Consider the following 115,343-nt stretch of genomic DNA (forward strand, 5'->3'; position numbering starts at 1 on the left):
TCAAATGCCACAGTACCAATCACTAATAAACTCATGTGAAAAATATTTAAATTTTTTTTGTGCAAATATTGTGAAATATCCGCGAAGTTTATACTTTTGCACCACTCCAAACCGGAAAAGATTCCTGAGTAGCTCAGCCGGTTAGAGCATCTGACTGTTAATCAGAGGGTCGCTGGTTCGAGCCCAGCCTCAGGAGCCTCAAAATCAATGATTTATCCCCACTCTGGCGAGTGGGGATTTTTTTTTCGCATAGTTTTCGCATACTTTTCAGTATTGCATACCGCAGACGAAATTCCTTAGTTGACAAAAGATCCTTTTTAAGCCGTATACTAACCATCCCCAAAAGCATAGCCTTTAAAAAAATGTTTTTATTCTGTCATGTTATTTAAAACAATAAAAACCCCTTGTTTTTTTGAACACTGTTTAATAACATTGCATTGTTTTACACCCAAACCAAAATGGCAGGCAATAATATATTTGTAACTTGTTAATTTAGAATGAGCATAGCAGAAAGAAAGTTAGAAGAGAAACAAGAGATGCACGAACGCATCCTTAACGGAGCGCGAAAGATATTCCTGGAGAAAGGCTATGACCAGACCAGCATGCGCAATATCGCTCAGGAGATCAACTATAGCCCAGGCTCCATATACTTCTATTTCAAAGATAAAAGTGAGATCTTCCACGAATTGCATAAAGAGGGTTTTCTCCTGCTGCTTAACCAGTTAAAGGTGCTGGAAAAGGTCCGTGATCCCTTTGAAAGATTGAAAGCCTCAGGCCGGGTTTTTATCCAGTTCGCACAAGAGAACAAGGATTACTATAACTTGATGTTCATCGTAGAAGAGCCGGTTAAAGATCCTTCGTCTGAAGGATTCCAGATAGCCGAGGAGGCGATCAGCTATATGCAGGGAATGATCATCGAATGCCAGCAGAAAGGCAAATTCAAGGATATGGATACGGAATATTTTACTTTCCTGATCATTTCCGTGGTACACGGCATTTGCGCACTTTTCTGTAAGAATCGCAATACCAGTTTTGTTGGCAAGACCGATGAAGAACTGATGGAGAATGGCTACGAGTCTTTCGTGGCCTTACTCGAAAAAAGTTAGCTATTTTTTTGAAACAATATTGAACACTGTTCAAATTTAAAACAATGATTAAAATGAAATTTAGAAATCAAACATTTTATCAGCTTTTGCTTTTATCGTCGGCCTTACTGGCCGCACCAATAGTAAAAGCCCAGGGGAAGCTGGATGAATATATCCGGGATGGCCTTGCCTCCAATGAGAGCATTAAGCAACAAAACTTTGTGTTGGAAAAGAATGTCTATGCATTGAAAGAAGCTAAAAGCATGTTCCTGCCGGAGGTTACTTTTTCAACCACGTATACCAAAGCTGACGGGGGGCGTACGATAGATTTTCCTACCGGCGACCTGTTTAACGGTGTTTATGCCACGCTGAACCAGCTGACAGGTACTAACGCTTTTCCGCAATTGCAGAACCAGAAGATCCTGCTTAACCCGGATAATTTCTATGATGCCAAATTCCGCACAACACTTCCCATCCTGAATGCGGAACTGATCTATAACAAGCGGATCAAAAAGCAGCAGATCGACCTGCAGAAAGCTGAAGTATTGCTTTACAAGCGGGAACTGGTCAAAGAGATCAAAACAGCCTATTACACTTACTTGAAAGCTGTTAATGCTACCGATATCTATCAATCCTCACTCCGGCTGGTTGAAGAAGGACAAAGGATCAACACCAAACTATATGAAAATAGCAAGGTCAACCGCACGGTAGTACTCAGAAGCCAGAACGAAGTATCAAAGATAAATGCTTCGCTTACCAGTGCCAGGAAAACTGCGGAATCGGCGCGCTACTATTTTAACTTCCTGCTCAACCGCCCGCTTACCGACAGTATCTTATCGGATAATATTAAGGTATTGCCGGCAAATGAACAACTTGGGGGAAACAGCGTCAGCGGCAGGGAGGAACTCTCTAAACTCCGGATCGCCAAAGATATTAACGGCAACCTGACGGGACTAGCTAAGTCTTACATCGTTCCCAAATTAGGGACGTTTATCGACCTGGGTTCACAGGCTTTTGACTGGAAGTTCAATAACAACAGCCGCTATTACCTGTTCGGCGTGTCTCTCCAATGGAACCTCTTTTCTTCCGGCAAGAACAATTACCGGGTGAAGCAGGCGATCGCCGATCAGCATGCCCTGGCCTCGCAAACAGATCATGTACAACAGCAACTGCTGACGGAATTGAAGGTACGCCAGGCCGGTATGCAAAGCGCCATTGCCCAATACCAGGCGGCCGAATCACAATTAAAAACCTGCCAGACCTATTACGGTGATATGCTGAAGCTATACAAACAAGGCATGGCGATCTATATCGAGCTGCTCGATGCCCAGAACCAATGGATCGATGCACAGCTTAAAACAAATATTGCCCTTTACGATACCTGGATCGCCAATACGGCGATCGAACGTGCGAACGCCAGTTTTACTATTCAATAAAATCAAGACCATGAAAAAAATACAACTATTCAGCATTATCCTAGCAGCGCTAATTTTAGTGGCTGCCTGCAAAGAAAAACACCAGGAAGGAGATCCAATAGGACAACCGGATATCATCCCCGTAAAAACAGCCCCGGTGTCTACGCTAGGTGTACCCGATCAAATCACCGCCACCGGCCTCGTGAGTACAGAGGATGAAGCCAAATACGCCTTTAAGATAGGTGGCGTGATCAGCCGAATCCTGGTTCAGGAGGGGCAGTCCTTTAAACAAGGGCAATTACTGGCTACACTCAATTCCACAGAAATTTCAGCAGGTTTGGCACAATCCAGCCTCAGTGTAGAAAAAGCAGCGCGTGACTATAACCGCGCGTTGAATTTATACAAAGACAGCGTTTATACTTTAGAACAACTACAGAATACTAAAACAGCTTTGGATGTAGCTAGGAAAGCAAGAGAAGCAACCGCTTTCAATGAGCGTTACTCTAAAATTTATGCGGCTTCTGATGGCTTTGTCAGCAAGAAGATAGCGAACGAAGGAGAAGTGATTGCCGAAGGCATGCCGGTACTGCTCATCAATTCTACCGAGCAACACAACAGCTATTCGCTTAAGGTGGGTGTTACCGACCGGGAATGGGCCATCATTAAGCAGGGCCAAACCGCCAAAGTAACGCTCGATGGCTATGCCGGTAAAACCTTTGATGCGACTGTATTCCGCAAGTCCCAGGCAGCAGACCGTGAACTGGGTTCTTTCCAGATCGAATTAAAGCTGCAACTGAACGGTGTAAAACCAGCGGTGGGCATGTTTGGCAAAGCCGAGATCGCTACCCATCAGGATGAAAACGTGATGGTTATTCCCTACGCATCACTGGTAGAGGCCGATGGCGACAAAGGATTTGTATTTACCACAGTAGGATCAAACCGGGTAAAACGAGTGCCGGTCAGCATTTTGAAGTTCGACAATGAAAATGTGTATCTCAAAGATAAACTGGAAGGCATAGACCAGATCGTCGTTTCCAACAGTGCCTACCTCAACGAACAATCCATCATAAAAATCATTCAATAAGGTCATGAAGATCACCAATTTTGCCGTTAAGAATTATCAGTTCACGCTGATCATATTCCTTATGGTGGCCGTTGTCGGCTTGCTGACACTGTTTACCATGCCCCGTTCGGAAGATCCTACCACGCATCCTCCGCAGTATATCATTACGGTTATTTACCCGGGTACCAGTCCCAAGGATATGGAAGAACAGGTCGTGAAACCCATCGAGAATAAGATCTATGGTCTGGAAAATATAGAAAAGATCCTGACGACCGTCGAAGATGGCGTAGCCGTTATCCAACCTAAGTTCAAATATGGCGTGGATGTCGACAATAAGTACCAGGAAATATCCACCGAGATCAATGCTTTAAAAAACAGCGAACTTCCCAAAGATATTTACCTGATCAAAACGGAAAAGGTATCCTCGGCGGATGTAAAGATCCTGCAGGTTGCCCTGTTGTCTGACCAGGCTTCTGGTAAAATGCTGCGGGACGAAGCAGATATCTTAAAAACACAGTTAGAGAAGATCACCAACCTCAAAGAGGTGAAATACTTCGGCATGCCCGAGCAGGAGATCCGCATCGACATACAACTGGATAAACTGGCACAGTTAAAAATACCGCTTAATGTGGTCATGGGTAGTTTGCAAAGTGAGGCTGCGGATATTCCAGGCGGCAGCATTAACCTGGACAGCAAGGTTTTTAATGTGAAAACCAGCGGTAAATTCAAGAACACCGATGATGTAGCCAATACGGTGATCTACAATGCCAACGGCAAGATCATTTATTTGAAGGATGTAGCCACGGTAAGTTATAAGGACGCTACGGTAAACCACATCACACGGATAAATGGTCACCGTTGCGTGCTGGTTACGGCAGCCATGAAAGACAATGTAAATATTACCAGCGTTCAGAAAGAATATTTACTGGTACTGGAAGCATTCGGGAAAACCCTGCCGGAGAATATCCACATGGTCAAAAACTTCGATCAGGCCAATATGGTATCCGAGCGCCTGGGGCATTTGGGTTTTGATTTTGGTTTGGCCATTGTTCTGGTCGTGATCACGTTGCTGCCATTAGGGTTCAGGGCATCTTTGATCGTAATGATCTCTATCCCGCTATCTTTAGCCCTGGGGCTCATTGCTATGAACCTGTTGGGTTATTCTTTAAACCAGTTAAGTATTGTCGGCCTGGTGGTGGCCTTAGGCTTGCTGGTAGATGACAGCATTGTGGTGGTAGAGAATATTGAGCGCTGGCTCAGGGAAGGCCATTCGCGAATGAACGCCATTTTTAAGGGAACGAAACAGATCGGCGCAGCCGTTGTCGGCTGTACTGCGACGCTGGTGATCGCATTCCTGCCCCTGGCCTTTTTACCCGATGTGGCCGGTGAATTTGTCCGCAGCCTGCCTATGGCCGTCATGACCAGCGTTCTGGCATCCATGATCGTTGCTTTAACGCTTGTACCTTTCCTGGGCAGCCGGATGTTAAAGACCCATGAACATGGCGAGGGTAACTTCTTTTTAAAACACCTACAACGGTTTCTGACCAGATCTTACAGCCGCGTAATGCCTGTTGCATTAAAGTGGCCGAAGGTTACTATCGGGATATCCTTAGCCCTGAGCGGGCTTGCCTTTTTCCTGTTCACCTTGACCGGGTTCAAGCTTTTTCCAACCTCGGAAAAACCGATGTTCCTGATCAATATTAAAATGCCCTTACAGGCGGATATTCCGGAAAGTGACCGGGCAACCAAACTGGTAGAAGGAGAATTAAAAAAACACAAAGAGATCGTGTATTATACCGCTAACGTTGGTAAAGGTAACCCGCAGATCTATTACAATGTGCATCAGCAGGACGTCAAGCCCGACTTTGCACAGGTGTTCGTGCAGCTGGACGATGGGACAAGCCCAAGCGAAAAAACCGAACTGATCAAAAGACTGATCAAAAAGTTCAATGACTTTCCCTACGCCAGGATAGAGATCAAGGATTTTGAACAGGGCCCACCAATTGAAGCCAATATCGTTGTCAGGTTATTTGGGGAGAACCAGGATACCTTGCGGTCCCTGACCTTTAAAGTAGAAGAGATTCTGAAGAAACATCCGGGTACTTTTTTCGTCAACAACGAACTCAATACATACAAATCAGATGTTAAAATAAAGATCGATAAAGAAAAAGCCCGAACCCTGGGTGTCCTGACCAGTGACGTCGACAAAGTCATCCGTATGGCTGTTGCCGGGTTAACCGTAGGTGACTATATTGATGACCGGGGCGATTCACGCAACGTGGTGATCACAATGCCCAGAGATAAATTCTCCAATCTGGACGCACTTAAAAAACTTTATGTCAACAATGTGCAGGGCACCCCGGTGCAGGTAGACCAGATCGCGACGATCACATTTGAAACCTCACCCACTGCGATCAATCACTTCAACAAATCACGGTTTGCCAAGGTCACCTCGCTTACGAAAGAGCATGTATTGGCAAATGATATCCTCAAAGATGTTGTTCCGCAGTTAAATAAATTGAAGATGCCGCAGGGCTATTATTACAAGCTCTCCGGCGAAGCCGAATCAGAAGGAGATACGCTTGGCGGTAATTTCCTGTCGGTGATCATATTAAGCACCTTTCTTTTCATTGGTGTCCTGCTGCTGCAATTCAAAACCTTTAAAGGGATCATTATCGTGCTTTCGATCATACCCCTCGGGATCTTGGGCGGCGTGGTATTCCTGCTCTTTACCGGCAATCCCATGTCATTGGTATCCATTATCGGTTTCATCGGACTCTCGGGCATACAGGTTAAAAATTCACTTTTGCTAGTGGATTTCACCAACCAGTTGCGTGCTGAAGGGCATAGCATAGACGAGGCGATCCATATGGCAGGCGAAACCCGCTTTCTGCCGGTGGTGCTTACTTCTATCACGGCGATCTGCGGTTTGCTTCCTATTGCGTTAAACCCGAACCCCCTGATCGCGCCGTTAGCTATTGTATTGATCGGCGGATTGATCAGTTCTACTATCCTTTCCAGGATAGTTACACCAGTCATGTATAAACTTATACCGCCACATTTGGGAGAAGATGGAGTCTAATCGTCGGCTCTAATTGCCCTCTTCTATTGATGCATTCATTAAATAGTTTCCAGGACTTGACAGCCTGGAAACTATTTTACCTGATGATACTGTATCAAGTTGCACAGTAAAATATTCTCAGAGTTTTAAAATAGCTTTAACGAATTATAGTTGTACGATACGATATATGTTATATCTTGAGGGGCCACCAGGTTCGAAAAATATGTCAGCCTCTGCCTTCTAAAATTGCTTTAATTCGCTTAAATACGCATTTGCCTGGTTAACTAGTTCGAAATTGGGCCGGTTGGGGAGCCTCAAAATCAATTATTCCCCCCTCCGGCGATTGGTTTTTTTTGCATAGTTTTCGCATACTTTTTCAGTACTTCCATACCGCAGTCAAAATTGCTTAGGTGACGCTATATTGTTTTTAAGCATTCATTTGTTTTAAAAAGCCCCAGTAATTTCATTTGATCGTTTTCCAAGAATTTTAATTTTAGAAGATATCTTTCGTTGAATAGGCGAAATTTAAAAATTGTATGATCGGCAATTACTGTGGATATTATCAAGTGCCGTCAGTATTTCGTCTAAGTCCAGTGTTTCATCACGAAATACCAGTGTGTTATTAAATGAATTATAACCTCTATGGGTATTTAAAGGACGATCACCAAAGATACCGCTTCTAAAAGATGGATTCATTGCCAAATCAATGTATACCCCTTGCGAATTACCTTGAAAATATTCCTCAACGCGCTCATCATAATGCTCAAAAAAGTTATTACGAAATTTACGGCTGGAAAGCGGATTGTCCTTTTCAACTTTCAGCAGTTCCCTTAATTTTTCTCCGCGTATTTTATATTTCTGTCTTGGCCAGAGAATCTTCGATACATTTCCTGTTGCTACAAGAATAGATTGAATAGAGCACCAGGTTTCTACTTGATCAAAATTGTCATGAGTTGCCCGCAGTCGTTCAGCAGCTCTCCGTGCAATTTTAGCTTGTAGAATAATTTCACCTATTAAAATCATTTCTTGAAGACCTGTCATGTTATTGGAAATTTAATTTTCTTAACGGAATATAGTCGTTTTGAGGTTCGTTGAATAACCTGAAAACAAAATACAAACTATTCTGCGCAGCCTATTTGCGTAGCGGTTCTGAATTTATTTATTTCTGCACGAACTCCTATCCATTAAGATTGCCAGCTTAAATTTATTCCATTATTGCCGTTGTTTTGATTTTCTTGCTGTCCGACTCGGACAATCTCGGAGTGATTTAACGCTCATGCTAAATAATTTTGCTTCCATAACGAACAAAAAAAGCTGTTATGGAAATATTAACATTTGATCAGCTACCTAAAGCGGTAAGCGAACTTTTAGAAAAGGTATCGAAAATCGAGGGCATCCTTAGTGACGATCATTCAAGAGAAACGGAGGCCGATAACTTATTTTCAATTAAGCAGGCATCTGCATTTTTGAATTTATCTATTTCTACTATTTACGGAAAGGTGTGCCGCCGGGAGATACCGGTAAGCAAGCAAGGGAAGAGACTTTATTTCAATAAAACGGAACTGCTTGACTGGATCAGGGCTGGACGGAAAAGCACGCTGGCCGAAATCGCCAATACCGTGAAATTGATCCCATCAAGGCGAACCCAACGTAGTTAACAATCGTCAATTCATTAATTAATAAATAGCATCATGGCAAAGATCATCACATTGGCACACCAAAAAGGCGGCGTCGGCAAAAGCACACTGGCATTGAACCTGGCACTCTGCTTCAAAGACCAATTAAGGGTCGCTCTGATCGATTCCGATCTGCAGGGAAGCATCTATCATCTGAAAGAAGATTTTACTGAATTGGATATCCTGGCCCCAGAAAAGATAAGCGAGATACCCACATTAGACTATGATCTGATCATCGTAGATACCCCTCCATATTTATCCAATCGCTTGAACGAGCTGTTTGGCTATTCTGATTATGTGCTCGTGCCAACTAAGGCTGGCTTCTTTGATGTGATGGCTATTAAATCAACACTGGCCCTGATCAAATTTGCCCAGGCAAAAAATCTTAATTTGAAGGCAGGCATTGTGCTTAATATGTTAAAGCCAAGGTCTGGAATTACGGCCGAGGTTGTTGAATTAATTCAAACGTTGGGTACTCCCTTATTGAAGACGCGCGTTTTTGACCGGGTAAGCCTGGCAAGGTCATCCATGACCTCGGGCATACTGAAAAGCACAGATCAAAAAGCAATAGAGGAAGTGACTTTTCTGGCGGAGGAGATAGTGGATCTGATCAGTGTATAAATGTAGTTAGGAACATTTGGACAAATGTTCATTTGAATAAACCTGCAAGTGAACAAATGTAGGTTTGTTTAAATGGGCATTTGTAGCAAGCTACAAATGTAGATCTGTTCAAATATTCAATGAGAGAAATATGCAAATGTTCATTGCTCCAATTGTAGCATTATTGAAATGCACATAAAGCTTAACCGCCATGGATGATTATAAAAAGAAGCTGGGCAACCTGGCCAGTAAGATCAAAAACGAAACGCCGCAAACGCCGATTCAGCAGGTGCAGCCGGTAAGGGTTTTAGCTGTACCTGCGGAGGAGGAAGAAGCACGTTTTAACAACTGGATACCGAAAGGTCTTAAAAGAAAAATCAAGGCCTACGGAGCTCAAAATGATATTTCTCAAAAGGACATCACCATACAGGCCTTACAGCAATTTTTAAAGGAAAATGGAAATGAATAAATCAACTCGCAACGGACGTCATGCCATTGAAAAGGGATTGAACTGCTGTCTTTTTGCAGTTAGCAAGATGTACGTTTGTACCACAAACGGATCTTGCCCGCTCCTCCGGGGTCGTCGGGGATTGGCATCAAACGCTCCAAAGTCGGTTTGATAAAGAAAGAATTTAACATGGGAAAGACACAGGAAAACAGATCGCGCTGGCTGAAGGTACGGCTTAAACCCAGCGAGTATATGGAGATGGAAAGCCGGTTTGCGAAATCAAGCTTTCAATCCCTGAGCGAGTTCGGACGGGCGATGCTTTTAGGCAAACCTGTTACCGTCCTTAACCGGGACCGCTCTATGGATGATGTGCTCGAAGAGCTTACGCAGCTCAGGCGGGAACTGAACAGTATTGGCAACAACTTGAACCAGGCGATGCGCAGTATAAACAGTGCACATGGTAACGCGGATACCCGTTTATGGATGGGACTGATCACCCTTACCCGGACAAAACTGGAGCCCGCGATCACGCAGATCAAGGAACGGATGAACCAATATGCCGAGCTATGGTTGCAAAGATTAAAACCGGAAAGAGCCTGAGCGGGGCACTTTACTACAACGAACATAAAGTCGGTCAGGGACTGGCCATCCTCCTGGATGCCCCGGGTTTTCAGAAGGACGCACCGCAATTGTCCTTTACAGAGAAGCTATCCAGGCTTGCGGATCTGGCTGGCAGGAACCAGCGCGTGAGAACAAATACGCTGCATGTTTCCCTGAACTTTGACGTGTCCGAGAAACTTAATCCAACTTTATTATGCGACATCGCCAGGGACTACATGGAAGGGATCGGCTTCAAAGATCAGCCGTATCTCGTCTATCAGCATCTGGATGCCGGTCATCCGCATATCCATATCCTATCCACGAACATCGACTTCGAAGGAAACCGCATCAGCCTTCACAATCTGGGGAAGCTGCGATCAGAACCGACGAGGAAGGAGATCGAAGTCAGGTATCAGCTGGTTAAAGCGCAGGACCCCAGGCAGCTTGCGGTTGAACGGATCCGGCCGAAGGCTATCGTCTACGGAAAAACTGATTCCAGGAAAGCGGTTAGCGATCTGGTTCACGAGATAGCCCGGACGTATAGGTTTACCAGCCTGATTGAATTTAATGCGATTCTTTCCCGTTTTAACGTGGTTGCCGACCGTGGAAACACAACCTCGGTCATGTATGGAAAGAACGGTCTCCGGTACTGGATCACAAATGCCGATGGAGATAAAATGGGCGTGCCTTTAAAAGCGAGCCAGCTCTATGGCAAGCCGACCTTGCCGTTTTTAGAAAAGCAATTTCAACTGAACAAATCATTGAGAAAGCCCTGCCGGGAGATACTCTGCGAGAAGATTGACAAGGCGGTTCGCAAAAGCACTGGTCTGGCAGAGTTGGAGGTAAACTTAAGCAAGGCCGGGGTTGATCTGATCAAACGGATGAACCCCGAGGGCAGGCTTTATGGACTGACCTACCTGGATCATGACCAACGGGCAATTTTTAATGGCAGTGATCTGGGGAAATTGTATAGCGCAGGCCCGGTCATCGATGCACTGCAATACCGGAAACCTGAAGGTGATATGATATCGAAGCCCGACAGCCGGCGCGAACAGCCAATAGTTTCAGTTGTACATCAATTGCCGGGAAGTTCACTGCTGGCCGAACTGCTCGAACCCATATATGAGGATCAAATTCCTGGTGAGCTTTTGAAGAACAAGCGTAAGAAGAAAAAACGTATCCACTTTTAAAAATCCAAGTCATGCAAACAGGAGAAAACGAACAGGCCTTGAGGAAGATCATCGATTTTACCAGGTTCTTGAGCATTGCTGTTTTGATCATACACTTCTATCTGTGCTGCTATCAGGCATTCCAGGTTTGGGGTTTAACACATCCTGTCTTGAACAGGATCTTGTGGCCTGTCGCACAATTTAAAATTTTCGATTCTTTGCTGTATGCCAAGGGATCTGCTATTGCCCTCCTCCTGGTCTCACTTTTGGGAAGCAAGGGTAGAAAAGACGAGAAGATCACAATGAGCGAGATGATCAACTTTGGGCTTACCGGTTTGTTTCTTTATGCCGGGAGCAATTTGTTGCTTACGTCGCTCCAGCGCTCAGTTGGAACCTATGCCCTGTACATGGCACTAACCGCGATCGGCTACATGATGATTATCCGGTGCGGATCATTGCTTTTCCGGATGCTGAAGCTCAACATGACCGGCGATGTGTTTAACAAATACAATGAATCTTTTCCGCAGGAAGAGCGTTTGCTGGAAAACGAGTATTCCATCAATCTCCCGGCAGCGTATAACTTTAAAGGCAAGACCCGGAAAAGCTGGATCAATATCATCAACCCGTTCCGCGGCACGTTGGTACTGGGAACACCAGGTGCAGGTAAATCTTATTTTGTGATCCGGCACCTCATCACGCAGCACATCAAAAAGGGCTTCACCATGCTGGTTTATGATTTCAAGTATGATGACCTCTCCAGGATCGTCTATAATGCCTTACGCCGGTATAAACACTTATACCCGGTCGAACCCCGGCAATACATCATCAACCTGGAAAAAGTGATGCACCGCAATAACCCGCTTGAGCCCGAGACCATGACGGATATTACTGATGCCATGGATTCCGCCCGAACTATCATGCTGGGCCTGAACCGGGAGTGGATCAAGAAAACCGGGGACTTTTTCGTGGAATCACCCATCAATTTTGTGACGGCACTCATCTGGTTCCTGAAGAAATACGAAGGGGGCAGATACTGTACGTTGCCCCATACTATTGAACTCGCCCAGGTGGATTATAAGTTCTTATTTGCGCTGTTAAAAAAGGAACCGGAGATCGAAGTCCTCATTAATCCGTTCATCTCCGCCTGGGAGAATGAAGCGACAGATCAACTGGAGGGGCAGATCGCCAGTGCTAAGATCAGCATGGCCAGGCTCGTGTCGCCCACGTTATACTATGTGTTGTCAGGCAGCGATTTTTCACTGGATATCAACAATCCCCAGTCGCCCAAGATCGTTTGTTTGGCCAACAATCCACAAAAGTCGCAGATCTTCGGTGCGGTACTCTCTCTTTATGTTAACCGGATCAATAAACTGGTCAACCGGAAGAACCAGCAGAAATGCAGCCTGATCTTTGATGAATTTCCGACCATCTACTTTAACGGTATTGACAGCCTGATCGCGACAGCCCGTTCCAACAAGGTCGCCACGACGCTGGCGGTGCAGGACTATAGCCAGTTGAAGAAAGATTATGGCAGGGAACAGGCCGAAGTAATCATGAATATAGTCGGCAACATTATCTCCGGGCAGGTGACCGGGGATACCGCTAAACAACTGAGTGAACGCATCGGCAAGATCGTTCAGGAACGGCAAAGTATCACGATCAACAGCCAGGATACGTCGGTGAACAAATCCACACAGCTTGATTTCGCCGTACCGGCTTCAAAGATCGCCGGATTATCATCAGGCGAGTTTGTGGGAACGGTTGCCGATGACCCGGATAACAAGATAGATCTGAAGGTTTTCCATAACGCGATCATCAACGATCACCAGGCAATAAGATCGGAAGAGGAAAAGTATGAAGCCATACCATCCGTCAGGCAGGTAACTGAGGATACGCTAATGGCCAATTATCTCCGCATCAAAAAGGAGATCAGTCAGATCATCGTTACGGAATTGGAGACCAATCCCTGAAAATGATCCCAACCGGGGGTAAATGGTTGTTGGTTTTTTGTGCACTTAATTTTATAAAAACAAGGGGTTCTGCTTAAAGTAGCTGATCGGCAAGCCGGATTTGCGTAGTACGGATGGTTATTTAGTGGCAATTTGATACTACCCATTACTAACTGTTTTTTGGTCAATAATGTGCCGTACTTCGATGTACCCAATACATCGCTGCCATGCAATTACCCATTAAGCTCACCAAAGAGAGCCGGCCCATAACCGGTATTGCCGCAGCGCTGCTCGTGGCCCTGTTTGTCTATACTGCGCTGAGTAAGTGGTTCGCTTTTCAGGAATTCAAAGTTCAGATGCGTGTCCAGGCCGTTCCGGGTTGGGCCGCAGATTTTTTGACCTGGACGCTGCCCACAACGGAACTGATCGTTGCCCTGTTGCTCATTACCTATAAGTGGCGCCTGATTGGATTTTGGCTATCCCTGGCACTGATGACATCGTTTACAGGCTATATCATGCTGGTGCTAGTAGGATACTTTGGCCGAGTACCTTGTTCCTGCGGTGGCGTACTCAAAAGCATGGGCTGGCAAACCCATCTTTTCTTCAATCTCTTTTTTTTGCTGTTAAGTATCCTCGGTATATATCTTGTTAACAGGGAAAGGAGGATGATTGGCACAGTCTGAATCCAGGAACTGCCGATGTCACTTACTATGTAGCTGACAACGGCCAGGACATGCCGAAAACCCGTCAATAGAGTAGGCAAATAAATGATCTGTTTTAAATTAAAGTTTTTAGGCAGCTTTTTGATGCAACAAAGCTCCGTTCTTATGAAAAAGTTAAAAATCAATATCGCGCTTATCGCCATGATCGTCGCTGCAACAGCCGCATTCGCATTTAAACCAGCACCTGTGGTACAGGGTAAACATGCGCCTGTCAATTGGTTCTATAATGGCACGGCTTCGACAGAAGCAGCCATAAAAGACGGTAATAACTGGGACCTTTCCAACGCCGGCTCTTGTTCGGCAGCCGGTACCAGGCCATGCGAGATCACGGTGGAAGATGTAAGCACCCAGGAAGATCTCGATGCTTACCTGGACGGTTTTACACGGGCTCAAATTCTCGCGATGTCACCTAACCGTAAGCCCTGATCTGCTTTTCGACTAAGTGCAAAAGGCAGGTACGTTATCGTACCTGCCTTTTTTTATTGCGGGTTCTGGGTCATCCCCGACAAGCTGATCACGTCTTCCGGTAAGGGCAAGGCAAACCGTGGACTATTCGGGGGCAAGGTATATTGCTGGCCGTTGATATTGCGGGTCAGCGTGATGTTAGCACCGAGCTTGTTCAGCCGTTTGATATCTGTCCATCGCAGACCGCGGAATAAAAGTTCTTTCCTTCTTTCCAGCAATACCCTTGCCAGCGCGGCCTGTTGGGTCAGGTTAGCCAGGCTGGTAAAAGTACCCCGCCGGTAACGTGCAGCTAACAGGGTGTTGAGGTCATTTAATCCTTCCTGTATATCATTTGCCCGGATCGCCGCTTCTGCCCGGATCAGGTACATTTCATCGGTAGCCACCCCGCATAACAGACTGAATTCCCCGGTGTAATTCCCCTTAAAAGAAAATGTACCGTCTCCATTGTCACGGAAGAACAAAGTCCTTCTCAGGTCATTTGCTTCGTAAGAATTCAGCAGCGTCGGACTGATCTTCGGTGTATTGAAGAGTAGTGAAGCAGTTACGCTGAATATCGTGGAAAATATAGTTTCCGGATTAGTGGCGCTGATGGGATACTCTGCACTGGGGTCGAGTGCATTGTAATCGATCAGCTGGTTCTGTAGCCGAAGGCAGCTGTCGGCATATATTCGTGCCTGGGCAAACTCCCCCTTGTTCAGATAGGTTCGCGCCAGCAACCCATAACCTGCAGCTTTTCCAGGCCGAAAGGTGCTGAGCGGCTGGTTTGCCGCAGTGGCTATGCCTTCCCGCAAGTACCGGATAACAGCTTGGTAGGTATCCTCCAGGGTAGCCCGGGTTTGCTTTTCGTTAAAATTGGTCGAAACCGGCAGTGGCAGTCCCAGATCGTTAGCAGCGGTCGCGGGATCGTAGGCATTGGTCCAGGTGCCGGCTGCGTCAAGCAACCGGGCTGCTTTAAAGATCAGCGCCTGTGCTTTAATGTTGTCCCAGGTGGCGGCATTGGCAGGTGTACGCGCTATGAGCGCCAATCTTTCCATTACGGAATTTGATGCGTAAACCGAGCTATAGGTCCAGGACCAGCCGTTACCTTGGTCGCCCGGCAGGAAAAGGTTGTTACTGGCCCAGCTGTAGGTCCCGCGGTCCTGGTCATATTCGAGTGCCTGGTAATCATTGTTAGTCAGGAAAAAATCATCTGTACTGACCTCAGCCGCTGAACTGTAATTATTATTCATTGTGTTGAAATTATCCAGGATCGTTTGCAGCTGTGACAGGTTCTCCGGGATCATAAGCCGTTGGTTGGATTTTTCTTCCAGGAATTTTTTACAGCCGGTGTTTAAAATAATGCTGACGAACAGCATGCTTGTCAAAAACTTTTTCATCATCATTAACTATAAGGTTGTGCGAAGTCCAATTGAATAAATGCGCGGGTCAGCGACCCGGAAGGCGGTACCATAGCTGAAATCCGGGTCCAGCCCCTGTTTGTTGGCGCGCCAAAGTATACCCAGGTTATTGGCGCTACCATAAATCTGTAAGCGTCGGACGGGTAGGAAACGGTGTTTGGATTGCTCAAGCGTGTAAGATAAAGTCACATACTGCAGGCGCACATGGTCAGCCTTTTCGACCAGCGTTTCGGAACCTGCATAAAAGTTACTTCTTGAGGAGGACAAGGGGTAGCTGAAAGAAGGGACGCTCGTTCTGGCTTCATCACCGGGCTGCTGCCACCTTTGTGCATAATCGCTATGCCCGGCCCAGCTTGATCCGAGCTGGCTGTAGTTGATGGAAGAGCGGTGAAAATAGTAGCCGAACTTATAACTGATACTAAAGTTCAGTTCCAGGTCGCCAATTGCTAAGGTATTGATCAATGAACCGAAGGATGTCGGGATGGCGGAGCCGAAATAGCGCAGGTCTTCCAGCCGGACATCAGGTCCCGTAAGCGCTGCATAGTTTTGGCTGATCTCGCCTCCAACATACCCCCGGGGAGCACCTGTGCCCGGGTCAAGTCCGGCCGTGCGGTACCCAAAAACGGAATACACCGGGTAACCCGTCAGGCCGGTAATATTTGAGGTAGCATCCGTGCTCACAAAACGGTTGGCCTGCTGGTCTGCCAGGTAATAATCAGTAACCTTGTCTTTGTACCGGCTGTAGTTCAGGGTCGTATTCCACCGTACCTCGCTGTTAAGATTGCGGCTGTTCAATTGTATATCCAGTCCGTGGCCGCTCATTCCTGCTACATTGCGGACGATCGATGCGCCGACCCCTGTCGTGTAATCAATAGGCGCCAGCCCGAAGAGATTTTGCCCCTTTTTATGATAGTACTCAATACTTCCGGTCAGCGCGTCCCCGAATGCCCTGAAGTCTGCAGCGATATTCAGCATTTTAGAGGTTTCCCAACGCAGCTCCGGGTTGGCATAATTGTCGAAACGGGAATAAGGCAGGTTCGTATAGGGTGATGGCAGGCCCAAATAAGCGATCGTAGTTACGGCAACCATCGATGGATTGATATTGCCGCTTTGACCGTAGGTCGCCCGCAGCCGGAGATAATTGACGGCTTTCACTTTAAAAAAGTTTTCCCTGCTGGCCTCCCAGCTAAGCCCGGTGGACCAGAAGGGGTTCCACTGGTCGTTGGTATTCAACCCAAACAGGTTGGAAGCGTCCCGCCTGGCACTCAGTGAAAGTGCGTATTTACGGTCGTAGGTATAAGCGCCATTCGCATAGTACGATACAAAACGGGTGTTTCTTTCGGAAAGGCCATTGGCTGAAGGGATAAAGGACGCTGCCCCGGTCACAAAGGTGGGATATTGGCGCGTCAGGTCAACGTTACCGAAACTGAGATTCCCGGGGTCATAACCGAACAACCGGAAGGCCTGCCCGGTCGTATGGCTGTTCCTGATCTCCGTTCCAGCGATGGCACTGATCTCATGCACCCCCAGCTGCCGGTCGAAATTTAGCTGGCCACGGAAATTATGGGCCTCCAGGTCGTCTCGCGCGTAATCAATGATCCCGCCTTTCGGCACGTTGTTGGTTAGTGTGCCGTTCGCTGCTATCGACGTATAGAGATTGACGAGGTTCCGGCTGTAGAAACTTTCGGCGTCATAAAGATGGTCGGACGGATTTTGCTGCCGTTCATACTGATATTTGACATCTGCTTTTAAGCCAAAAGGAAGATCATATGTTAAACCGGCATTGACGAGTACATCCTGCAAGCGTCCTTTCGTAGAATCGTGCTTATAATCTTCCAGCGGATAGTAACGCCAGTCGAGGAGCCGGCCATTGCCCGCTGTTGCCAGGTAAGAGGCCCGGTAATCTTTAACAATAGGCAGCGCGTTTCCACTCGCATCTGCAAATTGGGCATATGGATAGAACGCCGGTCCCCTGGAGGTGACATCGCCATAGCCCGGGCGTCCGGAACGGTTCGATCCGTCTGTATAATAGATACCGGCCAGCAATTGAAGCTTGGCAACAGGCCGGAATGTGGTGCTGAAGCGCAGGTTCTTGCGGTCGCTGACCGCATCCAGGTTGGTGACGTTGCGGTCATACCCTGCGAATGCCGTCCAGGTCACCTTGTCGGTACCACCACGCAGGCTGAGTGCGTATTGCTGGCTGACCGCACGCCTGTACAGGTAACGGTCAAAATCATCGCGGATATCCAAAGACCGTAATTGGTCGATCTGCCGGTTAGCTTCTGCCGCGCTGATCGCTCCGGTCGCCTGCTGGTTCAGCAGTTCTACAACGGGCGACAGTGCAGGCCGGCTTGAAGAGTTGATCTGGGTCCGGTAATAGTTCTGACCGAACAGGAACCTTTCCGCATCGATAAAGTCACTGCTGGACATCTGGCGAAGCTGGCCGAGGTCCGGCTTATCACCAATGCTCACATTGGCATTCCAGTCAATGGTCAGCGGTTGGTTCTGCCGCCCTTTTTTAGTGGTGATCACGATCACGCCATTGCCGGCCCTGGCGCCCCAGATCGAAGCCGCCGCTGCATCCTTAAGGATGGTAATATTCTCTACTTCGTTGGGATTGATGTTATTGATATTGCCGTCGTAGGGGAAATTATCTACCACGATCAGCGGGTCTTTCGGCCCTCGAATCGAACTCAGACCGCGTATCGTTAGCTGTCCTGCTGCGTTGGTGCCGCGGTCAACGGTCAGGCCGTTCGCGATCGCCGGAAGGCGGGAAAGGATATTAGGCGATACCTGCTGGTTGAACGTTTTGCTGTCGATGCTGCTGAAGGAACCTGTGGCCCTTTCCCGCGGCACATTCTGGTAGCCGGTCGATATGGTCACCTCCTGGAGCTGGCGGTTACTGCGTGTCATACTGAGGGTCAGTGGGATACTGACCGGGAAGTCAAGCCTGACCTCCCTTTTTTCGTATCCGGTGAATGTAATATATAATACGTCGCCGTTTTTCAACGCAGGCAGGTGAAAGTTTCCTTTCGCGTCCGTGATCACCACGTTACTGCTTTGATTGAGCTGGACCGTGGCCCCCACCAGTGGCCGCTTATCGTCCGCGCTCAGGACCTGGCCGGTGATTACCTGTTGGGCATTTGCCGTAATGCTTAAAAAAAGGGAAAGAAATAATATTATCTTTGATTTCATCTGGAATTAAGGTTTTAGGTCATGAGTTGAACTTTTTTTGTCAGTGACGATGAGCATCAGCAACGATCTTTTGGCTTCACGGAGGTCGAGGCCATAAGGACGCAGTGCGTTCCGGATCTCCCTGATATCGGTCGAACCGGTCAGTGTCAGGTCAACCATACCGGTGTATCCGGTCTCGTCCACGACGGGACGGTCGATACTTTCCAGGTCGCCTAATCGGATCACCAGCTGTTTCAACGGGCGGTTGCTGATCTGATACGGGGCAGACCGGAACAGCGTGTTTTTAGATATGCCGCCTTTTGACCGGAGCCGGTCTGTGCTGTCGGTACGCTGAAGAACATAACACGGCACTTCCTGCTTTTCGACCACCCCGGTATAGGCCGTCAGGGCGTTGAGTTCGCTGAGCATGGTTTCATATAACCGGTCCGCCTGTTCCTGCGGAAGGATCAGGTCGTAATTGTAGAGATTGTCCTGATCGTAACTGCCGTCACGGGCCTTGGAAAGATTTAAGGTGATCTTCGCCGGGTCCTGAACGTCAAGTATCATTCGCTTTTCGCTGAACTGCTGCTGCTGTTTATTAAACAATTTGATCGCTGCCGTTTCATAAAGCCAAAGCAGGTTGCTGTTCGTCACCGCGATCCCGATGTTCTTACCGCCCTTTGTTCTGGGATGGTTGCCGGTGCCAAGGCCGCTGTAGTGCCCCTTGCTCAGAATGGAATACTTGACGATCTCGTTTCCCGGTGGGTACGCTTCATCCAGGAATAGCGGCCTGGTGGCGTCCAGGTCCTTTTTGGTCTGTACCTGTACGTTTTGACCGGACAGGGCTTTCTGAATATTGGCTTCATTCACCTCTTCTGCACCGGTGATCGCAACAACTTTGCCGGCACCGTCGATCATCACGTAATGCGGCAAGCCGGTATGCGGGAATAATCTGGACAGCAGTGTGTCAGCTACCGCTGTCTTGATATGGTATCGTTTCCCGTTGGCGGAAGTGAAAAACTGACGGATCTTGGGCACTGGTTCGTAGGCCACACCAAGTGCGAATACGCGGTCACCAAACTTTTGCTCCAGCGCTTCGATCCTGGGGAAGTTGATCAGGCAGGCAGAGCACCAGGTTGCCCAGAAGTCAAGAATGATCACCTTGCCTTTAAGGCTGGCGGTAGACAGATTGCCAGCTTTGTAGTTCAGCATGTTGCTGATCGTGATATCAGGGAATTGATCCCCTATTTTCAGGGGGGTGATGGGGGCTTTACTTTGAGCAATACACGGAAAGTTCAGGCAAAGCACAGCCATTACACTTAGTAAAGTGTTTTTTTTCATATTTTTTTGAATAAATGAATGCGGTGAACTGCTTGGCAACAGCCGGCATTCATGTCATGGTATCAATCGATCTTATGTGCCCGGCGTAATGGACAGGGCTTGCGATCGGTAAGCCGAGGCGATGAAATCATTCAGCTGATCCAGGAATTCAGCGAAATCATTATCCGTTATATCAGCTTTCCATTTGCAGTCGTTAACCGCCCAACATTGGAAGATCAGCATCGTAAAGTACCTTACTGTTTCCGGAGGGTAACGCTTAAAGAACCGGGACATTCCCTGCATCGCTTGTCGTTTCTCCCGCTGTAATACTTTGATGCGCCTCCCGGCATAGTTGTCAGCGCAAAACTTTCGGCGAAAAAAAAGGCAAAGCATAGCCAGGATACGTGTCTGTATCAATTTTTTCATGAGTGTTTGATTAGAAGTTAATGAATGGGGTTCAAGAAGAGAACGGCAACCGGAAAACTAACTATTAACTGATGACGGTTGCCGCGGTCCCTTATTTAATCCGGCGGGCAGATGACCAGCAGCCACATGTTTGGCTTGTTATTGCTCATGGTCGCCTCCTTTCTGAACTTCTTGTTGTTGGGCGTATAGCGCGAGGGAAAGATCCTGAAGTTTGTGAATGAATAGGCCAAGCTGCTCAGGTGGGAGCTTATGGAGTTCGCGGCCGTCTCCGGTAAGGCCAAAGGCGTACCATTTTTGCAATTCCGCTTTGACTTCCGCAGAAGCTATCGTGCCGAAGATCTGCTCCAGCGCTTGCTCCGGGGAAATGAGGTGAACGGAATTTAATGTTTTGACTTTGGCCATACCTATGTTATAAAAGATGGGCAGCCAAAAATAACAAAGGCGTGGAACCCATCTTAAACGTAACTAGGTACCTAGGAGAACCTTGACCACGAATAAGTGAGCCCACGCCTTTGGCATGGGCATCTCACTTATCATCTCGTGGTCTTTTGAAATTTCCTAGGTTTCAGTTACGAGATAAAAGTTAATGCACTAATATTTTTAACACTACAAAAGTAGCTTACTTACTATTAAGTATCGTAAATATAATAATAATTTCATAATTGTGGTAGAACTGCCACAATTTTTCTAAAAATTAAAGCTGAATTTCCTACTTTTATGAAAGAGCAGGAAGAAATACTTTTAAAACAGATAGGAACGGCAATTTTTGATATACGAATCGAAAAAGGTCTAAGTCAAGAAGATGTAGCTGCTCGATGTGATGTTGATAGGGGCAAAATAAGTAAGATTGAGAACGGCTCTGCTAATTATTATATAACAACTTTAATCGAGCTTGCCAAAGGATTAGACGTAGATATAAGACGATTTTTTGATTCTTAATTGGCGTTTCCTTCGGCCAGGCTTTCCGTTATAAGTCCTCGCTGCGCTGTGGGCTTTTCACTGCAATCCTTAACGCGAATTGTTTAAGATATTATAGAGAGCTCAATTTCGCTTTAATAATTTAAGCTACGAGTTTTGCTTTCCTTAGATTGTTTAACATTGCTAAGCTTTTCGATGAGATTCCATTTGAGCGTGAATATTTGAGATATTAGTTAATTAGAGCATACTCAATAAACGAAATGCAGCGTATATATGAGGGCTTATGTTTGCCGATTTTATCTTCTTTCGCTAATAAAAGCCAACCCGTTTTCCTCACAGCAGGCAATAGCAACTGCTGATAATTGTACATCCCTTTTTGTAAGCCTTCTAATTTCATCTTTTAGGAATTTAACTCTATATCGACCAAAATTGGATATTCCCTCTGGGTCATTAGATATCGTCCTAATTTCGTCTACCATGCGTTGACAGAAATCCCATACCCTTTCTCTTAATTCTTCAAGCGGGGTATGGTCTAAATGATAAAGTTTAATTGAAGTTTCAACCCTAATTTTATCCCGCACGTCTAAAATCGCTGGAGCGTTAGCGATTGCTTTTCCCTTTGAATCAAATGTAAGGAGATTCGGATCATCCGCGTCGCAAGGGTCTAACAGCATAATTTCTTCATCTTTACATCTTGGTTTGTTTTTAGCTACAAAACTTCCTTCAAATAATGGGAAGTAAACCCACTTTCCACCTGCGACTTTTGCACTGTCAAATTTATCTCTTCTTGGTTCGTTAGAATATTGACTGCTAAATCTGTAATTTTCATAATCATATGCCAGCCACCAGTATCCGTCTTCATCTGCTCTTTTTATCCCTTTGATATTTTTAGCAATTCCTTTCGGTCTAAAGTGATCAATATCTCTGTCAGACATAACGTCCAATGCTTCCGAGTACCAACATTTACCCTTTGATAATTCACTTAAAGGAACAAATAATTGTTTCCAAATTTGATTTTTTTCAATAATCGTTTGTCTTTCTTTATCATCCGCAGCATTTAAAAGCATTTGGTTAAGTTTTGCAGCCTTATTTAACCAACCGTCAGGCAGAACAATTTCGTCCATATTGATATATCTCATGGCTTCTTTTCTTCGTCCATAAGCTGTTTAATCAACACCGCCATTTTATCATTTTGGATCTTACGTTCTTCCAAGTTATTAGATGGCCTTTTTAAGTCTGGATTTTGATATACAGCGTGAATGAATTTATCATATAACGGATCGCGTTGTGTTTTATCAAATCCAATACGAGATAATTTATTGGTTAGCACTTGAAGCTCGGCCTCAGTTTCAGGAGACAGTTCGCTATCCCTATTTAGTACTTCGAGTTCTCTTTTGCGGGTAAGATCTTTGAAAGATTCTTCATCCATAGAAGTTGGTAAATTAAAAAATTCTGAAGTTAAAATTCCGGCAACACCCAGACCCTTAGGGTCAAAATAAGGCTCCATTGTTTTAATCGTTTGCTTTTCTTTTCCATCTTCTGATATTTCACTTTTGCTGTAAAATACTCTAATCTCTTCTTTGGATAGTCCACCAATTACTAATGGATCATGTGTCGTCATTATAATTTGACTTGACTCATCTTTATCGGTGTAGTCATGGAGTAAATTCATATATTTCCATTTCCACAATGGATTTAAATGGGTGTCCGGCTCATCTAATAGGATAAGTGATTCTTCTGCCTTTGTAAAGCGTAGTAATCCGATAACAGTAAGTAGTTGTTGTTCTCCTTCAGAGAGTTCTTTAAAAGTGATATTACCATCGACATGTTGCTTTTTAACCTTCACCCTCACCTCTTGTATTAAATCAGACATGTAAGTGCTTTCCAATTTCTTGAAAAACTCTGTATTACGTCGGTATTTTTTGGCGATTTTTTCAAGTTTTTCTTGATTTGAAATATATAGGTATAATTCTTCCTGTTCAGGATGTTTATTAAAGTCTTCTCTGATCTTTTCTTTATGATAAATGGGCCCGATAGAAGCATCCCAAAGTTCAGTTAAGAAATCTTTGACAACCCCTTTAGCATACCAAAAACGAGAATCTCCTTCTTTTTTATTTCCTCTCCAATTCGGCTTTTTCATAACAAATAACACGGATTCAAGCCCAACGATATTTAAATATTCTTTTAAGAACGTATTAATTTTATTGTCGTTGAAACCATAAAAAGCTAATAATACAAAATAACTATGTATGTGCCTGGCGTAAAAGAGAGGCCGAAAAGGTTCATCAATTCCGTCAAGAAGATCCTTATAAAATTTATTTTGATGTCTATCAAAGTGCTCTAAAAGTCTATTACTGATACCTGAATAATATGAAAATACATATTTAGGTAAGTATTCGTCTCGGTTTTGCTCAATTTTTTTTTTCGAAATGGGCTTTTTATCATACGCAATTTCTGCAAGGCTTTTTTGTACGCCATGATAGAATTGAAATTTACCCTTCGTTCCTGGCCCACCCACAACTTTTAATAGGTTATCCTTGCACTGATATTCTATCTCATAGTTAAACGGTGACTCCTCTTTTAGATCGAGATCACGAAATATAATAACAAGGGCCTCGAGAAAATTTGATTTACCAGCAGCATTTTGTCCTAATAAGACTGTATGTTTCTCTCTCTTGTCAATATCAATTTTAAAATCAGTGAGATTTTTAAATTCTTTTATGTAGACTTTATCTATTCTCATGCTAATTCGAGATATCCTTTTTCTCCATCAACCTCTTTTACGGTTTTGTCGCTTTCAATGCACTTTTTTAAAGCTGCATAAAACTCATCAACATCTTCTTTATAAATCGACATTTTCCATAAGTCACCTGCAGCCGTTTTGCCGTGAATTTTTAATATATCTAATAATTCCATAGTTAGGTTGTCAATATTAAATTTTGGTATATTTACTTTAATTTTATTGGCTATTGAAGGGGCTAAATCACTAAGTTTATTTATCCTTACGTCTAGTTTGCCTTCATAGTCCCCAAATATCTCGCTTAGTCGTAATTGTAATAACAGGGTAGAATCGATTTTAATTTGTTCTATTTGATGTTTTAAGGCATTGATCGTTTCCATAGCATTATTTACTATATTAACTATTTTCAGCTGCTCTTCATATGGTGGTAAAGCAATTGGGGTGCTTCTAACAACAGTCTTGTTAATTGAAGCTAAATTTGTTGTCTGTTTTGCAGATCTTTCATAGAAGCCATTATTAAACGAAGAATTTATAAAAATCAAAATATATTCTTCTGAAATTTTGTTAATGAATTTTCTTGCCCTGAAAATATGATTTTGATGAATACATTCTGGAATTTCACATTTCCATAAAGCTGCCCTTCCTACTTTATCAGCATCACCACCCTCAGCCATTAATAGGTCACCGAATTTTAATTGGTATTTATTCAAGTCAGATTTCGGGACCGCTATTTCTTTAACGTTAGTCAAATCAAGAAAATTCCGTTGTACATTAGCGACCCTTAAATAGGGGGTATTTATAAGAGGCTCGTTATAAATTTTTCCTTTGGTTACTCCACCCGCAATGTGCATTATTGCCTCTAATCGGCACCACGTCCAATTTTTGGGTAATTTATAAGTATTGTCATCTTTAGTGATTGACGGTAGGAGCAACTCTCGATTTATCTTCTTCGATTTTAATAGCTTAGCTCTAATATGTAAACTTTCTCTAACCAATTCGGTGGCACTACTAGCTTCTAAATTGGAATTACGCCAGCTTTTCGTAGAGTTGCCTACAATAGCATCATCCACTATGTTTTTTGAAAGTTTCTCAATTAAAGCGGATTGATAATTGGATTCATTGATAGCTTTTGCAGATTTAGCCTCTAAGTCTTGAATGTAATCTATAATTTCCCTTTGCTTAGGTTTTGGTGGTATAGGAATTATTAAATTTATTAATTGATTAAAATGAATTCTTTTTGAGCCAACACCCTTTGAAAACGTTTTAAGCTTCAAATAAAACTGATCTTGCTTAAAAAAATAATATATCCACTCTGGATAACAAACTTTGTCTATGTCAAATGCAGGAATGTCAGAACTTGATTCATAACCATCTAGCAGGTCTGGCACAATGCCAAAGGCCCCTTTCTCAAGATTTTGTTTTCCGTAAATAAACTGCCCCGCTCTTCTAATATAATATTTTGTAGCGCCTTGCTTATCGATGATATCAGGCCGTTTTTCAACTCCGCCTACATTTAATTTTACTCTAATTCTTTTCGCAATATTCGGACTCACAGATTCAATTTTTGATTCGGTAAGGATATCACCAAGGCGAAAAAGTTTCCATTTATCCATTAAAATTTTATTTTTAAGAAAGACAATAATTCTTGGCTGCGTTGCATTGACCGCTCAAGGCGCAAAACAATTTCATCACTGTTTAATTTTTCTTCCTGTTCTCCAAAATAAGGGCTTGATATATCTAAGTTGTAGTTGCGTTTTTTTATATCGTTAATAGAAACTTTCCAAGAGTAATCATTTTCTTGTCTTTTGTTCCACCAGGTTTTTTCAATTTCAAACTCTTTCAGAGTGATTGGTCTGGATCTATTATATGACTTCTGATTTGGGGGTAGCGGATGTTCGAAATACCAAATGTATTGGGTCGGCTTGCCTTTTTCAAAGAATAAGAGGTTAGTTTTGATATTTGTATAGGGACTAAACACGCCATTTGGCAAACGAACGATAGTGTGCAAATTGCATTGATCTAAAAGCTCTTGCTTGATTCTTGTTCTAACGCCTTCGCCAAACAAAAAGCCATCAGGTAAAATTATAGCAGCTTTACCATTCTTTTTCAATAGTTTGATAATTAAAGCTACAAACAAATCCGACGTTTCTTTTGTCCGAAAGTTAATAGGGAAATTGTCTTCTGTACCATCTTCCTCAAGGCCGCCAAACGGCGGATTGCTAAAAATTACATCAACTTGGTCGTCCTCTAACCAAGTACTATAAGGTTTACTCAACAAGTTATCACGATGTATTTTTGGCGAAGCGAAGCCTTGCAACATTAAGTTGGTCGTGCATAGTAAATGCGGAAGCGGTTTTTTTTCTATGCCTAGAACAGTGTCTTCTAATAATTCTATATCGGCGGTTGAATCCATAGCTTGAATATAATCAATACTACAAGTTAAAAAGCCTCCAGTACCACATGCTGGATCTAGTATCTTTTGACCTTTAGATGGCTCTGTCATTTCAACCATAAATTGGGTTACCGCTCTGGGAGTGTAGTATTCTCCAGAAGAACCAGCACTTTGAAGTTCTTTTAGAATCGTCTCATATATCTCATTGAAAACGTGAATCTCTCTAGAGCTGCTAAAGTTTATTTTATCAATTTCAATAACTACCTGTCTAAATAAGGTTCCATTTTTCATGTAATTATAAGTGTCCTCAAAAACAGCTTTTACAACATGTGCATACTCATTTTCTTTTTCATCAAGGTGCTTTAAAGTGGCAAAAAGCTCTTGATTGATAAAATCAATTAGAGCTTCTCCTGTGAGCTTGGTGTTATTAACAGCCCAATTTTCCCATTTGAGATGATGAGGGATAGGTGATTTGTAATTAGATATTCGATTTTTCCATTCTCCTTCTTTATCAGAAAATATTTTTAGAAACAGCATCCAAACCATTTGAGAGATTCTCTGTGCATCACCATCTACACCGGAATCTTTCCTCATGATGTCTCGAATAGATTTAATAATTGTCGAAATATTCATCTATATATATTCTATTTTGCCATGTCTCCATTCAAAAGAAAAGAGAATAAATTTATAATTGCCAACCAATGAGAATATTAAACCTCAAATAATAAGCTTTGATGTGTTTGTCGAAATTAACGATATATCCAAGTTTAATGGAAAGTTTTTTGACAAAACGAGATTACAACAATAGGATGTCCATTGTTACGAAATTAGCGGGATTTTTATCGGTTAAAACATGTAGACTGCAATTGCTGCTAATATTACAGGGTTTGAGCTATTTATTTAATTTTTTTTACTTTCAATTCGACATAACATTACAAGCCAAAAAATTAGCTACTACCTGTATTTAAGGAGGGACTTATTTTGCTTAGTAGATGGGTGCGTTATAGCTTTCCTTTATTGATATAAATGGACTGTCCATTTATCTGGTTACATGTATAAGTTAATATAATTAACATCCGCTGCTAAATTCAAATTTTGTTCATTAGATCTTATGCTATTTGATGTAAGTTTGGTTTGAGAATAGACCTCATTAGCTTATCATATTGAGCCTAACTTGTATAGTACAAAGACATGAAAAATATAATTGCGTTTGCAGACGAGTCTGGTAACAATTCTTTTGAGTTTTCGACTCAGGGAACGCATTTTATTGTAGCAAGTGTGATTCTTAGAAAGGATAAGCTTGAAGAAACAGAATTGTTGATCGAAGACATAAGAAAACGCTATTTTCAGACCGGCGAGATCAAATCAAGCAAGGTTGGCGACAATCATTCCCGAAGGCTGAAAATTTTGCATGAGCTATCGAATGCCGACTTTTCCATCTATGCGGTCGTCGTTAATAAAAAGAAGCTCGTGGGTGAAGGGTTCAAATACAAGCCTTCGTTCTATAAATTTTTAAACGGGCTTGTTTACAAAGAATTATTCAAGACCTTCCCAGAACTTGATTTAGTGGTAGACGAGCATGGAAGTAACGACTTTATGAGGCAGTTTAAAGTGTATGTAGAAAAGCATCATAAGCCCAATTTATTTTCAGGAAGCGAATTTCAGTTCTCTGGAAGTGCTACTAGCGTGATGATTCAACTGGCAGATTTTATCGCAGGAACACTTGGCAGATGCTTCGATGAATTGAGAAAAGTTCCTGAAGGTGAGCAATTTTTAAATATTCTTCAGCCGAAAATCACAAGCTTAAATTTCTTTCCGTATGAACCACAACATTATCTTGCGGATGCTGAACTCAATAACAATAATTTTCACGAGTCAGTAGCACAGGCTGGTGTTAACAGTGCCATGCATTTTATTGAGAATAAAAAGGTTGTGACGCAGGATGATGCTGATCAGGTCAACTGTGTAAAGCTAATACTTCTTTATTTCAACACTTATGGAACAAAGCTATATATCACCACGAAACAAATCATTCAACACTTACAGGTTGGAAGGGTAGAGCCGCTCAGCGAGCACCAATTTCGCACTAAAGTTATTGGTCAAATCCGGGACGTAGGCGTGTTGGTCGTAAGCAGCAGCTCCGGTGTTCACAAAGGTTACAAATTGCCTGCATCTCTGAATGATCTGTATAGGTTTGTCAATCATGGAAACAGTGTCATTATGCCAATGCTGCATCGAATAAAGGTGTTCCGCGAAAAGATTAAATTAGCCACACTCAATGAAGTGGATATTTTGGAAAATGAGGACTTTTTAGGATTGCGTGATTTACTTAAGTGATAAAATATGCAACTTATTGACGGAAAATTACCTTTTTCATTTTAATTAATTGCAATCAATTTAGATACGAATATATCCTCCATATATAGGGCAACGTCAGCATGATATATAAGTTTTACCGTCAAAAATTATGACTACTTATCTTTTTTAACGTTAACTAGTTTAGATAATGTTCGCCCAAACTTTTCTGTTTTTTTTATTACACCAGGCTTGATTTGTTCTGTAGCAGGAGACTTATCAATAAATAATTTTGTTTCTTTTTTAGTCATTTCATTTCAATTTTGGAGTGGTAACAACTTTAGCCTTAATAAGCTTTGATAAAGTTCGGCCTTCGTTTAATGATATAATTTTTTGAGGTTCAATTTTAGGGTTCTGTTTGTTGCTCATTATAATTTATTTGTTAGTTGATTGATTATTTGCTGGTTTAGAACTACCGTTGTTGTTACTATTCCCTGTTTGTGTAGTAGCTGGTTTTAATGGCACGGAAAGTGTCCGGCCTTTAGACAGGTCATTGTTTTGCGTTTGTGGTTTGATCTCTTTCGACATATCATTCTTATTATTTAAAGTTTCCTGTTTTTTATGGCTTGCCTCCCAAGCATTTATCGAGCAAAACGTTACCAAGAAGGCAATTCCGACAAAAAGTGATATAGTAGTACTCCAATTGATTTGTACCATTATTCTATTACATTGATCCAATCTTGCATCAGCTTTTGCTTCTGTCTCATTATGTATAGTTACTTGATCTGGACTAGCGTTTTCAGGTAATTCTACGCTACACGCTGCATACAACAACCGGCATTCACTATGGAAGGCGCTTGATAATTGGTGAGATACTAAGTTCCCTAATAGAGTTAACGCTAATAGTCCCCAACTTAAAATCAAAAAAACAACTCCGCTAGCATTATCAACCTTAATTATTTTATCAAGAAAGGTCATGGATAGGACTAAAGTACCAGCAGCTATGTAAACAAGGTTTTTTTCGTAATCGTCTTCGCTTTTTTCTTTGATTTTATCTAAAGCTTCTAATTGCTTGTCCGAAAATGGCATTGTCTTATCTTTGAGATTGGCATAGGTTTTCTATTGCAATCTAAGTTAGTAAATTATAAGAAAAAAGTATATCCCTTATTAATTATATTAATGTGGTGATTTTAATACACAACATTATTATAATGTTGAAGCCCAAAGAATAGTTTTGATTGCCCCCAAAAAGAAATGGCAAATTAAGTGATTTTCGAAGATACATATAAACAGAAAAGCCCGGATAACCGGGCTTTTCGTATGCTTGAGATATTTTTATGCGTTCAGGACAATTCCTGCGAGTTCCATTTCTGATTCTTTCTCGATCACTCTTTGTTCATGAAGAAAGTCATCCATTCCTTTATTCAGATCTTGAATGATCTTGTCATTTTGCTCCGGAGTGAAAACCACTGGCTTGCTTTTTGAAAGAATAGACTCAAGCATTAGTTCATATTTGCTCTTTTTGATTTCCATTAAACTAATGTTTTTACTTTAAATTTTCTTTATATGAATCGAATGGACTTTTATCAAAGATATTAAGTCCTTTGAAATTCCCCAAATTTTGGACAAAAAATGTGCCATCAGAAAATGCAGAGATCAGAGACGTGTCAGTTGACACATCCATGTCAATGAATTCTACAGGTTCTGTCGCATCCTGAATATAGAATTCATCACATTTTCCTGCAATATAAGATTCTTTTTTACTTAATTCCGCAATCCAGATAAATTTTGGCATCGAAAGCGCCAAAACCAGTTCCTTGACAACCGGATTTAAGTCCTCATTCAATGCGATGTAGGATTTGTAAGATCGACTGGATGCTAAAAAGATTTTAAGAATTCTGGGCTCCGTCCCCACTATTCCTATCTCTTTAATTTCAAGTGCTTTATAGAAATTTCTCGTTGCTCTTGCAGCATCTAAATAGATTTTTTTGTATAGTGGGACAATGACATTTTTGATTTCACAGGAATGCCATTTTTCCGATTTATAATAGATCTCACAGGGTTTGTCTAATTTGGTGACTTGAAAAGGTGGGTAATTGTCATCAATAAAGACATAGTTTCTGGTGATCTTATTGAAATCAATCACAGGAAGTCCGTTGGGCAGAATTTCATGTGGTTGACAAATTACAGTTTCCTCACGATTTTCTTTTTCACGGCCGACAATATTGACAACGTGTCCGATTTCCTTATTCTTGAGAACACCCACAATAGGAATACCGGATTCAATATAAGTACTGATGATCACATCTATATTTACTTTGGCCTTTGAAAGTTTCTCCTGTGAATAGATCATCGACCCAAATCCAAATTCTCTGAGCGCGAATGTGATTTGTTCTGCAGTCAATCCTTCAGAAGGTAAGAGTCTTTTAAAGGAATACTTTTGAAGTAACTTTGTGATTTGGGACAACAATACGGGCTGATATTCGGGATATTTATTGCCGAAATATTCAATTAGCGACCATATGGTGGTCTCTGCACAGGTCATGGTCTGATTATCCTGACTTGCATGGGGGAAAGACTGAACCGTTTGCTTGATCGAATTGGTGGTTGCATTGATTCCACTTAGGCAACATACGATATTGCTGTCCTTTTTTGCTTTAGGAGATATGGCATTTCTACCGATGATCTTAGGAAAGGTCGGTCTTAATACAAGAAAACCCAGGTAATTTTTCCTGCACTACGGTTAGGTCAGTATCCGGGTCTTTCCTGAAATTTTCACTGGCGACGGGACATCCGAAGAATGATAGCCTGATGCAGTCCCTGTGATACCCTTTTAACTTGGATGAATAATAGTGATAATAGGTATCACGATACATTTTGTCCACATAGGGGGTTTCGATAAGGACATAAAGATCATCCCGCAAAGTTTCCAGGAAAGATTGTAATTGCTTTTCAACAACTTTACGGCTTGTCGACTCATTGATCTGGTAAAGTGTGGTTAAAAGATATTCTACAAAAGGCCCGACTTCTTTAATAGGTTTAGTCTCTATTTCAATGCCGGAGTCAATAAAGTCTTTAATCGTATCTTTAACGGAAACAGGTTGGCTCATAATATATTGCAAATATAAATATTGTAATTCGATAATATGGAAGTGTTTATAAGGGTGCTTAACGTCGGTGACGGTGATGCAGTTATTGTTAAAGTAATTGATACGGACAGAAAACTTGTTTTTATGATCGATGCAGGTCATCCTTACGATTATGAAAAGGTTAGCAAAAATCTGAAAGAAGTGTTAGAAAGTGTGGAATTGCCCGCACCCGACTTTATATTATGCACCCATTACGATAATGATCATATCGGAGGATTATTAAAACTGGTAAAGGATTATGAAACTCAAAAACCTTCGGTTTGGATCCATGCGACAAGTGAAAAGATCAATGTTAAAGATTTAACTGAGCTGGTGAACCATGAGCCGGAAAATGGAATCATGCCATCTGAGGAAGATGATAATCTGGCGGGGGAAAATTCAGCTAACATAGTTTATTATCAGAATGTACTCACTACTGTTGAGCAAGAGATTGCTTTGCTGGAATATTTACGGCCTGCAGGTTTTTCTTGCAAGGAACCGCTTGCTGAAAATTTTAAGATCGACCAATGGCCGGAACTGTCTATCTTGAGCCCCACCACTTCATTTTATGAGACCTTGTTCCCCGAACATTTCAGTACGCAGGAACTGGTCGAGAATCATATGAATGTCTTAAAGGGCGCGGAAACTGATCAAAAGATTTCAGATGATCCATGCAAAAAGCTTGACCTGAAAAAATCCCCGATCACCGCGACGAACATGAACAGCGCCATATTAATGCTGGTAGCAGACGGCAAAAAGATCATATTTAGCGGAGATGCTGGAATAGAGTCTTTTGAAGCGATCCCGGATTATAAAAACGTGCTTGACCAACTGTACTTTTTGAAAGTTCCGCATCATGGAAGCAGAAACAATATCAACCAGGAATTGATTCAACTTATGAAACCAAGAATTGCTGTTATTTCCGGAAGGCACCATGTATCCGGTGATGTTTTGGCCTGTTTAAAGGCAACTTGTGAAGAAGTTTCGGTAACGAAAGATGGTCAGGATATCGATGTAACTATACCTTAATTATTTGTCCATGAAACCTTTCAAATCATTTGTAAATCAGAAGAAGCCTAAAAGATCTTCCATCAATCCTTTTATTCGGTTGGTTGAGGACAAGAAACGGGTTAGCAAGGCGTTTTCTCAAAGATTATCACTAGGTACACTTGAGGATATTAAGTTCGTCAAATCTGTCAATGACAAAATTGAATTATTTGCTATTTCTATATAATATCTGTAAAAGAAAAGAGCAGGATGGATCCTGCTCTTTTCTTTTTAAACTTTTAGCTTACTTTTTTTGGCCGACTTTTTTTCCGGCAGCGCTTCCTTTTGCTGTTTGCCCTGTTGCTGGGTTTTTTCCGTTTTGACCGCAGGTGCGAGCAGTTCTTCGCGTTTCAGTTTTTTCATCTGCGGATCGTACAGGTCAATGGTCTTGAACTGGGATTGGCCGTGACATAATACTTCTGTTCCTTGCCGTCTTTTTCAACGGTGATCTGCTGGGCATTCCCTTTTTTCAAAGAGCGAAGCAGGTTTTCACGGCCTTCATCCGTTTTCATTTCCTTGATCCCTTTACCGGCCAGCACTTCTTCCGGCTTATAACCGTAGTTTTCATTATAGGATCGGAATTTCTTGTTGCCGCCTTCTGTCAGGTTTTCATTATCCAGTTTTAACCAGGCGGTATATTTCTCGCCTTCCTGGCTGAAAAGCTGCTTATGCACAGCGCGGCCTTCTATCAGGTTAAAAGCTTCTTTCGCCGTTACGCCATTTCCTTTATTAATATAGAACGACTGCTTGTTGTCTTCGCCTTTGTCATTCTTGATAGTGGCATCGTACTTATTGAAAAAATACATCTCCTGGTTTTCACCCGCTTTGAAGTGCAGGGTATAATCCGTTTTCTTCTGGTTGAACTCATGCGAAGTGTTCAATTTGAATTCCGGTGACTTAGCTTCAATTTGCTTTTCCAAATCGGTATTCAGCTTTTCGCCAAATCCAAGGTTCAGTAAGCTCTTTTTCAAAAATTCTACATTCTGCGTATTCATAACTTTTCCGATTATTGATTAATTGATCTATTGAGTATTAAGTGCGAAACGGGTTCTGTCTATAAGCTGGTCTTCTGCTGGTTGTCGCGCAACAGCAAAGGCGTTTCGTCCTGTAGCCGGACCTTGATCTTTTTGACCTTTTTGTTGAATAACCCTTTTGCCGCATTGATCCCGGATGTTGCAGCCTGTGCGCCAATTGATTGATCCATGGACAGGATCTGCATATTGGCCAGGGCGTTTTCGGCCCCTTCACCCGCAGCGCCGGCCAGTTCCGCTTCTGGTGCGGGTATGCCTGGCATACCGTCCATGCTGTAAACCGTCAGGTCAACGGGGATGATCTTATCACCCAGGCGGATGTTCTTTACCTGTACCAGCAGGCGCTGGTTGGTAACCTGGCAAATACCGAACAACAGTTGTCCTTTAGGCATAACCTGTTTCCTTAGGGTAACGCTATCCGTTAATTTGATCCTTACGGCAGCGCCGTCCGCTACTTTTTGTTTGCCATCGATAGTCGCCGAAATAGCCTGAAAGGCATTTTCCGTTACCGCTTTGCTGCTGCCGGAAACGGCCGTGCCGGGATTCTGTATGGCCTGGAGTTGGGAGAGCACCTTACTGATCTGCTGCATCTCCGGGTCTGCTGCCTTACCCTCGCCCGCAGCGTTCATCATCGAACGCAGTTTACGGATACTCCGGTCATCCTCTTCGCGGGCTACTGCATGTACCGGCGCGCTGGCCGGCTGCGTAGCGATCTGCCGGTTGATCTGGGCGATCTTCTGCTCGATCTGTGCCGATTGCAGATCCGCCTGGTTCGGTGCTGCCGGGTCAGCGATCCCGTTAGTGACAGATTGCGGCGATCTTTCGCCACCCATTTCGGCAAGGAAACTGCTGCTTACGATACTTCCCGAGGAGGAGTCTCTGGCCGCCTGCTGGTAAAGGGCCAGTTTGTCCTGCTTTTTCTCTTCCTTAAAACTGGCGTTGGGTAAGGTGGTGTTCAGCCCGGCAGGTGCGTTCCTCACCTCGTCCGGCTGGCCTTCCTTTTTACCGCCGCCCAATGCCCAGAAGGCAATGGTCATAAACGGCAGGATCAGAATGGGCAGGGCCAAATAAAATTTCCGTCTCTTTTTTTGCGCTTCAGGTAGCGCTGCCGCTGAGGGGCTGTCAATGATGATGTTCATGTTCATTGTTTTTTAGTTAATGAATCGGTTACTTGCTCTTGGATAAGGTGGGGAACCGCCGGCGAGGGCTGCCCGATAGCGGCCGGACGATAGGCTGTGATTTTAACGTGGGCCATCGTGCGGAACTTTAAGGAAGTCACACCGATCAGCAGGCTGATGAGCGCTACAAACGCCCAAAAGCAGCGGAGCTGTATCTTCCTGGGGAATTGATTAAAGCGATCGTTCAGCCACAGCGCGATGCGCCGCATCGAACGGATGAGAAATCCGGCGATCCAATGTGCCAGTCGGTCACGGGCTTCCCGGCTTTTGGGTGAATGTTTACTGAACAGCATAACTGTTGGTGTTGGCGTTAAGTGTGGTGTCTTTGTTAACCAGGGTTTCCCAGCGTTGGATCAGGAATCCATGCGGGTTATTATCCGACCTCGCGACATCGCGCAGGTAACCCTGCGTTACCAGCAGCCGGTTAACGGTAGAAGAGGATCGGATCAGCCGTTCCCGTGCATAACATTTGAAATAGTACGGGTGCTGGTTCAGGTCAAGTGAAATACTGTCTATTTCGATCTGCTGGCTGATGTTTCCGGAGATCAGGTTGTTGTAATAGCTTTTTTCCTTAAGATTGTTATACTGATTCCGCGCACTTTCATCTGCCAGATACAGGGCTCTGCCCATATTCGCGCTGATGACTTTTTCATCCGGGTCAAGCGTAAAAAAATAATGGTGAAACATGCTGATGTGGTCTCGGGCCTCGACGGGAACATTGTCTTTTCTTTCCGCAGAAACGGCTTCCATGGCCTTTCCATTGGCCAGGATATAAATATGCTTGCCTGCATTGTTGGAACTTTCATAGCTTTTATACAGGGCAAAGCAAGAGATCAGGGTACAGGCTGCGATCAGTACGAGGCTGAATGCTTTAATATGCCGGAAGGCGGTGTCGATATTTTTGAGGTGCGTGAACATATGCGTAGAAATTAAAGGTGAATAAATCAGTTACCGGTAAGTTTCTTCTTCTGATAGTCATCGGCAGTTTGTCCGCTTCCTGACGCTTTTCCGTGATAACCTTCCATAAATTTTGCGGGGGCATTGAACAGGTTTTTAGCGCCGTTCATGGCCCGGCTGCTTACAGCGGTCCCGCCGGCTACAACCGTGTTGCTGGAAGAACTGACCAGGGTGTTTACTTTGCTTAAAAGGCCGTTCATGCCGCCTGCATTGACGATGTACCCCGCGACACTGGGAACGGTAAAATAGCCGATGGTGCCGATGATCAGGAAGACAAGGTATGCGGTATCGGTGGAGCTGAAGAAGGTATCGCCGGATTGCTGCACCTGGCCGATATCGATCCTGAGCATGTTTTCCTGAACTTTGCCGATGATCGCCCCAAAAATATTGGCGACGGGGAGCCAGAGGAATACGTTGAGGTACTTGGCAAGCCAGACGGTAAGCGTATGCTGGAAGCCGTCGAAAACCGCCAGCCCGAAAACGATGGGCCCTAGGATCGCCAGTACGATGAGATAAAAGGTACGGATGGTGTTGATGCATAGTGAAGCTGCTTCATAGGTTACCTGCAAAACTTCGGACATCCATTTTTTGACCGTGTTGCGAAACTGGTAGCTGGCCTTGGCCATCGCGAATTTCATATCGTTGCCGATACCTTCGAAAACGCCTTCTTTGTCTCCATTTTCATCTTGCGGATGAGTATATTTATACCATTTGTCCCGGTCCCCCTGCCCGTCGTCACCTTCATACATCTGCCAGGTGCTGGTTTGCTTGACGGCATCCTCCTTGGCTTTCAACAGCCGTGCTATGGCCGCATCGGAGTCTTTGACCATCCCTGCGGTAGCGGTAACAGTCGGTTTCATGATGCCGTTGATCACGGTGATCACTACCGGGAACATCATAATGGCCATACCAAGGGCGAACGGCCGGAGCAGGGGATAAAAGTCAATGGCTTCAGCATTGGCGATCTGACGCCAGACCCTCGCCGCGATATACCACAGCGCGCCAAAGCCCGCGATAGCACGTCCAACGCCGATAAGCTGACCGAACATGGGTAACATGTCCTCATACACGGTGTCCAGCGTTCCCTGCAACCCGTGAATATCACCGGCAAGCCCCTGCGCGTAGCTCAGTGATGGCATCATTGCGGCCATAATGACCAGGATGCCGCTTGTAACGATATACTTTTTCATAGCATTTTCAATTAGTTAAACCGTAAAGGCGTTTCAGTTGACGGGTATTTTCGAGATCCCGGGTACGCCTGAGCGACAGGATGATTCCCTGCCTGTTAAAGGACCGCAGAAAGTTCAGCTTATCAGTTGTTCCACTGTAAATGCGGTCGATGGCCTGCAGGCGTTCCGCATCTGACATGCGGAGTTTACCGGCAGAGGTCACCTGTATCAGCTCCTCGATCCCCTGTAAACTTTCCCCGATCAGCTTTTGATAGACATTAGAAAGGTAACCCAGTTCCGCGGCTGAAAAAGTTCCGCTCTGCCGGAAACGACCTGTCGCACTTTTGTATTCTTTGATGAGGCTGGTCTGCATGGAAATAATCTCCGGGATCCTTTGGTAATTCCTGACGGCCGGACTCACTGCTAAAAGCCCGCTCAGGTAAATATCATGCAGGTCGAAATTGCCCTTGCTAAGGTTAGAAATCATCCCATAGCCCTGCTGGTACACCTGGTAGCCGGTTTTCATATCAGAAAGGATACTTTTAAGCTGGGTGAGCTTCTCGATGTTGAGCAGGAGCTGCTGCATTTCTGTCCCCTGGGCGTAGCCTTTCACAGAGCCCATCCCGACCAATATGCTGAGCGTAACGATAATGACTTTGCTTTTCATGTTTTTCATTTTTCCGGGTTTATTGGATGCCGCGCATCGACCTGCCGGCCTTTGCATCTTTTTCTTGTTGCTTGCGCCCTTTTATGAGGCTCACCACCTGCACTACGAAAGCCGAACTGAACCGGTAGTTTTCCGTCATCGCCGCATGCACCTGGTTAAGCTGTTCAATTCTTTCCCGGTCACCGGCTTTGAGCTTGCCATTGCTAATGACCCGGTCCAGGTCCTGGAGTTGGAGTTCACAGTCATGTAACACCGCCCCTCTGACCTTTCCAAGGTATTGTATCTCTGCTGGGGATAGCCCCTCCGGTCGTTCCAATGGCCCGAACAGCTGTTCGATATCCGCCTGTCGACGGATGATCTCCCGGATCTGCGGGTCGTCCCTGACGGCCGGTCCTGCCTGAAGGAGTCGATCGTAATAAACGGAATGGCTCCCGTACTCATCTTTGAGGTAACTGCTCACGGTGCCTAACCCGTTTTGGGCCACCGAATAGCCTTTTTGGAGATAGTCGCTGTATACCCGAAGGGCAGCGAGCTGCTCCAGCAGGTATTTTTTCTGTGTCTTTTTCTGCGAGAACCATTCAGAAAAGGTTTGGCCATGCACCACGGTGCTCATCCCGGAGGCAATGGCCGTAACGAAGGCATAGAGTAACAGTTTTTTGGTATGCTTGCCGATCTGACCGGCTTCGTACCATGCGGTGCTAACGGATGCCATAAAGCGCTTTGATTTGGTTCACATCACCCTGTTGCTTACCTCTTTCGAGCGTGAGCATCAGGTTTTGGTTATTGAATTGTTTGAGATCGGTGAAATTTTCCTCCAGCCGGTTTCCTGCCGCGTTGATCAGTTCGAGCCGCTGTTCGTCCGTCATCTGGGTTTTGAAGCTATTGATCACCAGCATGATCTGGTCAAGGTTCGCGACACTGGATTCCAAAATGCCCGAATAGACTTCCTGCATGTGACCGAGCTCGTCCGCGCTGAAATGTTTGTCGGAATTGAAAAGCCCCCAGGCCTTTTGATATTCGCCCACCAGTTGCGCCTGACGGATAGTAAGGTCCTTGATCCGCTGGTAATAACTGATCACCGATTTGATCTTCCAGAGTTCATCATAATAGTTACCATATAGCTTTCGCTGCTTGTCCGTCCATTCGGAGATCTCCGTTAACCGGAGCTTCGACAATAAGTCTTGCCAAAAGGTTTTTACTGAGCCACAAAAATCACCTCTGTTTTTGCTATAAAACTGAAGTCAGCCTTTAGGAAAGATTCTAAAACTGCTGGAAAATGCGTTGCAAACCTGTCTTTGAAGGTGGGATATAGATCTATAGATAACTTACATTACGGATTTGTCCGATTAAAAAAAAATAGGAAATTTACAAAAAGATTCTATCGTGAAAATAATTGTACAAAGCAGAGAGATCGTCCCGGACGGTCTCCAATGAGGTCAGCTTCCGGTCTCTCCTTGATTCGTAATCAAAACCATATTCCAGGAATTTATCGGCAGCTAAGAAATGCTTATTCTGTTCTATTTCTGAAGATTATAAATTAAGAACCCTAAATGAAGGCGTACACCGTTGCGGTTCATGCTTATAATTCATCTGCTATCGATGATATAATCTTGATACATTTGATTATTATAATTTTCACACTATTGATTTTTATAATAATAGCACGGATACTCCAGTTGGAAACTTTGTTCAGGACCTATAATGCATAAACAAATGGCAACACCAACGGAGAAAATTAGCAGATGCATACTACCTGACTGTAGTCAGCTTAGTTTTTAGGTTTGGCAAAACGATCCGGACATTATCCTGCATCATCTACAGATTAAACATAAAGAAATTTGCAACAAGGTGATATGGTAATAACAAGGCGATTGCGCAAATCGCCACTTGCACAATAGCTGCATTACTTTTTGTTTGTGCAAGCGATACCTGCACAAAGTGGTCTCCACCTCTCTATTACTCCAACTGCTTTTTCAGTGCATCTTTACTTGGTAAAACAGCCTTATATTCTTTCGAGAAGATTTGTTTGTTATTCTCAGGCAATGTAAACTCTATCACCGTGCGATTTTCTTCTTTGCAGAGAATGATGCCAATCGTGGGATTCTCTTCCGATAGCTTAACTTTCCGATCGTAATAGTTGACATACATTTGCATCTGTCCTATATCCTGATGGGTAAGCTTTCCTATTTTTAGATCAAACAGCACAAAACATTTAAGAAGTCTATTGTAAAATACCAGATCAACAAAGAAGCTATCTCCTTCGAATGTGAATCGTCTTTGTCTTCCCTCAAATAAAAACCCTTTACCCAGTTCGAGCATAAAATGCTCTAGTTTGTCTATGATTGCGGTTTCAAGATCACTTTCCGAATATTTGGCATCTTCTCTTAGCCCTAAAAATTCCAAAACATAGTGGCTTTTTAGTGCATCCGAAGGCTTTTGAATGACCTGACCTTTCTCGGCCAGTTCCTTTATACCCTTTTTATCTTTGCTCAGAGCTAGGCGCTCAAATAACGCAGAGTTATATTGTCTTTGTAATTCTCTTACTGACCAATTGCCCTGAGCTGCTTCGATTTCATAAAATTGCCGTTCGTCTTCGTCCTTGATTTTAAGTAACTGTATATAGTGTGTCCAGCTTAAATGAAACGGATTTTCTAAAATCCCAATCAGTGATTGGGGTTTTGTATCCTTCATGGTTTTCCCAATCGGTGATTGGGGAAACCTATCCTGATAAGTTAAATAAAAGCTACGCATATATTCCAGGTTGGACACGGAATATCCCTTGCCAAACTCGTTGTTTAATTCGCTGCTTAAACGTGCAATTGTCTCTTTTGCATAATCGGCACGTCGTTTTCCAAGTTGTTCGTCTTCGACAATCATTCTGCCTATTTGGAAATAGGCGAGTACCATCGCTTGGTTAACGTTACGGACTATATGGAGCTGAGTTTCTGTAATTACAGCTTTTATATTTTCAAAGAGTCGAAACGGAGATTGATTTAAGCTCATAATATAATTTTGTATAATCAGCAATGGCACTTAACTAACGCTGCCTGATTCGTTCTTGCCGTTTCCCTTTTGTTTTCGGTTCCTCAAAATTCATGAGCATATCTGCCATCTCTTTTTTGGTCTCACTTTGAAAGCCAGCCCAGTAATTTTGGGTGGTTGCAAGCGTAGTATGCCCTAAAGCCTCCTGTGCAAATTCCATCCCTTGCTTTCTGGTAACCTGAGTAGTAAAGGAATGTCTGGCCTCCATGGTCCCCTTTATATCCATACCATTATTATTCGCCAGTTTTTTCATATGTTGATTGATAAAGCGGACAAAGTTTTGATTGACACGGTGACGCTCCTTAGCTGTATATTATGGAGATGTTGACCACCTTGTTCCAGGCCAAACTGACCAGGCAATTTGCTGACATGAGATGTGCAGCGGGTGCTTAAGAAGCGTTGTCAAAAATAGGTATTTAAAAGTTATTTTTATTCAAGGTTGTTTGCCGTTATTGGTGTACGCTTTCTTCTCATCGATTCTCCTTTCAATTCTATCCGGTGTGCATCGTGAACGATCCGGTCCAGGATAGCATCAGCAATTGTCTTTTCACCAATCACTTCAAACCACTTGCTTACCGGCAGCTGAGAGGTAATGATCAGCGAGGTCTTACCGTGCCGGTCCTCGATGATCTCCAGCAGGGCGGCCCTGCTCTGGGCATCAAAAGGCTGTATCCCAAAGTCGTCCAGTATAAGCAGTTGTGTCCTTTCCAGTTTAGCGATCTCCTTGATATACGAGCCATCAGCCTTAGCCATTTTGAGTTTGGCAAACAGCTTGGGCGTGCTGGCATAGAACACCCGGTAGCCCTGGATACAGGCCTGATGGCCAATAGCTGAAGCCACGTAGCTTTTGCCGATACCGGTGCTGCCAGTGACCAGGATGTTTTCAAAGCGGTCAATGAACGTACATTCGGCCAAGCGCATGATCTGGTTGCGGTCGATACTTCGTTCAGCATGGTAGTGAACGTCCTCTATAGCGGCTTTATAGCGGAACTTGGCATATAGGATCGTGCGCTCAATGCGCCTGTTCTGGCGGTCGTCCCATTCGGCATCTACCAGGTGGCCCAGCAGTTCATCTGCTGTATAATCATTCGTTTTACCGGTTTCCACGCTGCTTTTGAAAGCATGGAACATGCCGAAGAACTTCATCTTCCGCAGTTTGTCTAAGGTGTCTTGATTCATGTTGTTATAGTTGTTTGTTATTAATGCTTATTTGTAATCCCCTCTAATATTATTGTGGCTGGGCATAGGCAGCTCGTCTGCGAACAGGCTTTCTTCATAGCTGTCCATGTTGTTCTCCAGGATAGTTTGTATGGTTTTATAGTTGTAAATGCCATAGCTTAAAGCACGCTGGCAGGCGACGATCAGGCGCTCGTTACCCGCTTTCTTGGCAAAGCCCAATACCCCCAGGCAGGACTTGTAGGCCTGTTCCGGGTGCTGCTTGCGGTCCAGTATCTTCAGGATATACAGCCTGACATCCTCATGGATCGAGGCCGCCCAGTCCAGGAACATATCAGGTGACCAGTCCGCCTTAAAGCGGTGTGTGGTGGCCAAGTGCTCTTTATCTGTCGTATAGCCGTAAGGATTCTTATTGCGTTTGTGCAGCGCGATCCGCTCATAGTTAGAAAAGATCTCTACGGTTGTGCGTGAGTATAAAAGCTTTACCCGTTTACCGATGTAGCGGTAAGGAACGCTGTAGTAGTGTTTATCAGGGCCCAGGTTAACATGCCCGTTCTTGATCACTTTGGCATAGAAGTGCTGTTTGAACTGGTAGCGCATGACCGGAAGCGGGGTGAGTGTATGCCTTTCTACTTCCTCGAACTGAAGCCTGCGGCTATAGTTACGTCCTTTGAGGAACTGGGTGTTATGCACCTCCAGGGCTTCCCATATCGCTGCATTGAGGTCTGCAAGAGAATGATAGGTTTGTTTGTTTAAAGGTGCATAGACCTTGCTATAAAGGATCTTAACAGCACCTTCCACCAGCGCTTTATCACGCGGGCGGTACGCCCGCGCAGGTAAGATGGTGGTACCGTAATGTTCGGCAAAGTCCTCAAAAGTCTCATTCAGGGTAGGCTCATAGCGGCTGCTTTTGGTTACGGCAGCTTTGAGGTTATCCGGCACAATGGCGGCGGGTACGCCGCCGATAAAGTGCAGGGTATTCTCGCAGGCGGCAATAAAGTCTTCCTTTTGCTGGCTCATAACAGCCTCTGCATAAGTAAGCTGGCTGGCACCTAGTATGGCTACAAAGACTTCTACTGATATGATCTCACCGGTATCCTTATCGGTAAGGTTCATCTTTTCACCAGCAAAATCCACATACAGCTTATCTCCGGCTTTGTGATCCATGTGCATGGTTGGATTGACCCTGGCCTTCCATTGGTTGTAGTAAAAGCAGAACTGGCTGTACCTGTAGCCATCAGGAAACTCTTTGATATAGGCCTCCCACAGCATATAGCGGGTCATGCCGGTACGCTTCAGTTCTTTATCTACGTGGGGGAAGCACCGTAGCATGGACTGCATACGGCTGCTGGGTGGCTGCTCTCTGGTCTTGCCAAAAAAGTCTTCCAGCTCTTTGTCGTTCAGGGAATTGACTTCTTCAAACGTGCAGCCGCTGGCCTTAAAGGCGGATACGTACTTCTTTACGGTGTTTCGGGATGCGTCAACCTGGGCAGCTATGCTCATTAGAGGACGCTGCTGGCTGTACAACTTTAAGATCTTTCTTATCTTACTCATGCTGATTGTTAAGTTGGCCATGCTTAGGAGGTGTATATGTCTGCCTCCTTAGGATGGTTCGCTCTTCAGCACCAGCTACACTATTACAGTGGTCACTTTCGCCCGGAATACCCTGGTCAGTTTGCCGCGGAATGGGTGGTCAGCTTGCCCCGGAATGGGATGGTCACTTTCATCAGAATCTCCAATCATTTCCCTGCAATAAGTTTAGCAGTAAGGTTTCCTGCTTCTTCAACTCGGTAAGCTGCTCACCGATGCCAAATGGAAACTTGCCTGAATTGGCATGCCAGGCTAACTGATTGATGTTAACACCAATCTTTTTCAGTTCCATGTAAGTTTCCAGGTCGACCCGTTCCATTTTTGGAGATGGAAAGTGTCCGGCGAAAATTTTCTTTCGTATAATATCACCAGGCTTACAGCCATATCTCTTGGCTAACGCAAGCAACGCTTCCCGCTGTCTTAGTGTTATACGAACTCTAATGAAAGCTGATTTTCTATCTGTATCGGATATAGATGGTCGTCCCATAGACCCAACGAAATTTAATCCGGAGTAAGCTGCGGAACGATCGGCAGCTCAAAATGAGACCTGCCGGGGCAGGCTGCGAAGTGACCTTTCGCATAAGAGAAAGTCTTCCGAATGACAGACTTATTAATTGATAAACCTCTCCAATGTATTTTTATTGTACCCCAACAAAAATATTTTCTCAACCCGTGCGGAACGAAGTGAGGCATGGCGGGTCCGGGTGTCCCGGCAAGCCGTTTTTGTGGAACAAAAACATGGCTTGCTTGGGTAATGGATATAATTAATCACATCATGGGATTTCTGTTGTGAACACTCTCTCGATCCTGGTCCAAGTCTTTTCCCATGTGCCGGATTTATTTTCCTTACTACTTATTACCTCAAATTCGGTGTTGCTAGAAAAGCTATCAACAAATGTGTCTAAGCGATTCTTTTTAGTGTCATTTACATAGGGACTCACAATTACAAAATGATTGCTACCTTTAAATCGACTCTTAATTAGCACAACCAATCGATTCAACGAAAAAAAATCTATATCGAGAATATTAGAAAATAAATGGAGATGCCGCGTTGTGCTTAGATCTTTAAAATCCTTAGTAGTCAATTCATCTAAGTTTTTGTTGATAGTTGAAATATTAAGACTGGATTGAAACTTTTTGACATGCAAGGATGCCCTTCTTAAAGCAACGGCTGAAGGTTCTATTAGAAGCACCTTAGCATTTTTTAAATTAATTTCTTTTTCAGCAAGATATTCTAACAAAACCATAGTAGCCATTCCCTGACCGCATCCCCAATCAATAATATTAAGATTAAAAGCAAATGTCTCTTTATATAAATTACGGAAACTATCATAAAGTTTTCGATAATGCATCTGTCCATAACTATACATGTAAACGTAAAGCTGGGATTCATTCGTAATTATCTGAACACCCCTATGCAACGAATCAAAGACCTCCCTTGGTACATCTGCATAATGCTGAACAGATATTCCACGGATTTGACTAAATGTTGAATTTACACTTTCTAATTCACGGGTATAAGAGGTATCTTCTTCGATCAAATAGCCATCAATCCTTTCAGTCAGCTCAGTGCCTCGTTGTAAAAAATCGTCTAGGAGTTGTCTTATATGTATTTCAGCTGCTTCAAAATCTGTTAATTCGGTTTGTAACATATCCCAAATTAGTGGACGATTTAAAAAGGAGGTTTCATCTTCACGTATTTTTATTGATATTTTCTTATTAATAGATTGTGCGAGTTGAATATAGTTTTTACCAAAATCAGCAATAGCTTTTACATAATAGTTTACAATGGTAGTTAATACTTTGTCAGCATTATCCAGCTCTGAATTTATTGCGGATTCTAACGAATTATAAATCTCCTCAAAACGACTACCATATGTCTCAGCTGTATCTGTGTCTAATAAAAAGCGATGGGAAGCTTTTATTCTAGCACCAACCTCATACTGATTTATATGAAGAAAATTAAATAAGTATGAAAAAGCTCCCTCTAAGCTAAGACGTTCTGAAACTTCCAATAACAAGGCTAAAAAGGATAAATTATTGGCCGAGGTGGGCAGTTTTAATAAAACGTTTCTTTTTCTTGTGATGTAATTTTTTATAGGCACTATATGTCCACTTAGTTCCTCATCTGTTCGCCAAGTAAAGTAATCATACAGCTCTTGATAGTTAAAGTCAATAAATGCATCCAAAGAAGCGGGATCCGTAGATGCACTATAAAGATCGTCTAGGAGAGACATTTTAAAGAATTGACAGGGTATTTCTTAATAGTCGTTTCAATTCTTCCATATCATTTGTTGATCCATGAAGCTTCGAAGGAACCTTAAGTTTTTTCTTTCTAGCACGCTCCTTTAATTCGGAAAAATTAAGTTGCTCAAACTCATCATCAATGCTAATTGACACAGTTCTTTCTACTATAGATTTTGGTTCAATTGTTAATTTGTCATTGTAGCTAACTTGAAGATTCTTTTGATTTGAGGCAATTTTTTCAAAATGTATTCTATGATGAAAAACATCATCCAGCAAAGGCCTAAATTTACCTATGAGGTATTTTTCTGTAACTTTCAAATCAGCCTTAAAGATGGGGTTTGCGTTGCCCCAGGAACAAATATCAGTTGCCAATACGGTAAAAAATTCTGTGAAGGAATTTAATGCCTCATTTGAACGCACCTCTTTTTCTTTAGTTATAACTGTAGTGTCTAAAATACGATACGTTGTGAGGTTGGGATTATCTGTTTCAGTTAAAGGCTTCGGTAAAACAGGTGTTAGATAGTTTAAATCTTTTATAACTAGCGACTTATCGCCATTATTATTAAAAACGTATTGGAATAGACTTTCTATAGTAATATAATCTAACTGACTCTCTAATTTAAACTTAGTAGCAATGGGTCTTCCGTTTACGTTGTAAGAATTTCGCAATTTAGAATATCCGATATGAACGCCGAATAACAGCGATATCTCTTCTTGCTTTCTGTTTGAAAGGTTGGCCTTTTCAAAAAAAGAAAACAAATCATCCAAACCCTTCTTCTTATTCTCACCGTAAGTGTTTAAAAGTATCAAATCAAATAATATCGAATCAGTATTAACGCTATCTAATTTGATCTGACCTAATTTCTTTTCTAATTTAACACCTTGAATTTTCGCAATATCTTCAAGGTCTTTGTCGTATATCTCTCTAAATATATACGGTTTCCAGAATTTCCATTCTGAATTTTCTGTGAATAGTCCCGCATAGGAATAATCAAACTCTAGCTTTTTTGTTTCTTCAGCGTATTTAATTTGGTCCTTAATTAAAGTATTAAAAAAGGACAAGGTTGAAAAGTAATTGTGCGGGTAATTAACATCCTGATCAGCAGAGACCTTCATAAATGCAAAGCCGCCTAACAATATATCAAATTGTCTTGCTTTCTTTAATAGATCATCGCCAAGGAATTCTTCATTGTTGTCAATTTTAATTACTTTGTTATGTAAAGTTATTTCCCGCGATTTTTCTGAAGAAACTATATTGCGTGGTATAAAGGCAGTTCCACTGTCAATATTCCATATAGTATTGTCCATCTGTTCATTTTCAGAAAAAAAAATGTGTTTAATTCGAGATATAGGTAGTGCTGCAGCGAGAATATAAAGGCCATTGCATTCTTTTGCTGGTATTAACTTTTGTATTTCCTGAGATGTTAAAATAACTTCCAAGGAGCAATTTGATCCCGGCAGCCATCTGTCCTCTGAAATAACAATTGCTCCATTAGAAATATTTTGAAAAGAATCTGAAAATCCTTTATAATGGCCAGAGGGCATAATAATTCCTGAGCCAAAATAGACTGGAAGTATTGTTGAATTAGTTGGTATAAAATAAGATGATTTTTCCATTTAAACTTTTTCGATATCGAAAGTGTTTTGATCAATATTTAAGTTAGACGTTGTACTAATTAGGAAAAGATTTCTTTTTGTACGAGTAAATGCGACATAGTAGTCATTATCTTTAAGAGTGATATTGTAACGAACTTTATTAAATTGCCAATCTTGAAAATCAGGTAAAATAACGGTATCAAATTCTATCCCTTTGGATGATTTATAGGTTGTTACATGCACATTTTCCATGTGAGTTAACTCATCTGTACTACTACGATACTTAGTACACTTCACATTCTTCAATTTAAGAAGCTCATATAGTTCATCAACGTGTCTACCTAATGGTACGAGAATTCCAATATTGTGCGTCTGCGAATGAAATTCTTCAATAATATCTAAAATTGTTTCAATTTGTTGATTTGATGAATTTACCAACATGCATTTCGGCTTAATATTAGTCGAACGATTTGCTTTTAGGCCTCTCATCATGACCGCCGAAATACGTCTTTGTGGTAGCGCCGCTTGGGTAAAGCACATTATCTCATATGAGTTCCTGAAATTTTCATCTAATTCATATTCTTGATTACCTGAAAATACCGTTTTTAATTGTTGTTGAGAAGAGGCTTTATCTGGATATAATATTTGCTGATCATCTGCGCCATAGGAAACTACCTGAGCTGCAGCTCTTATTCTTTGATGGTGATGTTCCTCAATATCCTGAGCTTCATCAATAATAATTTCGTGATCACCTTTTCCTGGTCCCCATTGATAAATTCTTGTAACAGAATTACCAGCATTAACATTCTCTGCCGCTGCACAACTAGCAAGATAGATCTCTAAAGTTTTAGTATAAGTGATCATTGTGCTTTTTCTTTTACCAATAGAATGATTTCGGATATGTCTCCATAATGAAACGACGCTTTTTCCTGTTCCTGGGCCGCCAGTTATAGCTACAGGTTCTGTTTCATCTAAAACAGACATTTGTGACGGTGTCATATCTGTATAAAGAGGGAGTTTAAAATAGAAAGGCATAAAAGATTTAGATTAAAAACCTAAATGTAAGATTAATTCTTTCTCTTACTACTTTTGAGGTCTTAGGTATCTGGTGCTGCCAAAAATGTTGGGTTTCACCTTTCATGATTAGGAGGCTTCCATGTGTTAAGTGGATTTCGATCTTTTCTTTTGTCTTAATATGTCTCAACTGAAAAGTTCGTGTTTCGCCAAAATTTACGGAAGCAATTACTGGATTAATACCAAGTTCTTTTTCAGCATCGGTATGCCACGAAATTGAATCGTTGCCACTGCGATATAAATTTAGCAGAACACTATTAAAGCGAACATTGGCTACAGGTTCAATTCTTGCTCTTATTTCAAGCAATTCGTTCGTCCATATTTGCGGCTTTAATGTAAGGCCAGAAAATGAGTATGGTTTGTCTTGATCTCCATACCAAGCTGTTAATCTTGGGAAAGGTATCTTTTTTCCATACATATTCATAGATTCCTGTTTCCAGCTGATATTTTTTCGAAGTACTTGAAAAAAATCATCTGATTCCAATTTATTAAAAAAGGAAGGAAAGAAGCAAAATTCGCCATTTGCAACTTTGTTAATTCCAACATGTATTTTAGGAGAAGGCATTTCGCCTTTAGAGCCTCCGAACATATTAAGCTGATCCATATTTTCAATTTAGTGCTTTAATCCCTTTTAGTTCACAAATTATTAATGTCACTTTTGACATATCACCTAAGTGAGCTTTAAAGTGAAATCAATTAATTGCAGGGGTTTTAATTCTTTGGTCTTGAACTTATCCTAAGTTGGATAAATTATTTTTTTAATTAATTGTTAATAGGAGTAATAGAATTTATACAAAGCTAGAATAATGCACTAACAATATTAGTATTTTAGGTGGATTTTAAATTAATATATAGAAGATTGCGTAATTTTATATACGTTGAAAGTTTTCACAAAACATTGCCCTCCCCTCGGAAAATTAAATCATCTAAAATGAGTTAGTAATTATAACCGTTCAGTTTTAGAAAAATATAATAGTTCCAAGACTAATTGTGGACGACGTATTAATAGCGATTTGTATCCCATTGGCAATAACCATGAAAATTCACGATACATTTAAATTTTTTATAGCTAATTAAAGTCAATGGCAATATCATGAATGGGAAAGAAATTAAGGCAGACTCAATGATGGTCAAATAACTTTGATTATAAACGACTTCACAATTAAGCTTCCACCACAACTTAAAAATTATGCAACGTGCTCCAATTGTATTCTAATGTGACTTAATACACCTTGAAACCAATTTAACATTATTTCCTCACGATCAATCTTGTGTATGTGACTACCTTTCGTGCTCCATAGACCGTTCATTGCAAAGTGCATATTTTTTAAATCTATTCCTTTTGATCTTTCCTCATTTAAGAAGTCAGCAAAACCATCTTGACCTTCAAGTAATTCAATCATTTCTTCAAACGAATTCTCAAGGTTTTGGTCAGCGTAAATATGCCAGTGAGGTTGCGGGTGAAATATATTATCCTCAAAATTGTCCCATTCTGCCCTGAATAATTGAAACTTTCGCTCATCTTTTTCTTCGCCTTGGAAAACCGAAATTGATATAAAAGTATTCGGGATGTCAATTCCTGATGCCTCAAACCTTACATCTACAAATAGCCAAAAATCTTTAAACCATTTTATTACATTAATCTCTTCGTTACTGTTCTTATTGCGGTTTACTGCTTTAGAAGTATAACTTCCAGCGATATTAAACCTATTGGCTTTACTTGGCTGTAAAATGAACGTAGAGTTATCAAAGTAAATACTACAAGATTTATTAATTTCCTTTATAACATTTTGCTGATCGAACATACAACCGGTTACACTTCTGGGTAAAAGTATTTAACAGTAAACTCATCTGCTATAGATTTAACATGTAAATTTCCTATAGATAGCTCTAAACCAACTTGAACTAATTTATGATAACCTTTGGAAGATTTTACTTCTATATCGTTTATATTAGGGATTGGTATTTCGTCTGTGTACTTTTTTCCAAGGTCAAACCAATTGCCACCAGCAAGTTGTTTTGAATAAATTGATAATAAGTTATCAAAAAATCGACTCGAAAATATTGCTAAATAAAAGTAATAATCATCAATTGACGAGAAGTCCTTTTTAGGTATCCATCCATTACCTCTTTCAACAACAAAATGTCCAGATTTATCAAAAGCAAAAGAGTCTGATCTTCCAAATTCGGTTGAAACTAATCGGGGTTCTGTCGAACGCAACCAAGCTCTATGCTCACTCAGACACCACCAGTTATTCAAATCTTTCCTAGCCCTTTCTTTTAACACTGCCTTATTAGGTAATAAGGTACTCTGATAATATTGAGGTGCTTTAGCAATTAGCTCTTCTTCAGTAGCTATTACTAGGCCATTTACATCATAAGGGTACCAGATAAAATTCCTTTCGGACAACTGTCCGTTTTTTACGCTATCATTATCAATCGCTGGCCTAAAGTAGGCTCTTTCATTTAGAGGCAGGTTGTTAAGTTCATTATGGGTTATCTTGAACAAACTACTTCCTAGCCTTATACCTTGTTTTACATTGAAAATATCCATTACTCGTACAAGTTTAATTTCTTGGACGAATCGTTCGATTTTTTTAATAATTCACTTTCCTGAAATGAGACGGTCTTCCAATTTTCCTTGGTTATGGGAAATGCTGTAGGCGTATAAATGCTATAATCTTTTTCTACAACTTTAAACTCCTGCAAATAATGCATTTTTCTTAAGTCTCGTAGCGCATCTTGAATTACCCCTTTTTCATTTTTAGTCCAAAGAACTAAGGGTGTAGTATTGGATTTTGGTTTCTTACCAACAAGCATACTTACGTCAGTTAAAGCATCTTCAAAAACGAAATTTCCAAGTTTGCCTATTAAAGTAATATCAATAATACCCAATATCTCGTTGCGTAAAACTTTATATGAATGCAATGTCAATAATGAAGACGGCATTACACAACCAATAACACCATCTTGATTTAATGAAAGTATAGTTTTATAAAAAAAAGCACTCGCTTGATTTGGTTTCCCTATCGATGTTGAAGGCAACGTATCTTTCACAGAATCACGTGACTTTTTATCCATTTGTTCCCAAGAGACAAATGGTGGGTTCATCAAAATAAGGTCATAATCGTTACCCCAAAGTTCCGTTAAAGAATCATCAACAGCTTTGACTTGAAATGTCAGCTTTTTATCCCAAATTGTTCGCTTTTCATAACTTAACAAAAATGTGGTAGTATTTACTGCAGTAAGGGAAGTATCCCAGCCAATTATCTCAACTGCGCCTTGATAATTTTTCTCTCTCAATTGCTTTAAAGACTCAATCAAAAATTCTCCTGATCCGCATGCCGGGTCAAATATTTTTTGTAATGGTTTATTTAGATCAAGAAGTTGTAGAGCTCGTTCGACTATTGTCCTTGCTAAATAGGGTGGTGTGTAATGTATACTAGAATAAAGACTGGCTTTGGCTTCAATTTTATTCGAATATCCTCCCCATAAATCAATTTGACGATCAAAATAAGAGACTTCTTTCTGTGCTTCTTGAAAAAGTATTCCGGAAGAATGCCTTAAAATTAAGTCTAACTTGGGCTTAAAATTAATGCTACCACTTCTTAATCTATCGGTATATAATTCGAAATTACTAGGTATATCGATACCGCTAATACCCCACCTCTCAAAGTCTAATTTTTTAATATCTTCATCTATGCTAGCCAGAAGCAAAAACAAAAGATTCAAAGCGGAAACAGGCTTGTTTCTTTCCTGTGTAAAATTTCGGAATTGTTTAAAAATATCTATTATAAAAGGTACAATATCGCTTTCAGATCTATAGCTGGTTGATAGTAAATAATTGTAAAACTTGCTAAAAATTATTTTCAACTTTCCCTTTCGAAAGCTCTTCAGGCTTTTCTTTTTTCCAGTTATAGATTTTAATGCTTTTATCACTTATTGCAATGAAATTCTTAGTGTTACTTGACCAAGCGGAAGAATGAAAATCATAGTTATTATCTTCGCAACGGGTATTTAGGCAAAAATCTCCATGTCCTCCATTGAGCATAATGAAGCTATCATCCACAACACTATTTGGCCGCAGTTGAATGGGCAATAACCCAAAGTGTTTTTGCCAGGTTAAAATATTACTTAAATCGTTACTCATTTAGCAACAAATATAAATTTATCGATAACTAACTTCTAAGAAATTTAGCATCTTTCCTTAAAAAAACTTCAATGCTTATTTCGACGCTAACTATGGCAAGCAACTACGAGCAAGACTATATTAAATTTCTCCGTGGCAGTTCGCCCTCTAAGTTATCAGCGCACTACCATCGGCAAATCAAATAACCATCTTATAGCATTATATCTTCAAATCTTCGACGAGGCATTCCACGGTCATCTTGGATATAGGGTTTATCTACAGTTTAAAACATGATCGACCCAATACATTTATGTAACTTGCCTTAAATCCTACATAAGCGGTTTGATATCAGTCCAATTGGGTTCGGGAGGTAGGTACCCGAGCAGGACTCGAACCGTATTACATAACGAATTGTAAAGTTGTCAAAACCTTTAAGTTTTCCAGTAATTGGTTCGAATTATGTCCAGTGTGGGGAGCACTAAGCCCAGTACTTGTACTGGGCTTTTTTATTTTCAAAAAAACGCTTAAATTTGGCTTAAAGGCCGTTTTTGCCGCCCAGGCGAATACAAATAACCTCAAATTTCTTAGAGTTATATCATTCGAAAAATTTCCACTTAGAAAGAAATTTTTGTCAAACTTCGCAAATAGGTGTAACAACTGTGTAACAGTTCTATTTGTGCCAATTCAATTCAAATGGCCACTGTAAGTGCAAAAATTTTAAAACATCACAAAAAAACGGATGGGACTTTCAATGTAAAAATCTGCATCAGCCACAAGCGGGATCGCTCGTTTATCGACACTGAATTCTATGTTACCGAAAAACAGCTTAAGAAAGATCGTTCCATCAGAGATCAATTCATTCTTAGCTGCGTTAATAAATCACTGGATACTTATCGACGAGCTATCTGTGATAATGATGAGCTGATCGGTAGAATGACTGCATCGGACATCAAGGATTTTTTATTGAAGAAAGATAAGAAGATTGATTTTCTTAATTACTCTGATCAACACATTAAGCTTCTTATTGACAATGATCAGGAAAAAGTGCGGCAAATTTTAAAACCGTTAAAAATCACATCATCGGTTTTATCAAAAGGCAAAGTGATATGCCGATTGAACAAATCACTATCGACTTCTTGGAAAGATTTGAAGCATTCTTGAGAGGGCCACGAATTATGACCAGATTGGATCGATTAGGCAGGCCTTATAAGGCGAAAGGTAAGCCGCTTGGCGATGCCTCTGTTCATGTTTGCCTTCGTGACTTCAGCGGGCTATTTTCGGCAGCTATTGATCATCATAACAGACCGTCGATCGGCCTTACTCCAATTAAGGACAACCCTTTCAGTGATTATTCAATAGTTGGGGCACCGGAAACAAAAAAAAGAAATATCGATGCCGAAAAAATTATCACTATCAAAAATTCCCGGCCGCGACCCGCTTCACGGTGTGAAATGGCACGTGATCTTTTTATGTTATCATTTTACTTGTGTGGAATGAGAGTTAACATTGTTGCTTCCTAAATTCGGACGGGGTACAACCATACTTGGATTTGAAAACTGTAGAGAAATAGTTAGGGTTTGAAAAACCGATTTCGTAAGTGATTTCTGCGATAGTAAGATCTCCGTTACTTAATAAGTATTTGGCTCTTTTGAGTCTTCGGTTGAGTATGTAGTCGGCTATGCTACAACCTAATAAGGCTTTAACTTTGCGATAAACTTGTACCCGCGAAATACCCAACAAGGTGCAAATTTCATCCACGCCAAACTTTTCATTAGATAGATTTTGCTCCACAATACCAATGAAATCATTTACAAACTTCCTGTCCAAGGCCTTGGCCAGGGGCATCTTTTCCGTACGGTCTGATTCTGCAGTAAAATGCTCTTTTAATTTCACGCGGTTTTTTATCAAACTTTGAATGCTCGCTGTTAAATAATCCAGATTGAAAGGTTTGGTAATATAGGCGTCAGCCATAGTGTTAATTCCCGAAATCTGCTGCTCAACGCTGTTTTGCGCAGTAAGTAATATCAAGGGTATATGCGAAGTTCTAAAATCAGACTTGAGCTTTTCGCAGAGCCCTTTCCCCGAAAGTTCAGGAAGAACAACGTCCGAAATTATCAAATCCGGAACTCGCTCAATAGCTTCATTAAGCGCTGCTATGCCGTTAGCTGCTGTATATATTTCATATTGTTCGCTTAACTTCTCCTCCAGGTAATTTAAAAGGTCAGGGTTGTCTTCTACAACCAATACAGAGTGTTCTTTAGGTTTACTGAACCCATCAGCAGTTGTTTTAGAAGATATTCTTTCTAAATCAACAGTATAAGGTTTCGAGCGTTCATTTAAATCTGGAAGCGATACTTCCGGACGACTGATTTCGGCGCTGTTAAAGTGTTTGTTTCCGGTTGGCAGCACTACGGTAAATACCGTACCAATCCACTTTTCGCTTTTTAGTTCAATCCGGCCATGATGAAGTGCCACAATTTCCTTAGTTAGCGCCAATCCAATACCCGACCCTAATGTTGGTGCATGGTCAGCTTGATAGAATTGGTCAAAAACACGTTCGCTTTCATCCCTGGTCATACCAATTCCGTTGTCTTCTATTTCTATCAAAATATCCTGGTCATCACCTTGTTTTATAGAAACCCTGACCGTCCCTTTTTCATTACTGAATTTGAGCGCATTTGCAATTAAATTAAAAAATACTTTATCCAGCATTCTGGGATCGAACCATATTATAAAATGCTTACTTTCGGATGTTACAATAAAATTTATGTTGAGGCGCTGTGCCTGATGTCGGAAATATTCGGCTATCTCCCTTACATAAGCAACGATATCATTTTCTGACACCCGTATCTGATGCTTATCATATTCCAGTTTCCGGTAATCCAGAAGTTCATTTACCAAACTTAATAGCCTGAAAGCGTTTTGATGTATAATTTTAAGGGCTTTACCGCTGGTTTTAACCAGTTTCTCATCCTTAAGCATCTCATCAATAGGAGATAATATTAACGTAAGAGGAGTACGGAATTCGTGCGAAATGTTAGTGAAGAAATTAAATTTAGCCTCATTGGCTACTTCAGCCTTAACCGACATTTCAACCAGTTGGTTACGCTGAGCCAGTATTTCCTCGTTTTTGGTTTCCAGGTTTTTATTTGCTTTGCGGTTTTCTAACAGAGAAAAAAATGCCAGCCCTCCAAAAATAATAGCCAGCACAAGGGTAATTACCATGATGTTTAATATGATCTTCTGATCATTATAAATAATGCGTTGTTCTTGTAGCAAACTTTGCTGCTTATCAATATCGCGTTGCTGGCTGTTAATACGTATCCATTGCATTTTCATGAGTTGCACGTTCGAAGAGTCAATGACCAGCGACTGCATAATATTCTCTCTGTTAAAAGGTAGCTTGTTAAGTATCTGAAATGCTGTGGCAATTGCTTCTTTACCGCCGGTAGGATAAAGCAGGCTTGCATTGAGTACACCGTCTGCCACCATCTGTAAACCACCGCCTTGGCCCGGTAAGGCGTCTACACCTATTACTTTAACATTTTTGGATAGGTTTAGCTGGTTAAAGTAAATGCGTGCGCCCGATGCCATAACATCGTTGTGCGCAAACACATAGTTAACGTCCGCTAAATGTGCCTTAATATTCGATAACTGTTTAATGGCGTTGGCTTTCAACCAATCTCCATACACTTTGTATTCAATTTTTACATTAGGGCTTCCCGCTATTCCGTCTTTAAAACCCCTTTCGCGCTCAATGGCAGGAGACGACCCGGGAAGCCCCATAATTTCAACAACGTTAACCGGCTTTTTTGATAAGGATTTGATATACTCACCCGCCATCATTCCCAACTGGTAATTATCAGCCCCTACATACGCCGTATATTGGTTAGATGTGGTTTTTCGGTCTAAAACCACAACGGGTATCCCTTTATTGTACGCCTCTTCAACAATGGGTGTTAAAGGTTGAGCTTCATTAGGTGAAATAATTAATAAATCAATACCCTGATTAAGCATATCCCTGACCTGGTTAATTTGTTTAGTGCTATTACCGCCAGCGTCCTTATAAATGAAATCGGCCGCAGGATGCAGAGACAATTCCATCTTCATTTCCTGCAACATGGTCTTACGCCATAAGTCTGAGCCCACGCATTGAGAGAAACCAATAGTAAAATCCGCTTTTCTTTTGCTATTGTGGCACCCGGAAGACATGAATAGGAGGATAAGAAATACCAGCATGCGGTAGTAACTCACCCAATTTATGGTATGTAAAAGCATAATTAAAAAATACCTACTGCAACTGGTTTATAATTGAGAAATGAAGGGCAGTGTTTCAAATTTAAACAAAGCGTTACTAAATTCAAATTACCTGTTAATAGGAACGTTGGCCCAATAGCCATAAATGATACATAACCAAAGAATGATGTAACATGATTGAAGATTTGACCATCAATAATGTTATGATTTTGGTTTTATAGCATTGATTGTCAGTGTTCTATGCGTATTTTGAATTTGTAGAGAAATTTGATACAAAATCTAATATCGCTCGTATTATTCCTGGCGATATTCGAAATGTAAACCAATTATACTTTTTTTATGAGGAAACATTCCGTTCTGGCCTGGTCTATGGTCGTGGCTCTTGGTGGCTTCTTATTTGGCTTTGATACTGCTGTTATTTCAGGGGCTGAAAAATCTATCCAGCAATTTTGGGGGTTATCGGTCTTTGAGCACGGATTAACTATTTCTATCGCGTTAATAGGAACAGTTATTGGCTCACTGTTGGGTTCTAAACCCTCTGACAGGTTTGGACGTAAAAATACTTTATACTTTGTGGCCTTGGCCTACCTGCTGTCTTCTATAGGTACGGCATTGGCAGATAACTGGTATGTATTCTTAGTTTTCCGTTTTTTAGGCGGACTTGGCGTAGGTACTTCCTCAGTAACTGCACCTATCTATATATCTGAAGTTTCACCAGCTGACCGTCGTGGTCGTTTAGTGGGTTTGTTTCAGTTCAATGTAGTATTGGGCATCCTGATATCTTATCTCTCTAATTACCTCATTGGGCAGGGCGGCGAAACTTCATGGCGTTGGATGCTTGGTGTACAAGCCTTTCCATCTTTACTATTTATTATCCTAATTCGTTTTATTCCTGAAAGCCCGCGCTGGCTCATCTTAAAAAAAGGGAACATTGCACGCGCCCTCGAAATATTGCGGGTTATCAACCCACTCAACTGCGATCAGGAGTTGGCCGCTATTCGGCAATCAAACCTCACTACACCTAACAGCAAAAGCGCCAGTCTTTTTTCCGGGCAATATAAAGCACCTGTAATATTGGCTGTCTTGTTCGCATTTTTTAACCAGGTATCGGGTATCAATGCCATAATTTATTACGCGCCGCGCATATTTGAAATGGCTGGTTTGGGAGCTCACTCATCCTTATTGTCTACCGTAGGCATTGGTTTAATAAACTTTATATTCACCCTGGTGGCTATCAACGTTATTGATAAGGTAGGTCGGCGTTTGTTGATGCTGATCGGATCGATTGGCTTGATCGCATCGCTTTTTTTAGTGGGTATAACATTTTACTCAGGGCAGTTCAGTGGTTTTGCCATACCTATGTACGTGATGGTTTTCATCGCTTTCTTCGCCTTTTCTCAGGGTGCGGTTATATGGGTGTTTATTTCGGAGATATTTCCTAACGAAGTACGTGCCAAAGGACAAACGCTTGGAAGTTCTACACACTGGATTATGGCTGCATTAATAGCGTTCAGCTTTCCATACCTGGCCGAAAAGCTGGGTGGCGCTACAACCTTCTTTTTCTTTGCTACAATGATGGTATTGCAGTTGCTTTTTGTTTGGCGTATGATGCCGGAAACCAAGGGCCGCTCCTTAGAATCAATTGGCGACAATTTAATTATGCACTAAAGTTGACAAAAATGAAAAGAGATTATACACCTAACGTTGTTTGTTTCGGAGAGATTCTTTGGGATGTTTTACCCGATGTTCGCAAGCCAGGCGGTGCACCTATGAATGTAGCCTATCATTTAAATAAGTTAGGCATAGCAGTTGATTTATTAAGCAGCGTTGGGCATGACCAGGCTGGTGATGATTTGATATCCTTCCTGAAATCTGGTGGGTTATCAGCAGAGTTAGTACAACGGAGCTCAGATTATAACACGAGCGAGGTGTTGGCAAGAATTACGGAAGACCATGAAGTAACATATGATATTGTTAAACCTGTAGCCTGGGATCAAATTACCTATACTACAGAGATGAAGCAGGCTGTATCGCAAGCCGATGCCATCGTGTTCGGTAGCTTAAGCGCCCGTGAACCGGTTACCCGCGATACTTTATACTCTCTTATCGAATCTGCACGCTACCGCGTATTCGATGTAAACCTACGGGCTCCTCATTATTCAGATGACGTTATTATTAACCTTTTACAAAGAGCTGATATGGTAAAATTAAACCTGTCTGAACTGTTGTTGATTATTCGGTGGTTATCACCTGCCATTATCAAGAATGAAATGCAGGCAGTAGAACTTCTGTTTAGCTGGTTCCAAATTCAAGAGGTGCTTATAACCAAGGGTCGAAAAGGCGCTACTTATTATTCTCGTGAAATACGGTATGACTACCCCACTTACGCCATAGAGGTGGCTGATACTATTGGCTCGGGTGATGCCTTTTTGGCTGCTTTTCTAGCAATGAAGTTAAATAACGAACCATTAGAGGTGACCTTGGACTATGCTGCAGCAATGGGCGCATTCATTACTTCTCAATCCGGAGCTTGTCCTGACTATTCGAGATTTGATTTTGAAAGATTTATTTGGAAAAAAAAGTACCCGCAATACGGGCTGGCATCTTGATGCTGAACTCGGTAAAATTAAAACCGACCGGGAATTTTATCAAACTTATTTACATGCTTTACATGAGAATTGACTTTAGAAACTACTAACCAATAAAAGGCTAACCACCTCACGAAATAACCAAATTATTGACCTTTAAACATGAGATGAAATTGAAAAATTTTCTACTAATCCTATTATTGCCTTGTTTTTTCCTACAAGCAAGTGCCCAAAGCCCCACCAAGGTAACCGGAAAAGTTACTGACGCCAAAGGGGAACCGCTGGTTGGCGTAAATATCACCTTAAAGGGTAAAACCACGGGTACCTCAAGTGATGTAAATGGTACGTATTCCCTTACAGCATCAGACGCAAATGCTGTACTTGTTTTCAGTTACCTTGGTTTTAACAGCCAGGAGATCACCTTGAGTGGCCGGACGCAGGTGGATGTTATTTTAGAAGCTTCTGCAAAATCACTTAACGAAGTAGTGGTTACCGGCTACCAAACCGAACGTAAAAAAGATCTCACCGGTTCGGTAGCGATAGCTAACGTTGGTGAAATGAAAAAGCAGGTTGTAGCCAACCCCATTAAGGCGCTGCAAGGCCAGGTAGCAGGTATGTTAATTACCGGTAATGGTGCTCCGAGTTCACCAACTACAGTAAGGATAAGAGGTATTGGAACTTTAAATAATAATGATCCGTTATATATTATTGATGGTGTACCTACCAAGGCCGGTATGCATGAACTCAATTCAGCCGACATTGAATCTATTCAGGTTTTAAAAAGCGCAGCAGCAGCCAGTATATACGGTTCACGTGCTGCCAACGGCGTAATTATTGTGACTACCAAGCATGGTAAAAACGGCGTTATGCAGGCTAACGTAAATGCTTATACCGCACTTTCTACATACAACAGGCGAATTGATATGCTGGATGCGCAAGGTTATGGCAGGGTACTTTGGCAAGCCTACGTAAATAGTGGTTATGATCCGAATACGAATGGGCTCCGTTACCAGTTTAACTGGAATGTAGACCCGGTTAGCAATCAGCCGGTGCTTAACAACGTTATGGTTGCCGAATATCTTGATAATGCTCATACGCTTAAATCAGCAAATACCGATTGGTTTAAAGAAATCTCTCGCGTTGGTGTAACTCAAAACTACGATGCACAGGTATCTAACGGAACGCCAAATGGCAATTATCTGTTATCACTGGGTTATTTCGATAATCAGGGTATTGTAAAGACCACTAATTTTAACCGCATCTCGGCCAGGCTTAATTCGGATTATAAGATGTTCGGCGGCGGCTTAACCGTTGGACAAAACCTCAGCCTGACCAAAACCCGTGAAGTGGGTGCCGATATCATTAATTCCGCTATCCAGGCGTTACCCATTATTCCTGTGCGTACCGTAGATGGCATGGGCTGGGGAGGGCCAGTTGATGGCATGAACGACCGCCAGAACCCGGTAAGGGTATTAAATGACAATCAGCAAAATAATTACGATTACCTGCGGGTTTTCGGCAATTTCTTTGCAGAAGCCAAGCTTACCAAGGGCCTGATGTTACGGTCTAATGTAGGTATTGATTACGGTGACTATACTTCACGTAACTGGCAGAAAAAATACCAAAGCGGTTACCTGGTAAACAACGTTAATAAAGTAATTAACACCCAAACCCATAACGTTAAACTTACCTGGACCAATACCGTAAATTACGACCTGGTACAAAACAATCACCGGTTAAATGCAGTAGCAGGAACCGAGTTTTACAGCGATAAAACAACGTCGTTTATGGCATCGAGGGAGGGTTTTGTACTCGAAGATCCTGATTACATGTACCTTGATGCCGGTACCGGAATTAAAGATAACGGCGGTTACGGCGCAAAAAATACCTTATTCTCCTACTTTGCAAAGGCTAATTATTCTTACCTGGACAGGTATTTGTTATCAGGAACTATCCGTTTCGACGGCTCATCCAGATTTGGCCAAAATAATAAGTTCGGTACATTTCCTGCGGTTTCTGCCGGTTGGCGTATCAGCGAGGAACCTTTCTTCAAAAAACAAACGAAAATTTTTGATGAGCTGAAACTACGTGCTGACTGGGGTAAGACCGGTAACCAGGAGATTAACAATAATGCCATCTATAATATCTATCTCTCCAGCTATAATATTACAGCCTATGATATTAATGGGGCAAAAAGCGGTGTGCTACCATCGGGTTATTACCTGTCACAAAACGCTAATCCTAACCTCAAGTGGGAAGCTACTACGATGTCAAACTTCGGATTGGACTTTTCCATTTTAAATCAAAAACTATACGGTACGGTAGAATACTACATTAAAAAAACCTCCGACATTCTATTGCTTCCACCTTATATAGGGGTGTTGGGCGAAGGCGGCAACACCTGGGTTAACGGAGCATCTATGCAAAATAACGGTTTTGAGTTGAGCCTCGGCCACCGCAGCAAAATTGGAAGAGATTGGAGCATAGATGTTTCCGGAAACTTTGATGCTGTACGAAATAAAGTAACCAAGCTGCCAAGTGAGGTGGTAAATGCATACGGAGGCGATGGCAGAGGACAAAATATTCTCGGACGTACGTTTGGCTCCTTCTTTGGTTATGTGGCAGATGGTTTGTATCAAACACAACAGGAAGTTAACTCGTCGGCTGCTCAGCCTGGTAAAGGATTAGGACGGATCCGCTATCGCGATTTGAACAACGACGGTGTAATTAACGATTATGACCGTACCTGGATTGGAAACCCGCTGCCAAAGTTTACTTATGGATTTAATGCCGCAATTAATTACAAAAACTTTGATTTATCATTTCTCTTGCAGGGACTGGGTTCTGTAGATGTGCGTAACGAAGCTAAATTATTTACAGATTTTTGGAGTGCTACAGAATCTTCATCTAACAAGGGTGCTCGGTTATTGAATGCATGGTCGCCGCTTAATACCGGTTCTACCATCCCTGCAGCATCGCTTACTGACGATAATTTTGAATCCAGGCCATCTACCTATTTTATTGAGAACGGCGCCTACCTCAAATTGCGTAACCTGCAAATTGGTTATACATTCGGAGCCTCTCTGCTCTCTAAAATCAAAGTAAAAGCCTTGAGGGTGTATGCCGGTGGTGATAACCTTGCTATACTGTACAAATCCAAGTCGTTTACTGGTTTAGATCCTGAAACACCTGCTTTTGGTTACCCTAACCCACTTGTGGTAACTGCTGGCCTTAACCTGAAATTTTAACCATTAGAACCAAGAATTAATGAAAAGATATTTATATAGAATGGCTTTGTTGACATTGCTGTTCACCTCATGCAATAAAGCCCTGGAAGTAAACCCCAAAGGCACCCTGAACGAAGATCAGGTGGCAACCCCTGAGCAAGCCGAGGGCTTTGTAATTGCTGCCTACTCGCAGTTGGGTAATGATGAAATCAACAGGGCATTCAGTATGTACCAATATGGTAATGTGCGTGCCGATGATGCCTACAAGGGTGGGGGCGGCATTAGTGACGGTGATGTATTTCATGCCATGGAAATATTTACAACTTCACGCCCCGACCAGTGGAACTATGATGGGATTTGGTTTAACATATACGTAGGTATACGCCGGGCAAACGAAGGATTGCGTGTATTAAGTAAATTTACACAGGCGCAATTTCCACAATTAAATACAAGGAAGGCCGAATTGCGATTTTTAAGAGGTTACTGGTACCTGATGGTAGAAAATTTGTTCAAAAACATTCCTTACATCGACGAAAACCTGCCCTCTGATGATTATAAGCTGGAGCCTAATAACAAATATACCCGGGATCAGATACTGGATAAGATAGCTGCCGATTTTGAGTTTGCTGCAAATACCCTTCCGGCAACGCAAAGCCAGATAGGGCGCGCTAATAAATATGCAGCCTATGCTTACCTGGCAAAAACACGTTTATTTCAGGCTTATAAGCAGGATGAAAAACACAATGTTACCAGTATTGATGCCCAAAGATTACAGCAGGTGGTAGATGCCTCTAACGCGGTTTTGGCGTCGGGCTATAAACTTCAGCTGGATTTTGGAAACAACTTTGTATCCGGAAGTTTTGAAAACGGTTCGGAGGCTATCATGTCTGTACAGTTCTCCACCAACGACGGAGCCGGTCGTGGCCGTGTTAATTACGGCGACATGCTTACGGTTCCTCAAGGTATTGGCTGCTGTGATTTTCAAAAGCCATCTCAAAATTTAACTAACGCCTATAAAACCGGCACTAATGGGGTGCCTTTGTTAGATACTTACAGCCAGCAAAATGTTGATTTTGTAAATAATACGGTTGATCCACGTTTGGATCATACCATATCCCGCCCGGGAGCGCCCTGGAAATATGACCCTATGCGGGTTGTAACCGAGGCCTGGAGTCGTAACGTTCCTATATACGGCACTTATAACTCTATGAAAGAAAACGTTTCACCAGACTGTGACTGTTTTATCAACGTTGCACCGTTCTTCGGAAACACCAAAGCTCGAATCATGATCAGGCTGGCTGATGTAATGTTGTTTAAAGCCGAGGCGCTGATTGAATTGGGGCGTCCGATAGAAGCTTTGCCGATCATTAACGAAATTCGTACACGGGCGTCTAACAGCACTGCGCGTTTGGTAAAAGCCAATGGCCAGCCTACTTCAAAATATTATGTGCAGCCCTATACGCCCGGGGTTAATATTGACTGGAACCTGGATAATGCACGTAAAGCCTTGCGGTTTGAACGCCGCCTGGAAATGGCACTTGAGGGCGAGCGCTTTTTTGACCTGGTAAGATGGGGCATTGCAGACAAGGTTATGAACGACTTTTTTAACATAGAAAAGCCATCCAGAAGTATTTATCAGAATGCGAAGTTCACCAAGGGCCGTGATGAATACCTGCCTATTCCGCAAAACCAAATCTTCTGGAGCGAGAACCGTTACGTTCAAAACCCGGGATACTAACCACTAACCAATTATAACATGAGAAATTATATAAGTAAGAAAGCAAAGTCGGTTGGCTTAGTCATTATGGCTATTGCGGTTATAACTGGCTGTAAAAAGGATAAGGATTCAGGTTTTAACGTCGACTCTGAAGTTCAGTTAACCTCTTTTGCCATTAATAGCGTTAAGGGCGAGATCAATCAAAACACCGGGGACATCATTGTTAATGTGCCTTTTGGCACCAGTTTAACTACGTTAACCCCCGTTTTGCAAATGCCTGCTAATGCCACAGCCACCCCGGCATCAAATCAAGCCATGAATTTCACGGGAACGGTAAAGTATCGGATCACTAACGGCAACGTATTTAAAGACTATAATGCTATAGTTAAAATTATTCCACCAATATCTGCTTTCAAAATCAATGGTGTAAATGCAACTATAAACCATGAAAACAAAAACATCACGCTGATATTACCGGATGGTACCAACGTGTCATCGCTGTCACCGGATATCGCTTTACAATCAGGCGCAACCGTTTCACCGGCATCGGGTGTAGCGCAAAACTTTACGCAACCAATCAACTATACAGTAACAGTTGGAAATTCAACGGTTACGTATTCAGTAAATGTAATCAGTAACTCGGTGAGCGAGTACGCTTTCCTGGGTACCTCAGCGTCCCGGTCGGCCATTACTAACCCTGATGAAAAGGCAGCAGCAGATTGGTTCTTCGCCACTTATCCCACCGCCGATTATGTTTCGTTTCAAAGCATAGAGACCGGGAAAAAACTATCGAACTATAAGGTAATGTGGTGGCATTTTGATTCCGCTCAGGATTTGCCCGCAGCAGCAACATCGGCCACAGTAGTCAATGCCCTTAAAGCATATCGTACAGGCGGCGGAAGCTTATTGTTGACAACCTATGCAACAAGATATGTAGAAACTTTAGGCATCGTGCCTGCAGGACGCGGACCCAACAACGTATTCGGCGATTTCCCGCCAAACGGGTTTGTAGAAACAGGTAGCGACTGGGGGATATCTTTCAAGGGCAAGGAAAGTCATCCCGTATTTCAGGGTTTAGAAACTTTTGAGCCAGGCAAAGCATACCTGTTAGAAAAGGGCACCTTCCGTTTAAATCACACCGCCTGGTGGTATATTAATGATTGGGGCGGTTATGGCACTGCGGCCGTTTGGCATGACCAAACCGGTGGCACAAATCTGGCCTCAGAAGCGTGGGATAACGAGCTCAACGGCAGAGCCGGCATTGCCGAGTGGCCTTCGGTTAATAACAGTGGTAAAGTGATCATCGTTGCTTTTGGTGCTTACGACTGGTATTCTGAGCCTTTGAATGGCGGCAGTACCATTAACCGTTACCTAACCAACATTAAAAAGATCACCAAAAACGCAATTGATTATTTAAAAGTAAAATAACATACTGTCGGGCTGGTTACCCCGCCCGGATAGTATTTACCAAAAAAACCTGATGATTATGGTTTATAAAAAATTGATATTGGCAAGCAGTATTGCACTGACCTTGTTTGCCTGTAAAAAAGAAAGCTCTACTACCAATACACTGCCCTATACTGATGAAAAGTTTAGCATATACCCTAAACCGACGGTAGCGACCAGCGCAGGCAGTACCAACCGTACAGGTTGGGTAGGTGATGTAATGCCCTATTATGTGAATAACCAGTTTGAACTGTTTTTTTTGCACGATGCACCTGATAAGGCCAAACAAAGCAGTACCGGACAGCATGATATTCATAAGTTTAGTAGTAAGGACCTGTTAAATTTTAGTTATGACGGACAGGCCATTTCTTATGGAACAGCCGCCACTCAAGATCAGTTGGTTGGCACCGGTTCAATGGTTAAGGTGGGGGATACGTATTACTTCTACTATACCGGGCACAACAGTTCAAGCAGCTGGTTGCAAAACAACAATCCGGCCTGGACGGGCGGTAACAGTCGCGAAGCTGTAATGTATGCCACCAGTAAAGACATGAAGACCTGGACAAAGAAGACAAGTTTTGCGCTCAGGGCTTCAGATGGCTACAGCAGCACCGATTTCCGCGATCCCTATGTGTTTTATAACGACGAATTTAAAGAGTATTGGATGCTGGTAAGTACCCAGCAAGCCGGTAAAGGAATTATCCTGGTATACAAATCAGCTGATCCTGCTATGGATAACTGGCAGATAAGAGGACCGCTAACAGTTGAAGGGAGCTATCTGATGCTGGAATGCGCTGATATTGTTAAGATCGGCGATAAATATTACCTCTTTTTTGGTGAAGACTGGAGCAATACCCCCGGTACACATTACCGTGTAGCCAGCTCAACTGCCGGCCCTTGGGTTAAACCGGCCGATGGTAACGATATGTTCGACGGTCACCAGTTCTATGCCGGGCGCATGGCCTCAAACGGAACAACTAACTATACCTTCGGCTGGGCGCATCGCCGTAATCCGGAGAATGATAACGGAACCCGCACCTGGGGAGGTAACCTCATTTCGCATGAGTTGGTGAAACTGAGTAATGACAAATTAGGCGTAAAAAGTCCCGCTGCGGTAAGAGCGTATTTTACAAAGGAAACCGCTGTTGAAGTTAAAGGGCAAACCGGAACAGTTAAGCAAACCGGTACACAATATACCCTAACCGGTAGTGCAGCATTGGCCTTGTATAAATTTGCCAATATGGATGGTACGTCCAGGATACAGGGGGGAATAACCTTTAGTAACCTAACAGGTACAGCTTCGCTCGGATTTAATACCAAGGCAGATAATACCAGCAGCTATGTCATCAAATTTGAGCCTGCGGCCAAACGTATTGCTGCTTATAATAACGGTGTAGAAGTTACCCGCGTACCCTTTAACTTCCAGGCAGGCAAAAATTACGACTTCAGCATAGTTGCTGATGGCTCGATTGCTGTTTTGTATGTAAATGATGAGATTGCTTTAACTAACCGGATCTATAGTATGAACGGCAACATGTGGAGCCTGAGTGCCGAAGGAATGGAAATTAGCGCCAGTAATTTAAAGGTGATTAAACACTAAGATGAAAGTTCAATTTGCTATAAGGGCATGCTTGTTGCTGTTTAGCATATTAACAGCCAGGCATGCCTATGGGCAAACTTTAAAGAGATCGGCAACCGATCAAAAGTATTATCCGCAATACCATTTCCGGCCGCGAAGCGGATGGATTGGTGATCCTGATGGCCTGGTATTTACCAATAACACCTTTCATTTGTTTTGGTGGGGACATGCTACTTCCAAAGATTTAGTTTATTGGAAAGAACAACCTTACCCGATGAAACGAAGTGACCGCTCTTTCTCATACTTCAGCGGCTCGGTAGTGGTGGACACAGCAAACACAAGTGGGTTGGGGAAACAAAGCATGATTGCAGTTTTTACCCGTCACTACCCCGGAGATACGCTGCCCGAGACACAAGTACTTTCGGTAAGTACAAATGAAGGTCATACTTTTGACTATTACCAGAATAATCCGGTACTGGATATTAAAAAGATATTTTTCCGCGATCCGCAGGTTTTTTGGTATCAACAGGATAGGCTTTGGAAAATGGTTGTCAGCATACCAAATGTGCAGGAGATCCAGATTTATGAGTCCAGGGATTTGAAGGTCTGGAAATATTGCAGTAGTTTCCAGGGTTTGGGCGCTAAAAATTCATTTTGGGAATGCCCTGACTTATTTGAACTTCCGGTTGCAGGTACCAAAACAAAAAAGTGGGTGATGCTTATTGGCCGGGGGCCTAACCGTGTGCAGTATTTTGTAGGTAATTTTGATGGCAAAACTTTTACCGTCGACCAGGAAAGCCGTAATTATCTGACAAATGGTGTTGGCATACATGGAAGCGTTTTCGAAGATTTTGAAAATGGGCTGAGCCGATGGAAACAACAGGGAAGGGCTTTTTTAGATACGAGTGCATCCACTGATTTTTTAGGCAAAGCACTTGCTGCATCTTCAGGCAAGCAAGGTACGATGGGCAAGTTAACATCAACTCCGTTTAGGGTGAGTAGTAATGCCATCAATTTTTTGCTGGCTGGCGGAAGGCATCCCGACAGCACCTGCATTAACTTATTATGGAACGGCAAGGTTGTGCGGAGCACTACCGGGGATAACACTAACGTGCTAAAATGGAATGGCTGGGATGTATGTGATTTGAAAGGTAAAACTGTTTCGCTCGAAATACTTGACCGGCATCCTGCGGAAAAGATGGGAAATATAGCTGTTGACCACATTGTGTTTTCTGATGCACTCATGAATAACCAGCTCGAACATGCCAACTGGCTCGATTACGGACCGGATTATTACGCAACCCGGACATGGCGAAACTATGATGGTAAACGGTCTTTTGGCGATACGGTGTTTGCAATAGGGTGGATGGGTAATTGGGACTATGCTAATAAAGTGCCTACGCGATGGGGTAGAGGTTTCCAATCCGTTCCAAGGATTATGTCGCTTAAGCGTATTTTAAATGGATATCAGGTAAGTCAACAGCCTGTACCAGCGTTGAGCAAACTCCGGGGAAAGGGATATAGCAGCAATAGCCTGACGATTAATGGAACCAAAACAATAACTTTTCAGCCGGAAAGCAACAGTTATGAGTTGGAGGTCGTTTTTAAACCTACTGATAAGCATCCTTTTGGTTTGAATTTATTCGTAGGCGAAGGGCGCAAAATGGTCTTTCGTTATGATCCGGTGCTATCGCAGCTAACCATCGACCGATCGAGCGCAACGGATTATAAGAGCGATACCTCATTTACAAGGCTGTTTGCGAAAAAGTATAATGCGCCGCTTACACTTGAAAAGGGAACGCTTAAACTGCGGATCTTTGTAGATGAGTCTTCGGTTGAGGTGTTCTGTAATGACGGCAGCCTCGTACTTAGTACAACTAATTTTCCGTCCATTGGCCAAACAGGTATTGAACTATTTTCTGATGGCGGATTGATCAGCGTACCCTTGTTAAAGGCCTGGCCGCTCAAAACAATTCGGAATTCGAGTAACTAACCAACTAAAACTAAAGCATATGCTTCAATTTAAAAAAATAAAAACCATTTGTTTCGCCGCTATAGCGAGCATGGTACTTTCCACAGGATTTGTGATGGCCCAAAATGATCCTACTAAAGAAAGCTACCGCCCGCAGTATCATTTCTCGCCAAAAGCCCACTGGATGAACGATCCAAACGGCATGGTATATTTAAATGGAAAATATCATCTGTTCTTCCAGTATAATCCGGGTGGTACAACCTGGGGACCTATGCACTGGGGACATGCGATCAGTACCGATCTCCTCCACTGGAAAGAACAGCCCATTGCATTATACCCCGATTCATTAGGAATGATATTTTCAGGCAGCGCAGTTGTGGACGTAAACAATACGGCCGGGTTTGGTAAAAACACACTGGTGGCTATTTACACTTATCATAATCAAAAAATCGAAGACGCTAAAACCGGCCTACATCAATATCAGGGAATTGCCTATAGTAAAGACGAAGGTAAAACGTGGAAAAAATACGAAGGCAACCCTGTTCTGCCTAATCCCGGCATATGGGATTTCCGCGATCCGAAAGTAAACTGGAATGAAGAATCCAAACAATGGGTTATGACCCTGGCTACCAAACAATCGGTCACTTTTTACGGGTCTAAAAACTTAAAAAGCTGGACGCGGTTAAGTGAGTTTGGTAATAAAGTTGGCGCGCATGGAGGCGTATGGGAATGCCCAGACCTTTTCAGCCTGGTTCATAATGGCGTAAAAAAATGGGTACTGTTAGTGAGCATAAACCCTGGTGGTCCTAATGGCGGTTCGGCAACACAGTATTTCATCGGAAATTTTGACGGCAAAACCTTTAAGCCAGAGAATAGCGAAACGAGGTGGATCGATTACGGTGCGGATAATTATGCCGGCGTAACCTTTGCCGGCACAGGGGTTCGCAGAATATTTATGGGTTGGATGAACAATTGGCAATATGCTAACCAAGTGCCAACGCAAAGCTGGCGTGGTGCCAATACCTTACCGCGCCAACTTAAACTGGTTCAGGCCGGTCGTCAACTTTCACTGATCTCCGTACCGGTAAAAGAACTTAATGCCATTGTTCAAACCCCTGTGATCTTCAAAAATCTTCAAGGCAAACGGAGTTATGATCTTTCAGCAACTATTAAGCGATTCAATTCCAGGTATCTCCTTGAGTTAAGCACTTCCAATAAAACAAGTTTTTCTATTAAATTGCATAATAAGGAAGGCGATGAGCTGATTGCCGGTTTTGATAAAAAGACCAATACCATTTATGTCGACAGGCGCAAAGCGGGAAAGGTCGATTTTGAAAAAAGCTTCGCAAGGAAAACCCTTGCGCCACGGATAAGTTCATCTAAGCAGCTTTCGCTAAAAGTATATGTCGACGCCGCTTCTTTAGAATTATTTGCAGATAACGGCCTTACCGTACAAACCAATATATTCTTTCCAAACGCGCCACTTAATCAGTTATCTATTGACGCCGATAAACCGGTAACTATAAATCAGTTGAAGATCTCCGGCATCAGCGCTACAAACAAGTAAAAGCGAACTAACCAATCAAAAACCAAGATGTGAAACTAACCAATCCGGAAAATTGGTTTAGCGGCTTTGCTGTGCTTCATCTTTAATACCTGTAAATTGTACATCTTCCCAGCGGGTGGAATGCAACAGTTGCCGCCGGTAGTAAAAAGTATCATATCGCAGCTCTTATGTGTTCAGCACAAACTGAACAAACCGACTACACGATCTACAAGATGACTGCAGACGGTTACCGAATGGGAGATAATAGAGTTCTTCATCGTTTGACTGTTTAAAGTTAAGACTTTTCGTCCTTTAAGCAGTCCGGTTTTTAGAAGGGGTTACACACGTTCTTGATGTATTGATTAACAAAAGCGAGACGTTCAAACATTATATCAACTTTGATAGACTATAATTAGCAAAGGCGGTCTAAAATTTACTTGCGAAACTTGAATACTTTATCTTTGCAGCATGAGAGATTACGATTCATACTAATATCCCCATGACCAAGGAGGAATAATGGACAATGATTTCAAAAAGATCAACAATATGTATATGTCTCAGCCCTTCGCTGAGGATGAGGGCAAAGCCAGCCAGATAGCCGAGTGCCGATCGCTGGCCCGCGTGTATGCGTTCACCGAGAATGCTATTGTCTCGATGGGTGACAACAAGCTCAATTGCAGTTACTGCTATTTCGGTGGGCTGGCCGACGAACTCGGTTTGACCGTCGAAGAGCGCCAGGATATAATTCCTTCGCTCTACGAAGACTTCATTTTCAATCGGGCTGATGCCGACGATTTAGTTCAGCGTCATGCCGACGAACTCGCCTTTGTCCATCTGCTCAAGCCAATACCCATCGCCCGTCGTCGCGATTTCTACCTCAGCGACTATATCCGACTGCGGGACAAGGAGGGCAACTATCGTGTCGTCGAACACCGTATTTTCCCGATGGAAGCCTCGTCGAACGGAAGTTTACGCCTCATGGCATGTGTCTATACTTTGGCCCGAGAGGAGCAGCATCAGGCCAAAATAATTAATACCCGCACAGGTGAGAAACGTGTGCTGACGAATCAGGATTACGCTCATGTGCTCTCTACCCGTGAGTGCGAAGTGCTCCGACTCATCGACCAGGGCAAGCTCTCGAAGGAGATTGCCGACATCTTGTCCATCAGCATCAACACTGTGAATCGTCATCGCCAGAACATACTGGAGAAACTCAACATGGATCATGCCATCGAGGCTTGTCATGTGGCTCGAGCCATGGGGCTGCTCTGAATGGTTATAAATAACTATTGTCCAATTAAGAAAGATGTCGTTTTTTTCCACCCAAAAAAAGTACGATCATCTTTCTTAACTATTTCTACAAAATGTATCAGCAAACCAATACCTATCAGGAATCCAAACCACGTTACGAGATTCTGGACGGGCTCAGAGGCGTTGCGGCTCTGGGTGTTGTGATGTTTCACATGATGGAGTGTTATCCCTCTGAGATCTCTCGTTGGGTGATGCCCCACGGCTTCATGTCGGTGGATTTCTTTTTTGCGCTCAGTGGCCTTGTGCTCGGTTATGCCTACGATGACCGCTGGGACAAGATGACCACCTGGGACTTCTTCAAGCGCCGCCTCACCCGTCTGCAGCCTATGGCCATCATGGGTGTGCTCATTGGCATCTGCTTCTTCTATTATTCGGGTGGTCCCACCTTCAATGCAGTTGATTCTGCCCCCTGGTATATGTTGATGCTCCAGGCATTGCTTCTCATCTGCATGATTCCGCTGCCCAAGTCGATGGACATCCGTGGTTGGGGCGAGCTCACCAGTATCAATGGTCCTATTTGGACCCTTATTTACGAATATGTAGCCAATGTCCTCTATGCCTTATTCTTGCGTCGCGTAAATAAGGTGCAGCTGGGTATCATCGTGGCCTTCTGTGCCCTACTATCGGCCGATCTGTGCTTGCAACTCAATCTGTGGGGCAATCTGGTGGACGAAGGTTACCGATACACCATCAATGGCGGCTTCATCTTCGATCCTGAGCACGTCTATCGTGCCATGGTGCGCCTTATGTTCCCATTCACCATGGGGCTGCTGCTCTCGCGCATCAATCACTTTATCTCTATCAAAGGTGGCTTCTGGGCCGCATCGCTCCTTGTCATTACCATGGTTGCTACTCCTATGCTCACCGACATCAGCCCACTTTACGAGGGTATCTACGAGCTCTGTGCCATCCTGTTGCTCTTTCCCCTTATCCTCTCTATTGGCGCTGGCAGCCGCCTGCAGGGGCGTCGTGCCACCCGTATCTGCACTGTCGTCGGACAGCTGTCCTTCCCCCTCTACATTACCCATTATCCCATTATGTACATGCACATGAGCTGGGCCGAGAATCACATGAATTCGCCTCTCAGCACCCATGTTTTCGTCGGTATCACCACTTTTATTATGGGCTTGGGCGTAGCATGGGCATGTTTGAAGCTCTATGACGAGCCGGTGCGCGACTGGCTGAGGAAACATTGGCTGAAGCAATAATGAGACCTTTCCAAGACTACAGCATCACAAAGCGGTCCTGTTACCTCGGCTTCGTCCCGTAGGCCATCGTAAAGCATTTAATGGTTTGGCCTTGGCAATTATTGGCGCTAAAAATAAACCAGGCACAGTAACTATAACAGCAACAGTCGATGGCTTACCTGCTGAATCATTGCCAATTACAATTAAATAATAAAAAAACAGGTAAGAAAATATTTGTTGCTTATTATTGCATAGGCCTTGTCGTACAAATTATGGCAAGCCCAAGGAAGGCTACAAAACCCATTGGGGTTACACTTGTGTTAATAAAGATAAGTTTTTTCTCGATAGCCTGAAAAGACTAGAATCATATTACAGCACACTTTCCAACGCTGTCAAAATCTTTATAGTTTCCAGTAAATGGTTCGAATTATGTCCAGTGTGGGGAGCACTAAGCCCAGCATGTCCGCTGGGCTTTTCTATTTTCAAAAAAACGCGTATTTTCGCTTTAAATGCTGTTTATGCCAGCCCGGCGATTACAAATAGCCTTTAAAACCTTAAGGCTATATCATCCGAAAAATTTCCACTTAGACAGAAATTTTTGTCAAACTTCGCAAATAGGTGTAACAACTGTGTAACAGTCCTATTTGTGCCAATTCAATTCAAATGGCCACTGTAAGTGCAAAAATTCTTAAACATCACAAAAAAACGGATGGGACTTTCAATGTAAAAATCTGCATCAGTCACAAGCGGGACCGCTCGTTTATCGACACTGAATTCTACGTTACCGAAAAACAGCTTAAGAAAGATCGTTCCATTAAAGATCAATTCATTCTTACGTGTGTAAACAAATCGCTGGATACTTACCGACGAGTTATCTGTGATAATGATGAGCTGATCGGTCGCATGACTGCATCAGATATCAAAGATTTTTTATTGAAGAAAGATAAGAAGATAGATTTTCTTGACTTTGCTGATCAACACATTAAGATACTCATGGAGAACGATCAGGGAAAAAGTGCGGCAAATTTTAAAACCGTTCGAAATCACATCATCGATTTTATCAAAAGGCAAAGTGATCTGCCGATTGAACAAATCACTATTGACTTCTTGGAAAGATTTGAAGCATTCTTGAGAGGGCCACGAATTATGACCAGATTGGATCGATTAGGCAGGCCTTATAAGGCGAAAGGTAAGCCGCTTGGCGATGCCTCTGTTCATGTTTACCTTCGTGACTTCAGCGGGCTGTTTTCGGCAGCTATTGATCATCATAACAGACCGTCGATCGGCCTTACTCCAATTAAGGACAACCCTTTCAGTGATTATTCAATAGTTGGGGCACCGGAAACAAAAAAAAGGAATATTGATGCCGAAAAAGTTATCACTATCAAAAATTCCCGGCCGCGACCCGCTTCACGATGTGAAATGGCACGGGATCTCTTTATGTTATCATTTTACTTGTGTGGAATAAATGCAATTGATCTTTACAAAGCCAACTACCAAATTAAAAACGGGCGCTTAGAATATCGTCGCTCAAAAACTGAGGGGCGCAGAAAGGACGGTGCATTCATCAGTATAAAATTACCAGAAGAAGCAACGAAATTATTAGAGGGTTATGGCGGCATATTGCAGGGACGGTATGCTACTATCGGGAACCTCAATAAAGCTATTAGTATCGGCATGCGAGAACTGCAAAAACTTACAGGCATTAGTGGGATAACCTTTTATTCAGCACGGCATTCCTTTGCATCTTTGGCACGAAATATTTGTCGGATGTCGAAGGATGATATCGCACTGGCATTGAACCACGTGGATAACGGTCATAAGACGACCGATATTTATTTGGCAAAAGATTGGTCGATAGTAGATGATGTGCAGGAGGCAGTTTTAAATCTTTTAAGGCCAAATAACGGCAAGCGCAACTGTAACCCACCCAAGCGTTTTAGTATTTTGACCGGAATCGTCTTGACGAAGATTATTTAGTGGAGAATACGGAGCCTTTGATCACCTCATTTCGGAATATTGGAAACAACATTGCGGTAACACATTGACGTCTTTAAGTGATTGTACTATAGTGGTATTTTCATAAATTATTATCGTGAGGGGGGGGGATTCTAAAACATTATGCTGAATCCTCCATGTAAGTCGGCTTTGTTTAATTGCACTTTAGTATGCAATCGATAAATCATGGTCAATTTTTACGGAAATAAAAACGCCATAACCCTTCCAATAACGAATATTCATTAGTCTTAAGCAAACTTAAAAGTAAGATTATGGCTGCCAATGTCATTACAATAATCAGCAGGCCGAATCTGATTGAAATAAATCGGTATTGTGACAATAATTTCTGTAATGGTTCCTCCATGATTACACACTTAATTCTAACTGGTTCTTGACTAATTCAAAATAACGGCCCTTTAACGAAATCAGCTCTTGATGGTCACCATTCTCCACAATTTCGCCATCCTTAAGCACAATGATCTGATCTGCATTTCTGACGGTGCTTAGCCGGTGAGCAATGACAACGACCGTTCTGTTTTCAAAAAACGATTGCAAATTGTCATGAATAACCCGCTCGTTGTCAGCATCCAAAGAGGAGGTTGCTTCATCAAAAAACATGTATTTAGGCGATTTATATACAGCTCTTGCTATTAAAAGCCGCTGCTTTTGTCCGCCGCTTATTCCAACTCCTCCAGCTCCGATCTTAGTGTTTTCTCTTAATGGGAGTGACACCAGGAAACTCTTTATATTAGCAATGGCGACGGATTGATTAAATTTGGCCTGGTCAAATTCCTCCTCGCCAGTGTAAATGTTTCTTTCTATGGTATCGGAAAAAATGTAACCTTCCTGCATAACGACGCCGCAGTTGTTCCGCCAGCTTTTGGCAGAGATGTCATTTAGATTATGATCATCGACATGAATCGTACCCTGACTTGGTTCGTAAAACTTCAAAAGTAATTTCATCAACGTCGTTTTCCCGCTTCCGGATTCTCCTACTATTGCCGTGGTTTGACCTTCAGGTATAAACAGATTAATATTTTTAAGGGTGTAAGCAGACTTTGGCCCTTCATACTGGAAAGAAAGATTCTTTATTTTGATTCCTTTTTGCCGCCCATTGGTAACTTGGTTGTCGTCAAAAGACATCGATAGTTGTCCGGGTATTTCTTCATCTGCCTGATGATGAATATCATTCAATCTTTCCATACTGATGCGGGCATCCTGAAGTGCACGGAAAAATGCTATAAGTTGATTGACGGGGCTATTCATCTGTCCTATGATATAGCTAATACTTAACATCGCCCCTAAAGTCAAATTAGCATTGATCACTTCTTTAGCTGCAATAAACGTTACCAAAATGTTCTTTATGGAGTTGATAAAATCAAAACCTGTCATTTGTAATTGGTCAAGTTTTAAGATCCTTAAGTTTATACCAAAAAGCTTAACCTGGATGTTTTCCCATTTTTCCCGCTTATATTTTTCTACACTATTAAGTTTGATCTCCTGTATTCCATTGATCAATTCGTAAATGGATTCCTGATTATCAGATCGGCTCTGAAATTTTTGATAGTCCAGGATTTTTCTTGAATGAAAAAAAGATAATGACCAGCCTATTGCTATTGCCGTTAAGATCAAGTAGCATCCCAGTATTTTGGGCGAGTAAAAAAACAGCACAAAGAAAAAAACGGAGAAATTAACAACGGAGAACAGGGTGGCTAAACTTTGTGATGTCAGAAACTTTTCAATCCGGTCTTGATCTTGAATACGCTGATTGAAATCCCCGATAAGTTTCGTGTCGAAGAATCGAATAGGCAGCTTTAGGATCTTTTTAAGAAAATCGGATATTATAGAAATGTTGACCCTGCTACCGACATAAAGTGTGATCCAATTCCGGATAATCTCAATTAACACAGATCCGGTATACAAGCAGATTTGAGCGATCAGGATCGTATATATGATACCCAGATCCTTTTGGACAACACCTTTGTCAACAAGTGTTTGGGCTAAAAACGGGAACGTAAGTGTAATCAAACTCCCTCCAAATAGCCCAGAGAAGAGTTGTACCATTTGTTTCTTGTAAGGGTACAGATATTTAAATAGCTCCTTAAACCTGGTTTTGGGCTTTGGGGGCTCTGCTAAGGAATAAAATTCCTGGGTTGGATCGAGTAGGATAGCCACACCTTTATTCCCGTCCGATACCCATGATTTTTTCAGCCTTTCCTCATTGACTTTAATTAAGCCAAATCCGGGATCAGCAATCTTGTAGTTAATTTCATTACTGAACAAACGTTTTTCTATGGCATACAGCACAACAAAGTGGTTCTGATTCCAATGCAAAATGCAAGGAAAATGGTCAGGTGTATTTAACTCCTGGAGACTTATCTTGACCGATTCGCTGTCAAAACCTATTTTACTTGCAGCCTCCCGGATACCTAAAACACTCACGCCGTCTTTGGTGATGTACGAGTTTTCTCTTAGATATTGCAGGCTGTATACCTTTCCATACGATCTCGCAATCATAGAAAGGCATGCAGGCCCACAGTCCATCTGGTCGTGTTGCGCTATGAAGGAGAACTTAGGCATATACTACATTTTCCAAAAACTTATGATAGATAACATCATTTTTCTTTTGTTCATCAAAGTCATATACGCAGTAATCCCGTCCTTCATTTTCTAATGCGTTTTGACTGCAACCACCATTGCAAATGGGCAGCAGTTTACACCTAAGGCATGGTTTGTTTTGAAACTTAATATTCATTCTTTTTTGTTCCAATTCATTCCAACTGAGATTTCCATCTATATCAATAACGCCTTCCTTGGTTTCGGAGGTAAAATCTCTAGCGGTACATTTGAAGACGTCGCCATTGTAATTAATGGTGGCCTGGTTCTTTTTATCAGCATAGCATGAGTTCCTTACCGTGTCAGCTCTTCCGCCAATATAATTGACCTTATAACCTAATCTGCGGAAATAAGCAATGCTCGCATCTATGCCGGCATCAATGGGTTTTAATTCCTGCCAGACCTTTTGAAAAGAAAAAGTGATCTTTTTCATTAACTCCTCTCCGAAACTGCTGAAATCATCTGCGATATTGAACAGACCTGCAACTGTTTGGTCTGAAATGTTGATTCTAACGGTGACCGTGCAATCCCGGCCGGCAAGCAGCTTGATGTTACTTAATATCTGGCGGTAGGAACCTCTGGTCTTTGACACAAATCTTACGGTATCGTGAGTTTGCTCATCACCATCAAGAGTAATTTGAAAATCATTCGCATCATGAGCCTTAAAATAGTCTATAAAGTGTTCATTGATCAGTAATCCGTTGGTGGTGAAGCTGGAACTGAATTCAATACCATTTGATTTGAAGTTATGATGAAGCTCTTTCAATATTGGAAAGATCACTTCTTCGGCATAGAGCAGGGGTTCCCCGCCAAACCATGCCAAATGAAAATATTTAACCTTTTTTTGTTCGATGATCCTATCTGAGAACTTGATCACCTTGGTCACAATCTCAGAACTCATTTTTGAATCCTTGATATGGCTTTCATAACAATACCAACATTTAAAATTACAGTTCATCGTAGGATTAATGACCAGCACATAGTTATTTTCATCAAAATCCACCCTCGCCTGGAGCTGTTTTACAATGGCGACTTCGTCAAGGTTATCCTCAACTATAAACTTCTTTTGTACCAGGAATTGATAGAACTCCGGGTGTATTTCGTTTAGCTCCGGCAAATTTTTCTCTTTTGTTGCCGCATCATACAACTCATGGAGCATGGGTTCAAGAATTATAAATTCATTGCTAAGTGAGTTATATCCGATTTTTTTCGAATCATAATCAAAAAAAGTATTGAAGTAGCTGGGTCTCATGGCGTTTCCGGTTCTGGCGTTTATGTTCGTGAGTTAGGTTAGACAAAGAGATTATATCACTGCGACGATTGATCGCAGTGATATATTAACTTGCTCTGGACTAGGTTGCAGAGGTACATTTTGTATTGGTGCATTTGTAATTATCACCACCCGAGCAGCCGTCGTTTTGGCAATAGTCATTTGTACCGGTGCTTTCCTCGTCAACAGATGAAGCTGCTGCAAAGCCACCTCTCAGTTTACCTTGTTGCTCTTCGTACACTTTTTCCATTTTTGCGATTACTTCTGAAAATTTCATCTTTTTAAAAATTTAGTGGTTAGCAATCAAAGTTTTAGGTTATTAGACTGTTTGTTGAACCATTGAGCGAATGTGCACCTTCACCAATTTTTTATAATCTCTGCGTCTCCGCAGCATTGCTGTTTTTAATATCCTTACCAGATACCTTTTTGTTGCCGAATCGATATTGAAGTGATAGGGCGACATTTCTTCGGTCATAGTAATTGTTGCTCCTGTAGAATCCAGAGCTATAGTTGGCCTGATAATTATTATTTTGCGTTCTGAACAGATCGTTTACGATAAGCCTTCCGGTAACCTTTTTAGCAAAGAGAGATGTTTGTATACCCAGGTTTAAATTAAAATTTGAACTGTACTTGTACACGCCATCGACAAACGGTGTACTGTACCTGGCATTTACGCTAACTCTCAACCCGCTTTTCTGATTTAGCAGAAATGTATTCTGACTTGACATATAGAAGGAGGTCTGGCTCACGGACGGCGCTATCTGTGGAATATCTGAGGTAACCGAATACTTAAAGCCATTGACCGCGTTGGAAGACTCCCACCATTTTATCTGGTTGTATATGTAGTATACTCCAGCTCCGTAGGAATTTGAAGTGTAATAATTTAATGGCGTCGTAATTTGTATACCGTCTTCATTCACCGTTGTCAGTTCCTTGGAACTATCATCTGCTTTAGAGTAGTAAATGGAGCAATATAAATTTCTCGATTGGGTTAAATTCAGCTCGAAATTTTGCGCAATCGATGGTTGTAGATAGGGATTGCCACTTGAGTACGTTACCTCATTGGAATAGAAACGAAATGGATTAAGCGATCTGAAATATGGTCTGCTGATTCTCCTGTTGTAATTTATGGACACACCCTGATTGTCGTTAGGCGTAAAATTTAAATATACGGAGGGAAATAGATTCAAATAATTGTTTTTGATGGCAGAAGGAATGCTCTCCGATACAACTTTTGTCCTCGTATCTTCTAATCGTAGCCCAGCCTGGAACTCTACCTTTTTTGAAACCTTTTTCTTAGCGTTTGCATATAATGCAAAAATGTTCTCATCATACTGAAAGCGGTCTGTGTAATTCATCACCGATCCAAGATCACTTTGAAAACTTGTGTAGCTGTTTACGTTATTGAAAGAATATTTGCTGCCACCCGATAAAGTTGCAAAAGCAGTAGGGTAATCGATGTCCAATTTACCAGTGTAACTACGTGTTGTTTGATCAGAGGTGTTCAGTAATACATTTGTAGCGACTGTATTGGTGAGGTAATTCTGATTTACCGTATGAGTTGAATTTCTGAAATTTGCATCATTGTTAAAGTAATCGGCGTTAAAAGCTAATTTCCTTCCTTTTTTGTCCAACACCTGATTAAAGTGAATATTGCCTGAGAAAAAGCCGGTTCTGTGTTTTGCTAAAATCACAGAAGAGATCGCCGAATCTAATGCCTGAGCAGTTGAACGGAAGTTTAAATGATCATTTCCGTTGATATCAGGATGGGATATGCTCCCAAATACCTCGATACCTACATTGGTCGTTTTTGAGAAGTCATAATCTACGGAAAGTCTGTCACTAATGGATTTGTTGAATTCTCTACGTGTCTGGTTCTCATCTCTCTGGTAAGAGTTAAGGAAGAATGTATTCGACTCTATCGGCTTGATCGACCCGTTAGAAAGACTTAGCGAATTACTCACCGTCCATTTACGCTTATTCAGGTTAAGAGTTCCAGTACCATTGCCACCAGGGTAATACCCGTGGTTGAATCGGCCGCTCAAACTGCCTGAAAAACTATCTTTTCGAATACCTTTCAATTTGATATTGATTAACCCACCACTGCCTGCCGCATCATACTTTGCTGGCGGAGACGTGATGACTTCGATGCTGGCTATGTCACTAGAATTGAATGATCGTAAATAGTCTTTTAAATCATTCCCTGACAATTGAATCAGACGGTCGTTGATCATCACCCGGGCATTGCCTTTACCGATCAGGCCGATCGAATTGTTGTCCGCCAGAACTCCAGGGGTTAGTGATACCGCATCAAAAGCATCGACGTTTGCGGCAGCTATACTGTTCTCTATATTAAATACATAGCGGTCTATCTTACGCTCCAATAGTGGTTTTTGACCGGAAATTACAACTTCTGAAAGTACTTTCACATTTGGCATTAGGACTACTCTTATGAGCGAATCGACTGGCCGGTCGATCACGGCCTGTTTTACCTGATAACCAATGATCTTGAAACTCAATTGAAGCGGAAAATTGTTTGGTACGTTTGCTGAAAAGTTCCCATTTTGATCAGCAAATACGCCTGATATTTTTACGCTGTCTTTTAATACAGCTATCGATGTAAATGGCAACGGCTGACCGTTATTATTTAAAACCGTTCCTTTGATCACAAGTTGTCCATAAGTTAAAGTGCTAAATAATAGTGCCATAAGAAATATGATCAGATGTTTTGAAGGATGCATGAGTAATTCAGTGTTTTAGTAATAAATAGAAAGCAATAGCAGCTTATGGTATATTACTAAGCTAATTCCGGTTTAACGAACTGCATTAGGAAATTTCGGTATTGCTATCATCTTAAAGACAGCTTGTGATGATTCATGTTACAAAAGCTTCCTTTTTAGCCATATTCTCTTCTAATTTTAACTCAAATTCGAAAATTTGCATGAGAATTTTGCGTCCTGAAAATTCAATTTCATACTTTCTTGGTAGAAAGCATATTTTCCTTGTCTAAGCGGCTATTATTCGGGTTATAATCTTTGCTATGTAAGAGTCCCAACAGAATTAGGACAGATTTCTGCTAAAATCAGTGAAAAAAGGGTTTTGAGCAATCATAAAGCATATGATTCAGGCAGAAATGAGGCAACAATAATGGGGTAGCGTTTTCTTATGAACTGTCCCGCCGCAACGACACAAAGTTAAGGTGCATGAGTTCTCCGAATGGGCAGAACCAATGATCAAACATTTACTTTCTGGTTGTTTTTAACAGTTGTTCAGACAAAAAGGCATTGAATGTGTTTTTATAACGCTCGCCGATGTTGAAAGCTAATTTATTCGTTAGCCTAATGGAATTGCCTTCAATGTAGTTAATGTGTTTTGTCGATATAATAAATGCTCTGTGGAATTGCAAAAATTCTTTACGTGAACTGACAATGTCCAAAACTTCTTTTATCGTTAGATATGCGGTAATTTGACGATCATCTCTGGTATGAATCTTCACATAGTTGTTCGAACTTTCAAATGCAATGACATCATCAAACGCTAAATTAATGATCCGCAGATTTTCTTCCTTATTTTTTACGAGAAAGTGGTCACTGATTTTTAGAATTGCATTTGTCGTTCTTTCATCGACGGGAAATAAACGATTGATGGTGGTAGAAAACTTAGCGAAAGTGTACGGCTTCAATAAAAATGCGTCACCGTCGACTTCATAAGCATCAAATGCATACTGTGAATGCGAAGTTGTAAAAATCAATTTTGCGGTTCTCGAGCGTAAGGCTTTTGCTAATTCAATACCTGTCAAGTTGGGCATATCGATATCCATGAAAATTATGTCGATGTGCTCTGTCAAAGAGACATTATTTAATGCGTCCAAAGGATCCAAAAATATGTTGATCACCTCCAGCCGTGAGTGCAGGTTAATGTATTTCAATATTGCATCGATGGAGAACTGCTCATCGTCTATAATCACACACTTTAACATAATTCGATCGTTACAGGAAAATATTAAGGTACAAAACAGTTGCAAAGGAATACTTTAGGATGTCTTTCCTACATCTGCGCATAAAGGCCTACTGAATCTCATTTCAAAAATAAACGTTCAAATTTTAAATTACCATTGATTACGCGAAAAGGTTTATTTTCTACACACATCGCATCTAATATTAGCTTTTAATAAATCCAATTGTTAGCTGTATGCTAATTGTGGCAGATTTCAATACATAAATCCAAATCATTAACTTTTAGTTATTTATCGGGACATTAAATTACCTCCCGATATGAAAATTTATAAATGTATCATTGTTGACGATGAACCTTATGCAATTACAAGTCTAACAGCCTATATTGACCAGTTACCTAACCTCTTGTTGATCAGGTCATATCTAGACCCCCTTGAAGCGCTGGCCGACTTGTCCGGCAATCTCGAGGTCGACCTGTTATTGTTCGATATAAAAATGCCGTATATTACCGGTATCGACTTGTCACTCAAAATTAAATCCAGATCCGCCAAGTTGGTCTTTACTACTGGTTACAAGAAATTTGCATACCAAGCTTTCGAAGCTGAAGCGGATGCGTTTCTGCTTAAGCCTTATACATTATCAAAGTTTGCGGCGACCATCACCAAATTATTTCCTAACGAATCAGATTTGCCTATGCTTCCGAAAAATGAGGATTTTTTCTTTGTAAAGAACATCAATGATAACCTCAAACTTATAAAAGTCAAGGTCTTAGATATCGTTGCGATTGAAAGCAAACAGAATTATGTAATGATGCACACCACTAGTGGCAACATAACAACAAGGATGTCACTTTCTGAAATGTCAAATACATTGAAAAGGTATTCGGTGTTTGAAAAATTTCAACGTAGTTTTATCATTGGTAAGCTACATATTGCGCATATCTATGGGAATACCTTACATATGTCTAATGGTTTGCAGATCACTGTGGGGGATCTATACCGAAAGGATTTCGCTATATTTTTGTCTGAACGGTTATTAAAAAGCCGGCTTTAGACAGGCCAGCCGGCTTTGCATTTACTTCTGACGCCCGGTCTGAAAGATACCGCTTACGGTTGTTGTGATCATTGATGTCGTCGGGTCTGTTTCAAATGTCGGATTGAATGCGTTTCCCGGGCGTTTAAAAGTAAACAAAGAGGTTTTCGAAATTTTAAAAGATTTGTGTTTCATAATGTATTATTTTTCGGAAAAGTAAGGCTCAAGCCGATAATGGTTAAAGACCTGGGATGGAACGGCGTAATACTTATATATAAAGAAGAAAATTAATGATAGACCGTTTAACGAACTGGATAAAATCACATCGTCTCCATCTCCTGATTTGGGGGATATTTATTTTTTGGGAAACGATAGTGATTGGTTTGATCTCAGGTGTTTTTGGACACCCGATGACTTATGCTGCCCATTATACATCCATCATCATACTTTTCTATGTGCATGCTTTGTATGCGCTACCTTGGGTTTTTAAGAACGATACCTATTATTATTGGAGGCTTCCCCTTACTGTGGCATTTGAGGTTTCAGTATTCATTGTGCTGTCCTATCTGATCGATCTGGCATTAAGTAGCGCAAGTATTCTTAAAGACGGTCAAGCATTTGAATTAAACCTGCGCTATTCCATGCGTACGCTTTACCGAGGCTTATACTTTCTTGGATTTTCGACGGGCTTTTTCTATCTGAAAACATATTTAGAGGAGAAAAAGAAATCTGATCTGTTGGAGCGCCAACGTTTAAACGAAATAATTCAACGGCAAAAAGCGGAAGAAGAAGTCATTAGGGCACAGAATGCATTTTTGATTGCGCAGATAAACCCGCACTTTTTCTTTAACACACTGGACTATCTGTATCACAATGTCCTGGAAATTGCACCCAACGTTGCGGATGCTATCAGCTCTTTGGCTGGTATGATGAGGTTTGCCATCAGTGCAGACAAGATCGGTGGCGTCATAAAATTAGGCGATGAAGTAGAGCAGGTCCAGAATCTGGTATACCTTCATCAGGTCAGGCAGCAAATGTACATCCGGCTGGAAATTGCGGAGGGTGTGGAAGACTTTTTTGTAATTCCATTGATTCTTCTCACACTTACCGAAAATATATTTAAACACGGAAACCTACTGGTTCCCGAAGAAGAAGCTTTCCTTAGAATTTATTTTGATGAAGATAATTTTTATATCGAAACATTTAACCTGATCAATCAGGTGATTACATCCATAAAATCCAATACCGGGCTTAGCAATATAGGCAAGCGGCTTACTGCAGCCTATCCGGACAATGTGAGCTTTGCTTATGGCTCAGATGGTAATTCTCATTTTCAAGTGTCCATTAAGATTGCTTTGTCTGCCCTTGACCAGGGCGTAACTTTTTCATATCCTTCATTAGATATTGATAAAGAATAGTTTCATGCTTACGTTGCGCATTAGAAAACAAACGATTGACGTGCAGATGAATGGCATCAGCTGTAAATGCGCTTATCGCATCGAGGTCAGGACAGGCATCTATATATAAGCGGTATGATAAAAGATAAGACCTTTGCAATTTTAAAACCTTTTGACCCGAAGTCCGCAGCCTTCGCTCTTCCATAAACCGGTTGAACTGTTGGTTGATTATCTTATAGCCGGAAGTCTTCAGCCCGAACTCAATGCTGAATTTATGCGCAATTGTTTCAACAAACTTCATCTTACCCCCACGATCTGCAAAACTGATGTCCAATAGGTTATTTATCACGTGCAAGGCATTTTCATACAGGATGTCTAAGTTCAAAGGGTTACGCAGAACCCTGAATACATGTAGGCTATCATGGTAAAAATAGTGTTCGGCTAATGTAATCCGCTCTGCACTATACCGTTCCAGCTCTCTGAAATAGGTTTTAATCTGTATGTCAGACACCTTTCCAAGAGCCAGTTCTGGCTTTAGCATGTCGTTTAAATTTTTGATGATCCTCCAGGCTTCACGCCCTTGTGATAGTTGAAGCCGTAACCTCAGATGATGCCCATTCTCCGTGTACCGAATAAAAAACCATCTCTTTATCATGTTGGCAGACATGCTAATGAAATCGTTGATTTTCTGTGACAACAAAATGTCGATTTGTAACGGGTGTGCATATATCTCAAAGTAGATCCAGTCGTTTCCGGGATAGATTTTCCTTTCATTTAAATTGCAGGAATGGCCATCTGCCTTCAAAGGGAACGGGTACTTTCTGTAAATCTCTTGCTGATGGTAGATCGGTAACAGGATTTCTGATCGATAATGCCTTTCCTTTTCATCAGTAATGTTGCCAGGATAGTCATCGAGTGCTTCTGACAGATATATTGAGGTATGGCGGTTCTGTCTGCAAAAAATGGTAAATGCGGATATATCGTATACATCATTCAGGTCAAAGGTTAGCGTCTGATCGTTATTCCCGACTTTGATGCGGTGCTCAATCTGATTCAGGGCAATCCATTCCAAAAGTTTTGCTTGAAATAACTCCTCACTTCCTTTTGTAGTCAATATTTTGATGAACTCAGGTAAAAGCCATGTTTCAGGTGAAAGTATAATCCCCTTATAATGTATGCGACTATAGTGGCTTAATCCTGGAAATAAGGTTGTTGGCCGTAACGTAAGATCGATTCGGATGGATTGGCTTTGCAGATCCGAAAAAAATCGGTACAAATTTAGATTCGCACGATTAAAGTTATAAGCAGTAGGTATTCTTGGCACGAGTCTTTTTTTTAAGCTACGAGACCAAAGAATGATTTCATCCTCATCGATTCCAACATAAATATCATCTAATGCCAAATTATCGTCTGTCATGGACCAGCCTGAAAGGGAAAGCTCAAGATCGTAAAGTTGTCCCCTTCGGTTAATGTTATCAACATGTCTTTCGCCATGATAACTAACATCAAAGAACAGCGTTTCTTTGTTCGCTTTTTGTTCAATTTTCGCTATTTCAGTGGCAATATGTTCAATATCTTTCATTGCCAATGTAAAGCGGCCAAGCATTTGGTTAGCTGTGCAGCCACCTATACTCTCAATAACTGGTGCCTTGTAATTATCTCTGTAAAGCACGCTCAATGTATTTGGGAGCTGAGGAGCGTGTACTGTCTGAGATCTGCTGTATTCATCGAGGCTTATAGATTTTTCTCCCAACAGCTTACTGAATATATGTTTTAGAAATGGCGAACTCCATAACGGCTCTTTTAGGTCTTCCGGGCCTGAGTTAAATATCTGATCAAATAAATCAAATTGGCTGTCTGTTGTTGAAGAAGCTAGACCCGAATAATCCATACCAAGTTCAGGGTCGAAGACAACAGATATCGGCATTATCTGCCGGTCAAATTTTTGCTTAAATATCCTTTTAAAATTGGTGAGGTTTGAGTTTTCTGGGAAAGGTAAGTTTTCATTAAGGAAATGGATCAGGTCTGGTATATGTTTTAGGAACGGATTCTCATAACTTCCCATCAGTCGTTGACGTTCGGTGATGATATAAGACTTTGCATTTTTCTTTACATATTCAACCCTGGAAAAATAATCTTCACCTATGATATTAGGCATCCGATCACACCACAGTAACTGTGAATCTATGAGCTGGGTTAATAGTGCAGTAATTGATCTTGTCGAAAGACTAAAATGATCCTTGATCATTTTAATTAATGCTTTCGTGCCTATTCTCTTCTTGCTGGCCTTGATGATAAAATCGAGTTCATCGAATCGCTTAACGCTACTAAGCTCGTAATTATTATCCTGATGGCTGTAAAAACGCCATTCGGTGTCCATAGCGTACAATGTCGAGTTGGCAATTAAGAATTTCGAAAGGCCAATTAGTTGAGCATTATTCTGGTATAGCACATCTTTATTGTCCCAATCAACAAAATACTTAGGAATAATATGCTCATTAAGTACCAAATTTGACACCCCGGTGCATGAAACTTGTATCGGCAATACTGATACGGCAGCGAAACGTCCGAAGGGAGTCGCCCTGTGTGTTGAGCGGTTGTAATACTTCCAAAAGGTAAAGAAGACCTTTTCATCGGCATTATAAATCTCGCTGACGTCTAAATCCTTAATAACCTTATAAAAAGCTTCTGAAGCATCAGCTATATAAGCCTTTAATTCCTCGGTTCTGATTGTCATTGTATCCTCGACCGTAAAAACGGGCGTCCGGCAAACAACTTGTGAAAACAAATTAATTTGAGGGTTATAACTCGACATTTTCATGGCATTTAAAGCCACAAAAGAATTGTATTTGCTGAATTAAAAGTCCCATGGCGGGACAAAAAGACATAAAAGAGGGTTAAAAAGGCAAATCACTAAATTAACATGAAAGCTGTCCGTACCTTGACCTGTGGATGGTTAGCCCATTGAAAGGTAGCTTATGCCAAAGGCAAATGTTGGGGATAGTTGGGCATACCTGACCGTTCCGTCACCAGGATTTCCAGGTTCCGGCAATACCGCATTTGATGATTGCCCTTACCTTGGATTCTAAATATGTCACAAACAAATTCAAATTTTCATACAAACATATGCTAACATTTAGTAGGTTAAATTATGGTTTTAAAGTTTGTGCAACAGACTCCACTAAACTTTTAAAACCTATATGAGGCACATGTAAAGCAGTTTGGCCAATTCAGCTTCTATGAAATTATATAAATGATGTTCTGATGTTCAGGAGACACAATGGTACTAACGCATGAACTAATGATCGTATGATAGGCCGGCGTTTGGCCATCACACCTTAGATCGCCAGAAATAATTGATTTTTACAGGTTGGAACTAACTACTTGTAGAGTAAATTTGCTGTTTGTAAGCCCTTGGCGATAAACCAGTAATACTTTTAAATGTACGGGAAAAATGAGATTGGCTTTCGAAGCCGGTTTGTTCGGCAATTTCTGAATAGCTGGCCGTATTGGTTACCATTAAATATTGTGCCCGTTCTATCCGTTTTTCGTTAATATAAGCCAGGGGGCGTGTACCGGTATATTCCTGAAATAAGCGCGAAAAATATTCAGAGTTCAGGTTGGCTCTTTCGGCAAGAAAGGTTACAGATAATGGTATGTGCAGGTTAACACTGATGAAACTAATTGATTCGAGAATTTTAACCGGTATATACTTAACCTCCTTTTGTTTAAAAACGCTGGGTGTTGCAAACCTCGATACCAATTGCAATAACAAGCCTTGTGTTTCTAAAAAATCGGCTATGTTTTGCTGATTGTTCAATTCCTGGTATTCGCGATAATAGATATTTTTCTCATACACCTTAGGGTTATCAGACCGGTTAATACCCCTTCCCGGATTGATCACTATAAGGCGTTGAAAATTTATAATATCGATCTCCTGTGCCTTTACTTTAAAAACCGACCGGTTATTGGCAAACAAAGACACACCGTCTGATGATTCTTCAAAAAACTGCACAAAATATTGACTGAGGTAATTTTTGCAAGTTAAATTACATAACGTAAAACTGGGAATAATGTACAGATAGCCGGGCTCAAGCCTGTGTTTGTTTTCCACGTCTGATATCTCTCCGTCCCCTTCATCAATGTAATAAATACGATGATAAGGGCTTATAACGTTTTTATAATTCCATTTAGCACCCAGCTTAACATGGTCTGTATTCAGCAATGAAAAGGTGTGGCGTAATACGCGCTTAATCATGATACAATTTATCAGTTATATCTGTTGAATTACAATAATAGTCTGTTATGTGAAAAAAAAAGTCTGTTATTGTTAAATATTGGTTACTGCACTGCTTTATTTTTGATTATGCAAACAGTTGAACTTGAAAATTTAAATACTGTTGTAAAAAACCAATTATAAATGATGTTTTGCGCCACTGAAAGTTTTGGTGCTGCTTACAAATAATTTGGCATAACGTATTAGATGTGAAGACAAGCTCATGAAAATGAGTATGAGAAGGTGCTATGAGAAGACATGCGCACCTATGTTTAATTAACCAATTATTGTTAACCTAAATGTATAATATGAAGAAATAGAGATACGCTTTTCCAAAAAAACGAGAAGTGTTTCCACCACTCCCCGTTTTCAAAATTTCCTACTGCGCATTTAATCACCTGCAAGGTGAAGTAGGGCTTCTATGTTTATTTTTTTACAAATAAATCAACCCAATTTATGAACTTAAATTTACTAAACCTCAATATTTGGCGTAAAAAATATTTCAGGCAAAGTTTAAGCCACGCTTTTGTATTAGTGGTGGCTACAGGAACTACTTATGCTAATTCTACAAGCAATACACCTGAAACCGTTACACGTCCATCTACCTTAAATTTATCACGTGTTTTTGAAGGTCCTGTTGCCATGGCAATTAAGGTTACCGGTAAGGTAACCGATGTAAACGGACAGGGTTTACCTGGAGTAACCGTTAATGTTAAAGGAACTAATATTAGCGCCGCAACCGATAATCAGGGTAATTATGCCATTAATGTGCCTGATAGCAATAGCGTTCTTGTTTTTACCTTCATGGGTTTTTCGGCCAGCGAAATGCCTGTTAATGGCCAAACCATTATTAACGTTCAATTAAAAGAAGCTAATAAAGACCTGCAAGAGGTTGTTGTAGTGGGCTTTGGTACGCAAAAGAAAGTAAACCTTACAGGTTCTGTTGCTACAGTTAATTCGGCACAGTTAGAAAACCGCCCTATTACACAAACATCACAGGCATTATCGGGCCTTGCGCCGGGTGTGCAGGTAGTGCAGGGCAGCAGCCGCCCGGGTGCTGATGGCGCTTCTATCACTATCAGGGGTATCGGGTCTTTTGGTGCCGGCCGGTCGCCGCTGGTTTTAATTGACGGTATAGCCGGCTCTATTGACGATGTAGCGCCTGATAACATAGGCAGCATAAGTGTGTTGAAAGATGCCGCATCGGCCGCTATTTATGGTAACCGCGGTGCAAACGGCGTTATCTTAATTCAAACCAAACGTGGTAAAGCTGGTGCTACCCAAATAGCCTACAATAACTATTTTGGATGGGAAAAAGTAACCGAGTTGCCAAAATTCGTAAACTCGGCAACTTATGCGCAGCTCACAGGTGCTACTGCCGATGTGGTGGCTAAGTATGCAGCCGGTAATGATCCTGATAACTACCCCAACGTTTATCACTTAAAAGACCTGTTGAATTCAGGTTCTGGTTTTCAGCAGTACCACAACGTGAGCTTTTCGGGCGGAGAGGGTAGGCATACTTACTTGTTTTCTACCAGTTACCGTGACCTTAACGGTATTACTGCCGAAACGAGTAACAAGCGTTACGATATATTGGCCAACATAGACAGCCGTTTGACCGATAAATTAACCTTGAAGACCAGCATCACTGGCTTTGCCCGAAATGAGTATCAGCCGCAGGCAAGCTACGGAGGTATAGGGCAGATCATTGGTTACGCAGTACGCGAACCTAATACGATTGCCGGCAGGAAATCAGACGGTGCCTACGGTCACCAGGATAATTATTCGCCCGAGGGATGGTTAGATAGCCAAGGTTTTAGCAATTACAAAGCAAAAAACTTTTACGGTAACACCATGCTCACCTGGGATATATTGAAAGGGTTGAGTTTAAGCGGTACAGCCGGTTACCATTACTATAACGGTTTTGGCAGGACTTACACCGCCGATCTGCAGTTAGACAGAAACTTATATGTTGGTCCTAACAGCTTAAGTAATAATTATACAGAAGGTTATGAAGTAACCTTGAACAGTATCTTAAAATATACCCGTTCTTTTAAAGATCATAACTTTAATTTACTGTTAGTATACCAGCAGGAAGAGCATCGTGATGATAGTTTTAATGCTTCGCGCGATCGTTTTCCAAACAACCTGCTTTACCAGCTCGATCTTGGCTCAACCGCTAATCAGCAAAACGGAGGTTCGGCAAACGAATATGCTTTACAATCTTACATAGGTCGTTTAAACTACGATTATAAAGGCAAATACCTGCTTGAGTTAGATGCTAACTACAATGGTTCGTCGCGCTTTGCGCCGGGTAACCGCTTTGGTTTCTTCCCTGGTGTATCAGCCGGTTGGGTAATTTCCGAAGAATCATTTGTGAAGAACAAGCTAAACTGGATTGACCTGTTAAAGATCAGGGCTTCGCACGGTTCGTTAGGTAATGGTAACATCAGCAACTATCCTTATCAGTTTGTAATTAATACATCGCCACGTTACACTTTTGGCGGAGCATTAGTAACCGGTGCGGCCGTAACCAATGCATCAAACGCAGATATTAAGTGGGAAACTACAACCACTACCGATTTAGGCCTTGATTTTGGTTTTTGGAAAGGTAAACTTACCGGTACCATTGGTGTTTACAATCGTACAGCCAAAGACATACTTTACAACGTTCCGGTATCAAATACACTCGGACTTGGAGCGCCAACAATTAATGCGGGGTCGTTACGTAACCGCGGTCTTGAAGCTAACCTGACCTTCAATATGAAAAAGGGCGACTTCTTGTTAAGCGTGAGTCCTAATTTCTCTTACAACAAACAAAAAGTAACCGAAATTGCAGGCAACATACAACGTGTAATTCCAAACTTCTTTGTTGGCCAGCCCATGAACCCGATCTATGGTTATGTAGCTGATGGTATTTTCAGGGATGCCAGTGATGTGTCAAGTTACCCTGCACAGCCAACGCCGGGCCAGCCGGGAGTTATCCGCTTTAAAGACATCAGCGGCCCTAACGGCGTACCTGATGGTAAGGTTGATGCCACTTATGACCGTACCATTATTGGCTATAAAAACCCAACTACTTCATATGGTTTGCAAATTAACTCAGGCTACAAAGGCTTTGATTTTTCGGCCTTGTTTTCGGGCTTGGGAGGCTACACCGAGCAAATGGGCTCGTACATGGCATTTGCCTACTACAACGGGGGGAACATTCAGCAGTGGCAGGCCGATAATGCCTGGACACCGGCCAACCCCGATCCTAATGCTCAATACCCGCGTATTACAAGTTTAGGACAGGGAAGCGCAAACGTACAAACCAACTCGTTCTGGAACAGGTCTGGAACTTTCTTAAGGTTAAAAAACCTGCAGATCGGTTACACGCTTTCACCTTCACTTACCCAAAAGCTTCACTTATCTAAACTCAGAATATTTGCAGGTGGACAAAACTTGTTTAAATGGGATAAATTCTATACCGGTTGGGACCCAGAGAATATGCAAGGTTCAGGCGACCAGCCCAACTATTATCCAATTACTGCAATTTACACCTTTGGCTTTAATGTAAAACTCTAACTGATTTGATTATAGCTTAAAATGATTTAACCATGAGAGAGATATTGAATAGAAAAAGTTTGTTACTTAAAACCACAGTTGTTTTAAGTGTACTTATATCAACTACAACAGGCTGTAAAAAAGACCTGCTTGATAAACAACCACTGTCGGCCATTTCAGATGCTACATTTTGGAAAACAGCTAACGATGCTACGCTTGCGCTTAACGGTGTGTATGATACAGGTGCCGGTTATACCAATTATAATTTTTGGTCGTCGCTGGGCATGGTCAATCTTGATTTGGCAGCCGGTAACGGTTCTGAAAAAGAATCGTTACCAGATAACATCACTAACGGTGCGTTAAACACGGCAAACGGTGTTACCGGTACGTATTACAGCAGTACCTACGGACAAATAGCACGTTGCAATAATTTTTTAACCAACGTTGTGCAGGTAACAATGGATGCCAACGCCAAAAATGTAATGATTGCCGAAGTACGTGCAATTCGTGCTTATGATTATTTTAACCTGGCATTATACTTTGGCGATGTTCCATTAGTGCAAAAGTTGTTAACTACCAACGAGGCCAACAGCGTTACGCGCACTCCAAAAGCTGAGGTATGGGCATTTTGCGAAGCCGAATTGAAAGCAGCCGCGGCTGCACTACCTAACACGGTACCCACTGCACAGCAAGGACACATGACCGCTGCAAGCACGCTGGCCATATTAGGCAGGTTGCAAATGGCACAAAAGAAATGGGCTGATGCGGCTACCACTTATAAATCCATTATGGATATGGGAGCCTATAGCATTGATGCGCGCTACCGCGAATTGTTCCTTAATGCCGGCGAAAACAGTGCCGAAATTTTGCTGTCGATGCAGTATATCAGGGATACTTACAGCCATGCTTTGCTGCAGTATCTTACCCCTGAAACATGGGGCGGATGGCACCAGTTTTCACCATTCAACGAGTTGGTGAAGGAGTTTGAATGTACCGATGGCAAACCTATTACACAATCGCCTTTGTACGACAGGAACAACCCTTACAATAACCGCGACCCGCGAATGGACTTCAATATCATGATATCTGATCGCACGGTATTTAGAGGACGTACCTATTCTGCCAAGCCGGGCACCACACTGGTCGATCGTTTAGATCAGTATCCGGGAGTTTGGAGCGGTTATGCCATTTATAAGTTTTTGGAAGATGATCCTAATGTTGCCACCACTTCAAATGATGGTAATAACTTTCCTTTGATTCGTTATTCCGAAGTATTGCTGGGCTACCTGGAATCGAGACTGGAATCAGGCGCGGGGGTTGACCAGGCATTGCTTGATGCCACCATTAACAAAGTACGTGGCCGTGCAGCAGTACGTATGCCTGCCGTTACCACTTTAGATCCTACGGCTCTGCGTACCATTATCAGGAGAGAACGCCGAGTAGAATTCCCGTTTGAGGGTTTACGTTACTATGATTGCTTGCGCTGGGGAATAATAGCATCTGAAAACAGTCAGCAATTTACTGGTATGAAATTGAATAATACACCAGGCTTCCAGGTTGATGCAGATGGCTATTACATCTACAAAAAACGGAATTTTGTTGTAGGTAGAAACGAATTGTGGCCAATACCACAATCAGAGCGTGATCTGAATCCCAAACTCACGCAAAATCCGGGGTATTAATTGGTTTGCCCCAAATTGGTTTAAGTTTTTTTCGATGGCGGCAGTCTCTCATAACTGCCGCCCCGAAAAAAAATGCCTTTACTATTTAAATACGTATAATTAAGCTTTATGCAAAGAAGAACAGTTCTGAAAACCCTTACTACCGGTGCCGCTTCTCTTGGTTTATCCAAATTGCAGGGCCGGGGTATCCTCAATGGGGCTTTAGCTCCATTAGGTAATGCCGGGCGTTTTGAGCCAACCTGGTCATCGTTGGCTAATTACCAGGTGCCCGAATGGTATAAGGATGCAAAGTTTGGTATTTGGGCGCACTGGGGGCCGCAATGCCAGGCCGAATATGGCGATTGGTATGCACGTGGCATGTACCAAGAGGGAAGCGATCAGTACAAATACCATGTGCAAAAATACGGGCATCCTTCAAAGTTTGGGTTTAAAGACATTATTCATGAATGGAAGGCCGAGAACTGGAACCCCGAGGAACTGGTATCGTTATACAAAAATGCCGGTGCGCAATATTTTATGGCATTGGCTAATCACCATGATAATCTTGACCTGTATAAAAGCAAGCACCAGCCCTGGAACTCTACCAAAGTAGGTCCTAAAAAAGATATTGTAGGTTTATGGGCTAAGGCTGCTAAAAACAACAACTTGCCATTTGGGGTAAGTGTACATGCTGCGCATGCCTGGAGCTGGATGGAAACATCACAACGGGCCGATAAAAACGGGCCGTATAAAGGAATACCTTATGATGGTAAAGTAACCAAAAAAGGTGGTGCCGGCAAATGGTGGGATGGCCTTGACCCACAAGAGCTATATGCACAAAACCATCCTTTGAGTGAAAATAGCCTGGATAATGGCATGATACACCGCCAATGGAACTGGGGTAATGGCGTAGCACCGCCAACAAAAGCCTACTGCGAAAACTTTTACAAACGCACTATCGAGCTAATTGATAACTATCACCCTGAATTGATTTATTTTGATGATACTGCGCTTCCGCTGTGGCCTGTTAGCGATGCCGGTTTGCGTATTGCGGCACATTTATACAATAAGAGTATTAAAGACCACGGACATTTGAGAGCCGTAGTATTTGGAAAGATTTTAGACGAACAGCAACGCAAATGCATGGTTTGGGATATTGAACGTGGCCAAAGCAACCAGATAGAACCTTTCCCATGGCAAACCGATACCTGCATTGGAGACTGGCATTATGACCGCAGGGTTTATGATCGTAACCGCTATAAATCAGCAAAAACGGTTATCCATACACTGATCGATGTGGTAAGTAAGAACGGTAATTTTATGCTTAATATCCCGGTACGAGGCGATGGTACTATTGATGAAAAAGAACGTGCAATAGTTGAAAACATAACAGCCTGGATGAAGGTAAACAGCGAAGCCATTTACGGTACCCGGCCATGGACGGTGTTTGGCGAAGGCCCGGCTATGGAGTCTGCAGCGCCTTTGAGCGCACAAGGCTTTAATGAAGGTAAAGGAAAACCATTTACAGCACAGGATATACGCTTTACTCAAAAGGGAAGGGTATTATACGCTACTTTGTTGGGTTGGCCTGCTGATAATAAGGTTGTCATCAAAAGCCTTAATGGTAAAAACAAAGTAGAAGCTGTTGAGCTTTTAGGCAATCAAACGAAATTAAACTTTGAACAAACCAGCAATGGCCTGGCAGTACAAATGCCTGCCGTACAGCAAGGAAAGGAAGCTTTTGTTTTGAAGTTATACGGAGCAATAAGCTAATAATTGTAATTTTAGCGGGCATTGCACTTGGCATACCCCACTAATCATATTTGCATTTAAAGCGTTTTTTGTACTTAGATTACGGCCGGGCATGTTTGCCCTTAATTGAGGAGCCTTTACCGCCTAATAATTACACAATGAATAAAAATAATACAAAAAGGTACTGCCTTGCCCTTGATTTGGTAGATGATCCCAAACTTATTGAAGAGTATGAAAGATGGCACAAGGCCGAAAATTGCTGGCCGGAAATAAACGACAGTATACGTGCCTCCGGAATTATACAAATGGAAATTTACCGTACCGGTAGTCGTTTGTTTATGATTATGGAGACAGAGCATGACTTTAATTTTGATGATAAGGCCCGGCAAGATGCTGCCAACGCTGTAGTCCAGAAATGGGAAACTATGATGTCAAAATATCAACAGCCGTTACCCTGGGCTAAGGCCGGTGAAAAATGGACGTTAATGAACCTGATATATCAATTACAGCCGGTGGAGCAGCACAACGTTATTGACTAAGATACTAACTTCTGCTATTTGGATTGAATAGGGGATTAATTAATTGGCCTTTTAATCCAGAAATTATATTTCATGTGTTTGAACTTTACACAAGTTCAAACACATGAAATATTAAACTTAGGTTCACTTGCAATTCAATTTTGCCGCAGTAATTCTTTGTGGTTGATGCAGGCAATTTTCAGGTGCCTATCATCTGCTTTTTTTAAGTGTTAATACGGCAATCTCCGGCCATATGCCAATGCGGCCCTTCAAACCTAAAAACCCGAACCCCCGGTTTACATACAAATATTTGCCTTCTTGCTGGTACAGCCCCGCCCATTGCTTATATACATATCTTATAGGGCTCCATTTAAAGCCAAACAATTCAATGCCAAATTGCATACCGTGTGTATGGCCCGATAGGGTAAGGTGCATGTGTTGGTGATGGTCTACAGTCACAGCATCCCAATGTGATGGATCGTGCGACATCAGGATTTTAAAAGCATTATCAGGAACATGGATAGAAGCTTTTTTAAGATCGCCGTATTTGTGAAAGCCGCCTTTACCCCAGTTTTCAACCCCAATGAGTGAAATGCTTTGACCTTGCTTGTTAATGGTAACAGCCTCATTAAGTAACAGTCTGAAACCCATTTCGGCATGTACTTCTTTTAAGCGGTTAAGATTGGCTTGTTGTGCTGTATTGTTTTCCCATTTAATGTAGTCGCCATAATCATGGTTGCCTAAAACCGAATACTTGCCATAAGCGGCTTTCAGCCCTGCAAAGCCTGCTATCCACGGTTCCATTTCGGTGGCCATGTTGTTTACCAAATCGCCTGTAAATAATAATAAGTCACTGTTTTGGGCATTCACCAAATCCAGCCCTTTTTGCACTCCTTTGGCATCGGTAAAACTCCCCGAATGCACATCAGATAACTGGGTTATGGTAAAACCATCAAAAGCCTCGGGCAAATCGGGGAAATAAATAGTTTCCCGGCGCACCCGGTAAAAGTGGCGGCCGCGGGTTAACCCAAATGCAATAACTATTAAAAGCAGCCCCGCCAATGCCAAAGTTGCTTCGCTTACATAAATACTTCTTGGTGGAAAGCCGCGAAACAGGCGCACTGCATCTTCGGCCAGTAAAACCGGCGAAGCAAATACTTTGGGAATAAAATTGAGTAGCATAGCACCCATCAACACGGCTATCAACCGGTATGCGCTGCCTCCCGTACGTCTTACAAATATTAACGAAATAAAGCCTGCTATCAATAAAACATCTAACAGCCAGTAGGCGGTATGCAACATGCTGTTGCTGCTCAAGGTTAAAATTGCCTGGTAAAAATATACATCGGCTGCTATAAACAGCAGTAGAATTAAAGGGAGCCTTTTGGCCATATAGAGTTAGTTTTTCAAAGTAAGACGTATGAGCGACGGAAACATTTTAAAAGTTAGGTCAGCGGTTTGTAATGAATGATTAAGTTTGATATAACCGGGCTTTTTTAATCAAAATGTGTGCAATGGCTAAAGTATACAATTCAAACAAGATGGCCGTTATGCTTGTTTTCAGTTTATAATTCAAAAAACGGTTTACTATGGCAGCAAAACGCCCGTATGTGATATGCCTGATGATGACATCAGTTGACGGAAAAATACTTAGTGAAAAATGGGGTGATAGTGCGCAAGTAAAAAAGCTGGCAGGCACATTTGAAAAAATACACGAAGAAATTGGTATAGGTGCCTGGATTGTAGGCCGCACTACTATGGAAAAAGATTTTACCGAATTTGCCAAACCCGTTCTTAAAAAAGGCCATCACGAAGTGGATAAGAACGATTTTGTGGCCGATTATGGTGATACCGATACTTTTGCCATAGCCATTGACGGGCAAGGCAAATTAGGCTGGCATGAACCGCTGATGCAGGGCGACCACGTAATTACTATTTTAACCGAAGCCGTACCCGATGCCTATTTGGCGCATTTGCAGGATATTGGCGTGTCGTACATTTTTGCCGGTAAAAAAGAAGTTGATCTTAATACTGCGCTCGAAAAGCTCTACAAGCATTTTGGGATTGAGAAACTAATGTTGGAAGGCGGTGCCCATATAAACGGCAGTTTTTTAAACGAAGGTTTGGTTGACGAATTATATCAACTACTACTGCCCATTGCCGATGGTACTATCGAAACCTCGACACTTTTTGAGATAGATCCGAAAGCTAAAAAAGGCGGCGCAACCTTGCTCAAGCTGGATAATGTAAAGCATATTGAGGATGATGTGCTATGGTTAACTTATAAGGTGAAAAACTAAGCTGTTAGCAAGTGTAGAGTATATGCAGTAATACTCTCGAACAATAAGCTTATTTTTGCCTGTTGAAATAAATAGCATTGCACTTGGGGATTAACAGCCAAAACAAGATTACGTATTTTACTGCTGAGCAAATAAAGGATATAGCGCTTCCGGAGCGGTTTACCTATCCGTTTTACTATGAGCCACATCCCTTAACGCATATAGCCGCATCTGAGTTACAGCATTACCTCGAAACCCAAACCAACCTCGACCATAATTTTGGCCTCGATGCCGATATGGACGGTGCCGAGATAGGAAAAATGTTTGGCGTGCTGGTAGTGCAGGATACAGCGGGTAAAGTCGGGTACCTGTCGGCATTTTCGGGTAAATTGGCGGGGGCGAATGAGCACCCCATGTTTGTACCGCCGGTATTTGATATGCTGGTTGAAGGCAGCTTCTTTTTGCAAGGGCAGCAGGTTATTAACCACATTAATGCCCGCGTTGATGAGATTTTGGCTGATGAACATTACCGGCATTTACAGCAAGATTTAAAACTGTTCATCATTCAATCGCAGCAGGAAGTAAATTCGTTTAAAAAGCAACTAAAAGATAATAAAGCCAGTCGCAAAAAACTCCGGCAGGAGCAAATGGCTGTACTCAACGAGGCTGATTATGCAGCGTTTGAAGCCTTAATGATCAAGCAAAGTTTGCGTGATAAACATCAACTCAACGTACTTACCCAGCAATGGGATTTGCGTTTGGCCGAAGTTAAAACTGCAATGACTGCTTATGAGGATAGCATCGAGTTGCTAAAAAACGAGCGTCGCGAACGATCGGCGGCTTTACAGCAACAGCTTTTTGACCAGTACGTGTTTTTAAATAAAAACGGCAAAAGCAAAAGTTTGCATGATATATTCAGTGCTACGGTTTACCAAAAACCACCCTCGGCAGCTGGCGAATGCGCTACACCTAAGTTGTTGCAATATGCTTTTATTAATGGTTACCAGCCATTAGCCATGGCCGAGTTTTGGTGGGGAGCCGCACCAAAATCTGACATACGGCAGCATAAACAATTTTACCCGGCCTGTACCGGCAAATGCAAACCTATATTGGGGCACATGCTGCAAGGTATGCAGGTAGATGAAAACCCGCTATTGCAAAACCCCGGGGAAAGTACTAAGCTTGATATTATTTATGATGATGAGTTTTTTGTAGTAGTTAATAAACCTGCCGAGTTGCGTTCTGTACCTGGTGTAAATATTGCCGATTCTGTTTATACCAGGCTTAAAGCCATACTTAACGGCACCGAACCGCTAATGGTGCACCGCTTAGATATGGGAACATCGGGTTTGTTGGTAGTAGCCAAAACTCCCGAAGCACATAAAAATATACAAAGGCAGTTTTTAAAACGTACGGTAAGTAAGCGTTATACGGCGCTGCTGTCAAAAGCGCTCACGCAAACAGAGGGCGAAATTGACCTGCCTTTACGACCTGATTTATACAACCGCCCACGGCAGCTGGTTTGTTTAGAGAATGGCAAAAAAAGTGTTACCCGCTGGATGGTAATTCAGGTAACCGAAAGTACTACCAAAATTCACTTTTGGCCGCTTACCGGTCGCACTCATCAACTGCGTATGCATGCCGCTCACGAAATGGGGCTCAACGCGCCCATCATAGGCGACGATCTGTACGGCACACCGGCAAAAAGATTATATCTCCATGCCGCCTACCTCGAATTTGTGCATCCGCACACCAGGCAAAAAGTAAGCTTTGAGGTGACCGAAGATTTTTAGTTTGGAAAGCTATTAATGTTGCATTTTCAAATACCCCTAATAATATATAGCAGAGTATTAGCCAGTTCCTAAAATATCCGTGTTGTCAAAGTAACAAATCAGGGTTTCAGGTATCTAATAAATCAGTTATATTCAGCAAAAATTAATTTAATCAAATGTTAAAACCCAAACAAATTTTGTGTGGAGCGGTGGCCTTGTTTTTAGGGCATCAATCCATAGCGCAAAAAGTAGAATTTACAGAATATGATATGCCCAACGGCCTTCATGTTGTATTGCACCAAGATCGTACCGCGCCGGTGGTTGCGGTTAGTGTAATGTACCACGTAGGTTCTAAAAACGAAGTGGTAGGACGTACAGGTTTTGCGCACTTTTTTGAGCACCTGTTATTTGAAGGAACGGATAACATTAAGCGTGGCGAGTTCATGAAAATAGTATCGGCCAATGGTGGTCAAAACAATGCCAATACCTCGCAAGACCGTACTTTTTATTACGAAGTATTCCCATCGAACCAGTTTAAGTTGGGTTTGTGGTTAGAAAGCGAGCGCATGCTGCACCCGGTAATTAACGATATTGGTGTTAAAACTCAAAATGAAGTAGTTAAAGAAGAGAAACGCATGCGCGTTGATAACCAGCCTTATGGTAACCTGGTAGCATCCATCTTTAAAAATTTATTCCCTAAGCACCCTTATAACTGGGCCCCAATTGGCTCCATGGCCGATTTGGATGCTGCTAAACTGAGCGAATTCCAGGCGTTCTTTAAAAAGTTTTATGTGCCTAACAATGCCGTGTTGTCTATTTCGGGCGATATTGATTTAACAGAAGCTAAAAAACTGGTTAACGATTACTTTGCCGAAGTACCCAAAGGTGCGCCGGTTGTGTATACTAAAGTTGAGGAAGAGCCTATCAAACAACAAATGATCGATACCGCTTATGATGCCAACATTCAGTTACCTATGATTACCACTACCTACCGCGTACCGGGTATGGATAATAAAGATTCAAAGGTGATGGAAATGATCTCGAGCATATTATCACAAGGCGGAAGCTCGAAGCTGTACAAAAAAATGGTTGACGAGAAAAAAGAAGCTTTACAGGTAGGTTCGTTCAACTACGCTTTAGAAGATTATGGTGCTTACATTACCTATGCACTGCCTAATGGTAACGTGCCGTTAAATACCCTGCTTAAGGATATTGACGAAGAAGTGGTAAAACTGCAAACCAATTTAATTAGCGAAGAAGATTATCGCAAAATACAAAACCAGTTTGAGAACAGCTACATAGCCGCAAATTCAAAAAACCTTGGCGTGGCCGAAAACCTGGCATCAGGCTATACTTTCCATCATAAAAATACAGGTTACACCAACCAGGAATTAGAGCAAATACGCAGCATTACCCGCGAGGATATTAAAAACGCCGCGGTTAAGTACCTGCAGCCATCATCGCGCCTGGTGTTATATTATTTACCGGCTAAAAAATAATTGCAAGCCATAGTTATAGCCAAATATATCAAGCCTGGTAAAACAGGCGCACAAAAAAGACTTTACAATACATGAAAAAAATATTTATTACACTTACCGCAGCGTGTTTGCTCCAAACCGTTTACGCGCAGGTAGACCGTAACCGCCTGCCTGCTCCAGGCCCTGCACCGGTTATATCAATTAAAGACCCTGTTACTTATAAACTGCCTAACGGTATTACCTTACTGGTTGTTGAAGACCATAAATTACCGCAGGTTTCGGCCAGTTTTTACGTGGATGCAGGTCCGGTTTTCGAAGGCAAAAAAGCGGGCGTGTATAGCCTGATGGGCCAGATGTTAAACGAAGGCACCACTGTTTTAACCAAAGCTCAGTTTGACGAAGCTGTTGATAAATTAGGTGCCGATGTAAACCTTTCGGCATCGGGCGGTAATGTGAATGCATTAACCCGTTATTTCCCTGAAGCATTTGCATTAATGAGCCAGGCTATTCAAAAACCGGCTTTTAAAAACGAGTCATTTGAGAAACTGCGTTCGCAAACCTTAACCGGTATTAAAAGCAACGAGCGTAACGTAAAAGCAGTTTCGGGCCAGGTAGTAAAAGCCTTATTATATGGTAAAAAAAGCCCAATGGGCGAGTTTGTTACCGAAGAAACGGTTAAAGGCTTAACCCTTGCCGATATTAAGGCTACCTACGCTAAATACATCACACCGTCAAGATCATACTTAACCATTATTGGTGATATTAAACCTGCTGATGCTAAAAAGTTAGTAGACAAAGCATTTTTAAACTGGAAAGGTGCTCCGCTTACTTTACCGGTATTAGCCAATGCCGCTAACCCTGTAAAAACCGAGGTTGATGTAATTGATATGCCTAACGCTGTGCAATCAGAAATTACGGTTACCAACCTCATCAACCTTAAAATGAGCGACCCTGATTTCTTTGCTGTAAAACTGGCAAACGTAATTTTAGGTGGTGGTTCTGAAGCATACCTGTTTAAATCGTTACGCGAGAAACGTGGCTTCACTTATGGAGCTTATTCACAAGTAGGTAGCGGCAGGTTCCAAACTTCGTTTAGCGCAACTGCTGCAGTGCGTACCGCAAAAACAGATAGCGCTATTAACGAGTTTGTAACCCAGATTAACCGCATGCGTAATGAGCCGGTTACTGCCGAGGATTTGAAAAATGCAAAAGCCATGTACAACGGATCATTTGCATTAGGTATGGAAGATGCCTCAAACACGGCATCTTATGCACGCAATATTTTAATTAATGGTTTGCCAAAAGATTATTACCGCACTTACCTGCAAAAACTTAATGCAGTAACAGCGGCCGATGTTCAGCGTGTGGCTAAAAAGTATTTCAATACCGGTAACACCCGTGTAATTGTGGTTGGTAATGCCTCGCAGTTTATGGACGGCGTTAAAAAATTGCCTTACCCGGTTAAAATGTACGACCGTAACGCCGACCCTGTGGTTGAAGGTGCAGCTGCACCTGTACTGGCAGGTATAAAAGCTTCTACCGTATTTAGTGATTACATTACGGCATCAGGCGGTGCTGCCGAGCTTAAAAAGATCAAAACTATCACGATTACCAGCAGTATGCAAATGCAGGGCATGCCATTAAGCGTTCAGCAAAAGTACATGGCTCCAAACTGGGAAATGATGACCTTGTCGATGAATGGCAACGTGGTTGTAAAAAGCGCTTTTAACGGTACTGTTGGTTACCAAACACAAATGGGTAACAAAACCGAAATGACCGCTGCCGAAATTAAAGATAAAAACGCCATTACAGGCTTATTTGAGCAGTTAGATTACCTGAGCAACCCCGCTTTTAAATCAGAAGTAAAGGGTGTTGAAAAAATTAACGGAGCTAATGCTTACAAAGTAGCCATTACATCGCCAACCGGTAAAATCAGTACCGAATACTACGATGTAACCAGCAAATTGTTGGTACGTAAAGAATCAACCGAGACAAAAGGCACAGCCACCACCCAAACCACTACCGATTTAGGTAGCTACAAAAAAGTAGGTGCTATAATGTTCCCGTTTGCGCAAACCTTAACCATTAGCGCAGGTGGCCAGCAACAGGTTTTAGAGATGAAAGTAAGTGACGTTAAGTTTAATGAAGGCGTAACCGCCGAAGATTTTAAATAAGAAGTTCTTGCTTAATAATTAGCAAAGCGGCTGTTCAGTAATTGAGCAGCCGCTTTTTTGTTGTCAGCCATTATTGTTTAGAACGGGGTATTTGTATCACCTTTTGCTCATATTTCCTTTTACCATGCTACCTGCCTACTGCCAATAAAGTATAAAAGCGTGCTAACATGCTACAAATACGAATAGTAATTTGCTGTAATTTCGAATGAGGTTTATATCCTCCCAATAACCTGAGTTTTAAAGCTACACAATATTTAAACCGGCGATGTTTTTTTAAGGATAATGATTGTGTTTAGCTGCCTTTTAGTTGACTTACGTAAATGAAATACAATATTTTGAGTATAAAGCGTTTAAACCGCTGGGCTTTTGCTGTAATAGGTTTGATAGTTATTTTTGGCAGCGAAGTACAAGCCCAAACCAAAGCCACCTGGATTTGGTACCCCGGCGATTACGAGATTTGGTTAAGCAATAAAATGCAGAACCGCCGTACCGAACGCGGCTCGTTCTTCCCGCCGTTCTGGAAGCTCGACAGCCATTATGTGTTGATTGATTTTCATAAAGATTACAACATTGCATCGGCAGAAGAAGCTGAGATAGCGGTTGAAGGTCAATATAATTTGAAGATAGATGGCAAGGCTGTTGCAGGTTATCCTAAAAAGATAACGCTGCCTGCCGGTAAGCATCGTATTAGCCTAAAGGTTTATAACCAGGGTGCCGTACCAGCGGTGTTCGTGAAAAGCGCCCACGTGGTAACGGATAATACATGGCAGGTAACTTTTGAAGATAAGGAATGGATAGATGCATCGGGCAAAACATCGGATATATCGGCCACGCAATACTTACAAGCAGGTTCATGGAACTTTAACGAGGCCAATACCTCGCCATCGGCGTTCCGTTTGCCGGTTAAGCCTATACAAGCGGTTGCTAAAGACAAAAAAGCCAACTCCATATTTGTTGATTTTGGTAAAGAAACCTTCGGCTTCGTAAAGCTGCATGGCGTTAAAGGCAAGGGCAATATTACGCTATACTTTGGCGAAAGCAAGGAAGAAGCCATGAGCCTTACCGGCGGCGAGCTGGTGGATAAGTTTGAGGTTAACCAGCCCGAAAGTTCTGACATTACTTTTGAAGGTTCGCGCGCGTTCCGTTATGTAAATGTGGTGTTTGATGGCGATGTGAGCATAGGCGATGTATCGATGCTATACGAGTACCTGCCTGTTGAGCAGCGCGGCAGCTTCAAATGTTCCGACGAGCAGATCAATAAAATATGGGATGTATCGGCCTACACCATGGAGTTGAATACCCGCGAGTTTTTTATCGACGGTATTAAACGCGACCGCTGGGTATGGTCGGGCGATGCGGCGCAGAGCTACCTGATGAATTATTATCTGTACTTTGATTCGCCATCGGTAACCCGCACCATGAGTGCCCTGCGCGGTAAAGACCCGGTAACCAGCCACATCAATACCATTATGGACTATACGTTCTATTGGTTCATCAGCATTTACGATTATTACCAGCATACGGGTGATAAGGCCTATATCGAACAAACCTACTCGCGCATGCAAAGCATGATGGACTACTGCTTGTCGCGCCGCAATAAAAACGGCCTCATGCAAGGCCTAACCGGCGATTGGGTATTCATCGACTGGGCCGACGGCCTGAGCAAACAAGGCGAAGTAAGCTTTGAGCAAATGCTGCTATGCCGCAGTTTAGAGAGCATGGCGCTTTGTGCCAACATTATGAAAGATACCAAAGGGTCGGCCAAATATGGTGCGTTAGCTAAAGATTTAAAAGCAAAACTGTTTACCTATTACTGGAATGCGCAAAAGCATGCCTTGGTACACAGCCGTATAAACGGCAAGCAAACGGCGAACGTAACCCGCTATGCCAATATGTTCGGTATTTTCTTCAACTACTTTACCGAAGCCCAAAAGCAGGACGTTAAAAAGTATGTACTGATGAACGATAAAGTACAGAAAATTGTAACCCCATACATGCGCTTTTACGAGTTGGAAGCCCTTTGTGCCATGGGCGAGCAAGATTATGTATTAAAGCAGATGAAAGACTACTGGGGAGGCATGCTCAACCTGGGCGCAACCTCATTTTGGGAAGAATATAATCCTGATAAAAAAGGAGCCGAGCATTATGCCATGTACGGTCGTCCATTTGGTAAAAGTTTGTGCCACGCCTGGGGTGCCAGTCCTATTTACCTGTTGGGTAAATATTATTTAGGCGTAAAACCAACTGCACCGGCTTATGCACAATACTTAATTGAGCCTAAACTGGGCGGGCTGCAATGGATGGAGGGAACCATTCCAACCCCTAAAGGCGACATCAAACTGAAAGTAAGCACCACCCAAATTAAAGTAACCGCCGATACCGGTACAGGTACCCTGCGCATTAAAAGCAAAACCAAACCCGAGTGTAGTGATGCTGCGGTAAAAGCTACGGCTAACGGTTATTACGAAATTTCGATACAGAAAGGAAAGAGTTATACGGTGAATTATAAGGCGGTGTAACTAACGGTACGCGCTTAAAAAGTAGCGGGTACATGCGATTTTCATCTTGAGGGCAGGGCTGTTGAAAATCTAAAAATAGATGCCAATTAAGGCGTCCGCGCTTGAATTTATCCTACTGTAAGCATCCTCGCTTATAGTAGCAGCATGTTTCGGGAGCGTACAGTACACGCCTGCTTTCGCTCCTTCCTGCCGCGCTCTCTCTCAAGAAGGGAATCGAAGAAAACTCTAACTAATGCGCTGCCGACTTAGAAAATAAATTAATAACCAGCACTCCGGCCACAATTAAGGCCATACCCAAAATTGCAGGCAAATCAAGTTTTTGCTTGTAAATAACCACACCAGCTATCGAAATAAGGACTATACCAATACCCGACCAAATGGCGTAAGCAATACCCATGTTAAGCACTTTGAGCGTAATACTCAAAAAGTAAAATGCCGAAGCGTAACCCAATACCACCAAAACCGAAGGCCAAAAACGGCTAAACTGGTCGGACGCCTTGAGGGCGCTGGTTGCAATAACTTCAGATAAAATGGCGATAAAGAGATATAGGTATTTCATTGGCTTATGGGGCAAACATAGTAAAACTTTTACGTAGCGGTTTTTCTATTGCTGTAACGCTGTAATAAAATTGGTCATCAACTTAAACAGGCTATTGTACTTATTTAGTGGAAGGGTTTTGCTCACATCAAATACATCGTGATAAGCCTTGATGCCGCCCATGGTGTAAAAGAAGAACGCCGGAACACCTTTTTCGGTAAACCAATAATGATCGCTGTTGGCGGCTTTGCCCCGAGGAGATACTTTAATCAGGTAATTGCCTTGTGCGTTAATTTGCTTCAAAAGCTCAAACTGCTTGGGGTAAACGGTGGCGTTAACTACGGTTATGCCCTCCTCGCCGGTGCCGGCTAAATCGGTATTTACCAAAAACTTGATGTTACCGAGAGGAATGAGCGGGTTTTCGGTAAAATACTTCGAACCTAATATACCGGCTTCTTCACCGGCAAAACACATAAAGGCTATGGTGTAAGGTTGTGGATGCGCAGCGTAATACTTTGCCAGACTTAGCAACAAACTAACACCGCTGGCATTATCATTAGCACCCGGAAAATAGGTTGCGCTACCCATACCGCCCAAATGATCGTAGTGAGCAGTAATCATAATAACCGAATCGGGTTTGGCAGATCCTTTAACCACACCGCAAATATTGTTTGCTTTAAAATTGCTGATGAATTTGTTCTCGATGTTTACGCTGATGGTAGCTGGTAATTGCTTAATCGCCTTTTTATCAACTTCGATAGAGGTGTAATCGGCTGCTTCTTGCGATACCGACCAGGTAAGTTTATTCTTTACCGTAAGGATGATCTTATTCTCGGCATCAATAAAGGTAACGCTGTCTTTTTGCACCAAATTACCGCTGGCCTTTATACCCCGGCTTTCGGGACCAACAATAAAATCGCGACCGGGCTTTAAAGCTATTCCGTTTATGCTCACCTCCATTTTACCCGGAAAGGTATTCACATTAAAGCTGAACGGCTGCATAAAATCCTTACCGCTCATAGGTTTTAAGCCATAACTCTTAAACTCGGCAGCAATAAATTTGCCGGCTTTACCCATGCCATCGTTGGTATAACCACGCCCCCAAAAGTATTTGGAGGTAAGGGTATCAACCATGCGGCGGGCGAAAATGGAATCTTGTGCGAAGGTTGCGGTTGAGAAGAGTAATAAGGTGAGGGTTAGTTTGTATTTCATAAAGTTTTACCCTTGATAAGTTTTCAAAAGTTCTCCAAAATTGATTTTCTTACCTGTAACATACCTATAATAACTGGCAAATATCACAGCAGATATATTCTCGGCAAAGCCTGCACCACGAACACTAAAATACAGCTTCAGTCTCGAACCTTTCCATAATCCCCAATTATTTCTTATCCACATGCCGTAGCTTGCATGCGTAATACCAATAAAATCCTTTTCACTCATGTGTTTTGCTTCTTTTCTTAACTCTTTTCCCCATAAGCCATCAATTTGCGCAATGCACTGCAAAATATCTTTGGGGATGTAAGGTTCTGGCTCGGGTTTGTATGGATGCTTAGACTCACAACCTATTAAAAACACAACAAATGATAATAGACAAAGCAAAAGATTTCTCATAATTAGGTACTAATGTAACTATTAGTGATCATTACTTTCAGTTTTGTACATTAGCCATACTTAAACACAAATCATGAAAGCCACAACCCGCAACCTGTTCTTGGCAGCAGCCATATTCGCTTTTGTATCCCAAACCGTCATTGCCCAAATGAAACCGGCTAAACCCACATTAGCTAACCATGCCGCGTGGCTGTTAGGTACCTGGCAAAACAAAAGTCCGCAAGGTTTACTGGTTGAGAAATGGCAAAAGCTTAACGACTCAACGTATACCGGTAAAAGCTACTTTTTAGCAGGGAAAGACACTGCTTTTACAGAAAGCATTGTTTTGGAACAGCGCGGAGGCAAGCTGTACTATATTCCAACAGTAAAAAATCAGAACGATGGTAAGCCTGTAAAATTCACCCAAGCGGGCAAAGGGTTAGTGTTCGAAAATCCGGCGCATGATTTCCCGCAAAGGATTACTTATACGCAGATAAAACCAGATTCGCTGGTAGCCGAAATTTCGGGGATGAGCAAGGGCAAATTTAAGTCGGAGAAATTCCCGATGGGGAGGGTGAAGAAATAGAAATTCTATGTCAAAGAGAGAAGAATTTAAGCTGGAGTTCTATAAAGAAAGAGACAGGATAGACGGGGACATATATTACGTTTGCATATCAGAAGTAGAAAACAATCCTTATGGGAGCCTCAATTTTCTTTCATTTTTGGATAGTGTTGAAATAGAGTACTTTATTAATGAAATAAGCATAATTCAAAAAGGTCTAATCTTTGATCCTGATTTTATTTATACGGGTGGAACTGAAGGAATAATGATAGAGTTCAACAATCCTTATTTTCTGATTGATAACTATCTCAATATTCACATGGATGACTTGAAAAGTATTCTTCAGGAATATAAGGATTTTCAAAAGCAAAATCCTGTTACTTTTTTTGACCGCATTATTATGTTGTTATACAAGTTTCGGCAAATGATTAAGCTTTCTTAGCTATCTGTTCAATAGCCATTACCAGTTTATCCAAATCGGCCAACTTGGTGTAAACATGCGGGGTTACGCGTACGCAATTGATGTTTTCCCAGCTTACGCCTACGGTGTGTATTTTGTAGGTGCCAAATAGTGCGGCATCTAACTGTTGCGGGGTCATGCCATCAACACTTACACCACAAATAGCACACGAGTATTTGGGATTGAGCGAGGTATGCAGCTTTACTTTGGGTATTTGCTGCACTTTGCCGGCCCAATAGTTTTTGAGGTAGTGTATACGTTCCTGCTTGCGTTTGCTGCCTATGGCATTATGAAAGTTGATGGCCTCGCTTATGCCCTGCTCAATAGGGAAACTGCGGGTACCAATGGTTTCAAACTTGCGTATATCGGCGCTGTGCGGTTCGCTGTTGCACATGAGCGGCCATATTTTAGCTATATTTTCTTTTTTGATCCACATCATGCCGCTGCCAATAGGTGCCGATAGGAACTTGTGCAAACTGGTGCCAAAATAATCGCAACCTAAGTCGGGTATCTTAAAATCGAGCAACCCGAACGAGTGCGCACCATCCACTATAACTTCAATGCCGCGGGAGTGTGCCATATCGGCTATTTTGCGTACCGGCATAATTTGGCCCAGCCAGTTTACTACGTGGGTTATGTGTATGAGTTTGGTTTTAGGGGTGATGGCCTGTTCGTATGCTTTTACAATTTGCTCCTCATTCTCAATAGGAAAATTAAAGCTCAGCTGCTTGTATACAATGCCTTCGCGCTCGGCACGCTGGCGGTAGGCTTGTATCATGTTTGGGTAATCCTGTTTGGTGCCAATTACCTCGTCGCCGCTTTTAAGGTCGAGGCCGTAAATAATGGTATTAAGGGCTTCGGTGGCGTTGCGGTTAATGGCAATTTCGCCGGGAAGGGCTCCGGCCAGCAAGGCCAGTTTTTCACGCAGCGGTTCGCGGCCCTGGTCAAGTATACGCCACATAAAATAAGACGGTCCCTCGTTAGCCAGCTGGTTATACCGCTCAACCGCCTGTTGCACCACCAGCGGCGATGGCGATACGCCTCCATTATTAAGGTTGATAATATTAGCACTAACCGTAAACGACCGCTGTATAACCGACCAGTAATCTTCATCCTGTGCAGCATCGGCATCGCTCAAATGAGCAATTTTCTCGCTGGCCTGTCGCCATTCTTCGGCATGGGCCTGGTTAAATAAACTGGTGGCCGAAAAGGCTCCGGTAAGTGCGGCGGCCTGTTTGATGAAGAGTCGTCGGTTGTTGGGCATAATGCTACCTAATATAAGGCATTACATAGCTAAAAACAACAGGCACAGTCAATAAGCTACTTTTTCAAATCAAGCGCATGATCGGCAGCTACATCTTTACCGCTCCATACTTTAACGGCCGTCCACGGCTCGGGGGCTGCGCTCCAAAACTCATCAGTTTCGGGCAGCCCAAGTGGCAGGAAGGCATCGGTACATAAATATAAGCTGCCGGTGGTGATGTATTGCTCGGCCAAGCCGGGTTGCTTGCCGTACAGGCCTATATTGAGCCAGCCCTTATCATTAAAAGTATTGGGCGCTCCAACAGTTTTATTGATCATGGCGGTTAAAGCTTCGCGTACCTGTGCGGGTGTTAGTGATTCGGGCAGTTGTTTTTTGAGTGCTACATTAGCCAAATGATGAAACACCCCGCTGCGGTAAGCAATGGAGCGTCCGGTTATGGGATACGTACCATCGGTATTAATAAACCGCTCTAAAATTTGTGCATAACGCTGGCCTATCTGTTTTACCATGCTTCGCTCGTTGCTGTACTTCTTTTGCTTTTCGGCTACTACATCCAATATATCACTCAAATAAGGTTGAATAACGATGCTGTTGTAATAGTCGAGGTGAAACTCCATCCCGTCCGAAAACAATCCATCGCCCACGTACCAGTGCTGGGTAAATTCGCGTATGCTGTACTCAATACGTACCGGGTCATAACCTAAATCATACTTATCAAAAAAAGCCTCAATGGCCGCAGTAAACAATATCCAGTTGCTGTAAACGGGTACTGTTTTGCGGGTGGTTTGCATTGCGGCAACCACATCTTTTTTAGCCTTATCATCCAAATGCTCCCATAGCCACGGGCAACGTATTAAACCTATTGCCATAAAGGATGCATCAACCAAGGGCTGGCCACCATTCCATTCTAAATAATCTTTAGCACCGGGGTTAACCGCATTGGCTATGCCCTTTAATGCCCATGCCCGGTATTGTTGGCGTAGTTTTATTTCGGCACTATTTCCGCCCTCTAATTGCAGCCATGGCGCAATGCCACTCAGTGTACGTCCAAAAGCTTCGAGGTAGGCAACCTTGCTGCGGCCTTCTTTGTTGTCAATCCTTTCAGATAGTTCTACCGGCATATTGGCCTTTAATTTATCGGCCGCCAAATTCATCATTACCGGGCGGGCAACTTTATCCAGATAATTTAACCATTGCTGGCGGGTGGTAACGGCTTTTTGCGCATAGGCATCGGCACAAATTAAAAGCCCGGCAAATAGTATAAACTTTAAAATGCTCTTCTTCATTTTATAACGGTAGTAGCGCACCAAACGCGCAAATGCTTTTCAAATTATTTAATTACAGGTTTCCACTGCCAAACCTGTACGGGCTGCGGAGGGTTGCTGGCTTTACCTTCGCCATCAATTTGGGTGGTGTGTTGCACAAAAAGACTGAGTATACCCCGGTTTTTCCATAGCTCCGTATCATAAGTAGGTTCCCACGAGCCTACCTGTTGGTTGCCTAAATTTTGAACCCGCCATTTATCAGTTTTAATGTTATCGTTAATGGCAATAGAAACTTTGTCTCCCAGCTCTTCGTCTCTGAAGATAATTCCGGCGGCTATGTTTTTCCCACTCTTCCAGGCAATAATTTGTGGGCGCGAAACCGGTATGTGCTTGGTGCCCGTTCCGCTTAAACTAAACGGCATTTTACGAAAGCTGAGACTCCTGGTATGCCAGCCTGTGTTATCTTTATAAACCAAATGGTATTGCGGAACCTGTTCGCCCGTGTTGCGCCAATAGGTGGCTATGTACGGGTTACCCTGTGCATCGGCAAACATCGAAGTTTGGTTAATAAGTTCACTTTTTTCAGGTATCTTGCAGGCATATTCGGCGCTTGCAGCGGTTATGGGTAAAGTATAGGGTTTTCCTGCAGATGTTTCCCAGGTTTTGCCGCCATCTTTTGAACATGCGTAAGCAATATCGTGATTGCTGGCCACATCGGGCGTTTCGCGCCATACCCACGAAATATGTAAGGTCCCGGCAGCATCTGTACAAACCTGCCAGTAGGCGCTGCGCTTACCTTCGCCATCAATTAAATTATCCTGCAAACGCACCCATTTCTGCGTTTTTACATGGTAACTGTTTATGATCAAGCTACCGTTGCCCGAACCGCCATCCCGGTAAAAAAACAAAAGGTTGCCGTTAGCCAGTTTATAAAACTCCGGGTAGCTTATCCGGCTCTCTTTGGTCCCGGTCATACTTTGCCTGGTACTCATTTTTAACGAACCAGGGGCTATGCCTTTTACATAATTGAGCGGATTATTATGCTGCCCCCAGGCTAAATGCAAATACCCTTTTTCATCAACCATGATACTTATACTTTTATGCGCATCGGTTGCGTCGCCTTTGTAAGGAGTTTTCTCGACCTGCCAGTTATTTTTACCTAAAGAGCGTTTTGCCAATACTACATACTGTGCGCTATCATAATAAGCGGCGTACTGCATGTTTTTAAACGTTACCAACGAATTTTTACGGAAGATAACGGTGTTTACTGAATTGTTAGCCCAGCCATTGGCTGCAATGGTTGATATGGTTGCCTCGTTTTGTGCCGAAGCATTTGAAAAGCCGGTAAGCAATAAAAACAAGCTTAAAAAATAAGCCGGTACGGGTTTACACATTGGTATAGAATGAGTTGCTAAATAATGTTTTTACAGGCAAATAAACTTGCCATATTTTAACCAATACAGCTTTTTATTGCTTGCTCTTTACGTGCTGTATGGTGGCAATATGTTGAGCCACATCAACCATGGGCGCTACCCATATATCTTTTTGGTTTGCTTTTAAATATTGTAATAATTGCCGGTGCGCCTCGCGGCTCTCATTAATACTGTGCCCGCCGCCAATACCATGAAACAGAAATACTAACAG

At 42.2% G+C, this 115,343-nt stretch carries 96 protein-coding genes and 1 tRNA gene (2 of these 97 cut by a window edge); 43 read left to right on the forward strand and 54 right to left on the reverse strand.

From position 1 onward, the window contains the following. A protein-coding gene (locus QE417_RS16535; protein ID WP_311951575.1) for a PfkB family carbohydrate kinase crosses the window boundary here: on the reverse strand, positions 1 to 35 show its beginning. It extends 886 nt beyond the left edge of the window; only the first 35 of its 921 coding nucleotides appear in the window; its start codon is at positions 33 to 35; its stop codon lies off the left edge, out of view. Between the two features lie 87 nt (positions 36 to 122). Here QE417_RS16535 and QE417_RS16540 point away from each other — a divergent pair. From QE417_RS16540 to QE417_RS16560, 5 genes are all read left to right on the forward strand, one after another. Next, positions 123 to 196 (forward strand) — tRNA-Asn (locus tag QE417_RS16540). Between the two features lie 301 nt (positions 197 to 497). Then, on the forward strand, positions 498 to 1,106 hold the full coding sequence (locus tag QE417_RS16545; protein WP_311951576.1) for a TetR/AcrR family transcriptional regulator: 609 nt from the start codon (positions 498 to 500) through the stop codon (positions 1,104 to 1,106). Positions 1,107 to 1,159: 53 nt separating this feature from the next. Continuing rightward, on the forward strand, positions 1,160 to 2,521 hold the full coding sequence (locus QE417_RS16550) for a TolC family protein (protein ID WP_311951577.1): 1,362 nt from the start codon (positions 1,160 to 1,162) through the stop codon (positions 2,519 to 2,521). Positions 2,522 to 2,579: 58 nt separating this feature from the next. Then, complete coding sequence (locus tag QE417_RS16555) at positions 2,580 to 3,584, forward strand: efflux RND transporter periplasmic adaptor subunit (protein WP_311951578.1); 1,005 nt, start codon at positions 2,580 to 2,582, stop codon at positions 3,582 to 3,584. Between the two features lie 4 nt (positions 3,585 to 3,588). After that, a complete protein-coding gene (locus tag QE417_RS16560; RefSeq protein WP_311951579.1) occupies positions 3,589 to 6,645 on the forward strand; it encodes an efflux RND transporter permease subunit in 3,057 nt (1,018 codons plus the stop codon). Between the two features lie 504 nt (positions 6,646 to 7,149). Here the strand turns inward: QE417_RS16560 and QE417_RS16565 are convergent. Further along, complete coding sequence (locus QE417_RS16565) at positions 7,150 to 7,665, reverse strand: hypothetical protein (protein WP_311951580.1); 516 nt, start codon at positions 7,663 to 7,665, stop codon at positions 7,150 to 7,152. A 278-nt stretch (positions 7,666 to 7,943) separates the two neighbouring features. Between QE417_RS16565 and QE417_RS16570 the strand changes: the two genes are divergently transcribed. From QE417_RS16570 to QE417_RS16605, 8 genes are all read left to right on the forward strand, one after another. After that, positions 7,944 to 8,282 carry a helix-turn-helix domain-containing protein gene (locus QE417_RS16570; protein WP_311951581.1) on the forward strand — a complete coding sequence of 113 codons (339 nt, stop codon included), beginning with the start codon at positions 7,944 to 7,946 and terminating at the stop codon, positions 8,280 to 8,282. Between the two features lie 33 nt (positions 8,283 to 8,315). Next, positions 8,316 to 8,921 (forward strand): ParA family protein, encoded by a 606-nt coding sequence (locus QE417_RS16575; protein ID WP_311951582.1) that lies wholly within the window; start codon positions 8,316 to 8,318, stop codon positions 8,919 to 8,921. A gap of 190 nt (positions 8,922 to 9,111) precedes the next feature. Continuing rightward, the gene (locus QE417_RS16580) at positions 9,112 to 9,369 is read left to right on the forward strand and encodes a hypothetical protein (protein ID WP_311951583.1); all 258 of its coding nucleotides are present in this window, start codon (positions 9,112 to 9,114) and stop codon (positions 9,367 to 9,369) included. 168 nt (positions 9,370 to 9,537) lie between these two features. Beyond that, a complete protein-coding gene (locus QE417_RS16585; RefSeq protein ID WP_311951584.1) occupies positions 9,538 to 9,948 on the forward strand; it encodes a plasmid mobilization protein in 411 nt (136 codons plus the stop codon). Next, positions 9,915 to 11,138, forward strand: a complete 1,224-nt coding sequence (locus tag QE417_RS16590) for a relaxase/mobilization nuclease domain-containing protein (protein ID WP_311951585.1) — start codon at positions 9,915 to 9,917, stop codon at positions 11,136 to 11,138. Before QE417_RS16585 ends, QE417_RS16590 begins: the two co-directional genes overlap by 34 nt. An 11-nt stretch (positions 11,139 to 11,149) precedes the next feature. Next, positions 11,150 to 13,087 carry a conjugal transfer protein MobC gene (gene mobC / locus QE417_RS16595; RefSeq protein WP_311951586.1) on the forward strand — a complete coding sequence of 646 codons (1,938 nt, stop codon included), beginning with the start codon at positions 11,150 to 11,152 and terminating at the stop codon, positions 13,085 to 13,087. Positions 13,088 to 13,293: 206 nt separating this feature from the next. Continuing rightward, positions 13,294 to 13,749: a MauE/DoxX family redox-associated membrane protein gene (locus QE417_RS16600; RefSeq protein WP_311951587.1), complete on the forward strand. Its 456-nt coding sequence runs from the start codon at positions 13,294 to 13,296 to the stop codon at positions 13,747 to 13,749. 84 nt (positions 13,750 to 13,833) lie between these two features. After that, positions 13,834 to 14,214 carry a DUF6520 family protein gene (locus QE417_RS16605; protein ID WP_311951588.1) on the forward strand — a complete coding sequence of 127 codons (381 nt, stop codon included), beginning with the start codon at positions 13,834 to 13,836 and terminating at the stop codon, positions 14,212 to 14,214. Positions 14,215 to 14,267: 53 nt separating this feature from the next. Here the strand turns inward: QE417_RS16605 and QE417_RS16610 are convergent, their stop codons facing one another. The 5 genes from QE417_RS16610 to QE417_RS16630 all read right to left on the reverse strand — a co-directional run bounded on the left by QE417_RS16610 (position 14,268) and on the right by QE417_RS16630 (position 20,972). Then, on the reverse strand, positions 14,268 to 15,635 hold the full coding sequence (locus tag QE417_RS16610) for a RagB/SusD family nutrient uptake outer membrane protein (protein ID WP_311951589.1): 1,368 nt from the start codon (positions 15,633 to 15,635) through the stop codon (positions 14,268 to 14,270). 3 nt (positions 15,636 to 15,638) lie between these two features. Continuing rightward, positions 15,639 to 18,845, reverse strand: a complete 3,207-nt coding sequence (locus tag QE417_RS16615) for a SusC/RagA family TonB-linked outer membrane protein (protein WP_311951590.1) — start codon at positions 18,843 to 18,845, stop codon at positions 15,639 to 15,641. Between the two features lie 6 nt (positions 18,846 to 18,851). After that, positions 18,852 to 20,165 carry a redoxin family protein gene (locus QE417_RS16620; RefSeq protein WP_311951591.1) on the reverse strand — a complete coding sequence of 438 codons (1,314 nt, stop codon included), beginning with the start codon at positions 20,163 to 20,165 and terminating at the stop codon, positions 18,852 to 18,854. A 72-nt stretch (positions 20,166 to 20,237) separates the two neighbouring features. Beyond that, positions 20,238 to 20,570 carry a hypothetical protein gene (locus tag QE417_RS16625; RefSeq protein ID WP_311951592.1) on the reverse strand — a complete coding sequence of 111 codons (333 nt, stop codon included), beginning with the start codon at positions 20,568 to 20,570 and terminating at the stop codon, positions 20,238 to 20,240. A gap of 138 nt (positions 20,571 to 20,708) precedes the next feature. Beyond that, positions 20,709 to 20,972: a hypothetical protein gene (locus QE417_RS16630; protein ID WP_311951593.1), complete on the reverse strand. Its 264-nt coding sequence runs from the start codon at positions 20,970 to 20,972 to the stop codon at positions 20,709 to 20,711. Positions 20,973 to 21,287: 315 nt separating this feature from the next. On the opposite strand from QE417_RS16630, the gene QE417_RS16635 reads away from it, so the two are divergent. Next, entirely contained in the window at positions 21,288 to 21,509 is a 222-nt protein-coding gene (locus QE417_RS16635) for a helix-turn-helix domain-containing protein (protein ID WP_311951594.1), read from the forward strand. Between the two features lie 275 nt (positions 21,510 to 21,784). Here the strand turns inward: QE417_RS16635 and QE417_RS16640 are convergent, their stop codons facing one another. The 4 genes from QE417_RS16640 to QE417_RS16655 are packed head-to-tail and all read right to left on the reverse strand — an operon-like array spanning position 21,785 to position 27,253. Next, positions 21,785 to 22,612, reverse strand: coding sequence for a hypothetical protein (locus tag QE417_RS16640; RefSeq protein ID WP_311951595.1), 828 nt, complete (start codon positions 22,610 to 22,612; stop codon positions 21,785 to 21,787). Positions 22,613 to 22,623: 11 nt separating this feature from the next. Beyond that, the gene (locus tag QE417_RS16645) at positions 22,624 to 24,231 is read right to left on the reverse strand and encodes an AAA family ATPase (RefSeq protein WP_311951596.1); all 1,608 of its coding nucleotides are present in this window, start codon (positions 24,229 to 24,231) and stop codon (positions 22,624 to 22,626) included. Further along, entirely contained in the window at positions 24,228 to 25,841 is a 1,614-nt protein-coding gene (locus QE417_RS16650; RefSeq protein ID WP_311951597.1) for a restriction endonuclease subunit S, read from the reverse strand. The genes QE417_RS16645 and QE417_RS16650 overlap by 4 nt, the downstream gene beginning before the upstream one ends. Continuing rightward, complete coding sequence (locus QE417_RS16655) at positions 25,841 to 27,253, reverse strand: class I SAM-dependent DNA methyltransferase (protein ID WP_311951598.1); 1,413 nt, start codon at positions 27,251 to 27,253, stop codon at positions 25,841 to 25,843. The genes QE417_RS16650 and QE417_RS16655 overlap by 1 nt, the downstream gene beginning before the upstream one ends. Positions 27,254 to 27,811: 558 nt before the next feature. Here QE417_RS16655 and QE417_RS16660 point away from each other — a divergent pair. Further along, positions 27,812 to 28,957: a DUF3800 domain-containing protein gene (locus tag QE417_RS16660; protein ID WP_311951599.1), complete on the forward strand. Its 1,146-nt coding sequence runs from the start codon at positions 27,812 to 27,814 to the stop codon at positions 28,955 to 28,957. Between the two features lie 134 nt (positions 28,958 to 29,091). Here the strand turns inward: QE417_RS16660 and QE417_RS16665 are convergent, their stop codons facing one another. The 5 genes from QE417_RS16665 to QE417_RS16685 form a co-directional block, all read right to left on the reverse strand. Continuing rightward, positions 29,092 to 29,226: a hypothetical protein gene (locus QE417_RS16665; RefSeq protein ID WP_311951600.1), complete on the reverse strand. Its 135-nt coding sequence runs from the start codon at positions 29,224 to 29,226 to the stop codon at positions 29,092 to 29,094. Positions 29,227 to 29,350: 124 nt separating this feature from the next. Then, positions 29,351 to 30,004 (reverse strand): hypothetical protein, encoded by a 654-nt coding sequence (locus QE417_RS16670; protein ID WP_311951601.1) that lies wholly within the window; start codon positions 30,002 to 30,004, stop codon positions 29,351 to 29,353. Between the two features lie 246 nt (positions 30,005 to 30,250). Continuing rightward, positions 30,251 to 30,448 carry a hypothetical protein gene (locus QE417_RS16675; protein ID WP_311951602.1) on the reverse strand — a complete coding sequence of 66 codons (198 nt, stop codon included), beginning with the start codon at positions 30,446 to 30,448 and terminating at the stop codon, positions 30,251 to 30,253. Positions 30,449 to 30,461: 13 nt separating this feature from the next. Next, a complete protein-coding gene (locus tag QE417_RS16680; protein WP_311951603.1) occupies positions 30,462 to 31,460 on the reverse strand; it encodes a hypothetical protein in 999 nt (332 codons plus the stop codon). A 142-nt stretch (positions 31,461 to 31,602) separates the two neighbouring features. Then, a complete protein-coding gene (locus QE417_RS16685) occupies positions 31,603 to 32,025 on the reverse strand; it encodes a hypothetical protein (protein ID WP_311951604.1) in 423 nt (140 codons plus the stop codon). 36 nt (positions 32,026 to 32,061) lie between these two features. Between QE417_RS16685 and QE417_RS16690 the strand changes: the two genes are divergently transcribed. Continuing rightward, positions 32,062 to 33,072, forward strand: coding sequence for a ComEC/Rec2 family competence protein (locus QE417_RS16690; protein ID WP_311951605.1), 1,011 nt, complete (start codon positions 32,062 to 32,064; stop codon positions 33,070 to 33,072). Between the two features lie 249 nt (positions 33,073 to 33,321). Here QE417_RS16690 and QE417_RS16695 read toward each other — a convergent pair whose 3' ends face one another. The 22 genes from QE417_RS16695 to QE417_RS16800 form a co-directional block, all read right to left on the reverse strand. Next, on the reverse strand, positions 33,322 to 33,453 hold the full coding sequence (locus QE417_RS16695) for a hypothetical protein (RefSeq protein WP_311951606.1): 132 nt from the start codon (positions 33,451 to 33,453) through the stop codon (positions 33,322 to 33,324). Then, the gene (locus QE417_RS16700) at positions 33,450 to 34,085 is read right to left on the reverse strand and encodes a hypothetical protein (RefSeq protein WP_311951607.1); all 636 of its coding nucleotides are present in this window, start codon (positions 34,083 to 34,085) and stop codon (positions 33,450 to 33,452) included. Before QE417_RS16700 ends, QE417_RS16695 begins: the two co-directional genes overlap by 4 nt. Positions 34,086 to 34,144: 59 nt before the next feature. Further along, positions 34,145 to 35,260, reverse strand: coding sequence for a conjugative transposon protein TraM (traM, locus tag QE417_RS16705; protein WP_311951608.1), 1,116 nt, complete (start codon positions 35,258 to 35,260; stop codon positions 34,145 to 34,147). A gap of 2 nt (positions 35,261 to 35,262) precedes the next feature. Further along, the gene (locus QE417_RS16710; protein WP_311951609.1) at positions 35,263 to 35,592 is read right to left on the reverse strand and encodes a hypothetical protein; all 330 of its coding nucleotides are present in this window, start codon (positions 35,590 to 35,592) and stop codon (positions 35,263 to 35,265) included. Continuing rightward, entirely contained in the window at positions 35,579 to 36,217 is a 639-nt protein-coding gene (gene traK, locus QE417_RS16715) for a conjugative transposon protein TraK (protein WP_311951610.1), read from the reverse strand. Before traK ends, QE417_RS16710 begins: the two co-directional genes overlap by 14 nt. A 26-nt stretch (positions 36,218 to 36,243) precedes the next feature. Continuing rightward, positions 36,244 to 37,446, reverse strand: coding sequence for a conjugative transposon protein TraJ (gene traJ / locus QE417_RS16720; RefSeq protein ID WP_311951611.1), 1,203 nt, complete (start codon positions 37,444 to 37,446; stop codon positions 36,244 to 36,246). A gap of 7 nt (positions 37,447 to 37,453) precedes the next feature. Then, positions 37,454 to 38,101, reverse strand: a complete 648-nt coding sequence (locus tag QE417_RS16725; RefSeq protein ID WP_311951612.1) for a TerB family tellurite resistance protein — start codon at positions 38,099 to 38,101, stop codon at positions 37,454 to 37,456. 10 nt (positions 38,102 to 38,111) lie between these two features. Next, entirely contained in the window at positions 38,112 to 38,804 is a 693-nt protein-coding gene (locus tag QE417_RS16730; RefSeq protein WP_311951613.1) for a hypothetical protein, read from the reverse strand. Beyond that, positions 38,791 to 39,267 carry a conjugal transfer protein TraI gene (locus tag QE417_RS16735; protein WP_311951614.1) on the reverse strand — a complete coding sequence of 159 codons (477 nt, stop codon included), beginning with the start codon at positions 39,265 to 39,267 and terminating at the stop codon, positions 38,791 to 38,793. Before QE417_RS16735 ends, QE417_RS16730 begins: the two co-directional genes overlap by 14 nt. A 781-nt stretch (positions 39,268 to 40,048) precedes the next feature. Continuing rightward, a complete protein-coding gene (locus QE417_RS16740) occupies positions 40,049 to 41,095 on the reverse strand; it encodes a PDDEXK nuclease domain-containing protein (protein ID WP_311951615.1) in 1,047 nt (348 codons plus the stop codon). Between the two features lie 34 nt (positions 41,096 to 41,129). Continuing rightward, entirely contained in the window at positions 41,130 to 41,387 is a 258-nt protein-coding gene (locus QE417_RS16745) for a hypothetical protein (protein ID WP_311951616.1), read from the reverse strand. A gap of 176 nt (positions 41,388 to 41,563) precedes the next feature. Beyond that, entirely contained in the window at positions 41,564 to 42,313 is a 750-nt protein-coding gene (gene istB, locus QE417_RS16750; RefSeq protein WP_376717529.1) for an IS21-like element helper ATPase IstB, read from the reverse strand. 27 nt (positions 42,314 to 42,340) lie between these two features. Continuing rightward, complete coding sequence (gene istA / locus QE417_RS16755; RefSeq protein ID WP_311951058.1) at positions 42,341 to 43,864, reverse strand: IS21 family transposase; 1,524 nt, start codon at positions 43,862 to 43,864, stop codon at positions 42,341 to 42,343. 172 nt (positions 43,865 to 44,036) lie between these two features. Continuing rightward, positions 44,037 to 44,387 (reverse strand): plasmid mobilization protein, encoded by a 351-nt coding sequence (locus QE417_RS23675; RefSeq protein ID WP_376717531.1) that lies wholly within the window; start codon positions 44,385 to 44,387, stop codon positions 44,037 to 44,039. 286 nt (positions 44,388 to 44,673) lie between these two features. Next, complete coding sequence (locus tag QE417_RS16765) at positions 44,674 to 46,137, reverse strand: class I SAM-dependent methyltransferase (protein WP_311951618.1); 1,464 nt, start codon at positions 46,135 to 46,137, stop codon at positions 44,674 to 44,676. A gap of 1 nt (position 46,138) precedes the next feature. Next, positions 46,139 to 47,764: a hypothetical protein gene (locus QE417_RS16770; RefSeq protein WP_311951619.1), complete on the reverse strand. Its 1,626-nt coding sequence runs from the start codon at positions 47,762 to 47,764 to the stop codon at positions 46,139 to 46,141. Continuing rightward, positions 47,765 to 48,778 carry a 3'-5' exonuclease gene (locus QE417_RS16775; protein ID WP_311951620.1) on the reverse strand — a complete coding sequence of 338 codons (1,014 nt, stop codon included), beginning with the start codon at positions 48,776 to 48,778 and terminating at the stop codon, positions 47,765 to 47,767. Positions 48,779 to 48,785: 7 nt separating this feature from the next. Further along, positions 48,786 to 49,421 carry an alpha-ketoglutarate-dependent dioxygenase AlkB family protein gene (locus tag QE417_RS16780; RefSeq protein WP_311951621.1) on the reverse strand — a complete coding sequence of 212 codons (636 nt, stop codon included), beginning with the start codon at positions 49,419 to 49,421 and terminating at the stop codon, positions 48,786 to 48,788. Between the two features lie 583 nt (positions 49,422 to 50,004). After that, positions 50,005 to 50,622: a hypothetical protein gene (locus tag QE417_RS16785; RefSeq protein WP_311951622.1), complete on the reverse strand. Its 618-nt coding sequence runs from the start codon at positions 50,620 to 50,622 to the stop codon at positions 50,005 to 50,007. Between the two features lie 8 nt (positions 50,623 to 50,630). After that, the gene (locus tag QE417_RS16790) at positions 50,631 to 51,371 is read right to left on the reverse strand and encodes a hypothetical protein (protein WP_311951623.1); all 741 of its coding nucleotides are present in this window, start codon (positions 51,369 to 51,371) and stop codon (positions 50,631 to 50,633) included. Beyond that, the gene (locus QE417_RS16795; protein WP_311951624.1) at positions 51,371 to 52,690 is read right to left on the reverse strand and encodes an HsdM family class I SAM-dependent methyltransferase; all 1,320 of its coding nucleotides are present in this window, start codon (positions 52,688 to 52,690) and stop codon (positions 51,371 to 51,373) included. The genes QE417_RS16790 and QE417_RS16795 overlap by 1 nt, the downstream gene beginning before the upstream one ends. Beyond that, entirely contained in the window at positions 52,674 to 52,967 is a 294-nt protein-coding gene (locus QE417_RS16800; RefSeq protein WP_311951625.1) for a hypothetical protein, read from the reverse strand. Before QE417_RS16800 ends, QE417_RS16795 begins: the two co-directional genes overlap by 17 nt. Positions 52,968 to 53,639: 672 nt before the next feature. On the opposite strand from QE417_RS16800, the gene QE417_RS16805 reads away from it, so the two are divergent. Then, complete coding sequence (locus tag QE417_RS16805) at positions 53,640 to 54,107, forward strand: hypothetical protein (RefSeq protein ID WP_311951626.1); 468 nt, start codon at positions 53,640 to 53,642, stop codon at positions 54,105 to 54,107. After that, entirely contained in the window at positions 54,035 to 54,466 is a 432-nt protein-coding gene (locus QE417_RS23680) for a phage integrase SAM-like domain-containing protein (RefSeq protein ID WP_376717549.1), read from the forward strand. Before QE417_RS16805 ends, QE417_RS23680 begins: the two co-directional genes overlap by 73 nt. Here QE417_RS23680 and QE417_RS16810 read toward each other — a convergent pair. Continuing rightward, a complete protein-coding gene (locus tag QE417_RS16810; protein WP_311951627.1) occupies positions 54,447 to 57,224 on the reverse strand; it encodes a substrate-binding domain-containing protein in 2,778 nt (925 codons plus the stop codon). The two genes, QE417_RS23680 and QE417_RS16810, sit on opposite strands and share 20 nt — an antisense overlap. A 318-nt stretch (positions 57,225 to 57,542) precedes the next feature. Here QE417_RS16810 and QE417_RS16815 point away from each other — a divergent pair, with 318 nt between their 5' ends. The 12 genes from QE417_RS16815 to QE417_RS16865 all read left to right on the forward strand — a co-directional run bounded on the left by QE417_RS16815 (position 57,543) and on the right by QE417_RS16865 (position 75,756). Then, positions 57,543 to 58,871 (forward strand): sugar porter family MFS transporter, encoded by a 1,329-nt coding sequence (locus tag QE417_RS16815; protein ID WP_311951628.1) that lies wholly within the window; start codon positions 57,543 to 57,545, stop codon positions 58,869 to 58,871. 11 nt (positions 58,872 to 58,882) lie between these two features. Continuing rightward, complete coding sequence (locus QE417_RS16820) at positions 58,883 to 59,812, forward strand: carbohydrate kinase family protein (RefSeq protein WP_311951629.1); 930 nt, start codon at positions 58,883 to 58,885, stop codon at positions 59,810 to 59,812. Positions 59,813 to 59,991: 179 nt separating this feature from the next. After that, complete coding sequence (locus QE417_RS16825; RefSeq protein ID WP_311951630.1) at positions 59,992 to 63,039, forward strand: SusC/RagA family TonB-linked outer membrane protein; 3,048 nt, start codon at positions 59,992 to 59,994, stop codon at positions 63,037 to 63,039. Positions 63,040 to 63,058: 19 nt separating this feature from the next. Further along, positions 63,059 to 64,756 carry a RagB/SusD family nutrient uptake outer membrane protein gene (locus tag QE417_RS16830; protein ID WP_311951631.1) on the forward strand — a complete coding sequence of 566 codons (1,698 nt, stop codon included), beginning with the start codon at positions 63,059 to 63,061 and terminating at the stop codon, positions 64,754 to 64,756. Between the two features lie 18 nt (positions 64,757 to 64,774). Next, positions 64,775 to 66,163 (forward strand): DUF4960 domain-containing protein, encoded by a 1,389-nt coding sequence (locus QE417_RS16835; protein ID WP_311951632.1) that lies wholly within the window; start codon positions 64,775 to 64,777, stop codon positions 66,161 to 66,163. 58 nt (positions 66,164 to 66,221) lie between these two features. Then, on the forward strand, positions 66,222 to 67,781 hold the full coding sequence (locus tag QE417_RS16840; RefSeq protein WP_311951633.1) for a glycoside hydrolase family 32 protein: 1,560 nt from the start codon (positions 66,222 to 66,224) through the stop codon (positions 67,779 to 67,781). Position 67,782: 1 nt separating this feature from the next. Then, positions 67,783 to 69,753 carry a glycoside hydrolase family 32 protein gene (locus QE417_RS16845; protein ID WP_311951634.1) on the forward strand — a complete coding sequence of 657 codons (1,971 nt, stop codon included), beginning with the start codon at positions 67,783 to 67,785 and terminating at the stop codon, positions 69,751 to 69,753. Positions 69,754 to 69,772: 19 nt separating this feature from the next. Beyond that, positions 69,773 to 71,299: a glycoside hydrolase family 32 protein gene (locus QE417_RS16850; protein ID WP_311951635.1), complete on the forward strand. Its 1,527-nt coding sequence runs from the start codon at positions 69,773 to 69,775 to the stop codon at positions 71,297 to 71,299. Between the two features lie 495 nt (positions 71,300 to 71,794). After that, positions 71,795 to 72,550 carry a helix-turn-helix transcriptional regulator gene (locus QE417_RS16855; RefSeq protein WP_311951636.1) on the forward strand — a complete coding sequence of 252 codons (756 nt, stop codon included), beginning with the start codon at positions 71,795 to 71,797 and terminating at the stop codon, positions 72,548 to 72,550. 92 nt (positions 72,551 to 72,642) lie between these two features. Then, positions 72,643 to 73,797: an acyltransferase family protein gene (locus QE417_RS16860; protein ID WP_311951637.1), complete on the forward strand. Its 1,155-nt coding sequence runs from the start codon at positions 72,643 to 72,645 to the stop codon at positions 73,795 to 73,797. A gap of 37 nt (positions 73,798 to 73,834) precedes the next feature. Beyond that, entirely contained in the window at positions 73,835 to 73,987 is a 153-nt protein-coding gene (locus QE417_RS23685) for a hypothetical protein (protein WP_376717550.1), read from the forward strand. Positions 73,988 to 74,439: 452 nt separating this feature from the next. Beyond that, entirely contained in the window at positions 74,440 to 75,756 is a 1,317-nt protein-coding gene (locus tag QE417_RS16865) for a tyrosine-type recombinase/integrase (protein WP_311951638.1), read from the forward strand. Positions 75,757 to 76,140: 384 nt separating this feature from the next. Here the strand turns inward: QE417_RS16865 and QE417_RS16870 are convergent, their stop codons facing one another. The 5 genes from QE417_RS16870 to QE417_RS16890 form a co-directional block, all read right to left on the reverse strand. Next, positions 76,141 to 78,354: a peptidase domain-containing ABC transporter gene (locus QE417_RS16870; protein ID WP_311951639.1), complete on the reverse strand. Its 2,214-nt coding sequence runs from the start codon at positions 78,352 to 78,354 to the stop codon at positions 76,141 to 76,143. Next, positions 78,347 to 79,642, reverse strand: a complete 1,296-nt coding sequence (locus QE417_RS16875; RefSeq protein ID WP_311951640.1) for a radical SAM/SPASM domain-containing protein — start codon at positions 79,640 to 79,642, stop codon at positions 78,347 to 78,349. The genes QE417_RS16870 and QE417_RS16875 overlap by 8 nt, the downstream gene beginning before the upstream one ends. Positions 79,643 to 79,742: 100 nt before the next feature. Next, positions 79,743 to 79,937, reverse strand: a complete 195-nt coding sequence (locus tag QE417_RS16880) for a hypothetical protein (protein ID WP_311951641.1) — start codon at positions 79,935 to 79,937, stop codon at positions 79,743 to 79,745. 91 nt (positions 79,938 to 80,028) lie between these two features. Beyond that, complete coding sequence (locus QE417_RS16885) at positions 80,029 to 82,368, reverse strand: outer membrane beta-barrel family protein (protein ID WP_311951642.1); 2,340 nt, start codon at positions 82,366 to 82,368, stop codon at positions 80,029 to 80,031. A 533-nt stretch (positions 82,369 to 82,901) separates the two neighbouring features. After that, complete coding sequence (locus tag QE417_RS16890; RefSeq protein WP_311951643.1) at positions 82,902 to 83,627, reverse strand: LytR/AlgR family response regulator transcription factor; 726 nt, start codon at positions 83,625 to 83,627, stop codon at positions 82,902 to 82,904. A gap of 307 nt (positions 83,628 to 83,934) precedes the next feature. Here QE417_RS16890 and QE417_RS16895 point away from each other — a divergent pair, with 307 nt between their 5' ends. Together QE417_RS16895 and QE417_RS16900 are read left to right on the forward strand one after the other, a co-directional pair. Next, positions 83,935 to 84,669, forward strand: coding sequence for a LytR/AlgR family response regulator transcription factor (locus QE417_RS16895; RefSeq protein WP_311951644.1), 735 nt, complete (start codon positions 83,935 to 83,937; stop codon positions 84,667 to 84,669). Between the two features lie 269 nt (positions 84,670 to 84,938). After that, the gene (locus QE417_RS16900) at positions 84,939 to 86,066 is read left to right on the forward strand and encodes a sensor histidine kinase (RefSeq protein WP_311951645.1); all 1,128 of its coding nucleotides are present in this window, start codon (positions 84,939 to 84,941) and stop codon (positions 86,064 to 86,066) included. Here the strand turns inward: QE417_RS16900 and QE417_RS16905 are convergent. Both QE417_RS16905 and QE417_RS16910 read right to left on the reverse strand, forming a co-directional pair. Continuing rightward, positions 85,993 to 88,782 carry a lantibiotic dehydratase gene (locus tag QE417_RS16905; RefSeq protein ID WP_311951646.1) on the reverse strand — a complete coding sequence of 930 codons (2,790 nt, stop codon included), beginning with the start codon at positions 88,780 to 88,782 and terminating at the stop codon, positions 85,993 to 85,995. The genes QE417_RS16900 and QE417_RS16905 overlap by 74 nt on opposite strands. 639 nt (positions 88,783 to 89,421) lie before the next feature. Continuing rightward, positions 89,422 to 90,303 (reverse strand): helix-turn-helix domain-containing protein, encoded by an 882-nt coding sequence (locus tag QE417_RS16910; RefSeq protein ID WP_311951647.1) that lies wholly within the window; start codon positions 90,301 to 90,303, stop codon positions 89,422 to 89,424. Positions 90,304 to 90,777: 474 nt separating this feature from the next. Between QE417_RS16910 and QE417_RS16915 the strand changes: the two genes are divergently transcribed. From QE417_RS16915 to QE417_RS16930, 4 genes are all read left to right on the forward strand, one after another. Continuing rightward, on the forward strand, positions 90,778 to 93,888 hold the full coding sequence (locus QE417_RS16915) for a SusC/RagA family TonB-linked outer membrane protein (protein ID WP_311951648.1): 3,111 nt from the start codon (positions 90,778 to 90,780) through the stop codon (positions 93,886 to 93,888). Between the two features lie 32 nt (positions 93,889 to 93,920). Further along, entirely contained in the window at positions 93,921 to 95,549 is a 1,629-nt protein-coding gene (locus tag QE417_RS16920; RefSeq protein WP_311951649.1) for a RagB/SusD family nutrient uptake outer membrane protein, read from the forward strand. Positions 95,550 to 95,657: 108 nt separating this feature from the next. After that, the gene (locus tag QE417_RS16925; protein ID WP_311951650.1) at positions 95,658 to 97,301 is read left to right on the forward strand and encodes an alpha-L-fucosidase; all 1,644 of its coding nucleotides are present in this window, start codon (positions 95,658 to 95,660) and stop codon (positions 97,299 to 97,301) included. Between the two features lie 137 nt (positions 97,302 to 97,438). Beyond that, on the forward strand, positions 97,439 to 97,819 hold the full coding sequence (locus QE417_RS16930; protein WP_311951651.1) for an L-rhamnose mutarotase: 381 nt from the start codon (positions 97,439 to 97,441) through the stop codon (positions 97,817 to 97,819). 189 nt (positions 97,820 to 98,008) lie between these two features. Here the strand turns inward: QE417_RS16930 and QE417_RS16935 are convergent, their stop codons facing one another. Continuing rightward, positions 98,009 to 99,190 (reverse strand): metallophosphoesterase, encoded by a 1,182-nt coding sequence (locus QE417_RS16935; RefSeq protein ID WP_311951652.1) that lies wholly within the window; start codon positions 99,188 to 99,190, stop codon positions 98,009 to 98,011. 197 nt (positions 99,191 to 99,387) lie between these two features. Here QE417_RS16935 and QE417_RS16940 point away from each other — a divergent pair, with 197 nt between their 5' ends. The 5 genes from QE417_RS16940 to QE417_RS16960 all read left to right on the forward strand — a co-directional run bounded on the left by QE417_RS16940 (position 99,388) and on the right by QE417_RS16960 (position 108,020). Further along, positions 99,388 to 100,098, forward strand: a complete 711-nt coding sequence (locus tag QE417_RS16940) for a RibD family protein (protein WP_311951653.1) — start codon at positions 99,388 to 99,390, stop codon at positions 100,096 to 100,098. Between the two features lie 83 nt (positions 100,099 to 100,181). Next, positions 100,182 to 101,870, forward strand: coding sequence for an RluA family pseudouridine synthase (locus tag QE417_RS16945; protein ID WP_311951654.1), 1,689 nt, complete (start codon positions 100,182 to 100,184; stop codon positions 101,868 to 101,870). A gap of 155 nt (positions 101,871 to 102,025) precedes the next feature. Further along, positions 102,026 to 103,348 carry a M16 family metallopeptidase gene (locus tag QE417_RS16950; RefSeq protein WP_311951655.1) on the forward strand — a complete coding sequence of 441 codons (1,323 nt, stop codon included), beginning with the start codon at positions 102,026 to 102,028 and terminating at the stop codon, positions 103,346 to 103,348. Positions 103,349 to 103,419: 71 nt separating this feature from the next. Further along, positions 103,420 to 105,501 carry a M16 family metallopeptidase gene (locus tag QE417_RS16955; protein ID WP_311951656.1) on the forward strand — a complete coding sequence of 694 codons (2,082 nt, stop codon included), beginning with the start codon at positions 103,420 to 103,422 and terminating at the stop codon, positions 105,499 to 105,501. 320 nt (positions 105,502 to 105,821) lie between these two features. Next, positions 105,822 to 108,020 (forward strand): alpha-L-rhamnosidase-related protein, encoded by a 2,199-nt coding sequence (locus QE417_RS16960; RefSeq protein ID WP_311951657.1) that lies wholly within the window; start codon positions 105,822 to 105,824, stop codon positions 108,018 to 108,020. 229 nt (positions 108,021 to 108,249) lie between these two features. Here the strand turns inward: QE417_RS16960 and QE417_RS16965 are convergent, their stop codons facing one another. From QE417_RS16965 to QE417_RS16975, 3 genes are read right to left on the reverse strand one after another with little or no spacing between them, the layout of a single operon-like run. Beyond that, positions 108,250 to 108,579, reverse strand: a complete 330-nt coding sequence (locus tag QE417_RS16965; RefSeq protein ID WP_311951658.1) for a DMT family transporter — start codon at positions 108,577 to 108,579, stop codon at positions 108,250 to 108,252. Between the two features lie 45 nt (positions 108,580 to 108,624). Further along, complete coding sequence (locus QE417_RS16970) at positions 108,625 to 109,770, reverse strand: M28 family metallopeptidase (RefSeq protein WP_311951659.1); 1,146 nt, start codon at positions 109,768 to 109,770, stop codon at positions 108,625 to 108,627. A gap of 6 nt (positions 109,771 to 109,776) precedes the next feature. Further along, positions 109,777 to 110,169: a DUF6794 domain-containing protein gene (locus QE417_RS16975; RefSeq protein ID WP_311951660.1), complete on the reverse strand. Its 393-nt coding sequence runs from the start codon at positions 110,167 to 110,169 to the stop codon at positions 109,777 to 109,779. A gap of 73 nt (positions 110,170 to 110,242) precedes the next feature. Between QE417_RS16975 and QE417_RS16980 the strand changes: the two genes are divergently transcribed. Together QE417_RS16980 and QE417_RS16985 are read left to right on the forward strand one after the other, a co-directional pair. Further along, a complete protein-coding gene (locus QE417_RS16980) occupies positions 110,243 to 110,734 on the forward strand; it encodes a DUF6265 family protein (RefSeq protein ID WP_311951661.1) in 492 nt (163 codons plus the stop codon). Between the two features lie 7 nt (positions 110,735 to 110,741). Next, positions 110,742 to 111,152 (forward strand): hypothetical protein, encoded by a 411-nt coding sequence (locus QE417_RS16985; RefSeq protein ID WP_311951662.1) that lies wholly within the window; start codon positions 110,742 to 110,744, stop codon positions 111,150 to 111,152. Here the strand turns inward: QE417_RS16985 and QE417_RS16990 are convergent. The 4 genes from QE417_RS16990 to QE417_RS17005 form a co-directional block, all read right to left on the reverse strand. Continuing rightward, the gene (locus tag QE417_RS16990; protein ID WP_311951663.1) at positions 111,139 to 112,434 is read right to left on the reverse strand and encodes an aminotransferase class V-fold PLP-dependent enzyme; all 1,296 of its coding nucleotides are present in this window, start codon (positions 112,432 to 112,434) and stop codon (positions 111,139 to 111,141) included. The genes QE417_RS16985 and QE417_RS16990 overlap by 14 nt on opposite strands. Before the next feature lie 56 nt (positions 112,435 to 112,490). Continuing rightward, positions 112,491 to 113,720, reverse strand: a complete 1,230-nt coding sequence (locus QE417_RS16995) for a DUF2264 domain-containing protein (protein ID WP_311951664.1) — start codon at positions 113,718 to 113,720, stop codon at positions 112,491 to 112,493. Positions 113,721 to 113,764: 44 nt separating this feature from the next. Beyond that, complete coding sequence (locus QE417_RS17000; RefSeq protein WP_311951665.1) at positions 113,765 to 115,093, reverse strand: BNR repeat-containing protein; 1,329 nt, start codon at positions 115,091 to 115,093, stop codon at positions 113,765 to 113,767. 73 nt (positions 115,094 to 115,166) lie between these two features. Next, positions 115,167 to 115,343, reverse strand: the 3' portion of a protein-coding gene (locus tag QE417_RS17005; protein ID WP_311951666.1) for a polysaccharide deacetylase family protein. 639 nt of this gene lie beyond the right edge of the window; only the last 177 of its 816 coding nucleotides appear in the window; the start codon falls outside the window, past its right edge; its stop codon occupies positions 115,167 to 115,169.

The organism is Mucilaginibacter terrae, from assembly GCF_031951985.1.
In the GTDB taxonomy this organism is placed as follows: Bacteria; Bacteroidota; Bacteroidia; order Sphingobacteriales; family Sphingobacteriaceae; genus Mucilaginibacter; species Mucilaginibacter terrae_A.

Excerpts from the sequence above, each read along its gene's own strand:
- QE417_RS16545 (WP_311951576.1), top strand. The coding sequence starts at position 498 with ATGAGCATAGCAGAAAGAAAGTTAGAAGAGAAACAAGAGATGCACGAA.
- QE417_RS16550 (WP_311951577.1), top strand. The coding sequence starts at position 1,160 with ATGAAATTTAGAAATCAAACATTTTATCAGCTTTTGCTTTTATCGTCG.
- QE417_RS16560 (WP_311951579.1), top strand. The coding sequence starts at position 3,589 with ATGAAGATCACCAATTTTGCCGTTAAGAATTATCAGTTCACGCTGATC.
- QE417_RS16565 (WP_311951580.1), bottom strand. The coding sequence starts at position 7,665 with ATGACAGGTCTTCAAGAAATGATTTTAATAGGTGAAATTATTCTACAA.
- QE417_RS16570 (WP_311951581.1), top strand. The coding sequence starts at position 7,944 with ATGGAAATATTAACATTTGATCAGCTACCTAAAGCGGTAAGCGAACTT.
- QE417_RS16575 (WP_311951582.1), top strand. The coding sequence starts at position 8,316 with ATGGCAAAGATCATCACATTGGCACACCAAAAAGGCGGCGTCGGCAAA.
- QE417_RS16580 (WP_311951583.1), top strand. The coding sequence starts at position 9,112 with ATGGATGATTATAAAAAGAAGCTGGGCAACCTGGCCAGTAAGATCAAA.
- QE417_RS16585 (WP_311951584.1), top strand. The coding sequence starts at position 9,538 with ATGGGAAAGACACAGGAAAACAGATCGCGCTGGCTGAAGGTACGGCTT.
- QE417_RS16590 (WP_311951585.1), top strand. The coding sequence starts at position 9,915 with ATGGTTGCAAAGATTAAAACCGGAAAGAGCCTGAGCGGGGCACTTTAC.
- mobC (WP_311951586.1), top strand. The coding sequence starts at position 11,150 with ATGCAAACAGGAGAAAACGAACAGGCCTTGAGGAAGATCATCGATTTT.
- QE417_RS16600 (WP_311951587.1), top strand. The coding sequence starts at position 13,294 with ATGCAATTACCCATTAAGCTCACCAAAGAGAGCCGGCCCATAACCGGT.
- QE417_RS16605 (WP_311951588.1), top strand. The coding sequence starts at position 13,834 with ATGATCTGTTTTAAATTAAAGTTTTTAGGCAGCTTTTTGATGCAACAA.
- QE417_RS16610 (WP_311951589.1), bottom strand. The coding sequence starts at position 15,635 with ATGATGATGAAAAAGTTTTTGACAAGCATGCTGTTCGTCAGCATTATT.
- QE417_RS16615 (WP_311951590.1), bottom strand. The coding sequence starts at position 18,845 with ATGAAATCAAAGATAATATTATTTCTTTCCCTTTTTTTAAGCATTACG.
- QE417_RS16620 (WP_311951591.1), bottom strand. The coding sequence starts at position 20,165 with ATGAAAAAAAACACTTTACTAAGTGTAATGGCTGTGCTTTGCCTGAAC.
- QE417_RS16625 (WP_311951592.1), bottom strand. The coding sequence starts at position 20,570 with ATGAAAAAATTGATACAGACACGTATCCTGGCTATGCTTTGCCTTTTT.
- QE417_RS16630 (WP_311951593.1), bottom strand. The coding sequence starts at position 20,972 with ATGGCCAAAGTCAAAACATTAAATTCCGTTCACCTCATTTCCCCGGAG.
- QE417_RS16635 (WP_311951594.1), top strand. The coding sequence starts at position 21,288 with ATGAAAGAGCAGGAAGAAATACTTTTAAAACAGATAGGAACGGCAATT.
- QE417_RS16640 (WP_311951595.1), bottom strand. The coding sequence starts at position 22,612 with ATGGACGAAATTGTTCTGCCTGACGGTTGGTTAAATAAGGCTGCAAAA.
- QE417_RS16645 (WP_311951596.1), bottom strand. The coding sequence starts at position 24,231 with ATGAGAATAGATAAAGTCTACATAAAAGAATTTAAAAATCTCACTGAT.
- QE417_RS16650 (WP_311951597.1), bottom strand. The coding sequence starts at position 25,841 with ATGGATAAATGGAAACTTTTTCGCCTTGGTGATATCCTTACCGAATCA.
- QE417_RS16655 (WP_311951598.1), bottom strand. The coding sequence starts at position 27,253 with ATGAATATTTCGACAATTATTAAATCTATTCGAGACATCATGAGGAAA.
- QE417_RS16660 (WP_311951599.1), top strand. The coding sequence starts at position 27,812 with ATGAAAAATATAATTGCGTTTGCAGACGAGTCTGGTAACAATTCTTTT.
- QE417_RS16665 (WP_311951600.1), bottom strand. The coding sequence starts at position 29,226 with ATGACTAAAAAAGAAACAAAATTATTTATTGATAAGTCTCCTGCTACA.
- QE417_RS16670 (WP_311951601.1), bottom strand. The coding sequence starts at position 30,004 with ATGCCATTTTCGGACAAGCAATTAGAAGCTTTAGATAAAATCAAAGAA.
- QE417_RS16675 (WP_311951602.1), bottom strand. The coding sequence starts at position 30,448 with ATGGAAATCAAAAAGAGCAAATATGAACTAATGCTTGAGTCTATTCTT.
- QE417_RS16680 (WP_311951603.1), bottom strand. The coding sequence starts at position 31,460 with ATGACCTGTGCAGAGACCACCATATGGTCGCTAATTGAATATTTCGGC.
- QE417_RS16685 (WP_311951604.1), bottom strand. The coding sequence starts at position 32,025 with ATGAGCCAACCTGTTTCCGTTAAAGATACGATTAAAGACTTTATTGAC.
- QE417_RS16690 (WP_311951605.1), top strand. The coding sequence starts at position 32,062 with ATGGAAGTGTTTATAAGGGTGCTTAACGTCGGTGACGGTGATGCAGTT.
- QE417_RS16695 (WP_311951606.1), bottom strand. The coding sequence starts at position 33,453 with ATGAAAAAACTGAAACGCGAAGAACTGCTCGCACCTGCGGTCAAAACG.
- QE417_RS16700 (WP_311951607.1), bottom strand. The coding sequence starts at position 34,085 with ATGAATACGCAGAATGTAGAATTTTTGAAAAAGAGCTTACTGAACCTT.
- traM (WP_311951608.1), bottom strand. The coding sequence starts at position 35,260 with ATGAACATCATCATTGACAGCCCCTCAGCGGCAGCGCTACCTGAAGCG.
- QE417_RS16710 (WP_311951609.1), bottom strand. The coding sequence starts at position 35,592 with ATGCTGTTCAGTAAACATTCACCCAAAAGCCGGGAAGCCCGTGACCGA.
- traK (WP_311951610.1), bottom strand. The coding sequence starts at position 36,217 with ATGTTCACGCACCTCAAAAATATCGACACCGCCTTCCGGCATATTAAA.
- traJ (WP_311951611.1), bottom strand. The coding sequence starts at position 37,446 with ATGAAAAAGTATATCGTTACAAGCGGCATCCTGGTCATTATGGCCGCA.
- QE417_RS16725 (WP_311951612.1), bottom strand. The coding sequence starts at position 38,101 with ATGAAAAACATGAAAAGCAAAGTCATTATCGTTACGCTCAGCATATTG.
- QE417_RS16730 (WP_311951613.1), bottom strand. The coding sequence starts at position 38,804 with ATGGCATCCGTTAGCACCGCATGGTACGAAGCCGGTCAGATCGGCAAG.
- QE417_RS16740 (WP_311951615.1), bottom strand. The coding sequence starts at position 41,095 with ATGAGCTTAAATCAATCTCCGTTTCGACTCTTTGAAAATATAAAAGCT.
- QE417_RS16745 (WP_311951616.1), bottom strand. The coding sequence starts at position 41,387 with ATGAAAAAACTGGCGAATAATAATGGTATGGATATAAAGGGGACCATG.
- istB (WP_376717529.1), bottom strand. The coding sequence starts at position 42,313 with ATGAATCAAGACACCTTAGACAAACTGCGGAAGATGAAGTTCTTCGGC.
- istA (WP_311951058.1), bottom strand. The coding sequence starts at position 43,864 with ATGAGTAAGATAAGAAAGATCTTAAAGTTGTACAGCCAGCAGCGTCCT.
- QE417_RS23675 (WP_376717531.1), bottom strand. The coding sequence starts at position 44,387 with ATGGGACGACCATCTATATCCGATACAGATAGAAAATCAGCTTTCATT.
- QE417_RS16765 (WP_311951618.1), bottom strand. The coding sequence starts at position 46,137 with ATGTCTCTCCTAGACGATCTTTATAGTGCATCTACGGATCCCGCTTCT.
- QE417_RS16770 (WP_311951619.1), bottom strand. The coding sequence starts at position 47,764 with ATGGAAAAATCATCTTATTTTATACCAACTAATTCAACAATACTTCCA.
- QE417_RS16775 (WP_311951620.1), bottom strand. The coding sequence starts at position 48,778 with ATGCCTTTCTATTTTAAACTCCCTCTTTATACAGATATGACACCGTCA.
- QE417_RS16780 (WP_311951621.1), bottom strand. The coding sequence starts at position 49,421 with ATGGATCAGCTTAATATGTTCGGAGGCTCTAAAGGCGAAATGCCTTCT.
- QE417_RS16785 (WP_311951622.1), bottom strand. The coding sequence starts at position 50,622 with ATGTTCGATCAGCAAAATGTTATAAAGGAAATTAATAAATCTTGTAGT.
- QE417_RS16790 (WP_311951623.1), bottom strand. The coding sequence starts at position 51,371 with ATGGATATTTTCAATGTAAAACAAGGTATAAGGCTAGGAAGTAGTTTG.
- QE417_RS16800 (WP_311951625.1), bottom strand. The coding sequence starts at position 52,967 with ATGAGTAACGATTTAAGTAATATTTTAACCTGGCAAAAACACTTTGGG.
- QE417_RS16805 (WP_311951626.1), top strand. The coding sequence starts at position 53,640 with ATGGCCACTGTAAGTGCAAAAATTTTAAAACATCACAAAAAAACGGAT.
- QE417_RS16810 (WP_311951627.1), bottom strand. The coding sequence starts at position 57,224 with ATGCTTTTACATACCATAAATTGGGTGAGTTACTACCGCATGCTGGTA.
- QE417_RS16815 (WP_311951628.1), top strand. The coding sequence starts at position 57,543 with ATGAGGAAACATTCCGTTCTGGCCTGGTCTATGGTCGTGGCTCTTGGT.
- QE417_RS16820 (WP_311951629.1), top strand. The coding sequence starts at position 58,883 with ATGAAAAGAGATTATACACCTAACGTTGTTTGTTTCGGAGAGATTCTT.
- QE417_RS16830 (WP_311951631.1), top strand. The coding sequence starts at position 63,059 with ATGAAAAGATATTTATATAGAATGGCTTTGTTGACATTGCTGTTCACC.
- QE417_RS16835 (WP_311951632.1), top strand. The coding sequence starts at position 64,775 with ATGAGAAATTATATAAGTAAGAAAGCAAAGTCGGTTGGCTTAGTCATT.
- QE417_RS16840 (WP_311951633.1), top strand. The coding sequence starts at position 66,222 with ATGGTTTATAAAAAATTGATATTGGCAAGCAGTATTGCACTGACCTTG.
- QE417_RS16845 (WP_311951634.1), top strand. The coding sequence starts at position 67,783 with ATGAAAGTTCAATTTGCTATAAGGGCATGCTTGTTGCTGTTTAGCATA.
- QE417_RS16850 (WP_311951635.1), top strand. The coding sequence starts at position 69,773 with ATGCTTCAATTTAAAAAAATAAAAACCATTTGTTTCGCCGCTATAGCG.
- QE417_RS16855 (WP_311951636.1), top strand. The coding sequence starts at position 71,795 with ATGGACAATGATTTCAAAAAGATCAACAATATGTATATGTCTCAGCCC.
- QE417_RS16860 (WP_311951637.1), top strand. The coding sequence starts at position 72,643 with ATGTATCAGCAAACCAATACCTATCAGGAATCCAAACCACGTTACGAG.
- QE417_RS16865 (WP_311951638.1), top strand. The coding sequence starts at position 74,440 with ATGGCCACTGTAAGTGCAAAAATTCTTAAACATCACAAAAAAACGGAT.
- QE417_RS16870 (WP_311951639.1), bottom strand. The coding sequence starts at position 78,354 with ATGCCTAAGTTCTCCTTCATAGCGCAACACGACCAGATGGACTGTGGG.
- QE417_RS16875 (WP_311951640.1), bottom strand. The coding sequence starts at position 79,642 with ATGAGACCCAGCTACTTCAATACTTTTTTTGATTATGATTCGAAAAAA.
- QE417_RS16880 (WP_311951641.1), bottom strand. The coding sequence starts at position 79,937 with ATGAAATTTTCAGAAGTAATCGCAAAAATGGAAAAAGTGTACGAAGAG.
- QE417_RS16885 (WP_311951642.1), bottom strand. The coding sequence starts at position 82,368 with ATGGCACTATTATTTAGCACTTTAACTTATGGACAACTTGTGATCAAA.
- QE417_RS16895 (WP_311951644.1), top strand. The coding sequence starts at position 83,935 with ATGAAAATTTATAAATGTATCATTGTTGACGATGAACCTTATGCAATT.
- QE417_RS16900 (WP_311951645.1), top strand. The coding sequence starts at position 84,939 with ATGATAGACCGTTTAACGAACTGGATAAAATCACATCGTCTCCATCTC.
- QE417_RS16905 (WP_311951646.1), bottom strand. The coding sequence starts at position 88,782 with ATGACAATCAGAACCGAGGAATTAAAGGCTTATATAGCTGATGCTTCA.
- QE417_RS16910 (WP_311951647.1), bottom strand. The coding sequence starts at position 90,303 with ATGATTAAGCGCGTATTACGCCACACCTTTTCATTGCTGAATACAGAC.
- QE417_RS16915 (WP_311951648.1), top strand. The coding sequence starts at position 90,778 with ATGAACTTAAATTTACTAAACCTCAATATTTGGCGTAAAAAATATTTC.
- QE417_RS16920 (WP_311951649.1), top strand. The coding sequence starts at position 93,921 with ATGAGAGAGATATTGAATAGAAAAAGTTTGTTACTTAAAACCACAGTT.
- QE417_RS16925 (WP_311951650.1), top strand. The coding sequence starts at position 95,658 with ATGCAAAGAAGAACAGTTCTGAAAACCCTTACTACCGGTGCCGCTTCT.
- QE417_RS16930 (WP_311951651.1), top strand. The coding sequence starts at position 97,439 with ATGAATAAAAATAATACAAAAAGGTACTGCCTTGCCCTTGATTTGGTA.
- QE417_RS16935 (WP_311951652.1), bottom strand. The coding sequence starts at position 99,190 with ATGGCCAAAAGGCTCCCTTTAATTCTACTGCTGTTTATAGCAGCCGAT.
- QE417_RS16940 (WP_311951653.1), top strand. The coding sequence starts at position 99,388 with ATGGCAGCAAAACGCCCGTATGTGATATGCCTGATGATGACATCAGTT.
- QE417_RS16950 (WP_311951655.1), top strand. The coding sequence starts at position 102,026 with ATGTTAAAACCCAAACAAATTTTGTGTGGAGCGGTGGCCTTGTTTTTA.
- QE417_RS16955 (WP_311951656.1), top strand. The coding sequence starts at position 103,420 with ATGAAAAAAATATTTATTACACTTACCGCAGCGTGTTTGCTCCAAACC.
- QE417_RS16960 (WP_311951657.1), top strand. The coding sequence starts at position 105,822 with ATGAAATACAATATTTTGAGTATAAAGCGTTTAAACCGCTGGGCTTTT.
- QE417_RS16965 (WP_311951658.1), bottom strand. The coding sequence starts at position 108,579 with ATGAAATACCTATATCTCTTTATCGCCATTTTATCTGAAGTTATTGCA.
- QE417_RS16970 (WP_311951659.1), bottom strand. The coding sequence starts at position 109,770 with ATGAAATACAAACTAACCCTCACCTTATTACTCTTCTCAACCGCAACC.
- QE417_RS16975 (WP_311951660.1), bottom strand. The coding sequence starts at position 110,169 with ATGAGAAATCTTTTGCTTTGTCTATTATCATTTGTTGTGTTTTTAATA.
- QE417_RS16980 (WP_311951661.1), top strand. The coding sequence starts at position 110,243 with ATGAAAGCCACAACCCGCAACCTGTTCTTGGCAGCAGCCATATTCGCT.
- QE417_RS16985 (WP_311951662.1), top strand. The coding sequence starts at position 110,742 with ATGTCAAAGAGAGAAGAATTTAAGCTGGAGTTCTATAAAGAAAGAGAC.
- QE417_RS16990 (WP_311951663.1), bottom strand. The coding sequence starts at position 112,434 with ATGCCCAACAACCGACGACTCTTCATCAAACAGGCCGCCGCACTTACC.
- QE417_RS16995 (WP_311951664.1), bottom strand. The coding sequence starts at position 113,720 with ATGAAGAAGAGCATTTTAAAGTTTATACTATTTGCCGGGCTTTTAATT.
- QE417_RS17000 (WP_311951665.1), bottom strand. The coding sequence starts at position 115,093 with ATGTGTAAACCCGTACCGGCTTATTTTTTAAGCTTGTTTTTATTGCTT.